Source organism: Streptomyces sp. GL_140 (genome assembly GCF_057834465.1).
This window is the reverse complement of record NZ_CM174404.1, coordinates 2,194,755-2,308,247: the sequence shown is the minus strand read 5'-3', so window position 1 is coordinate 2,308,247 and position 113,493 is coordinate 2,194,755. Positions and strand designations below refer to the sequence as shown.

The window sequence follows — 113,493 nt, the reverse complement described above, 5'->3', positions numbered from 1 at the left end:
CTCGGTGGTCATGATCGGCAGCGTCAGTGGGACCCGCCCCTCGCCGGGAACGGCGGCCTACGGGGCCGCGAAGGCCGGCCTGGAGAACCTGGCCCGCTCGATGGCCGTCGAATGGGCCCCCGAGGTACGGGTCAACTCGCTCGTCCTGGGCATGGTGCGCACCGAACTCGCGCACCTGCACTACGGCGACGAGGCGGGCATCGCGGCGGTCGGCGCGACCGTCCCGCTGGGGCGGCTGGCCGACCCCTCGGACGTGGGCGAGGCGGCGGTGTTCCTGGCCTCCGACCGGGCGGGGTACGTGAGCGGGGCGAGCCTGCTCGTGCACGGGGGCGGCGAGCGCCCGGCGTTTTTGGATGCGGCAACCGCGAACAAGAGCAAGGAGAGCTGACATGGGACGTGCCGAAGGTCGACGTGTCGAAGGTTTGGCCGAAGGTCGTGTGGTCATCGTGACGGGCGCCGGGCGGGGGCTGGGCCGGGCCCACGCGCTGGCCTTCGCCGCGGAGGGGGCCAGGGTCGTGGTGAACGACCTGGGCGTAGGCCTGGACGGACTGCCCGGGCCGGACAGCCCGGCGGCCCAAGTGGTCGAGGAGATCCGGGCCCTGGGCGGGGAAGCGGTCGCGCACGGCGGGGACATCGCCACCTCCGAGGGCGCGGCCTCGCTGGTCGAGACGGCCGTCTCGGCCTTCGGGCGGCTGGACACCCTCGTCAACAACGCGGGGTTCCTGCGAGACCGGATGCTCGTGAACCTGGACGAGGACGACTGGGACGCGGTGATGCGGGTGCACCTGAAGGGCCACTTCCTCCCGCTGAAGTATGCGGCGGCGCACTGGCGGGCGGCGGCGAAGCAGGGGCGGGAAGTGGCCGCGCGGGTCGTCAACACATCCTCGGGGGCCGGGCTGCTGGGCTCGGTCGGGCAGGGCAACTACAGCGCGGCCAAGGCGGGGATCCTGGGCCTGACGCTGGTGTCGGCGGCGGAGATGGGCCGCTACGGGGTCCAGGTCAACGCGATCGCCCCGGCCGCGCGGACCCGGATGACCGAGCAGACCTTCGCGGAGACCATGGCCGCCCCGGGGGAGGGGGACTTCGACGCGATGGCCCCCGAGAACGTGTCCCCGCTGGTGGTGTGGCTCGGCTCCGACGCCTCGGCCGGGGTCACGGGCCGGGTCTTCGAGGCCGAGGGCGGCCGCATCACGGTGATGGAGGGCTGGCGGCCGGGCCCCACGGCCGACTGCGGGGCCCGGTGGACCCCGGCCGCGGCGGGGGAGGCGGCGGCGAAACTCCTCGCGGCGTCGGAGGTGCCGCAGCCGGTGTACGGGGCGCGGTAGGCGGTCCCTTTCGGGCCCGGCCGTCCCTTCCCGCGCCCCTGCGGACCCTCCCGGCCTTCCCCGGCCGGCCCGGGTTCCGGACATCCTCGGGGCCCGGGGAGGCCGGCCGGTCGGCGGGGGCGGGGGAGGCGGGCTGCTGGGGGCCGGTCGGCCGGGGATGCGGGCTCATGGGTTCCGGCCAGGCCGTGCGGGGCGGGGCCATTGTCCGTATCGCGTCCTTACCCGGCCCTTGCGCCCGTGATGGCATGTCCATGCCGAATCCGGCATTCCCGCGACGGACGGAGCATCCGGACATGTCCCTGCGCAGACTGGCCCTCGGGGCCGCCTCCCTCGTCCTGCTGGCCCTGGCCGCCCCCGCCCACGCCGACACCCCATCTTCACCCCCCGGCTGGATCACCGTGGAAGTGGTCGGGGTCAACGGCTCCGGCTGCCCCGCCGGGACCGCGAAGGTGGCGGCGGCTCCCGACAACACCGCCTTCACCGTCACCTACAGCGACTACCTCGCCCAGACCGGAGCGGGCTCCGGCGGCATCGACTTCCGCAAGAACTGCCAGCTGGCCCTGCGCGTCCACGTGCCCCAGGGGTTCACGTACGCCATCGCCCGCGCCGACTACCGCGGCTTCGCCAGCCTCCAGCGCGGCGCCTTCGGCCAGCAGCGGGCCGGCTACTACTTCCAGGGCGCCACGCAGACCACCCGTACCGTCCACCAGTTCAACGGCGCCTACGTCGACAACTGGCAGGCGAGCGACCAGACCGGATACCGGGACCTGGTCTGGGCCCCCTGCGGAGAAGTGCGCAACCTCAACGTCAACACCGAACTGCGCGTCTACGCGGGCTCGTCGAACGCCCAGGCGCTCAGCTTCATGAGCATGGACTCCACGGACGGCAGCGTCAGCACCGTCTACCACTTCGAGTGGAAGGAGTGTCCGGCCACCGCCTGACCGCCGACAGCGCGCACGCAGAAGGAGTGACAACGATGTCGCATTCCCTGTCCCGCACCCTGTTCGTCGGCGGCGCGGCCGCCGCCCTGATCGCCACCGGGGCCCCCGCCCAGGCGGCCCCCGTCACCGCCCCGCCCGACAGGATCGTGATCGAACTCGCCACCGTCAACGGCTCCGGCTGCCGCGAGGGCACCGCCGCCGTCGCCGTCTCCCCCGACAACACGGCCTTCACGGTCACCTACAGCGACTACCTCGCCCAGGTCGGCCCCGGCGCCCCTCCCATCGCCTTCCGCAAGAACTGCCAGCTCAACCTGCGCGTCCACGTCCCGAACGGCTTCACCTACGCGATCGTCCAGGCCGACTACCGGGGCTTCGCCAGCCTCCAGCGCGGCGCCTCGGGGCAGGAACGCGCGAACTACTACTTCCAGGGGATGTCGGAGACCGCCCAGCGCACCCACCAGTTCAACGGCCCCTTCAACGACAACTGGCAGTCGACCGACAAGACCGAATACGCCGACCTCGTCTGGGCCCCGTGCGGCGAGGAACGCAACTTCAACATCAACACCGAGCTGCGGGTGAACGCCGGAACCTCCGGCTCGCAGGCACTCAGCCTCATGACCATGGACTCCACCGACGCGAGCGTGAACACCCTCTACCACCTCGCCTGGCAGACCTGCCCGCAGCACAAGCCGTAACAGCGCGCACACCGGGCGGGGCCGACGTGCGACCGGCCCCGCCCCTTTCCCGCTCAGCGGGAACACCCCCTCCCGCCCCCGGCCGGGCCCCGCCTACCGTCTGCCGCACCAACACCACCGCAGCCGGGAGGACCCCCATGCTCAACGACCGGCGCAGGCGCGAGGCCGCCGAGGCGCTGCGCGCGGCGGAACTGCGGCGGGCCCCCGTAAGGCCGCTGACCGAGCTCTACGAGGGCATCGACGCCCAGGACGCGTACGAGATCCAGCTCATCAACATCCGCCACCGCGTGCGGAGCGAAGGCGCCCGCGTCACCGGACACAAGGTCGGGCTGTCGTCCCCCGTCATGCAGGCCATGATGGGCGTCGACGAGCCCGACTACGGGCACCTGCTCGACGCGATGGAGCTGCGCCAGGACACCCCGGTCCCCGCGGCCGCCTACTGCGCGCCCCGCGTGGAGGTCGAGATCGGCTTCGTGCTCGGCGCCGACCTGCCCGGCGAGGACTGCACCGCGGCCGACGTGCTCGCCGCGACCGAACGGGTCGTTCCGGCCCTGGAGCTCATCGACAGCCGGATCGCCGACTGGCGGATCTCCATCGCCGACACCATCGCCGACAACGCCTCCTCCGCCGGATACGTCATCGGCGAGGGACTCGATCCGCGCGAGCTGGACCTCAGAGCGGTCGAAGCCACCCTGACCAGCGGCCCCGACACCCTCGCGAGCGGGCGGGGCGACGCCGTGCTCGGGGACCCCGCCGAGTCCGTGGCCTGGCTCGCGCGGACCGTCGCCCGCTTCGCGGTGCCGCTGCGCAAGGGCCACCTGATCCTGCCCGGGTCCTGCACCCGCGCCGTGGACGTGGCCGCCGGGCGGACCTACACCGCCGAGTTCACCGGGCTCGGCCCGGTGTCCCTCTCCTTCTGCTGAACCCCTGAGGTGATCACGATCAAGACGAAAGCGACCGCCGCCATCGTCGGCTCCGGGAACATCGGGACCGACCTGCTCTACAAGCTGATGCGCTCCCCGTACATCGAGCCCCGCTGGATGATCGGCGTGGACCCCGCCAGCGAGGGCCTCGCCCGAGCCCGCCGCGCCGGACTCGAGGCCTCCCACGAGGGCGTGGACCGGCTGCTCGCCCAGGACGAGCTGCCCGACCTGGTCTTCGAGGCCACCTCCGCCTACGTGCACCGGGCCAACGCCCCGCGCTACGCCGAGCTGGGGATCAAGGCGGTCGACCTGACACCGGCCGCCGTCGGCCCCGCCGTGGTGCCGCCCGCGAACCTGACCGCCCACCTCGGCCGGGACAACGTCAACATGATCACCTGCGGCGGCCAGGCCACCATCCCCATGGTGTACGCCGTCTCGCGCGTGGTCCCCGTCGCCTACGCCGAGATCGTGGCCTCGGTTGCCTCCGTCTCGGCCGGCCCCGGCACCCGCGCCAACATCGACGAGTTCACCCGCACGACCTCCCGGGGCATCGAGGAGATCGGCGGCGCCGCCCGCGGCAAGGCCATCATGATCCTCAACCCCGCCGAGCCACCCGTCATCATGCGCGACACCGTCTTCTGCGCGATCCCGGCCGACGCCGACCGCGAGGCCGTCGCCGCCTCGATCAAGCAGATCGCCGAGGACGTGGCCTCGTACGTACCCGGCTACCGGCTGCGCACCGAGCCGCAGTTCGACGATCCATCCCCTCGCTCTTCGAGCTGGGGAGACCCCACGCCCCTGAACGGCGGGACGGCCCGGGTCGCGATCTTCCTGGAGGTGGAGGGCGCCGGCGACTACCTGCCGCCCTACGCCGGAAACCTCGACATCATGACCGCCGCCGCCACCAAGGTCGGCGAAGAGTTCGCCAAGGGGATGATGAAGTGAACGCCTACTCCGACACCCTCGACATCCGCGTCACCGACTCCTCCCTGCGCGACGGCTCGCACGCCAAGCGCCACCAGTTCACCGGCGAGGACGTGCGGTCGGTCGTGACCGCCCTCGACGGCGCCGGGGTCCCCGTCATCGAGGTCACCCACGGGGACGGACTCGGCGGGTCCTCCTTCAACTACGGCTTCTCGAAGACCCCCGAGCAGGAACTCATCAAGATCGCCGCCGATACGGCCAGGAACGCGAAGATCGCCTTCCTGATGCTGCCGGGCCTCGGCGTCAAGGACGACATCCGGGCCGCGCACGGCAACGGCGGCGCGATCTGCCGGATCGCCACCCACTGCACCGAAGCCGACATCTCCGTCCAGCACTTCGGGCTCGCCCGCGAAATGGGCCTGGAGACCGTCGGGTTCCTGATGATGGCCCACTCCACCACCCCCGAGAACCTCGCCCGGCAGGCCCGGATCATGGCCGACGCCGGCTGCCAGTGCGTGTACGTGGTCGACTCCGCCGGCGCCATGGTCATGGACGAGGTCACCGACCGGGTGGCGGCGCTGGTCGCCGAGCTCGGCACCGACGCGCAGGTCGGCTTCCACGGCCACGAGAACCTCGGGCTGGGCGTGGGCAACTCCGTCGCCGCCGTCCGCGCCGGGGCGCTCCAGATCGACGGCTCGACCCGCCGCCTCGGCGCGGGCGCGGGCAACACGCCCGTCGAAGCCTTCGCCGCCGTCTGCCAGAAGATGGGCATCCGCACCGGCATCGACGTCCTGAAGATCATCGACGCCGCCGAGGACGTGGTCCGTCCCGTCATGGACGAGGAGTGCCGGCTCGACCGGATGGCCCTGCTCATGGGCCACGCCGGCGTCTACTCCAGCTTCCTCAAGCACGCCTACCGGCAGGCCGAGCGCTACGGCGTCCCCGGCGCGCAGATCCTGCTCCGCGCGGGCGAGCGCCGCCTCGTCGGCGGCCAGGAGGACCAGCTCATCGACATCGCACTGGAACTCGCCGCCCAGCGCTAGGGCGCGCAGCCCCGGGAGGCGGCGGCCAGCCGCACCACGAACCGCACCACAACGAAGTGGAGGGCCACCCCATGGCCGAAACGACCGCAGCCGACGAAGAACCCCGCGTCATCGAAGCCGCCGCCGTCCCCGCGAGGTTCGCCCGCGGCTGGCACTGCCTGGGACTCGCCGCCCCCTTCCGGGACGGAACCCCGCACGAGATCGAGGCCTTCGGCACCAGACTGGTCGTCTTCCAGGGCGAAGACACCCGCGAGCTGAGCGTCCTGAACGCCTACTGCCCCCACATGGGCGGCAACCTCGCCCACGGCACCGTCAAGGGCGACGCCATCGCCTGCCCCTTCCACGACTGGCGCTGGTCGGGCGACGGCCGCTGCGCCGCCATCCCCTACGCCCGCCGCGTCCCGCCGCGCGCCAGGACCCGGGCGTGGACCACCTGCGAGCGCAACGGCCAGCTCTACGTCTGGCACGACCCGGAGGGCAGCCAGCCGCCGCCCGAGGCCGAGATACCCGTCATCGAGGGCGTGGGCGATCCCGAGTGGAGCGACTGGAGCTGGAACTCCCTGCGCGTGGAGAACTCCAACTGCCGGGAGATCGTCGACAACGTCGTGGACATGGCGCACTTCTACTACGTGCACTACGCCTTCCCGACCTACTTCAAGAACGTCTTCGACGGGCACGTCGCCACCCAGTACATGGAGTCCACCCCGCGCGGAGACGTGGACCTCGGCACCCTCTCCACCGGCGGCGGCCTGCGCTCGGACGCCTCCTACTACGGCCCCTCCTACATGATCGACAAGCTGTGGAGCGACATCGGCGGCGGCGTCGAGCTCGAATCCGTGCTCATCAACTGCCACTACCCGATCGACGAGAACAGCTTCGTGCTCATGTACGGGACGATCGTCAAGAAGCTCCCCGGCATGACCGACGAACAGGCCGCCGACGCCGCCCGCCTGACCTCCGAGGGCCTGGCCGTCGGATTCGAGCAGGACGTCGAGATCTGGAAGAACAAGACCCGCATCGACAACCCGCTCCTGACCGAGGAGGACGGCCCCGTCTACCAGCTCCGCCGCTGGTACGAGCAGTTCTACGTAGACCGCGCCGACGTCAAGGACGAGATGGTGCGCCGCTTCGAGTTCGAGATCGACACCACCCGCGCCACCGCCGCCTGGAAGGCCGAGGTGGCCGAGAACCTCGCCCGCCGCGCGGCCGGGGCCCCGTGATGACCCCGGTCGTCTGCGGGGAGTGCGCCGCCCAGGTGCTGTGCGAGAAGTTCAGCCCCGCCCACACCCAGATCCAGTGGACCGACGAGGCCGCCGTGCTTCCGGGAGGATGCCCGCGCATCGCCGCCGAGGTCGCGGCGGGCCGGCCCAGCGCCCGCGTCCGCTCCTGCGGAGCCCTGCGCGCGAGCATCGAGACGGCCGTCCTGGAGGGCCGACTGGAGGTGGGGGCCGATGCCTGACACCGACAGAGCGGTTACGCCGCCCCCCGCGGGGCGGCTCCCGGGCCCGGCCCCGGCAGCCGCCCCGGGCGGAGCACCCGGCAGGCTGCTGGTCCGCGTCACCGAGCGGATCCAGGAGACCGCCGACGCGGTCTCCCTCGTACTCGACGCGCGACTCCCCTACCGCCCCGGACAGTTCCTCACCCTGCGGCTGCCCCCGTCGAGCGGGGCTCCGGGCGCGGCCCGCTGCTACTCCCTGGCGGGCTCCCCGCACACCGGGGACCCGCTGCGCATCACCGTCAAGCGGGTCCCCGGCGGCGCCGGATCCGGCTGGCTCTGCCAGAGCGTGGCCGTCGGCGACGAGCTGGAGGTCCTGCCGCCCGCAGGCACCTTCACCCCGGCCGACCTGGACCGGGACCTCCTCCTGGTGGCGGGCGGCAGCGGGATCACCCCGGTCCTGTCCATCGCCAAGTCGGCCCTCGCGGCCGGCCGGGGCCACGTCGCCCTGGTGTACGCCAACCGGGACCCCGGCTCGGTGATCTTCCGCGACGAGCTGTGGGGACTGGCCGAGGAACATCCCGGCCGGCTCACCGTCGTGCACTGGCTGGAGAGCCTCCAGGGACTGCCGAGCGCCCCGCACCTGGGCCCGCTCGTGGCCCCGTACGCCGGCCGCGAGGCCTACCTGTGCGGGCCCGCCCCGCTGATGGACGCGGCGGAGACGGCCCTGCGGTCGGTGGGCACCCCGGGCGGGTCCGTCCACCGAGAGCGGTACTTCTCCCTGAGCGGCGACGTCTTCGCGCCCCCGGCCCCGCCCCCGGCGTCCCCGCAGGACGGGGCCGGGGGAGGGGCGGTCGCCGAGGTGGAGCTCGACGGGGCCGTGCACACCGTGCGCTGGCCGGCCGGGACCCCGCTCCTCGACGCGCTGCTCGCCGCGGGCGTCCCCGCCCCGTACTCCTGCCGCGAGGGCGCGTGCAGCGCCTGCTGCTGCCGGGTGGTGGAGGGCGAGACCAAGATGGTCCGCAACGAGGTCCTGGACCGCGAGGACCTGGCCGACGGCTACGTCCTGGCCTGCCAGGCACTGCCGCTCGGCGACCGCGTCCGCGTCACCTACGACGGCTGAACATGGCTGAATGCGACGGGACACGGCCCAACGCGACGGGACACGGCTGAAAGGGCCGGGCCCGGCCCCCTGGCGAGGGGTCGGGCCCGGATCCTTCATTCGTGCGATGACATATCTCTACCCACTACATCCACTCACTGAACCGCAGCCACCCCATCATGTTCTCCATCGCCTGCGCGGAGACGGCCGGCGCCCGGTCCTGCGGCGGAGCCACCCGCGCGGCCCGGCCCGCCCGGCCCGGCCCGTACAGCTCCCGCCACACGGCTCGCGCGCAGGCCAGTACCGCCGGTGCCAGCCGCGCCGACTCCCGGTCCCCGCGGCCCGAGGACACCGACACCGCGGCCACGGCCCGCCCGGCCCCCCGCAGCGGCGCGGCCACGCAGGTGATCCCGCGGAAGCTCTCCTCCCGGTCGTGGGCGACTCCCCGCTCGCGGACCGCCGCGAGCTCGGAGCGCAGCGCCGCCGGCCGGACCAGGGTGCGGGCGGTGCGCGGCCGCAGGCCCTGGGCGAGGACGTGCTCCACCACCGACGGGTCGCTGAACGCGAGGATCGCCTTGCCGGTGGCCGTGCAGTACGCGGGCATCCGCCCGCCGACCCGCGAGGGCACGGTGGTGGCCTCCGAGCCGCCGATCCGCTCCAGGCACACCACCTCGGCCCCGTCGAGCACCGACAGGTGGACCACCCGGCCCGTCTGTTCGTGCAGCGCGTGCAGCAGTGGCAGGGCGGCCCGGCGCAGCCGGTTGTGGTGCGAGGCGAGCGCGCCCAGCTCCAGCATGCGCATGCCCATGCGGTAGTCGCGGCCCTCGCGGTCCAGCCAGCGCAACTGCACCAGCTGGTCGAGGATCCGGTGGGCTGAAGAACGTGGGATTCCGGAGCGGCGCACGACCTCGGTGAGCGACAGCCGCGGCTGTGGACCCTCGAAGGCGCCCAGCACCCTCGCGGCCTTCTCCAGCAGCGAAAGCGGTGCGAGCTCGGTCTCCATGACCTGGTCAAGCACGAGAAAACCCCCTGCGTGAGGCGTTGGGGCGACCCTGCCACGGCTCCTGGCCGCAGGGGAAGCACCGGGAGGGGTGTATTTCATTCAGTAATACTTCAAGTAGTCGTTTCGGCGGGCTTCCCGCTCAGCGGGAACACCTCGTTCCGCGCCCGGACCACCCGGCGTACGTTCCTCGCCATCGATCCCGAACACCCGAAGATCCTTGATCCGAGACGATCCGAGAAGGGGACACCATGAGCGACGAAGAGGTCCTCGCAGCAGTCCGCGCACTCGCCCCCACCCTCCGCGAACGCAGCGCCGAGGCCGAGGCGCAGCGCAAGGTCCCCGAGGCGAGCATCAAGGAACTGGCCGCCACCGGCTTCTTCCGCCTGCTCCAGCCCAAGGCCTACGGCGGCCACGCCGCCAACCCGGCACTCTTCTACGCCGCCGTGAAGGAGATCGCCAAGGCCTGCGGCTCCACCGGCTGGGTCGCCTCCGTCGTCGGCGTCCACCCCTGGCACGTGGCCCTCTACGACCCCCGCGCTCAAGAAGAGGTCTGGGGCCAGGACCGCGACACCCGGATCTGCTCCTCCTACGCCCCCACCGGCAAGGTCACCGCCGTGGACGGAGGATTCACCGTCAGCGGCCGCTGGCACTTCTCCTCAGGCTGCGACCACGCCGACTGGGCCCTGCTCGGCGGACTGGTCACCGACGCCGAAGGCCGGCCCGTGGACATGCGGACCTTCCTGATCCCCCGCACCCAGTACCGCATCGACGAGGTCTGGGACACCGTCGGCCTGCGCGGCTCCGGCTCCAACGACATCCTCGTCGAGGACGTCTTCGTCCCCGACCACCGCGCGCTGAGCTTCGGGCCCGTCACAGCCCTGCAGGTCCCCGGCCACCAGGTCAACCCCGAGCCGCTCTACCGGCTCCCCTACGCCTCCGTCTTCACCACCACCATCTCCACCCCCATCGTCGGCATCGCCGAAGGCGCCTACGAGGACTACGTCGCCGCGACCCGCGAACGCTTCCGCATCTCCTACGGTCAGCAGGTCGCCGAAGACCCCTTCGCCCAGGTCCGCATCGCCCGCGCCGCCAGCGACATCGACGCCTCCTGGCTCCAGCTCCAGCGCAACATCGGCGAGCTCTACGCGCTGGCCGAACGCGGTGAGGAACTCCCCATGCCGCTGCGCACCCGCGCCCGCCGCGACCAGGTCCTCGCCACCGAACGCAGCGTCGCCGCCGTCGACCTCCTGATGGAGAACGCGGGCGGCAGCGCCATGCGCACCGGCGCCAACCCCGTCCAACGCGCCTGGCGCGACGTCCACACCGGCCGCGGTCACGCCGCCAACGACCCCGAGCGGGCCCTGGTCCTCTTCGGACAGGGCGCCCTCGGCCTCGACATCCAGGACACGATGCTGTGAGCGAGCGAGCCCTCTCCTACGAGAACACCTCCCGCACCGCCCGGGCCGGCGCCCTGACCCTGCACTACCACGAGGCCGGCCCCGCCGACGGACCCGTCGTGATCATGCTGCACGGCGGTGGCCCCGGAGCCTCCGGCTGGTCCAACTTCGGCGGCAACCTGCCCCACTTCGCCGAGCGGTTCCGCACCCTGCTCGTCGACCAGCCCTGCTACGGCCGCTCCGACAAACCCGAACCCGACCGCGACTACTTCAGCTTCAGCGCGGGCGCCGTCATCGCCCTCATGGACGAACTCGGCATCGAGCGGGCGAACCTCATCGGCAACTCCCTCGGCGGCGGCACCGCCACCCGCCTGGTCCTCGACCACCCCGGCCGCGTCGACAAGCTCCTGCTCATGGGCCCCGGCGGCATCTCGCTCAACCTCTTCTCCGCCGACCCCACCGAAGGCATCAAGCGGCTCTTCGAGTTCAGCCTCGCCCCCGAGCCCACCCGCGAGCAGATGCGGACCTTCCTCACCACCCTCGCCCACGACCCGGCGATCGTCACCGACGCCCTCGTCGAGGAGCGCTGGGCCCAGGCCACCGACCCCGAAGCCAGGCTCGGGAACGCCCGCATGGGCGCCTCCTTCGCCAAGTGGCCCCAGGACACCATGCTCTGGCGCGAAGCCCACCGCATCAGCCGCCCGGTGCTGCTGACCTGGGGCCGCGAGGACCGCGTCAACCCCGTCGACGGGGCCTTCCTCGCCCTGAAGACCATCCCCGACGCCCGCCTGCACGTCTTCCCGCACTGCGGGCACTGGGCGCAGACCGAGGCAGCCGACGAGTTCAACCGCCTCGCCACCGACTTCTTCCTCCACTGAACGCACCGAGGAGTTCCCCCATGGACATCCGCGCACTCGGATACCTCCGCATCGAGACCGCCGACCTCACCGCCTGGCGCACCTACGTCCTCGACATCCTGGGCATGGTCGAAGCCGAGGGCTCCACGGACACCCTGCTGAACGTCCGCATCGACGACCGCATCCACCGCTTCCAGTTCGTCGCCGGCACCCAGGACCGGCTGCTCGCCGCCGGCTTCGAAGTGGCGAACGCCCGCGCCCTGGAGGACGCCGCCGCCGAACTGGAGAGCGCCGGCCACACCGTCAAGCAGGGCGACGAAGCCACCCTCGCCGACCGCCGCGTCCAGGGCCTGATCCACTGCGAGGACCCCAGCGGCAACCCCCTGGAGATCTACTGGGGCCAGGCCCAGGACCACAGCCCGCTCGGGACCCCGTACGGCAACCGCTTCGTCACCGGCCGACCCGGAGGACCCCACGGAGCCCACGGAAACCTCGGCCTCGGCCACGTCGTCCTGCCCGCCGCCGACACCGAGGTCACCCTCGACTTCTACGAGAACCTCCTCGGCTTCCAGCTCCGCGACTCGATGAAGCTGCCGCCCGTCGCCGTCCCCACCGGCAAGCCCGGCCGCGACTTCCACTGGATGCACTTCCTCAGCCCCAACCGCCGCCACCACAGCCTCGGCCTCTACCCCGGCGCACTGCCGCCCGGCATCGTCCACTTCATGGTCGAACTGGAGACCCTCGACGACGTCGGCTACTGCCTCGACCGCATGAACAAGGCCGGCATCCCCATCGCCTCCACCCTCGGCCGCCACTCCAACGACCACATGGTCTCCTTCTACGCCCAGGCCCCCGGCGGCTTCCAGGTCGAGTACGGCTGGGACGGCCTGGTCGTCGACCCCGCCACCTGGACCGCGAAGGAGATCACCTCGGACAGCTTCTGGGGCCACCAGTGGAACGGCTGACCACCCCCGCCGAGCAGGACGCCCGCTCCCGCCCCGTGGACCCCACCGCCTTCCGCGACGTGCTCGGCGCCTTCGCCTCCGGCATCACCGTCGTCGCGGCCGTCGACGCAGACGGCCGCCCGGCGGGGCTGGCCTGCCAGTCCTTCGCCTCCCTCTCCCTGGACCCGCCGCTGGTCCTGCTCTGCGTCGGCAAGGGCTCCTCCAGCTGGCCCAGGGTCCGGGCGGCCGGCCGGTTCGGGGTCAGCATCCTCGCCGAGGAACAGCGCGCCGTGTGCGAGGCCCTCGGCAGACGCGGAGAGGAGAAGTTCGCCGGAGTCGACTGGGAGCTCTCCGCCCACGGAGCCGTCCGCATCACCGGCGCCCTCGCCACCGTCGACTGCGCCCTGGAAGAGGTCCACGAGGCCGGCGACCACTACCTCGTCACCGCCCGGGTCCTCGAACTGACCGCCCGCGACGGCGGCTCACCCCTGCTGTACTACCGCAGCGCCTACGCCACGGGAGCCTTCGGATGACAACTGAGCACGCCTACGACGTGGTCGTCGTCGGGTCCGGCGCCGCCGGACTCGCCGCCGCCGTCACCGCCCGGCTGCGCGGACTGAGCGTCCTCGTCGTCGAGAAGACCGACAGGTACGGCGGCTCCACCGCCCTGTCCGGCGGCGCGATCTGGGTCCCCGGCAACTTCCACCTCGACCGGGCCGGCCTCGCCGACACCTACGCCAAGGCCCGCGCCTACCTCGACGCCACCGTCGGCGACCGGATCCCGGCCGCCCGCAAGGACGCGTACCTCTCCCACGGGCCGCGCATGGTCAAGGAGTTCCACGACCGCACCGAGATCCGCTTCATGTACACCCCCGGCTACTCGGACTACTTCCCCGAGGCCCAGGGCGGCATGGCACAGGGCCGCTCCATCGAGCCGTGCATCGTCGACTTCAAACGGCTCGGCGAACTGGGCGCCACCATGCGACGGGCCGGACTGCCCACCTACGGGCTGACCATGACCTCGTACGACTTCCGCTTCCTGAACATGGTCAGCCGGACCTGGGCGGGAAAGAAGACCTCCGTCAAGGTCGGCCTGCGCGCGCTGAGGGCGCTTGCCACCGGCCGCAAGCTGCTCTCCCTCGGAGAGGCGCTCGTCGCCCGTATGCGCCTCTCACTGGACCGGCTCGGCGGCGAGTTGTGGCTGTCGGCGCCCCTGACCGGCCTGGTCACGGACCCGGCCGGACGGGTGACGGGCGTACGGGTCCTGCGCGGCGGCCGCGAAGTGACCGTAGCGGCGCGGGGCGGGGTGGTGCTCGCCTCCGGAGGGTTCTCGCACGACCAGGCCCTGCGCGAGAAGCACCTGCCCGCGCCCACCTCCACGGCCTGGACGCACGCCTCCGAGGGCCAGAGCGGCGACGCCCTCAGGCTCGGTGAGGAACTGGGCGCCGCCACCGACCTGCTGGACAAGGTGTGGGGCGCGCCGTCGGTGTGCCCGCCGGGGGAGAAGCCGTTCTTCCTCGTCGCCGACCGCGGCATCCCGGGCATGGTCATAGTCAACGAAGCGGGGGAGCGCTACGCCAACGAGGCCCTGCCGTACCACGCGTTCGTCGACCGGATGTACGCCGCCGACCGCCCGGAGGCCACGACCGTGCCGTCCTGGCTGATCCTCGACGCCCGCTCCAAGGCCCGGTACATCTTCGCCGGGCTCTTCCCCGGACAGCCCTTCCCCAAGAAGTGGCTGGAGAGCGGCTTCCTGAAGAAGGCCGACACCCTGGAGGAGCTGGCCCGGCAGACCGCCGCCCCCGGCCTGCCCGCCGCGATCAGCCGCTTCAACGCCTTCGCCGAAGAGGGCGTGGACGCGGACTTCGGACGGGGCGAGAGCGTCTACGACCGCTACTACGGCGACCCGACGCTCCCCAACCCCAACCTGGCACCGATCGAGAAGGGCCCCTTCTACGCGGTCCCCGTGCACCCGGGGGACATCGGCACCAAGGGCGGACTGGTCACCGACACCGACGGCCGGGTGCTCCGCGAGGACTCCACGCCGATCCCCGGCCTCTACGCCTCGGGCAACTGCTCGGCGGCGGTGATGGGCGAGACCTACCCCGGGCCGGGCGCCACGATCGGCCCCGCGATGGCCTTCAGCTGGGCGGCGGTCAACGCGATCGCCGCCCGGCTGGACGGCGACAGCGACGGCGACAGCGCCTAGGAGAGCTTGCCGTCGTAGTCCGGCAGCTTGACGGTGCGCTCGGCGTGGCCGCCGACCAGGTCGCTCTGGTTGTTGCCGATGTTGGCGATGATCGTGTAGCCGCGCGCCTCGATCTCGGCCCGCTTGGCCGTCTTGTACGCGCTGACCTCGCTGAACAGGGCGGGCAGATCGCGGACGTAGAGGCCCGAGACGGGGTAGCCGACCGCCTTGAGGTTGCGCTCGGTGAGGGAGTACACGATCCCCGGGCGGGCGGTGACGAAGAAGATGGCGACCCCGCGGTCGTTCGCGTACCGGGTCAGGTCACGGACCTTGGCGATCGCGGGTGTCGGGGACGTCCAGAACCAGTGGAAGTCCGTCTCCAGCGAGGAGTTGTCGATGTCGAGGACGATCGCGGGCTTCTCACCGGCGGGCGCGGCGGCGATGCGCTGCTCGATCCCGGGCCGGGCCGCGTCGACGACGGCGGCGACGTCGCGCTGCCAGGTGGCGTAGTCGAGGCCGAGGAACACCGCGTTGCCGCCGGGCGCGGACGCGGTGGCGACCGGGGCGACCGCCTTCGCGGGGGCGGCGGCGGGGGCCGCCTGGGCGGCGGCGGCCGGAACCAGGGCCAGTACGGCCGCTGCGGCGGCCACGGCGGCGGCGGTTTTACGGGGGCTGCGCATGGGGGACGCTCCTCGGTCACTCATTGGCATGTACGTGACCAGATTTGAGCAGCGGCCGCCCCCGTGTCTACTGGCCGGTAAGTAACTTTTCGTGGACGGCCGGTGAACCTCCGTCACGGACGGCGCCGGTGTCGCGTCAGTGCGGCGGTGGCATCACGCCGGGCCGTTGCCCGACGCGGCACTAGGTGTCGCACTCCAGCACCGTGTGGCACAGCCTGCAGCGGGCCCGGACCGGCCCGCCGCCGGCGGGCAGCCGCAGCCGCTGCTCGCACACCGGGCACGGGAAGCTCACCCGCAGCCCGCCCCCGTGCTCCTCGAAGCGGTACGCCGCCCCGTGCCCCGGAGCGCCGGCCCCGCCCCCGCCGCGCGGTCCCGGGCGTAGCGCCGCCGCTCCGGGCGGCCCGCCGTCGCCAGGGGGGCCCGGCGCAGGTCCCGGTCGCACTGGGCGCGACCGCGTACGTACGCCTCGTAGGCCTGCGGGCTGGTGAACCACGTGGAGAGGTCCTCGCCGCCCAGCAGCCGGGCGCGCTTGGCGAGGACGTAGCCGAACTCCTCCGGCGTGAGGTAGCCGAGCTTCTGGTGGGTGAGCTCGTCCTCGCGGTAGGCGTCGAGGAGCAGCCAGCCGGGTCCGAGGAGGGCGGCGGCGGTGTCCGTGAGGATCTCGTTGGCCTCGGTGGTGGGGAACCGCAGGTCGAGGCGGTGCAGCAGGACGTGGGCGGCCTCGTGGGCGAGGGCCGCCGCCAGATCGCGGCGATGGACCCGGAACCGGTCGTTGACCTCGACGAAGTACTCCGGACCGGCCGTCAGTTCCACGGTGGCCGCCTCCTGCATCGCGCGGAAGCTCACCACCATGCGTGCGTCGGGCAGCCGCAGTGCCCGGACCATCGCGGAAGCCACCCGGTGGGCCCCGAGGTGCAGGTCGTCGGCGGGGCCGAAGGCGGCGTCGGCGGGTGCGAAGGGGGTGTCGTAGGAGCGGACCCCGTCGCCCGAGAGCCGCCGGAACAGCGCGGTGACGGAGTGGCGGACCGTATCCAGATGTGGAAATCCGTGCTGAACCGGGCTGCTGTGCCTGCTCTTCTGCGTCATGGGGCCCCCTGCGCCGCAGATTGTCCGAAAACACGTTCTTGAACTCGACCGTCTGTGCGATGTGTCATGGACCCGTCATGCGGACGCTCGTCGTACGGGCACCCGCCCCGCAGACGTTCGTCGTGCACCCGATGACACGCAAGGCCCGACCCCCCACGAAAGGCAGCGTGCCGACTGTGTCCACCCTTGCCCGCACCTCGCTCCGGTTCCTCAAGCGCACCCTCGCCGTAGGAGCCGTCGCCCTCGCGGCCGTCAGCCTCCAGCCCGGATCCGCCACCGCCTCCACCGCCCCCGTCGTCGGCGGGACGCGCGCCGCCCAGGGCGAGTTCCCCTTCATGGTCCGCCTCTCCATGGGCTGCGGCGGCGCCCTCTACACCCAGCAGATCGTCCTCACCGCCGCCCACTGCGTGGACGGCTCCGGGAACAACACCTCGATCACCGCCACCGCCGGAACCGTCGACCTCAACAGCTCCAGCGCCATCAAGGTCAAGTCCACCAAGGTGCTCCAGGCCCCCGGCTACAACGGCACCGGCAAGGACTGGGCCCTCATCAAGCTCGCCAAGCCCATCGACCTGCCGACCCTCAAGATCGCCGACACCAAGGCCTACGACAACGGCACCTTCACCGTCGCCGGCTGGGGCGCCACCCGCGAAGGCGGCGGCCAGCAGCGCTATCTGATGAAGGCCACCGTCCCCTTCGTCTCCGACGCCTCCTGCCAGGCCTCCTACGGCAGCTCCCTCGTCCCCGCCGAAGAAATCTGCGCCGGCTTCACCCAGGGCGGCGTGGACACCTGCCAGGGCGACTCGGGCGGCCCCATGTTCCGCCGGGACAGCGCGAACGCCTGGATCCAGGTCGGCATAGTCAGCTGGGGCGAGGGCTGCGCACGGCCCGACTACCCCGGCGTCTACACCGAGGTCTCCACCTTCGCCACGGCCATCAAGAACGCCGCCGCGACGCTCTGACCGTCCCCTCCCGCCCCTCTCGTCACCCTTCTCCTCGCCCCCCTCCTCGTCCTTCCGGCCCCCGCCCACGGGGCCGGAAGGACGAGGCGCGATGTACCAAATGTACGTAAGGTCGTCCCTGATACCGCGAGGCTGGGACACCGCTGCCCCGGCCCCGCGGACCCCTGCCGGCGCTCCGCCGTGCGGTTGCGGGCCCGAGCGCCCGCGGTTCCCATGGGAAGACCCCTGGGGAGAACCCACCAGGTGGGCAGACACAGTCAGCGGGCGACAGTGGGGCAGGCGGCGCATGACGATCAGAGTGATCATCGCGGACGACCAGGAGATGGTCAGGACCGGCTTCCGGATGATCCTCGAAAGCCAGCCCGACATCGAAGTGGTCGCCGACGTCGTCGACGGCGAAGCCGCCCTCGCGGCCGTCGCCCTGCACCGCCCCGACGTACTCCTCCTCGACATCCGCATGCCGCGCCTCGACGGGCTCGAAGTCACCCGACGCCTCTCCGGCAGCGACCGCCCCCGCATCGTCATCGTCACCACCTTCGACCTCGACGAGTACGTCCACGCGGCGCTCCACGGCGGAGCGTCCGGCTTCCTCCTCAAGGACGCGAGCCCGGCCATGCTGGTTGAAGCGGTCCGGGCCGCAGCCGTCGGAGACTCCCTCGTCTCGCCCGCCATCACCGTGCGCCTGCTGCGCGAAATGGCCCTGCGCACCCCCGCCTCCGTGGCCGCCCGCCGCCCGGCGGAGCCCCTGACCGACCGCGAACGCGAAGTCGTACGCTGCCTCGCGCGCGGCCTGACCAACGCGGAGATCGCAGCCGAGCTCTACGTCTCCCTCTCCACGGTCAAGACCCACCTGGCCAACGTCCAGACCAAAATCAACGCCCGCAACCGCGTGGAAATCGCCGCCTGGGCCTGGGAAAGCGGCCTGGCAGGCACCCCGGCGTGACACCCCGGCACCGCGGCCACCCTGCGGGGCACATCCGACCCGCTTGGCACATCCGCCCTGCGGGGCACATCCGACCCGCGGGGTGGACCCGCCCTGCTGGGCAATTCCAGCCCCGCCAGGGGGTCCCCCCGGACGGAGTCTGGGGGAGTTTGAGGCGCGGGGTCTGGGGCGGCGCCCCAGGAAGCCGGCGCGCAGCGTCTCCGACGACGCCCGCCCCCACGGGCCCGGCCCCCACCACCCCGCGCATCGGCATCGGCACCCGCATCCGCCCCCGCACCCACACGACCGGCGGAGCCACCCGCGAAGCCGGGGCGAACCCGTGAGCCCCCTGAGTCCATGGGCCCGCCGCCACCCCTACATCGCGGACTGGATCCGCATCATCCTCTCCGTCACCCTCCTCGCCCTCGTCAGCTTCGAAGGCGTCGTCCTCGCCCGACAGCCCAGCGCCCCCCACGCCGCCGTCTGGGTGTCCGGCATCCTCGTCTGCCTCAGCGCCGCGCCCTGGCCCGGCATGCCACTCATCGCGCGCTCCTGGTTCGCCGCCGCCGTCACCTGGACCGTCACGCTCCTGCTGATCTTCGGCAACCACCCCATCGTGGTCTGGGGCGGCGGCGAAGCCATCGCGCTCCTCGTCCTCCTCAGCCAGATCCTGCTCCGCGCCCCCGCCCGCACCGCCGCCGTACTCGGTCCCGTACTCGGCCTCGGCTGCATGGCGGTACCCGTCCGGGACACCGACCCGGGCCGGTTCACGCTGCTCTTCTCCGTGCTCGCCGTCGTCGTCACCGCCTACTCCCTGCTCCTGCGCCTGCAGTCCGTCCAACGCGTCCGCGAGCTGCGCGCCGTACGCAGCGCGGAGCGCCTGGAACTGGCGCGCGAGCTCCACGACCTGGTCGCCCACCACGTGACCGGCATCGTCGTCGAGGCACGGGCCGCCAGGTTCACCAACGTCTCCGCCGAACGCGCCGGCGAGATCTTCGGCCGCATCGAGGCCGCCGGCGACGAGGCCCTCGGCTCCATGCGCCGCCTCGTCAAGATCCTCCGCGAAGGCGCCGAGGACACCGCCACGGGCCCGGGCCCGGGCACCGGCCCCGGCGCGGCCGCGACCCCCGGCACCGCCCCCGTCGCGGGCCTCCGCGAGATCCGAGAGCTGGTGGAACGGTTCGCGGTCACCGGCCCGCCCCTGGCCCTCTACATCGAGGACGGGCTGGAGACCAGGCTCCCCGCCGACGTCGCCGCCACCGCCCACCGCATCGTCCTCGAAGCCCTCACCAACATCGGCAAGCACGCCGCGACGGCCACCGCCGTCCGGATCGGCCTGCGCACCGTCCCGGCCGGCCTGGAAGTCCGCATCGCCGACGACGGCGGCCGCCCCCTCAGACTCTCCGAGAACGCCCGGGGCGGCGGCTACGGCCTCGTCGGCATGGCCGAACGGGCCGAGGCCCTCGGCGGCTCCCTCACCGCCGGCCCGGCCCCCGAAGGCGGCTGGCTCGTCACGGCGGTCCTACCGCTCTAGGCTCCAGTCCCCCGCCCCCCGGATCGCACGCCCCGCGCCCGCCGCCCCCGGCGGCCAGGCCAGGGTCGGTCTCGGGTGATCCACGTGGGTTCGTACCCCCTGCCGTCTCACTGACCGACTGGCCGAGGAACCGCGCGCGTCCGCCACGTATTCTCGGGAACCATGAACACCAGCGACATCGACGAGTCCGTCACCGCAGAGCTGGCCCGCCTGAGGGACAGCATCGACAACATCGACGCGGCCGTGGTGCACATGCTCGCCGAGCGCTTCAAGTGCACCCAGCAGGTCGGCCACCTCAAGGCCCGCCACCAGCTGCCCCCGGCCGACCCGGGTCGCGAGGCCAGCCAGATCGCCCGGCTGCGCCAGCTCGCCGAGAACGCCAAACTCGACCCCGCCTTCGCCGAGAAGCTCCTCAACTTCATCATCGCCGAGGTCATCCGCCACCACGAGACGATCGCTGCGGGCGAAGAGTAGTTTCCTGGGGCCCGGCGCCGTTATCCGGCAGCATGGGCCCCATGTCCGCATTGACGCGCAATGAAGCGCAGCTCCGAGCCCAGCTCCTCGACGTCCGCCACTACGAGGTCGCCCTCGACCTGACCACCGGCGACGAGACCTTCGAGTCCCGCACCGTCATCCGGTTCGACGCCCGCACCGCCGGAGACACCTTCGTCGAGCTGAAACCGGACGAACTGCATTCCGTGGAGCTCGACGGGCATCGCCTGGACCCCGCCGCCCTCGCCGACGGCCGCCTCCCGCTCACCGGCCTCACGGAAGGCCCCCACGAGCTACGCCTCGAAGCCCGGATGCGCTACTCCCGCACCGGCGAAGGCCTCCACCGCTTCACCGACCCCGCGGACGGGGAGACGTACGTCTACACCCAGATGTTCCTGGACGACGTCCAGCGGGTCTTTCCGGCCTTCGACCAGCCCGACTTGAAGGCCGTCTTCGAGTTCACCGTCACCGCCCCCGCACAGTGGACGGTCCTCGCCAACGGCATCACCACGCGCGTCGGCGACCACGAGGATGAGAGCGACGGCGCCGACGGCACGGGCGCGGGCGACGGATCAGGCGACCGCGCGGGCATCTGGAAGTCCGCCCCCACCCCCGTCATCTCCACCTACCTCGCCGCCGTAGCCGCAGGCCCCTGGCACAGCATCCGCACCGAGCACGCGGGAATCCCCTTCGGCCTCCACTGCCGCCGCTCCCTCGCCCCCTACCTCGACGCGGACGCTCAGGAGATCCTCTCCATCACCACCGACTGCTACGACCGCTTCCACGAGAAGTTCACCGAGCCCTACCCCTTCGACTCCTACGACCAGGCCTTCGTACCGGAGTTCAACGCCGGCGCCATGGAGAACCCGGGCCTGGTCACATTCCGCGACGAATACGTCTTCCGCTCCGCCGTCACCGACAACGAACGCCAGCGGCGCGCCGTGACCATCGCCCACGAGATGGCCCACATGTGGTTCGGCGACCTCGTCACCCTCAGCTGGTGGGACGACATCTGGCTCAACGAGTCCTTCGCCGAATACATGGGCTACCAGACCCTCGTCGAAGCCACCCGCTTCAGCGAGCCCTGGACCGGATTCGGCATGGAACGCAAGCCCTGGGGCTACGACGCCGACCAGCGCCCCTCTACCCACCCCGTCGCCCCGGACGCGGCCTCCGTCCCCGACACCGCCTCCGCCCTCCTCAACTTCGACGGCATCTCCTACGCCAAGGGAGCCTCCGCACTGCGCCAACTCGTAGCCTGGCTCGGCGAAAAGGACTTCCTGGCCGGCATCAACACCCACTTCGCCCGCCACAAGTTCGCCAACGCCTCCCTCGCCGAATTCGTGGACTCCCTCGCCGCCCACACCGACCGCGACGTCCACGCCTGGGCCGAGACCTGGCTGCGCACCACCGGCGTCGACACCCTCGCACCGCGCATCGAGGAGAGCCGCGGCGGCTGGACCCTCACCGTCGACCGCACCGGCAGCCGCACCCACCACATCGCGGCCGGCCTCTACGACCGGGCCACCGACGGAGCCCTCGAACCCCGCGAGATCCTCGCCCTCGACGTACCCTCCGAGGAAGTCCTCTCCGTCAGCGGCCCGCGCCCCGCCCTCCTCGTCCTCAACGACGGCGACCTCACCTACGCCAAGGTCCGCCTCGACGAGACCTCACTGGAAGCCGCCCTGCGCGGGATCTCCCGCATCCCCGACCCGCTCACCCGCGCCGTCGTCTGGAACTCCCTGCGCGACATGGTCCGCGACGGCGAACTGGGCGCCGCCGACTACCTGGCGACCGCCGAAGCACACGTACCCGCGGAAACGAACCTGGAGATCGTCCAGAACGTACTCGGCTTCGCCCGCGCCCAGATCGCCGACCGCTACCTCGCCCCCGAACACCGCACCGCAGTCCTCGCCACCCTCACCTCCCTCACCCGCGCCCTGCTGCGCCGCACCGAGGACGGCTCCGACCCCGGCCTGCGGCTCGTCGCCGTCCGCGCCTTCATCGACAGCGCGACCCAGCCCGACACCGTGGCCGCCTGGCTCGCCGAAGGCACCGTCCCCGGCGGCCCCGAACTCGACCCCGAACTGCGCTGGCGCATCCTGGCCCGCCTGTCCGTACTCGGCGCCGTCGACGGCCCGGACATCGACGAAGCCCTCGCCGCCGACCCCAGCGCCACCGGACAGGAAGGCGCGGCCCGCTGCCGAGCCGCCCTGCCCACACCCGAGGCGAAGGCCGCCGCCTGGGACCGGCTCTTCCACGACGACACCCTGTCCAACTACCTCTTCACCGCCACCGCCCAGGGCTTCTGGCAGCCCGAACAGGCCGATCTCGTAAGGGAGTACGTACCCCGCGTCTACCCCGAGGCCGTCGCCCTGGCCACCCGTCGAGGCCCCGCCATCGCAGACGCCGCGGGCCGCTGGGCCTTCCCCGGCCACGAAATCACCGAAGCCAACCTCCAGGCCGGCCACGCCTGCCTGACCGCCCCCGCCATCACCCCCGTCCTCCACCGCAAGCTCGTGGACCACTTGGACGACCTCACCCGGGCCCTGCGCACCCGAGCCCTCCAAACCCGCGGCTGACACCCGCGCACCGGGACCCACCCGGCCGGGGCACGGACCCCGGCCGGGCGGCCGCCAGGACGGCGACGGCTGGAAATCGACCACCCGCGAAGCCCGGCGGTTACCCCATTCGGGCCTGATCGTTGTACCGCCCGGGTGCCCGGCCCCCTCGTCGGGGCGACACTCCTCGACGATCCTTTCCCGTGAGGACACAACCGCATGACAGCGCCCCCCGGCACAGGCAGAGGCACCGCCCCGCTCGCCGGCGGAGCCCATGGCGCCGACGCCCTGCGACCCCTCCTCGACACCGTCCTCGAAGCCCTGCGCACCGGAGCCCGCGCCCGCGGCGGACCCCTCCCCGCAGGCGGACCCGACGCGGTCGGCGCCCGGGTACGAGCCGCACTGGGCGAAGTCCTCCCCGACCACGGGCACGGCGACCACGAAGCCCTGCGGACCCTCGTGCACACCCTCGCCGCGGGCGCCGCCGACCCCGCCGACCCCCTGTGCGCCGCCCACCTGCACTGCCCGCCCCTCGCCGTCGCGGCCGCCGCAGACCTCGCCGCCAGCGCCCTCAACCCCTCCCTCGACTCCTGGGACCAGGCCCCCGCCGCCTCCGTCGTCGAAGAGCTCCTCACCCGCACCCTCGCCGCCGAGTTCTACGACACCCCGCACCCCGACGCGGTCCTCACCACCGGCGGCACCGAAGCCAACCAACTGGCCGTCCTCCTCGCCCGCGAACGCCACGGACCCCGCCTCACCGTCCTGCACGGCGCCAACGCCCACCACTCCATCCCGCGAGCCGCCTGGCTCCTCGGCCTGCCCCCCGCCCGCGCCCTGGCCACCCCCCGCGGAACCCTCGACCCCGCCACCCTCGCCGAAGCCCTCGCCGGCACCACCGGCCCCGTCCTCGTCACCGCCACCGCGGGCACCACCGACGCAGGCCTCATCGACCCCCTCGGCCCCCTCGCCGACCTCTGCGACCACCACCGCGCTGACCTCCACATCGACGCCGCATACGGCGGCCTCCTCGCCCTCAGCCCCCGCCACCGCCCCAAACTCGCAGGCCTCCACCGAGCCCGGTCGATCACCCTCGACCTCCACAAACTCGGCTGGCAACCCGTCGCCGCCGGACTCCTCACCGTCCCCGACACCACCCTGCTCGCACCCCTCGCCCACCAGGCCGACTACCTCAACGCCGAAGACGACACCGAAGCCGGCCTGCCCGACCTCCTCGGCCGCTCCCTGCGCACCACCCGCCGCGCAGACGCCTTCAAGATCGCCGCCACCCTGCGCTCCCTCGGCCGCGACGGCCTCACCCACCTCATCGACCGCACCTGCGCACTCGCCGAACACCTCGCCCGGCTCCTCGAAGCACACCCCGCCTTCGAACTCCACGCGGCGCCCACCATCAGCACCGTCCTGTTCCGGCCCACCCACGCCGACGACACCCGCCTCGCCGCCCTGCGCCGCACCCTCCTCCTCGACGGCACCGCCGTCCTGGGCCGGGCCACCGCCGACGGCCGCCTGTGGCTCAAGGCCACCCTGCTCAACCCCCACACCACCACAGGGGACCTGGACACCCTCGTGAACCTCCTGGAAGGCAGAACCCACCGATGACCGCCCAGCTCGATGCACCCCACGACCTCGTCGGAATCGGCATCGGCCCCTTCAACCTCTCCCTCGCCGCCCTCGCCCACGGCCTGCCCCACCAAGGCGCCGGCGAACTCGCCACCGCCTTCTACGACCAGCGCCGCGACTTCCGCTGGCACCCCGGACTCCTCATCGACGGAGCCACCCTCCAAGTCCCCTTCCTCGCCGACCTCGTCACCCTCGCCGACCCCGCCAGCCCCTGGTCCTTCCTCAGCTACCTCAAGCACAAGGAACGGCTCTTCCCCTTCTACTTCGCCGAGCGCTTCCACATCCAGCGCGCCGAATACGACGCCTACTGCCGCTGGGTCGCAGGCCGCCTCCCCGGACTCCACTTCGGCCACCAGGTCGACGCCGTCCGCTGGAACCCCGAACGCGACCTCTTCGAAGTCGACTTCACCCAGCTCGACGCCGACGGAGAAGCCGAAGCCCTCGGCCGCACCTACACCCGCAACCTCGCCCTCGGCATCGGCACCGCCCCCTACGTCCCCGAAGCACTGCGCCCCCTCGCCGAAGCCCCCACCGTCCCGGTGATCCACTCCTCCGAGTACCTCGACAACCGCCGGCGCATCCTCGGCGCGGAACACGTCACCGTCATCGGATCGGGCCAGTCCGGAGCCGAAGTCTTCCTCGACCTCCTGCGCTCCCGCCCCGCCGGCCGCGAGCGCCTCACCTGGCTCGCCCGCACCCCCTCCTTCGCCCCCATGGAGTACTCCAAGCTCGGCCTGGAACACTTCACCCCCGACTACACCCGCTACTTCCACGACCTGCCCGAACCGGTCCGGGACCGCCTCGTCCCCGCCCAGTGGCAACTCCACAAGGGCATCGACGCCGACACCATCGCCGCCATCCACGAGGAGCTCTACCGCCGCACCCTCGACGGAGGCTGGCCCGACGCCGTCCTCACCCCCGGAGTCAGCGTCCGCACCGCAGGCCGCGTAGCCACCACCAAGGTCGAACTCCACCTCGAACACGTGGACCAGGGCACCCGCTCCCGCCTCACCACCGACGCCGTCGTCCTCGCCACCGGCTACCGCGAACGGCCCCTCACGAGCCTCCTCGCAGGACTCGACCCCTACCTGCGCAAGGACTCCTCAGGGCGCCCCCGCATCGACGACCGCTACCGGATGATCCTCGACCCCACCGTCACCGGCAGCGTCTTCGTCCAGAACGGCGAACGCCACACCCACGGCGTCGGAGCCCCCGACCTCGGCCTCGCCGCCTGGCGCAGCGCCGCCATCCTGAACACCCTGACGGGCAAGGAGCCCTACCCGCAGCCCACCCGCACCGCCTTCACCACCTTCGGCCTCGAACAGCGGGAACACTCCCGCCCGCAACCCGCGGGGGAACTGCTCCCACTGGTCGAGCACCCATAAGAAGAAACGTTTAGAAGACCACCGCTTTTAGAAGACCGGTGTCCCGGCCCGGGTCAGACGCCAGTCCACAGATGCGAACTGCGCCGGGTCCACCGTCCCCTTCGCCTTCACCCACTGGATGATCGTGTTACGTATCTCATCCGAATTGGCCCACAACTGCCGGGCCTGCGGCACATGCGGGAAGTTCCCGCCACCAGAAGCCCGGTAGTTGTTCACCGCCAGCACGAACTGCGCCGCCGGATCCACCGCCTTGCCCTGGAAGGACAGCCCCACGATCCGCGAACCCACCGGCGCCGACACATCGATGTCGTACGTCAACCCGTACACCGCGTCGTAGTTGTAGTCCGGCGTGCTCTCGGAATTCGTCAACTTCGCCGGATCCACCACCTCATCCGGCGCCGTCCGCACGTAGTACTTCGCCGAATACTCCAGATACGCCTTCATCTGCGCACCCGTCATCAGCCGCGCCTCCAGCGTGTTCTCGAACGGATACAGACCCGCCGCATCCTTGATGGTCACCTGACCCGCCGGAATCGCCGCCGTCCGCGAGAAGCACGAAGCCTGCGACAGCACCGGCAGCGCCGCCCACTCCGTACCCGCCAGCGCCGCCTTCACCGTCTCGGCCTGCACATGGCTGATCAGATCGATGATCGCCACGTCCTTGACCGGACCCTCCGCCGAGGACATCGCCTGCGTGGACGAACCGATCACCTGATTGACGTACGCCACCACCTTGCGGTGCTCGTCCGACAGCAGCCGCACTATCTTCGGGTCCTCCACCGCCGCATTCGAATTCAGCACCCGCGCCGACACCTTCGCCACCGCCCAGCAGCCCTTCGCCCAGGTCAGCTCGAAGTCGAACAACGTCAGCCGCTGACCCCACTTCAAAGGCTCCGACAGCACCACGTCCTTGCCGGTCGCCTTGTTCTTCACCCGGTACTCCGGGATCTCCGTGTGCGCGTGCCCCACCAGGATCGCGTCGATCCCCGGCACCTGCTCCGCCACCAGACCCGCCGCGTTCTCGATGTACGGCAACTGGTCACCGTACGAAGACGTACCGCTCGAACCCGAATGCGCCGACACGATCACCACATCCGCACCCAGCGACCGCAGCCGCGGCACATACTTCGCCGCCTGCTCCTCAAGACCCGGGAACGTCATCTTCCCCTGCACGTTCGCCTTGTCCCAGATCGCGATCCCCGGATTCGTCAGACCCAGCACCGCCACCTTCACATCCCGCCCGTGCGGAGTGCGCAGCCGGTGCATGCTGTACGGAGGGAACGCCGGCCGCAACGTCTTGGCATCCAGCGCGTTCGCCCCCAGCAGCGGGAAATCACACTGCTCCTCGAACTTGCGCAGCACCGGAATGCCGTAGTTGAACTCGTGGTTCCCCAGCGCCGCCGCGTCGTACCCGATCGCATTCATCGCCTGCGCCATCGGATGCACCGGACCACGCCGCGCGGTGATCGGATCCACCTTCGCGTAGTAGTACGACAACTGCGTGCCCTGAATGGTGTCACCGGCATCGATCAGCAGTGTGTTGCACCGCCCCTTCTCCGCCCGCACCTGATTCACCAACGTGGAGATCTTCGCCAGACCGACATCGTTGTGCGCCTTGTCGTCGAACTCCTTGTCCATGAAGTAGTCCCAGTTGAAGACGTTCCCGTGCAGGTCCGTCGTCCCCATCACCGTGAACGCGTACGTCCTCGACCCCGCGGCCGGAGCCGCACCGACAGCCCCCTCGGCCGCGGCGGCCGGGGTGCTCGTGGCCCCCGCCAACGCCACAGCCGCACCCGTCGCAGCCGAAGTGCCCAGAAAAGTCCTACGGTCGAACGCCATGCCATCTCCCCTTTTGAGGTACGCGAGTACATGTAGGCAACGCGCGTAGATTCTGACCCAGCAGCAACAAGACGCAACACCCCCAGCAGGTTTCGATCCGATGACCACACCCGAACGAGCCACAGTGCGACAGTGAATCCATGACCCAGGACGCATCGCACCAGCCCTACGGAACCCCCGAAGTCCCCCGCGTCGCAGTCCGCGGCGAAGCCACCCTCGAAGTCGACCCCGAGATCGCCCGCATCGGCATCACCGTCAGCGCCCGCGGCACCGACCGACGCACCGCCCTCGAAGACCTCACCCGCCGCAACAACGCCGTCCTCGACCTCGTCAAAAGCTACGGCGACCCCGTCGAAAAACTCGAAACCGGCGCCTTCTCCATCACCCCCGAACTCACCCGCCACGGCCGCGGCGAACGCATCCGCGCCTACCACGGACGCGTCCACCTCACCGCCGAACTCAACGACTTCACCACCCTCGGCGAACTCACCACCCGCCTCGCCGACCTCGAACTCACCCAAGTCGACGGCCCCTGGTGGGCCCTGCGCCCCACCTCACCCGCCCACGGCGAAGCCCGCCGCCAAGCCGTACTCGAAGCCGTCCAACGCGCCCGCGAATACGCCGCCGCCCTCGGAGCCGACCTCGCAGCCCTCGTCGAACTCGCCGACCTCGGAGCCGAGAACGCCCCCACCCCCTTCCGAGCGAACGCCCCCGGCGCCGGCATGCGCACCATGGCCTTCAGCGCCGCCGAGGACACCGCCCCCGCACTCGACCTCGAACCCGAGCGCCAGACCGTCTACGCCCAGGTCAACGCCCGCTTCACCATGACTCCTCCCCAGCTCTGAAAACCCCCTCCCAAGACCCACGAACGGTGCCTCGGGGGTGCTCATCAGAGCACCCCCATGCACATTCAACAATTGTCAACAAGCTTTTGCTTAAAGGTTGTTGAGTGGACACCCGGAACCAATTTCCTACTGCCTGGTAGGGGCATACGCTCGCCCCATGCGCCGAGCGAAAATCGTATGTACCCTGGGCCCCGCCACCGACTCATACGACCAGATCAAAGCCCTGGTCGAAGCCGGAATGGACATCGCCCGCTTCAACCTCAGCCACGGCACCTACGCCGAACACGAGGAGCGATACCAACGCGTCCGCAAAGCCGCCGACGAAACCGGCCGCAGCGTCGGCGTCCTCGCAGACCTTCAAGGCCCGAAGATCCGCCTCGGCCGCTTCCGCGAAGGACCCGTACTCCTTGAACGCGGCGACGACTTCACCATCACCGTCGAAGACCACGAAGGCGACCGCCACACCTGCGGCACCACCTACAAAGGCCTCGCCACCGACGTCACCACCGGCGAACGCATCCTCGTAGACGACGGCCGCGTCACCCTCGAAGTCACCGCAGTCGACGGCCCCCGCGTCCACACCCGCGTCATCGAAGGCGGCATGGTCTCCGACCACAAGGGACTCAACCTCCCCGGCGTCGCAGTCTCCGTACCCGCCCTCTCCGAAAAAGACATCGACGACCTCCGCTGGGCCCTGCGCATCGGCGCCGACGTCATCGCCCTCTCCTTCGTCCGCAGCGGCAACGACATCCAAGACGTCCACCGCATCATGGACGAAGAAGGCCGACGCCTCCCCGTCATCGCCAAAGTCGAAAAGCCCCAGGCCGTCGAAAACATCGACGACATCGTCGCCGCCTTCGACGGCATCATGGTCGCCCGCGGCGACCTCGGCGTCGAAATGCCCCTGGAACAAGTCCCCATCGTCCAGAAACGAGCCGTCAAGCTCGCCAAGCGCAACGCCAAGCCCGTCATCGTCGCCACCCAAATGCTCGACTCGATGATCGACAACTCCCGACCCACCCGCGCCGAAGCCTCCGACGTCGCCAACGCCGTCATCGACGGCACCGACGCCGTCATGCTCTCCGGCGAAACCAGCGTCGGCAAATACCCCATCGAAACCGTCCGCACCATGGCCCGCATCATCGAAGCCGCCGAAGAAGACATCCTCGCCAAGGGCCTCCCCCCACTCACCGACCGCAACAAGCCCCGCACCCAAGGCGGAGCAGTCGCCCGCGCCGCCGCCGAAATGGGCGACTTCCTCGGAGCCAAATTCCTCGTCGCCTTCACCCAGAGCGGAGACACCGTCCGCCGTCTCTCCCGCTACCGCTCACCCATCCCCCTCCTCGCCTTCACCCCCGACCCCGCCACCCGCTCCCAGCTCAACCTCACCTGGGGCGTCGAAACCTTCCTCGGCCCCCACGTCGACTCCACCGACGCGATGGTCGCCCAAGTCGAAGAAGAACTCCTGCGCATCGGCCGCTGCGTACCCGGCGACGTCGTCGTCATCACCGCCGGCTCACCCCCCGGAGTCACCGGATCCACCAACCTGGTCCGCGTCCACCACATCGGCGACGCCGTCCGCTGAAGCCGACACCCCGCGGCCCGAGCCCCGGCCCCGGCCACGACACCGGCTACAACACCTCACGTATAAGACGCACCGCGTCGGGCAACACCAAAGCGCTCCCACCCGTACTCGGGAAGTGCCCGCCCGACGCGGTCACACGCGCCTGCGCACCCAACTCCCGCACGAACCGCAACACGTGCTCACCGGTCTTCTCACCCGTCACCGGGTCATCCGCCGCATGCAGCACCCGGAACTCCCGCGCCGCCCTACGGATCCGCTGCCAGTCGAACTCCGGCGTGAAGAACGGGGCCAACGCCTCGTAGCCGACCTCACCGGACATCGACGCCACGAACACCACCCCCGCGAAGGCCCCCTCCGCCGCCGTGTCGTGCCGCTGAAGCAACCGCAGCACATTCACCCCGCCCAGACTGTGACCCACCAGCACCGTCTCGCCCGCCGGCGACCCCGCGGCCTCCGCCTCCAACTCCCTCAGCCACACGTCGGCCTCCGGCGCGAAGGGCTCGGGGAAGTTCGGAATCCGCACCTCGTGCCCCTCGGCGGCGAACTCCTCACCCGTCGCCTCGTACCAGTGCTCCCCGGCATTCATCCCGTACCCGTGCGCGATCACGATCTTGCCCATGGCTCCGCCCCCTGCTCCGGTCGATCCTTCAATCGAAACGCTACGGTGCGTTTCGATAAAACGCTAGGGCTATCGTGAAGCCGTGTCAATCACTCCTTCGGGCAACCCACCCCGCACCGGCGGCCGCCTCCGCAACGAAGACGCCCACCACTCCGTCCTCGAAGCCACCACCGCACTCCTCGTCGAAAACGGCTACGGCGCCCTCACCATCGAAGGCGTCGCCAAACGCGCCAACGTCGCCAAAAGCACCGTCTACCGCTGGTGGAAATCCAAGCCCGCCCTCGTCATGGACGCCTACGCCCACGAAACCGCCACCCGCGTCCCCGAACCCGACACAGGCACCCTCACCGGCGACCTCACCGCCTTCGTCACCGACCTCTACCGCATCGGCAACGACCCCGTCCGAACCAAAGCCCTCACCGGCCTCATGGCCGAAGCCCAACTCGACCCCGCCTTCGCCGAACCCTTCCGCACCTGGGCCGCCACCCGCCGCGAACTCGTCACCACCCTCCTCACCCGCGCGATCACCCGCGAAGAACTCCCCGCCACCACCGACCTCACCCACGCCACCGACCTCGTCTTCGGCCCCTTCTGGTACCGCCTCCTCGTAGCCCACGCCCCCCTCGACCCCGCCGACGCGAAAGCCCACGTGACGACCGTCCTGCACGGCCTGGCGCGCTAGGCGTAGGCGTATCGACCCGCAGGGCGGCCTCGTCATGCTCAAGAGGGAGACGGACTCAACCGACGGTCGCAGCAAGACGAAACCCTGGTACGACGCCCGGCACGGCCGAGAGGCGGAGGATCTTGAGGCACCGCACACGCCGCTCGGGAGGTCGCCATGGCTGCCGGAACCACACTGCCCGCCAAGCCACACACCGATTCCAACACCGTGCCGCGCTGGGCCGACCGGATGGCCCACGCCGTACCCCTGGCCGTCCTCCCGTCCGGCTTATGGCGCATGGCCATGGCCGTCGGCATCCCCGTCGGCTTCAGCGGACAGCTGGCCCAAGACTGGCAGCCCGGCCTGGAAACCTCCTCCTACATCACCCTGCTGACCCTCTTCAGCGAGGCACTCGCGCTCCTCACCATCGGCCTGGTCCGGCCATGGGGCGAGACGGTCCCGCGCTGGATACCGCTCCTGAGCGGCAGACGCATCCCGACATGGGCGGTGGTCGTGCCGGCGGCACTGGGGGCATGCGCGGTCACCGCACTGTCCCTGCGGATGTTCTGGGGAGGCACACCTGCCGCCGTGGGCGGATCCGAGGCCCCCCAAGGCGTAGCCGCATGGATCATGAACGCGTGCTACCTGCCGATGCTGCTGTGGGGACCACTGCTGGCCGCCGTCACGGCCGCCTACTACCTCCGACGCCGGAGCGGTCAAAAAGGGAGGATCCCCAAACCCTTCAGTTAAACCTTTGCCGAGAGCCGACGCCTCGCATGGCTGGCCTCCGACGCCGACTCCATCACCACCGGCACGGCCTTCCTGCGCCTGTTCGACGGCGGACAGGACCACCTGGCCGAACTGACCCTCCACGTCCACCCCGTGGAACGCCGCAAGGGTGTCGGCTCCCAGCTCCTCGAAACGGCCGTGGCCGCCGCCCGGGACAACGCCCGACGCTGCGTCGTGGCGCAGGCCGGGGCCGGATCGCCCGGCGACCACTTCCTGCCGGCCCACGGCTTCCGCAAGGTCCTCACCCTGAGGTTCGCCCGCTTGTCACTGGCCGACGTCGACGCCGTCGCCCTCGCCGACACCATCGAGCTTCCCCGTCCCGGCTACCGGCTGACGTCCTGGCGGGGAACCGTCCCCGACGACCTAGCCCAGACCTTCGCCGCCTCACGTCGCGCCATGGACGACATGCCCATGGAGGACGCCGACCACGGCACCACGACCTGGGACGTGGACCGGGTCCGGGCCGCGGCGAAGGCCGTCGAACAGCGCGGCGACCACCTGCACACAGTCGTCGCCATCGACACCCGCGACGACTCGATCGCCGGATTCACCGAACTCGTCGTCCCCGGCAACGGCATGGGTGACGGCCAGCACTACGGCACCGCCGCCCTGCCCGAGCACCGCGGACACGGCCTCGGCCGATGGATGAAGGCCGAATCCATCCGACAGGCCCGCGGGCTCCATCCGGACCTCGGCGGCCTCCTGACCGACACCGCCGACAGCAACACGCCCATGAGACGCATCAGCGACAGCCTCGGCTACGTGCCCACGCACACAACGCTGCACTATCAGCTCGACCTATAGGGACGAGCGGACGGGCCGGAACCGGGCATCACCCCGTCCGGCCCGTCGGCGCTTCCACGACGGGCCTTAGTGCTTCGGCCCGATGTGTTCGTCCATGAGCGCGACGGATGCCTTGCGGGCGATGGAGACGTTGAAGGGATCGCTGCCGCGGGCCAGGATCGTCCACTGGATGCCGACCTTCGCGAGGGTGTCGGTGCAGAGCTTGCGGATGTCGTCGGACTTGTTGGTGAAGAAGTAACGGGGGTACTCGTAGCGCTTGCCGTTGCGGACGGTCCAGTTGGTGATCCGGCACCCGTCGGAGTGGATCAGCCCGCGGATGAACTCCCAGGGGTGTGCGTCGACGATGGCTTGCTGCCAGTCCTCAAGGGTGATGCGTCGGTCGTGTTTCTTGCCGGGCCCGTGCTGCGGGAAGAGGCACTCAAGATGCTTCGAGTAGACCTTGACGTTGTGGCAGCCGACTTTGCGGACCCGGCAGACCTGGTTGAAGGGGAACACCCGCTGCATCGCTTGCTCGGCCAAGTCCATGAGCCCGGGCCAATGGTCGTCACAGGTGACCATGAGGTTGGGGACGCGATGGCCCGAGTAGTGGCTTATGTGGCCGTCGCCCAGGTAGAGGCCGAGCAAGTACGCGTAGGCCGGTAAGTCGAGGGGGCTGCCGTCGCAACGGGGGCAATCCGGATTGTGAGAACCAGGACACTCGCCGCGCTTTGACCGGTCCAGGTGCTTCCAGTAGCCGATGGTGCCCAGTGGAACATTCAGGTGGCGGGCCACCTCGGCATTTCGTGTGCCGCCTCGCAGAAGCGAGAGGGCTGTTTGCCGTACTTCGAGGCTGTGGAACTCCATTGCGCCACTGTGCGTGAGGAATGGTGGCCGTAGGCAGCAAAAAGCGGACGTTCACGCGAAGGTGAACGTCCGCTTTTCGAACGCTGTGCCGGGTATGGGATTCGAACCCACACGTTCTTTCGAACAGAGGTGTTTGAGACCTCCGCGTCAACCAGTTGCGCCAACCCGGCTAGCTTGCACGTCAGGAGTGTACCGGGTGACCACACCGGGGCGCTGCTAGGTAGGCTCATCCAAGCAGCACAGCCCCGCAAAGAGGAGCCCCAGTGACCGCCGAGCACGAGTCGACGCCCACGCCCGACGCCGACCAGTCGCACGTTCCGCCGCTGACGACGCGAGTCGTCATCGCCGAGGACGAGGCGCTCATCCGTCTCGACCTCAAGGAAATGCTGGAGGAAGAGGGCTACGCCGTCGTCGGCGAGGCCGGAGACGGGCAGACCGCCGTTGAGCTGGCCCGGGAGCACCGCCCTGACCTGGTGATCCTCGATGTGAAGATGCCCGTACTGGACGGGATCTCCGCGGCCGAGAAGATCGCGGAGGAGTCCATCGCCCCCGTGCTGATGCTGACCGCGTTCTCGCAGCGCGATCTGGTGGAGCGGGCGCGGGACGCCGGGGCCATGGCGTACCTGGTGAAGCCCTTCAGCAAGAGCGACGTGGTTCCCGCCATCGAGATGGCCGTGTCCCGCTTCGCCGAGCTCCGTGCGCTGGAGAAGGAGGTTGCCGACCTCTCGCTGCGCCTGGAGACCCGCAAGCTCGTGGACCGGGCGAAGAGCATCCTGCAGACGCAGTACGGGCTTTCCGAGCCGGCCGCGTTCCGCTGGATCCAGAAGACCTCCATGGACCGCCGGATGTCCATGCAGCAGGTCGCCGAGGCGGTCATCGAGGACGCCGAGGAGAAGAAGGCGGCAGCCGCCAAGGGGGAGTAGTTCCCGTAGGGCGGACACAGTGAGGCCCGCCTCCCGGAATCCGGGAGGCGGGCCTCACTGGTGCGTGGGTACGGGCTCAGTCCTCGCCGAGGTACGCCTTGCGGACGTCCTCGTTGACCAGGAGCTCGCGGCCGGGGCCCGAGAGGACGACCTTGCCGATCTCCATCACGTGGCCCTGGTCGGCCAGGGAGAGCGCGGCCTGGGCGTTCTGCTCGACCAGCAGGATGGTGGTGCCCTGCGACTTGAGCTCGGCGATGGTCGCCATGATCTTCTGCATCATGATCGGCGAGAGGCCCATCGAGGGCTCGTCCAGCATGAGCAGCTTCGGCCGGGACATGAGCGCGCGGCCCATGGCCAGCATCTGCTGCTCGCCGCCCGAGAGGGTGCCCGCGGCCTGCTTGCGGCGCTCGCCCAGGATCGGGAAGAGGTCGTAGGCGCGCTGGACGTCCTTGGCGATGCCGTCCTTGTCCTTGCGGAGGAAGGCGCCGAGGAGGAGGTTGTCCTCGATCGTCATGCGCGGGAAGATGTGCCGCCCCTCGGGGGAGTGGGCGAGTCCGAGCGCGACGATGTCGTGCGCGGGGATCTTCTTGAGGGACTTGCCCTGGAACTTGATCTGTCCGCCGCGCGGCTTGATCAGGCCCGAGAGGGTGCGCAGGGTCGTCGTCTTGCCGGCGCCGTTGGTGCCGATGAGGGTGACGATCTGGCCGGCGTCGACACTGAAGGAGATGCCCTTGACGGCTTCGATCTTGCCGTAGGCGACGCGGAGGTCTTCGACCTCGAGGAGTGCGGTCACCGGTCTTCTCCGTCCGTGCTGGGCGTGCTGTGCGTCGCCTCGCTGTGTGCCTCGGCTGCTTCGACCTCCGCGATTTCTTCGGCGCCGGGGGCGCCTTCGAAGGGTTCGCCGAGGTAGGCGGCGATGACGCGCTCGTCGCCCTGGACTTCGGCTGCGGTGCCTTCGATGAGCTTTTCGCCCTGGACGAGGCAGGCGACGCGGTCGCAGAGGTTGAAGATGAAGCGCATGTCGTGCTCGATGACGAGGACGGCGATGCCCTGGTCCCGGATGGCGAAGATGAGTTCTTCGGTGGTCCGGGTCTCCTGCGGGTTCATTCCGGCGGTGGGCTCGTCCAGGAGGATGAGGCCGGGGTCGCTGGCCAGCGCGCGGGCGATTTCGAGCTTGCGCTGGTCGCCGTAGGGGAGGTTGCGGGCGAGGTGGTCGGCCTTGTCGGCGAGGCCGATGAACTCGAGGAGTTCCATGGCCTTCTCGCGGCTCGCGGTTTCTTCCCGGCCGAAGCTGGGGAGGCGCAGGAGGGCGGACCAGAGGCCTTGCTTGGTGCGGGTGTGGCGGCCGACGAGGACGTTTTCCAGGACCGTCATGTTGTTGAAGAGACGGATGTTCTGGAAGGTGCGGGCGATGCCGGCCGCGGTGACCTTGTAGGACTTGGGGGGCAGGACCGTGCCCTTGTACCGGACTTCTCCCTCGGTGGGGATGTAGAGGCCGGTGAGGCAGTTGAAGAAGGTGGTCTTGCCGGCGCCGTTGGGGCCGATGAGTCCGACGATCTCGCCGCTGCGGACGGTCAGGTCGACGTTCTTGACGGCGGTGAGGCCGCCGAAGCGCATCGTGACGCCGCGTGCGTCGAGGACGGTCTCCGCCGTGGTGGCGGGGGTTTCGGTGGTGGTGGTCGTCATGGGTCAGACCCCTGCCTTGCCGAGGACCGTGGGCGCTTCCATGTCCTTGTGGAGTTCGAGCTGGTTGCGCCGGTTGGGGATGAGGCCTTCGGGGCGCAGGCGCATCAGGATGATGAGTGCGATGCCGAAGGTGAGGAGCTGGTACTCGCCCAGGGACTGGAGCTTGTTGGGGAGCAGGAAGAGGAGCGATCCGCCGACGAGGGGGCCGGAGATGGTTCCCATGCCGCCGAGGACGACTGCGGCGAGCAGGAAGGCGGAGTTCGGGGGTACGGCGTTGGCGAAGACGTACTGGTCCGGGGTGACGGTGTAGTTCACGTGGGCCTGTACGGCGCCTGCGAGTCCGGCGAGGGTGGCGCCGAGGGCGAAGGCGATGAGTTTGACGCGGAAGCCGTTGATGCCCATGGCTTCGGCGGCGGTTTCGTCTTCGCGGATGGCGACCCAGGCGCGGCCGATGCGGGATTCCGCGCTGCGGCGGAAGACCAGGACCACGACGAGGGTGATCAGGAGCATCAGCAGGAAGTAGTTGGCGAAGCGGCCGATGGTGAATCCGGCGATGGTGTGGGTGGCTCCGAAGTCGAATCCGAAGAGGTCGACGTTGGGGATGTTGGCGATGCCGTTGGGCCCGTTGGTGATGTCGGGGCCGGAGACGCCGTCGAGGTTGTTCATGGAGATGCGGAAGATCTCACCGAAGCCGAGCGTCACGATGGCGAGGTAGTCGCCGCGCAGTCGCAGGGTGGGTGCGCCGATCAGGACGCCGAAGACCATGGAGGCGGCGGCGCCGAGGAGGATGGCGGCCCAGAAGGGGAGGTGCACTCCGAAGGGGGAGTTGGGGGAGCCGGAGACCAGGGCCGCGGTGTAGGCGCCGACGCCGAGGAAGGCGACGTAGCCGAGGTCGAGGAGGCCGGTGAGGCCGACGACGATGTTGAGGCCGAGTGCGACGGTGGCGAAGATGAGGATGTTGACGCCGAGGGTCGCGTACTGGTCGTCGGTCTGGGTGAAGGGGAAGGCTGCCGCGGCTGCGAAGGCGCCGACGAGGGCGACGTTGCGGTGGCGGGTGGTGAGGGTGGTGATGCGTGCCATCAGGCCGGCCTTGTTGAGGGCGGCGGATCCGAAGGCGGCGGTGATCAGGAAGCCGATGAAGAGTTCCTGGTACGGGGTGGTGATGCCGTAGGTGAAGACGCCGAGGGCGAGGGCGAGGACGACGGCGATCAGGAGGATCTCGGTCCAGGCCGGGAGCGCGCGGGCGGGCTTGAGCGGGCCGGCGGTGAAGGCGGCCTTGGCGCTGGTGAGCTGGTTGTGCGCGTTGTGCTTGAGCTGTTCCCAGCTGCTGTCGTCCGGGTCGGGTCCTTCGAGGGCGGGGCGTTCGAAGGGGAGCGAGAGGGCTCCGACGAGGGCGAGCAGTGAGGTGATGGCGACGACGTAGCCGCCGGGTTCGAGGTTGACGATGCCGCCGAGCGTGGTGATGATCGCGACGATCGTGTACCAGGCGGTGGCGAAGGCGGCGAGGGCGGAGAGCTTGATCGCCGCGTCCGCTCCGGCGGGGGTGAGCCAGCCGAGGCCCTTGATCCCGTAGGAGGAGAGGCCGAAGAGGGTGGTGAGGAGGCCGCCGACGAGGACGAGCCACTGGAGGCCGCCGGGGTATCCGATGACGGTGAGGTCACCGGGGAAGGCGGAGGTCCAGGTCCAGGAGAGGAAGCAGGAGACGACGGTGAGGGCGCCGCCCGCGGTGGCGAGGGCGCGGCCGGTCTTCTCGGGGAGGGCGATGAATCCCTTGGGCGCTGCGTTCATGGTCGTGGGTTCCGTGGTGGTGGTCGTCATGGTTCTCACGCCCTGTCCGCGACGCGCTCGCCCAGCAGGCCTTGTGGCCGGAAGAGGAGTACGAGGATGAGGAGGACGAACGCCCAGGTGTTGCCCCAGGACTGTCCGCCGAGCTGCTGGAAGCCGGGGATGTCGGCGACGTAGGCGGTGGTGAGGGTTTCGGCGAGGCCGAGGACGAGGCCACCGATCATGGCGCCGTAGATGTTGCCGATACCGCCGAGGACTGCTGCGGTGAAGGCCTTGAGGCCGAGCAGGAAGCCCATTTTGAAGTTGACTTCGCCGTACTTGAGGCCGTAGGCGACGGCTCCGACGGCGGCGAAGACGGCTCCGAGGGCGAAGGCGACCGTGATGATGCGGTCGGTGTTGATGCCCATGAGCTTGGCGGTGTCGGGGTCCTGCGAGGTTGCCTGCATGCCGCGGCCGGTGCGGGTCTTCTTGACGAAGAAGCCGAGGAAGGCCATGGAGACGGGGGCGGCGAGGAGGAGGAAGACGTCACCGGTCTGGATGGTGACGCTGCCGATGTTGAAGGGGCCGCCGGGGATCTGGGGGAAGACGACGGAGGACTTCGCGTCGGGGTACCAGGCCCATACCGCCTGCTGGAGGGCGAGGGAGAGGCCGATGGCGGTGATGAGCGGGGCGAGGCGGGGTGCGGTGCGCAGGGGCCGGTAGGCGAAGCGTTCGGCGCCGACGGCGATGAGGGTGGCGACGATGACGGCGCCTATGAGCATGAGGGGGAGGGCGATCCACATGGTGGTGCCCCCGGGGAGCATCAGCCAGACGGTGAGGGCCCCGAACCCGCCGGTCATGAAGATCTCGCCATGCGCGAAGTTGATGAGCTGGACGATGCCGTAGACCATGGTGTAGCCAATGGCGACGAGCCCGTACATGGATCCCAGTAGCAGGCCGTTGACCAGCTGTTGCGGCAGTTCGTGCACCGCAGGTCCTCCGAGTCTTTCGACGGATGTGACACCGCGCGGGGCGCTTTTTGTGCGCGCCCCGCGCGGCAGGTGTGGTGGTGCTCCGGTGGCCGGCCGTTCGAGCGGACTACCGGCTACCGGTGGGGGTGACGGTTGGGTCAGCCGCCGAGGGTGCCGGACTCGACGGACTTCCAGTCGTTGCCCTCGACCTTGTAGACGGTGAGCTGCTTGTTGGTGGCGTCACCGAACTCGTCGAAGGAGACCTTGCCGGTCACGCCGTCGAAGGAGACGCCCTGGACGGCGGCGAGGACCTTGGCGCGGGCGTCGGCGGGGAGCTTGCCGTTGTTGGCGTCGACGGTGGCCTTGACGGCCTCGATGATCGCCCAGGCGGAGTCGTAGGAGTAGCCGCCGTAGGCGGAGAAGGGCTCCTTGTACGCGGCCTTGGTGTAGTTGGCCACGAACTCCTTGGCGGAGGGGAGGCTCTCGACGGGTGCGCCGACCGAGGTGGCGAGGTCGCCGGCGGCGCCTTCGCCCGCGAGCTCGACGTACTTCTTGTCGTAGATGCCGTCGCCGCCGATGAGCGGGATGTTGGTGCCGGAGGCCTTGATCTGCTTGCTGAGCGGGCCGGCTGCGGGGTACTCGCCGCCGTAGTAGACGACGTCGGCGCCGGAGCTCTTGACCTGGGTCACGACGGCGGAGAAGTCCTTGCTCTCCGGGTCGATGTGGCCCTCGCCGACGACCTGGCCGCCGAGCTTGGTGAATTCGCCCTTGAAGGTGCCGGCGAGGCCTGCGCCGTAGGTCTTCTTGTCATCAATGATGAAGACCTTCTTCTTGCCCGCCTTGTTGAAGAGGTACTGCGCCGCGAACGGGCCCTGGACGGCGTCCGTGGTGGCGGTGCGGAAGTAGCTCTTGTAGGTGCGGACCTTCTCGCCGGTGGCCCACTTCGGCCCCTGGGTGAGGGAGGGGCTGGTGTTGGCCGGGGAGATCTGGACGAGCTTGGCGTCGTCGAAGACCTTCTGCATGGACTCCGAGACGGAGGAGTTCAGCGGGCCGACGACACCGAGGACGTCCTTGTCGGCGACGAGCTTGGTGGCGTTCTGCTGGCCGGAGGAGGCCTGTGCCTGGTCGTCGAGGGCCTGGATCTTGAAGGTGACGCCCTTGACGTACTTCTTCTCGTTGGCCTGCTTGGCGGCGAGGTCCGCGGAGTTCTTGATGCCGAGGCCGAGGGCGGAGAGGTCGCCGGTCAGCGGGGCGTCCACGCCGATGACGACGGTGGTGTCGCCGCCGCCGGTGTCGCCGCCGGCCTTGTCGTTGCGCGAACCACAGGCGGTGAGAGTGAGGGCGCCCGCGGCGAGCGCGGCGGTCACGGCAATGAGAGAACGCTGACGCACGATCAGTCCTTTCCTGGCACTGCGTCCCCCCTGGGACGCACCGTGTCGAACGCGGGAACCGAACTGAAAGGAATCCGGTGGTCGCGGTGACTGGCCGTGACTCTAAGCGGGTCCTGGGACCTTATGGAGGTCCTGGAGCAATGATGTGACTCTCTTGTTATGCCACGGCGTAATACATAGCGGATCTCTACGGGTGGAACGGGGGAATTCCGGCCGGTTCGTCTTGTCCGCATGGTGAGATGCGTGAGGATCGTCAGACCCGTTTGGTCCTGTCGTGCCAGGACTCTGAGTCGTTTTGGTCATGACGGCGAGGGGGTGGTCGCGTCTCGGCTTTCGGGACAGGCCCTGGTCAGAGCGACGGAGAGGTCCCTGGCATAACGGTCACCGGGGATGTAGCTGTGCTCTTCCTTCTGGAATTTATTACTGAGGGTTACCTCGAGGAATGGGAGCGCGGAATTCCGTGCCACATGCACGCAGTCGGTGACCCGAATCCGCACCCGCAGGTCACGGACTTCGCCCGCGGGGACCGTGGCCGGAAGTGGAGGTCCGCTCACGTCCGCCGTCAGGGCCTCGGAGGACTGGGTCAGGCCCTCCAGGGTGACCGGCGGCCCGGAGGCGGTGCGGACACGGACGGTGAACGCGAAGGCGCTGCCGGCCGGGGTCGGATCCACCGGGCCGACGTAGGTCAGGGAGAAGACCTGGGAGGGCGCCGGGGGCGTGTACGGGGCCGGGCGCGGCCGTGCCGCGTACAGCGCGGCGCCGCCCGCGGCCACGCCCGACGCGCAGATCAGGGCCGTGGTGACGAGCGCGGCCCGCCGGTGGCCCTCGTAGGCCTCGCGGGCCCTTCGGGCCCAGGGGGGCGTACGGGGGGCGGGGAGCGGGCTCTCGTGGGCCTCGGTGCCCTCCCCGGGCTCGATCGGGCCGATGCCGCCGCTCATCCCCAGGGACCGTCGGTCGGGGTGCCGGAGCGGTAGCGCTCGGCGCAGCGCTGCTGTGCCTCGCGGGCGGTGAGCTCGCGGGCGGCGGCGGGGCCCTTGGCGCGCTGTTCGGCGCGGGCGTCGGCGAGGACGGCGAGCAGGATCTCGTTCTGGCCGCCGGACAGGCCCATGGACTGGTAGTCGAGGTGGACGGCGTCGTCGTCGCCGGCGTCGAGGATCCGGCCGACCCAGTGGGTGATCAGCTGGGTGCAGACCTGCTCGGGCGGGGCGGGCGCCGGAAGGGTGGTGGCCGGGGCGCCGGTCGGGCCGGTGGCGGCGCAGCCGAGCAGCGCGGCGGCCAGTGACAGCGTCGTCGCCGCTGTGGCCGCGGCGCGTCGAGGCGCCGGTCCGGATCCCATGCGGGAACGCTAGACCGGCGCCGCTACGAGGGCAACGGCTAGTTGTTGCCGTCCTGTTGCGGGTTGACGTCGCGCAGCAGGCAGGTGAGGCGGGCGGTGCAGACCCGGCGGTCCTGCTCGTCGGTGATGACCACCTCGTAGGTGGTGGTGGAGCGGCCCCGGTGGACGGGGGTGGCGACGCCGGTGACCAGGCCGGAGCGGGCGCCGCGGTGGTGGGTGCAGTTCAGGTCGACGCCGACGGCGACCTTGGTGCTGCCGCCGTGCATCATCGCGCCGACCGAGCCGATGGTCTCGGCGAGCACGGCGGAGGCGCCGCCGTGGAGGAGTCCGTAGGGCTGGGTGTTGCCCTCGACCGGCATCGTGGCGACGACGCGGTCGGCGGAGGCTTCGAGGATGCGGATGTCCATCCGCTTGCCGAGGTCGCCCGCGGAGAACAGCGAGGGCAGGTCGATGCCCAGGGCCGCGTACTCGTCGATGACCTCTTGCGGGAACTTCACCGCGTGCTGCTCGCCCATGGGGGTGACTCCGTTCGTCAACGATCGTTAACCATCTTGTCCTCGGATCGTTCTATCAGGCCGTCTCGAAGCGCACGACGACGGACTTGCTCGCGGGGGTGTTGCTGGTGTCCGCGGTGGAGTCGAGGGGCACCAGCACGTTGGTCTCGGGGTAGTAGGCGGCGGCGCAGCCGCGGGCGGTGGGGTAGTGGACGACGCGGAAGCCCGGGGCGCGCCGCTCCACGCCGTCGCGCCATTCGCCGACGAGGTCGGTGTACGAGCCGTCGGCGAGCCCGAGCTCCGCCGCGTCGAGCGGGTTGACCATGACGACGCGGCGGCCGCCGGTGATGCCGCGGTAGCGGTCGTCGAGGCCGTAGATGGTGGTGTTGTACTGGTCGTGGCTGCGCAGGGTCTGCAGGAGCAGCCGGCCCGGCGGGACGCGCGGGTACTCCACGGGGGCTGCGGTGAAGTTGGCCTTGCCGGTCTTCGTGGGGAAGCGGCGCTCGTCGCGCGGGGCGTGGGGGAGCTGGAAGCCGCCGGGGCTGGCGATGCGGGCGTTGAAGTCCTCGAAGCCGGGGACGACGCGGGAGATCCGGTCGCGGATCGCCGCGTAGTCCCGTTCGAACTCCTCCCAGGGGGTGCGGGAGGCCTCGCCGAGGACGGCGCGGGCCATGCGGGCCACGATGGCGGGCTCGGAGAGCAGGTGCGGGGAGGCGGGGGCGAGGTTGCCGCGCGAGGAGTGGACCATGCCCATGGAGTCCTCGACGGTCACGAACTGCTTGCCACCCGTCTGGACGTCCTTGTCGGTGCGGCCGAGGGTGGGCAGGATCAGGGCGCGCCGGCCGGTGACCGCGTGGGAGCGGTTGAGCTTGGTGGAGACGTGCACGGTCAGGGAGGCGCGGCGGATCGCGGCCTCGGTGACCTCGGTGTCGGGGGTGGCGCCGACGAAGTTGCCGCCCATGGCGAAGAGCACCTTGGCCTCGCCGTCGCGCAGGGCCTGGATGGAGCGGACCACGTCGAAGCCGTGCTCGCGCGGCGAGGTGATGCCGAACTCCTTGTCGAGCGCGTCGAGGAAGGCGGGTGCGGGGCGTTCAAAGATCCCCATGGTGCGGTCGCCCTGCACGTTGGAGTGGCCGCGCACGGGGCAGACGCCGGCGCCGGGGCGGCCGATGTTGCCGCGCAGGAGCAGCAGGTTGACGACCTCGCGGATGGTGGCGACGGAGTGCTTGTGCTGGGTGAGGCCCATGGCCCAGCAGACGATGGTGCGCTTCGAGGCCAGGATCATGGCCAGGGCGCGTTCGATGTCGGGCCGGGTCAGGCCGGTCGCGGTGAGGGTCTCGTCCCAGTCGGTGTCCTTGGCGGTGGCCGCGAACTCCTCGTACCCGTGGGTGTGCTCGCGGATGAAGGCTTCGTCGGTGGCGCCGCCGGTCTCCAGGACGAGCTTGTTCAGCAGGCGGAAGAGGGCCTGGTCGCCGCCGATGCGGATCTGGAGGAACAGATCGTTGAGGGCGGTGCCCTTGAGCATGCCGAGGGGGGTCTGGGGGTTCTTGAACCGCTCCAGGCCGGCCTCGGGCAGCGGATTCACCGAGATGATCTTCGCGCCCGCGGACTTGGCCTGTTCCAGGGCGGAGAGCATGCGGGGGTGGTTGGTGCCCGGGTTCTGCCCGGCGACGATGATCAGGTCGGCCTGGTGGAGGTCTTCGAGGGAGACGCTGCCCTTGCCGATGCCGATCGTCTCGTTCAGTGCGGAGCCCGAGGACTCGTGGCACATGTTCGAGCAGTCGGGGAGGTTGTTGGTGCCGAACTCGCGGACGAAGAGCTGGAAGAGGAACGCGGCTTCGTTGCTGGTGCGGCCCGAGGTGTAGAAGAGGGCCTCGTCGGGGGAGTCCAGGGCGCGCAGTTCCTCGGCGATGATCTCGAAGGCCCGCTCCCAGGAGACCGGCTCGTACCGGTCGCCGCCCGCTTCCAGCAGCATGGGCCGGGTGATGCGGCCCTGCTGGCCCAGCCAGTAGCCGGAGCGCTCGGCGAGGTCGGAGAGGGGGTGCGCGGCGAAGAACTCGGGGGTGACCCGGCGCAGCGTGGCTTCCTCGGCGACGGCCTTGGCGCCGTTCTCGCAGAATTCGGCGGTGTGCCGCTTGTCGCCCTCGGGCCAGGCGCAGCCGGGGCAGTCGAAGCCGTCCTTCTGGTTGACCTTGAGGAGGGTGCGGGCGGTGCGCGCCAGTCCCATCTGCTGCTGCGCGATCTTCAGCGTGTGCCCGATGGCGGGCAGGCCGGCGGCGGCGTGCTTGGGGGGCGTCACCTGCGGCGCGTCCTGTACGGGATCTCCTGCGGGCGGCTTGGTGGCCATGTCGCTCCCCTTCGAGCAGCGTGGCGACGGTGCCACGCGATTTCGACTCGCTTCCGATCCTGTCATGGCCCGCGGACATCGCCGAAGCCGGAATTGTCGGTGGGGCCGCCTAGGATCGGGGGCGTGGCAGATTCAGCATCGAAGAAGACCGACCAGCCGACCGCAGCGGACCGCCCCCGCCTGATGCTCATGGACGGGCACTCCCTGGCGTACCGGGCGTTCTTCGCGCTGCCCGCGGAGAATTTCACCACTGCGACGGGGCAGCCGACCAACGCCATCTACGGGTTCGCCTCGATGCTGGCGAACACGCTGCGCGACGAGGCGCCCACGCACTTCGCGGTGGCGTTCGACGTGTCCCGCAAGACGTGGCGCTCGGCGGAGTTCCCCGAGTACAAGGCGAACCGCTCCAAGACCCCCGACGAGTTCAAGGGGCAGGTCGAGCTGATCGGCGAGCTCCTCGACGCGATGAGCGTGCCGCGGTTCGCGGTCGACGGCTTCGAGGCCGACGACGTGATCGCGACGCTGGCCACGCAGGCCGAGGCCCTGGGCTTCGACGTCCTCATCGTCACCGGCGACCGGGACTCCTTCCAGCTGGTCTCCGAGCACACCACCGTGCTCTACCCGACCAAGGGCGTCTCCGAGCTGACCCGCTTCACCCCGGAGAAGGTCGAGGAGAAGTACGGCCTCACCCCCCAGCAGTACCCGGACTTCGCGGCGCTGCGCGGAGACCCCTCCGACAACCTCCCCGGCATCCCGGGCGTCGGCGAGAAGACCGCCGCCAAGTGGATCACCCAGTTCGGGTCGTTCAAGGAGCTCGTCGAGCGCGCCGAGGAGGTCAAGGGCAAGGCCGGGCAGAACTTCCGGGACCACCTGGAGGCCGTGAAGCTCAACCGCGTCCTGACCGAGATGGTCAAGGACGTCGCCCTGCCCAAGACCCCGGCCGACCTGGCGCGCGCCCCGTACGACCGCAATGCCGTCACCACCGTCCTGGACGTGCTGGAGATCCGCAACGCCTCGCTGCGCGAGCGGCTGCTCGCCGTCGACCCGGGCGCCGCCGAGGAAGAGGCCCCGGCCCCGGTGGCCGCCGTGGAACTGGACGCCTCCGTACTGGGCGCCGGCGAGCTCGCGCCGTGGCTGGCGAGCCACGCGACCGGCCCGCTGGGCGTCTCCACCGTGGACACCTGGACGCTGGGCACCGGCTCCGTCTCCGAGATCGCGCTGGCCGCGGCCGCGGGCGCGGCCGCCTGGTTCGAGCCGTCCGCGCTGGACGAGGCCGACGAGCAGGCCTTCGCCGCCTGGGCCGCCGACCCGGCCAAGCCCAAGGTGGTGCACAACGCCAAGGCCCTGATGCGGGTCTTCCCGGAGCAGGGCTGGACGCTCGCCGGGGTCACCATGGACACCGCCCTCGCTGCCTACCTGGTCAAGCCGGGGCGCCGCTCCTTCGCCCTGGACGTGCTGTCCATGGAGTACCTGCACCGGGAGCTGGCGCCCGCCGCCGCCGACGGGCAGCTCGCCTTCGGAGCCGACGACACGGCCGAGGCCGAAGCCCTGATGGCCCAGGCCCGTGCCGTCCTGGACCTCGGCGACGCCTTCGCGGTGAAACTGCCCGAGGTGGGCGCCGCCGAACTGCTCCACGACATGGAGCTGCCGACGTCCGAGCTGCTGGCCCGGATGGAGCGGGCCGGCATCGCCGCCGACCAGCCGCACCTCGAAGCGATGGAGCAGCAGTTCGCCGGAGCCGTGCAGCAGGCGGTGAAGGAGGCGCACGCCGCGGTGGGACACGAGTTCAACCTCGGCTCGCCCAAGCAGCTCCAGGAAGTCTTCTTCGGCGAGCTGGACCTGCCGAAGACGAAGAAGACCAAGACCGGCTACACCACGGACGCGGACGCGCTGGCCTGGCTGGCCACGCAGACCGACCACGAACTCCCGGTGATCATGCTCCGCCACCGGGAGCAGGCCAAGCTGCGCGTCACCGTCGAGGGCCTGGTCAAGACGGTCGCCGCCGACGGCCGGGTGCACACCAGCTTCAGCCAGACCGTGGCCGCGACCGGACGCCTGTCCTCGACCGACCCCAACCTGCAGAACGTGCCGGTGCGCACCGACGAGGGCCGCGCGATCCGGCGCGGGTTCGTCGTCGGCGAGGGCTTCGAGTCCCTCATGACCGCCGACTACAGCCAGATCGAGCTGCGCGTCATGGCCCACCTCTCCGAGGACGAGGGCCTCATCGAGGCGTTCTCCACCGGAGAGGACCTGCACACCACCGTCGCCTCCCAGGTGTTCGGCGTCGAGCGGTCCGAGGTCGACGCCGAGATGCGGCGCAAGATCAAGGCCATGTCCTACGGTCTGGCCTACGGGCTCTCCGCGTTCGGCCTCGCCCAGCAGCTGAACATCGAGCCCGGCGAAGCCCGCGGCCTGATGGACACCTTCTTCGAGCGGTTCGGCGGAGTCCGGGACTACCTGGGCCGCGTGGTCGAAGAGGCCCGCGCCACCGGGTACACGGCTACGGTCTTCGGCCGCCGCCGCTACCTGCCCGACCTCAACAGCGACAACCGCCTGCGCCGCGAGGCCGCCGAGCGGATGGCGCTGAACGCCCCGATCCAGGGCACCGCCGCCGACATCGTCAAGGTCGCGATGCTCCGCGTCGACAAGGCCATCGCCGAAGCCGGGCTGAAGTCGCGGATGCTGCTCCAGGTCCACGACGAAATCGTGCTGGAGATCGCCCCGGGCGAGCGCGAGCGGGTGGAGGAGCTGGTGCGCCGCGAGATGGCTGCCGCCGTCGACCTGCGCGCCCCGCTGGACGTGTCCGTGGGCGTCGGCCCCGACTGGGAGTCCGCCGCGCACTGATCCGCGCAGCGGCCCGTCCCGTGACGCCCGTGGCGCCCGTCCTCCTCTAAGACAGGGGGACGGGCGTTCGCGTTTCCTCGTCGCTGCCCTCGTGCCGGTTCCCGTTCCCGGGGCGGCGGCCGCCGCGGTGGCGCAGCCGCACGAGGGCCCCGTACAGCAGCAGGGCCACGGCCAGGCCGCCACCCGCGCCGAAGCAGACGGTCGGGATGATGTCGAGCGGGGTGCGGATGCGGTCGTAGAAGGTGAAGAAGCGCAGCACGCGCAGGGTGACCCCGGCCGCCACGCACACCGCGAACAGCAGGACCGCGCCCCAGGCCTCCGCCCGGCCGAGCATGGGCACGGACGGCGGCGCGGGGGAGCGCGGCAGCCGGCGCAGGGCCGTCACCGTGAACCAGACCAGGGCGCAGGCGGCGATCGCCGAAGTCCCGTACTGGAGGTACGAGTAGAGGGGCAGGCCGAGGGCGTGCGCCCGGACGAGGTCCGGCAGCGCGTTGGTGCCCCACCGGTCCGGGTGCGTGAAGCTGTCCCACACCACGTGGGTGAGGGAGCCGGCCACCGCCGAGAGGTAGAACCAGAGCGCCAGCGAGGGCAGTTCACGGCCGCGCCAGTGCTCACCCCGTACGAGGGTGTGGGCGCGGCCCCGCCAGGAGCCGGGCAGGAGCGCGATCAGCGGTTCGCGCAGGAGCAGCCAGCAGGCGGCGAAGGCGGCGGTCAGCACGGCGTCGGCCGTCACCACGCCGGCGAGCGAGTGCGTGAACGCGCCGTACCGCATGACGCCGCCGACCACCGCGTCCGCGAAGTAGAAGGTGTCCGGCGCGAACGAACCGAAAACCAGCGCCGAGGCGACCAGCGGCCCCCGGGCACGACCGGTCCGGCGGATGGCCGGAAGCACGGCGGCCGCGTGGCTGAGAGTGAACGGCATGACACCTCGTCGGGGCTCTTCGAACAGTGCGCCCAGTATGGGTGACCTGCCCAACTCGTGGGGAAGTCGTGAATTCCGGTCCACGACGCGTGCCCCGCACAGGGAGTTGACGTAGGGTCACGCGGACTTCTAGGGGCAGAGGGGGTCCGGCGCATGCGCGATCGGATACGGATACCGGGACGGGCGTCGGGGCGGGCATCGCTGCGGAAGCCGGCGGGGTCGGCCGCCCGGCTCGGGAGAATGATGCGCGGCGGGGCCGCCGTCCTCGTCTCCGCTCTGGTGGCCGCCGTGATGACCGCCTCCCAGGGGCCGGGAGCGGGCCCCCGGCAGGAGGCGGCCGCAGCCGCCGAGCCCGGCCCGCAGGCCGGTGCGGCGGCCGACGGATCCGCCGGTGACGGCTCCTACTTCACCGCCCTCCCGCCGCTCGTGAGCCCCGAGCCGCCCGCCGTGCTGCTGGCCGAGGACGCGGCCGCGCCGTCCGCGCCGCCGGCCACCGACGCGACCACCGGAGCGGGGACGGGAAACCAGCCCGTCGCCATGGGCGGAGCCGAGGGTGCGCAGGGGATACCGGCCACCGTGCTCGCCGCGTACCGGCGCGCGGAGCAGACGGTCGGCGCGAGCGATCCCGGCTGCGGGCTGCGCTGGCAGCTCCTCGCGGCGATCGGCAAGGTCGAGTCCGGGCAGGCGCGCGGCGGCCAGGTCGACGCCGCCGGCAGGACGCTGCGGCCGATCCTGGGACCCGTGCTCGACGGCAACGGCTTCGCGAACATCTCCGACACCGACGGCGGCGCCTACGACGGGGACGCCAGGTACGACCGGGCGGTCGGGCCGATGCAGTTCATCCCGTCCACCTGGGCCTCGTGGGGCCAGGACGGCAACGGCGACGGCAAGCGCGACCCCAACAACGTGTACGACGCCGCGCTCGCCGCCGGGCGCTACCTGTGCGCCGGTACGCGCGACCTGCGGGTGGGCACGGACCTCGACCGGGCGGTGCTGTCGTACAACCAGTCCGACGCGTACCTGCGGACGGTGCGCTCGTGGTTCACGTACTACCTGAAGGGGACGCGCGAGATCCCGGACAGCGGCGGCACTCCGGCAACTCCGTCCCCGAGGCCGACACCGACACCCGCCCCCACCTCGACACCCACGCCCACCCCGACACCCGCGCCCACCCCGACACCCGCGCCCACCCCGACGCCGACACCCGTCCCCGTGCCCACCCCCACGCAGCCGCCGCGCCCGACGCCTACGCCCACCCAGACTCCCACCCCGACTCCCGCGCCCACCCCGACACCCACCCCGAGCCCGACGCCTTCGCCTACGCCGGACCCGACTCCCACGCCGAGCCCGACTCCGACGCCCACTCCGACACCCACGCCCACCCCCTCGGCCCCGGCGACCTCCAAGCCCACGCCCGCGCCCAAGCCGACGCCCAAGCCGGTACCGTCCCCCACCCCCGCACCCACCCCGTCCGCGGGAACCCCGGCGCCCGGGGCGACCCCCTGACGCATCCAGTGGCCCTTGGGCCGTCTGGGTAAAGTGCGGGTCCTCGCCACGTGGTGGGGCGCGGCCGTGCACGTGCTGGTCGAGGCCCTCGGCTGGAGTTCCGCGGAAGCGGAGAGCGTGGTGGAAGTGCGGGGCAGGCTCGGGTGGTTCGACGGTCCGGCCGAGCTCATCGCGTACACCGAGCTGTTGCCCGGACGGGTGGTCGGGGCGGCCGCGCTGCTCGTCCTCTCGGCCTGATCCGGTCCGGAGCCATCCCCTCCCGCGCCCGGAACGCCCCCTTCCCGGTCCCGGTCCGGCAGGGCCCTGCGGCGTGGCCGACCGATCAGTGGCTCAAACGGTTCTCATCTGTCACCCGCATTGCTACGGTGCCACCGCCCTGACGACCAATCAGATTCCGGAGGCCCCGGCATGCGCGCAATCGTCGCCGCCGCCAGCGGTCTCGTCCTCGCGGCGCTCCTCGTCTTCGCCATCACGGCGACGGGGGCGCCGGAAGGCAAGACCTCACCGAAGCCCCTGCTCACCACCGCGCCCGCCGCGCCCGGAAAGTAGAGGAGGGCCCGGCCATGCGACGCAGAGCAAGCCTCGTCCTGCTAGCAGTAGCCGTGTTCCTGGCAGCCCTCGCACCGATGCTGCGCTGGTACGCGTACCCCAGGCTCGCGAAGATCCCGCCGAACCAGTACCAGGAGATGGTGCTGGAGGCGAAGGATGCGACCCTCATCGACTACACCGACGGCATGAAGCCGAAGAAGGTCGACAAGGTCACCATCGTCCAGACCCTCAAGGGCAACGTCGAGGCGTCCAAGGAGATCGAGGCCAGCGCCGGCAAGGACGTGGTGGTCTGGGACACGCTCAGCTACATCATCGGCCCGGACGGGAAGATGGTCTCGCAGATACCCGAGCGCTACATCTTCGACGCCCACACCCAGGCCCCGGTGCACGCCACCGGCGAGATGGTGGACGGGGACGCGGTCAAGCGCGAGGGCATCGAGTTCAAGTGGCCCTTCTTCACCGAGCCGCGCGACTACCTCTACTTCGACGCGCAGACCCGTAGCTCCTCGCCCATCCACTACGTCGGCCCGCGCAAGTTCAAGGGCATGGACGTCTACTACTACGAGCAGACCGTCCCCTGGACGAAGGTTCCGCTGCCGAAGAAGATGCCGATCGAGGGCATCGACCCGGCGACCTTCGAGCAGGTCACGGGAACCAGCATGTGGTACTCGGTCAAGGCGATGTTCTGGGTCGACCCGGTGACCGGCGCGCCCGTCAACGCCGAGCAGCAGATCCAGCAGGAGATGCGAGGCGGCAGCATCGCCGGAAGCGCTCCCGACGGCAGGCTCACCGTCTTCGCCGGGGACGTCAAGATCCGCGAGGACTACAGCGACGCCACCGTCGCCCTGGTCAAGTCGAACCGGATCAAGGTGCTCGCGCTGCACACCTACGCGCCGATCGGCCTGGCGGCCGCCGGGCTGGTGCTGTTCGGGCTCGCGCTGTGGCTGGAGGCGCGCGGCCGGCGGCCCGAGGAGGGTTAGGCCGTCCCTTTCGGATCCTGCCGGGTCCGCGCGCCGCTCAGCGCTTGAGCCGGGCGTTGGTGTGCCGGGTGGGCTCGGCGGTCGCCGGGTCCTCCGGCCACGGGTGCTTGGGGTAGCGCCCGCGCAGCTCGGCGCGGACGGCGCGGTAGCCGCCCTGCCAGAAGGACGCGAGGTCGGCGGTGACGGCCGCCGGCCGCCCGGCGGGGGACAGCAGATGTACGAGTACGGGTACCCCCGCGATCCGCGGGGTCTCGGCCAGCCCGAAGAGCTCCTGGAGCTTCACGGCGAGCACGGGCTGCCCGTGCTCGGAGGCGTAGTCGACGCGGATCCGGGAGCCGCTGGGCACCTCGATCCGCTCCGGAGCCAGCTCGTCGAGCCGGGAGGCCTCGCCGGTGGCCCAGGGCAGTAGCCGGTTCAGCGCCTGCCCGGCTTCGATCCGCCCGAGGTCGGAGCGGCGGCGGGCCCGCGACAGCTCGGGCTCCAGCCAGTCGTCGGCCCGCTCCAGCAGGGCGGAGTCCTCGGACACGTCTGGCCAGGCGCCGCCGAGGGTGCGGTGCAGGAAGCCGAGCCGGGCCCTCAGCGCTTGCGCGTCCGGGGACCAGCGCAGCAGGCCGAGGCCTTCGCTGCGCAGGCCTTCGAGCAGGGCGGCTCTGACGAGAGCCCGGTCGGGGTCGCGCAGCGGCCGTGCGGCCAGCTCGATCGCGCCGAGCCGTTCCACGGAGCGGGAGACCAGGTCTCCGTCCTCCCAGTGCACCTCCTCGCCCGCGTGGAACAGGTGGCCGGCGGCTGCTCGGGCGGTGTCCTCGTCCACGAGGGCGGCGAGCCGGACGCGGGCGGACGCGGAGTGCGGGGGCCTGTCGGCCACGGCCACGGCGAGCCACGGCGCACTGCGCAGGGCGGAGCCCTCGCCGAGTTCGGCGGCGGTGCCATTGGCCATGAGGAAGGTGCCCTGGCCCTTGGCCTTCGCCACCCGCTCGGGGAACGCCAGCGCAGCCACGAGCCCGGCAGCGGCATCGTCGGGGAGGTTGCTTTCCCCCACTCCGCCCCTTCCCGAAACCGGGCTCTGCCCGGACCCGGTCCTCAAACGCCGGGCGGGCTGAAATTGCCCTCCGGGCAATTCAGCCTCGCCGGCGTTTGAAGGCCCCGCAGGGTCCCGCTCGGTCGCGGCGCGCTCCAGGCGGCGGCCCTCCGCACGCCAGCGCGACGCGTACGGGTCGCGGCCGGCGCGGGCCCGGCGCCAGGCGGCCGCCAGGTCGTCCCCGTACTCCCGCGGCGGCTCCTCGCTCAGCAGGGCCACCAGTTCCGCGGCCCGCCGGGCTCCGAGCGCGGCGGAGCCGTCCAGCAGGGCGCGGGCGAGTCGAGGGTGCAGGCCGAGGCGGGCCATCCGCAGCCCGCGCGGGGTCGGCCGGCCCGCCGGGGTCACCGCGCCCACCGCGAGCAGTACCTCCCGGGCCGCCGCCATCGCTCCGGCCGGCGGCGGGTCGAGCAGCGCCAGCCCTGTCGCGTCGGGGTCGCCCCAGCAGGCGGCCTGGAGGGCGAACTGCGCCAGGTCCGCGATCCGGATCTCGGGGGAGGGGAAGGCGGGGAGCCGGCCGTCCTCCGCTTCGGCCCAGCAGCGGTACACCGTGCCGGGGGCCTCGCGCCCGGCGCGGCCGGCGCGCTGGCGTCCGGCCGCGCGGGACGCCCGTACGGTCGCCAGCGCGCCCAGGCCCCGCGCGTGGTCCACCCGGGGCTCGCGGGCGAGCCCCGAGTCCACGACGATCCGTACGCCGGGCACGGTCAGGCTGGACTCCGCGACGGCGGTGGACAGGATGACCCGGCGGTGACCGGCCGGGGACAGGACCGCGTCCTGGACGGCGGCCGGGGCGCGGCCGTGGATCTGGAGGACCTCCGCGTCGGCCCCGGCGAGCTGCCCTGCGACCCGGGCGATCTCACCGACTCCGGGCAGGAAGCACAGGACGTCGCCGGAACGTTCCGCCAGTGCCCGCCGCACCACCGAGGCCACGTGCGTCAGCTGCGCCGGGTCCACCCGCATCCCGTGCGGCGGCCGCACCGGCCGGGCCGGCGGGGCCCACACGGTTTCCACCGGGTACGAGATTCCGGCGGCCTCCACCACCGGAGCGCCGCCCGGGGTGCCCCGGCCGAGGACCTGCGACCATCCGGCCGCGTCGGTGGTCGCCGAAGCCGCGAGGAGCCGTAGCTCCGGGCGCAGGGTTTCGCGTACGTCCAGGAGGAAGGCGGCGACGGTGTCGGCGTCCAGGTGCCGCTCGTGGCACTCGTCCAGGACCACCAGGTCGACACCGGAGAGCTCCTGGTCCCGCTGGAGGCGCTGGAGCAGGACCCCGGTGGTGACGACCTCGACCACCGTGCGCGGGCCGGCCACCCGCTCGCCGCGCACCGTGAAGCCCACCGAGTCGCCGACCTGCTCGCCCAGCAGCCAGGCCATCCGCCGGGCCGCCGCGCGGGCCGCGATCCGGCGGGGCTCGGCGACCACGACCCGGCGGTGGGGGCCGCCCCCCACCAGTCCCGCCAGCACCAGGGGTACCAGCGTGGTCTTGCCGGTGCCGGGCGGGGCGCACAGGACGGCGGTGCCGTGGGCGTCCAGCGCGGCGACGAGCTCGGGCACCGCTTCCCGTACGGGAAGGGAGTCGAGGTCGGCCGTGCGGGGCTCGGGCGTGCGCGTCATGCGCTCAGTCTCGCTCGCAGACGAAGATCGCCGTACCGGGGATCAGGTTGCCGCGCAGCGGGGACCAGCCGCCCCACTCCTGGCTGTTCCAGGCGGGCCATTCCGGCTCGACCAGGTCGATCAGTCGGAAACCGCCCGCGACCACGTCCCGTACCCGGTCGCCGAGGGTGCGGTGGTGCTCGACGTACACGGCGGCGCCCTCCTCGTCCTGCTCCACGTAGGGGGTGCGGTCGAAGTAGGAGGCGGCGACGGAGAGCCCCTCGGGGCCGGGCTCGTCGGGGAAGGCCCAGCGGATGGGGTGGGTGACGGAGAAGACCCAGCGGCCGCCGGGGCGCAGGACGCGGCGCACCTCGCGCATGACGTTCACGGGGTCGGCGACGAAGGGGACGGCGCCGTAGGCGGAGCAGGCGAGGTCGAAGGAGCCGTCGCGGAAGGGGAGCCTTGCGGCGTCGGCCTCGACGAGGAGGGCCCCCGGCACGTCACTGCCGCCGATGCGCAGGGCGTGCTGGAGCTGGCGGTGGGAGAGGTCCAGGGCGACGGGCCGGGCACCCTGGGCGGCCAGCCAGCGCGAGCACTGGGCGGCGCCGGCGCCGATCTCCAGGACGTCCTTGCCCTTGAGGGCGGAGGCGGGGCCCAGGAGGGCGGCCTCGGCCTCGTCCAGGCCCTCGGGACCCCAGACGAAGCGGTCGTCGCCGAGGAAGGCGCCGTGCTCGCTCTGGTACTCGTCGGCGTTGCGGTCCCACCAGCCCCGGCTGGCCCGGCTGCTCTCCGCTTCCCCCGCGTCACGGCGGGTGGCCTCGGCGTCGTCCCCGGCGTCGGTTCCGGCTTCGTGCGCTTCTTCGGGGGCGTAGTCCTCTTGGTTCATGGGGCCCGTCGTCGTAGTCTGCGAATGTCTGGCGGATGTCTGCGAAGAGTGGGCTGGAGGGGCCATCGGCGCCCGCCTGCCCACGAATTGTGCCGGTAATGCGGCGATCCGCCCGAGGTGTGCGCCTTCGCGCATTGACCCTGTCCGGCTGCCCCCGTATGCTACAAGTTGCGCTGCGAGCCTGTGCTCCTCAGACCTAGCAGGCTGCGCTTGTATCTGTTGATGACCTCTCGGTTTTCGAGGCCCCCACCCCGCGTTTCGCGGAACTGGGGCTTCCTTGGCTGTCCGGCTTCTTCGGCAGATGCCGATAAGGGCTCCCGGCGTAGCAGTACCTACGACTTTCTGTCCGTAACCGGAGCCCTTACCCACATGACGAGCAGCACCGAGACCACCGCCACCACCCCGCAGGTTGCGGTCAACGACATCGGTGACGAGGCAGCGTTCCTCGCCGCGATCGACGAGACGATCAAGTACTTCAACGACGGCGACATCGTCGACGGCGTCATCGTGAAGGTCGACCGTGACGAGGTCCTCCTCGACATCGGTTACAAGACCGAGGGCGTCATCCCGAGCCGCGAGCTCTCGATCAAGCACGATGTCGACCCGAACGAGGTCGTCAAGGTCGGCGACGAGATCGAGGCTCTTGTTCTCCAGAAGGAGGACAAGGAAGGCCGTCTGATCCTGTCCAAGAAGCGTGCGCAGTACGAGCGCGCCTGGGGCACGATCGAGAAGATCAAGGAAGAAGACGGCATCGTCACCGGTACCGTCATCGAGGTCGTCAAGGGTGGTCTCATCCTCGACATCGGCCTCCGTGGCTTCCTCCCGGCTTCCCTCGTCGAGATGCGTCGCGTTCGCGACCTCCAGCCCTACGTGGGCAAGGAGCTCGAGGCGAAGATCATCGAGCTGGACAAGAACCGCAACAACGTGGTCCTGTCCCGCCGTGCCTGGCTCGAGCAGACCCAGTCCGAGGTTCGCCAGACGTTCCTCACCACCCTGCAGAAGGGTCAGGTCCGCTCCGGCGTCGTTTCCTCGATCGTCAACTTCGGTGCCTTCGTGGACCTGGGTGGCGTCGACGGTCTCGTCCACGTCTCCGAGCTGTCCTGGAAGCACATCGACCACCCGTCCGAGGTTGTCGAGGTCGGCCAGGAAGTCACCGTCGAGGTCCTCGACGTCGACATGGACCGCGAGCGTGTCTCCCTGTCGCTGAAGGCGACGCAGGAAGACCCGTGGCAGCAGTTCGCCCGGACGCACCAGATCGGTCAGGTCGTCCCGGGTAAGGTCACCAAGCTGGTTCCGTTCGGTGCGTTCGTCCGTGTGGACGAGGGCATCGAGGGTCTGGTCCACATCTCCGAGCTGGCCGAGCGCCACGTGGAGATCCCGGAGCAGGTCGTCCAGGTCAACGACGAGATCTTCGTCAAGGTCATCGACATCGACCTCGAGCGTCGCCGGATCTCGCTGTCCCTGAAGCAGGCCAACGAGTCCTTCGGTGCCGACCCGGCGTCGGTCGAGTTCGACCCGACCCTCTACGGTATGGCTGCCTCGTACGACGACGCGGGCAACTACATCTACCCCGAGGGCTTCGACCCCGAGACCAACGACTGGCTCGAGGGCTTCGACAAGCAGCGCGAAGCCTGGGAGGGCCAGTACGCCGAGGCGCAGACGCGCTTCGAGCAGCACCAGGCCCAGGTCATCAAGAGCCGCGAGGCCGACGAGGCCGCCGCTGCCGAGGGTGCGGCCGCTCCGGCCGCCGGTGGCAGCAGCAGCGCCGGTGCGGGCATCTCGGGTGGTTCGTACTCCTCCGAGGGTGCGGACGAGACCTCTGGCGCCCTGGCGTCGGACGAGGCCCTGGCCGCGCTCCGCGAGAAGCTGGCCGGCGGCCAGAGCTGATCGCAGCAGCGCAGCCTCAGCGCGAGCTGAGCTGAGTTGATGTTCAACGGTGAGGCCCGTCCCCTTCGGGGGGCGGGCCTCACCGCGTTGTACGGGTTCACCCGCCGCAGCCCCCACGGGCGCGCGCGGAAACCCGCCGGTTCCACGCGAGTTCCCGCGAATACGGCCAACTGGGGAATGGCGACGGTCCCTTGGACGTTCTTGGCAGAGAACGCGGCGAGGAGGAGTGGTGACGGTGCTTGATCCACAAGGTTTGTACGAATGGGACGCCAAGGGCCTGGCGGTGGCCGACCTGGCGCTTGCCCAGGACTCGGCCGGGCTGGTCATGCTCTACCACTTCGAGGGGTACATCGACGCGGGTGAGACGGGCGAGCAGATCGTCGAGCGGCTGCTCGACACGCTGCCCCACCAGGTCGTGGCCCGTTTCGACGCGGACCGGCTGGTCGACTACCGGGCGCGCCGCCCGCTGCTGACCTTCCAGCGCGACCACTGGACCGACTTCGAGGAGCCCCTCCTGGAGGTGCGCCTCGTCCAGGACGCCACGGGCGCCCCGTTCCTGCTGCTGTCGGGCCCCGAGCCGGACGTGGAGTGGGAGCGCTTCGCCGTCGCCGTCCGGCAGATCGTCGAGCGCCTGGGCGTGCGGCTCTCCGTGAACTTCCACGGCATCCCCATGGGCGTTCCGCACACCCGTCCCGTCGGGATCACCCCGCACGGCAACCGGACCGACCTCATGCCGGGCCACCGCAGCCCCTTCGACGAGGCGCAGGTGCCGGGCAGCGCGGAGTCGCTGGTGGAGTTCCGCCTCGGTCAGTGGGGGCACGACGTACTGGGCGTGGCCGCCCACGTACCGCACTACGTGGCGCGCTCCCCGTATCCGGACGCCGCGCTGACTGCCCTGGAGGCGATCACGGCCGCGACCGGGCTGGTCCTGCCGGCGGTCGCGCACGCCCTGCGCACCGAGGCGCACCGCACCCAGACGGAGATCGACCGGCAGATCCGGGAGGGCGACGAGGAGCTGGTCAGCCTGGTGCAGGGGCTGGAGCACCAGTACGACGCCGCGGCCGGGGCCGAAACCCGGGGCAACATGATCGCGGAGCCCGCGGAGATCCCGTCGGCGGACGAGATCGGGCGCGAGTTCGAGCGGTTCCTGGCGGAGCGCGAGGGCGAGAGCTGATGACCGGGGCCGTCCGTCCGTCGGCCCGTCCGTCGGCTGCCGTCGGCTGACGGCGGTTCGTCGCGCCCCGGGGGCTGTATGGGGTCCAGGGCGCGGGGGTTAGTCTGCCGGGCATGTTGAAAGTTGGCCTGACAGGCGGAATCGGTGCCGGCAAGAGCGAGGTCTCGCGACTGCTGGCGGGGTACGGGGCGGTCGTGGTGGACGCCGACCGGATCGCGCGGGAGGTCGTGGACCCGGGCACACCCGGGCTTCAGGCCGTCGTGGCGGCCTTCGGGGAGTCCGTGCTGGGCGCGGACGGGGCGCTGGACCGGCCGAAGCTGGGGTCCATCGTCTTCGCCGACCCGCAGAAGCTGCAGATCCTCAACGGGATCGTGCACCCGCTGGTCGGGGCCCGGTCCGCCGAGCTGGAGGCCGCCGCGGTGGCCGCGGGGCCGGACGCGATCGTGGTGCACGACGTACCGCTGCTCGCGGAGAACGGGCTCGCGCCGCTCTACGACCTGGTCGTGGTGGTGGACGCGGCCCCCGGGACCCAGCTGGCCCGGCTGACCGCGCTGCGCGGGATGGCCGAGGAGGAGGCGCGGGCCCGGATGGCCGCGCAGGCCACGCGGGAGCAGCGGCTGGCCGTGGCCACCCTCGTCATCGACAACGACGGGCCGCTGGAGGCCCTGGAGCCGCAGGTGCGCAAGGTGTGGGAGGAACTCACGGCGCGGGCGGCGGCGGTGCCGGGCTCCGGCGCCTGAAGCGGCCGCCCGGGCGCAGCGGCGTACTCGTGGAATAGCGGGTGGGGCGGGGGGCGTTGAACGCGCCTGTAGAGGGAAGGAACAGACCGTGTCCGACACCACGCCGCAGCTCCCGTCGCCGTCCCCGTCGCCCGAGACGCACGTCATCGACTACCGGGCCGCCGAGCAGCTGCTCGCCGCCCGGGATCCGCGCGGCGCGGTGAAACTGCTCGACTCGGTCATAGCCGCCCACCCGGAGAACACGGCGGCCCGGCTGCTGCGCGCCCGCGCCTTTTTCGCGGCGGCCCAGCTGCGTCCGGCGGCGCTGGAGTTCGAGCTGGTGCTGGAGCGGGAGCCGGACAACGCGTTCGCGCACTTCGCGCTGGCCCGCACCCACGAGCGTGCCGGCCGGCCGGAGCTGGCCCGCAAGCACTTCCGGCTGGCGGCGGCCCTCGACCCGCAGCCGGACTACCTGGCGGCGGCCCGCTTCGACGAGTAGGCGCAGTAGGCGCTACCGCCTCGGGGGTTCGTACGGGGGGATCTCCGGGCCCGGCTGGTAGTGCGGGCCCTGGTGGATGTGGTGGAGCACGACGGCCAGGTCCACGGCGGCGAGCACGGTGACGGCGGCGCAGGCCGCCGCCCATCCGGGCCGGGCGGCGAGCGAGAACACCGCGGCCCCGGCGGCGGACCAGAACATCCCCCACACGCTCAACCAGAACCGCAGCCGCAGCGGACTCCGTGCGGTCACCGGCTCGTTTCCGCTTCGCATGACCATCGCCTCACCTCCATGGTCCCACCGCCGACGTCCGGACTCCTTTCAGCCCGTCCGGCGCTTGAGGACCGGGTCCGGGCAGAGCCCGGGGAACGGTGGAAGGGCGGGGAGGGGCAGGCCCCGCACAGCGGCCCGGCACTGGCAAACGCCCAGCTCAGCCGCATTGTCAGTGCCCGCACCTAGACTCGACGGCAGACGGGACCCGTCCGACGACGAAGGGGGGAGGGACACCATGACCACGCACGCACCGGCGGAGCCACCCGCGCTACTCCGCCACGCCGCCGTGTTCCTCCCCGCCGCCGTCCCCCGGGAGGGCCGTGTCGCGTTCTGGGCCCCCGACGGCGACCCCCTGCCCGCGACGGGCTCCCCGCAGTCCCTCACCGTGGTCCGCCCGCACGGCGAGGGCGTCCGCAGCCGGACCGTGCCGGCCGTCACGCTGACGGTCACCGCGGCCCTGCCCCTGCTCGTCCGCGCGGTCCGCAGCCCCGCCGCCCACCCCGCGACCCGGGCCTGGGGGACCGCCGCCGTGCAGGCGCTCACCCTGGTGGCCCGCGGCCGCCTGCTGCCGGGGCTGACCCCCGAGGGCATGGACGCCTGGCGGGCCGGTCCGCTGGACGCGGACGACATCGGGTACCTGCGGGCCGTGGCCGCCGCCCTGCCCCACGAGGGGTACGCCACCCCGCTCGCCGGCCGCCGCCCGCTGCACCTGCCCGAACCGGAGGCGCTGGTCCGGGCGTTCCTCGACGCAGTCGCCGACAGTCTGCCCCGTACGGCGGCGGCGCCCTTCGCCGCGGGCCGTCCGTTCGCCGCCCGGGAGCCGCAGCATGTTCCGGGGATGCAGGAGTGGGCCGCACAGGTCGCCTCCGGGGCCGACACCGGGGTCGGCATCTCGCTCCGCCTCGACCTGTCCTCCTTCCGGCTCTTCGACGAGGCGGCGGCAGCGGACGAAACCGCGTCGATGGAGGACGTCCGCCGGGCCGGAGCCGCCGTGGTGCAGGTGCACAGCCTCGCCGATCCGACCCTGGTCACCGACGCCTCGACGCTGTGGGCGGGCGCCGCCGCGGCCGGCTTCGGCCCCCGCGCCCGGATCGATGCCGTGCTCGCGCTGCGCCGGGCGGCCCGGGTGTGGCCGCCGCTGCTGCGTCTGCTGGACCAGCCGGTCCCCGATGTCCTGGCCCTGTCGGATCCCGAGCTCGAAGACCTGCTGGGCCGGGCCGCGATCCGGCTGGCGCAGGCCGGGGTCCAGGTCCACTGGCCGCGCGACCTGGCCCGTACGCTCTCCGCCACCGCGGTCGTGCGGTCCACCGCGCCCGGTTCCGCCACCGACGGCACCGCCTTCTTCGACGCCGAGCAGCTCTTCGCCTTCTCCTGGGAGCTGGCGCTCGGCGGCGACCGGCTCACCCCGGGGGAGATGGACGCCCTCGCGCAGGCCCACCGGCCCGTGGTGCGGCTGCGCGACCAGTGGGTGCGGGTCGATCCGGAGCTGGTGCGCAAGGCGCGCAAGCGGGAGCTGGGGCTGCTGGACCCGGTGGACGCGCTGGCCACCGTACTGACGGGGACGGCCGAGGTGGACGGGGAGCAGGTGGCCGCCGTCCCGGTCGGGGCGCTGGCCGCACTGCGGGAGCGGCTGACCGGGGAGCTGGCCCCGCTGCCCCAGCCGGCCGCGCTCAAGGCCACCCTGCGCGACTACCAGGCCCGGGGGCTGGCCTGGCTGGACCTGATGACCTCGCTCGGTCTGGGCGGTTGTCTCGCCGACGACATGGGCCTGGGCAAGACGGTCACCCTGATCGCGCTCCACCTGCACCGAGACCGCCCCGAGCCCACGCTCGTCGTCTGCCCGGCCTCGCTCCTGGGGAACTGGCAGCGGGAGATCGAGAGGTTCGCGCCCGGTACCCCGGTGCGCCGTTTCCACGGGGCCGGCCGCAGCCTCGAAGGCCTGGAGGGCGGATTCGTCCTCACCACCTACGGGACGATGCGCGCGGGAGCGGCCCGGCTGGCCGAGCAGCCCTGGGGCATGGTCGTCGCCGACGAGGCCCAGCACGTCAAGAATCCGCACTCGGCGACCGCCAAGGCGCTGCGCACCATCCCGGCTCCGGCGCGGGTGGCGCTGACCGGTACCCCGGTGGAGAACAACCTGTCGGAGCTGTGGGCGCTCCTCGACTGGACCACTCCGGGGCTGCTGGGGCCGCTCACCGCGTTCCGCGCCCGGCACGCCCGTCCCGTGGAGCACCAGAACGAGGAGGACGGCGGCAATGAGGCCGCGGTCGCCCGACTGGCCGCGCTGGTAAGGCCGTTCCTGCTGCGGCGCAGGAAGTCCGATCCAGGGATCGCACCCGAGCTGCCGCCGAAGACGGAGACCGACCACCCGGTGTCCCTCACCCGCGAGCAGGTCTCCCTCTACCAGGCCGCGGTGGACGAGGCGATGGCCGTGATCGGGGCGAGCGAGGGCATCGAGCGGCGCGGCATGATCATGAAGCTGCTGGGCTCGCTCAAGCAGATCTGCAACCACCCCGCGCAGTACCTCAAGGAGGATCAGCCCCGGATCGCGCACCGCTCCGGCAAGCTGGCCCTGCTGGACGAGCTACTCGACACGATCCTCGCCGAGGGCGGCTCGGTGCTGGTCTTCACCCAGTACGTGACCATGGCCCGGATCATCGACCGTCATCTCGCTGCGCGCGGGATCTCGCGTCAACTGCTGCACGGCGGGACGCCCGTCGCCCGTCGCGAGGAGCTCGTGGACCGGTTCCAGGCGGGCGAGAGCCCGGTCTTCCTGCTCTCCCTCAAGGCGGCGGGCACCGGCCTCAACCTGACGCGGGCCGGCCATGTCATCCACTACGACCGCTGGTGGAACCCGGCCGTCGAGGAGCAGGCCACGGACCGGGCCTACCGCATCGGCCAGACCCAGCCCGTCCAGGTCCACCGGATCATCGCCGAGGGCACCGTGGAGGACCGGATCGCCGAGATGCTGGAAGCCAAGCGGGCGCTGGCCGATGCCGTGCTCGGCTCCGGCGAATCGGCGCTGACCGAGCTGACCGACCGCGAGCTGGCCGACCTCGTCTCCCTGCGCAGGCCTGTGTGATCACCGCGCGGGACGACCGCCGCCGCACCTTCGAGACCGTGCCGCCCGGGCTGGAGGCCGTCAGCTGGTGGGGCCGGGCCTGGGTGGCGGCCCTCGAATCCGGCGCCCGCGACGGGGCCCGGTTGGCCCGGGGGCGTACCTACGCGGCCGAGGGCCACGTCGACGCCGTCACCATCACGCCGGGCCGGATCGTGGCCTACGTACGGGGCAGCCGGCCGCGCCCGTACCGCACCGAGCTGTCCCTGCCCGCCTTCGCGGACTCCGAATGGCGCGAGCTCCTGGAGTCGGTCGCGGCCGACCCGACGGCGCTCGCCGCGCTGCTGGAGCGGGAGGTCCCGGAGTCCCTCGCCGAGTCGGTCCTGCCCGGCGAGGGCGAGCTGGTGGCGCGCTGCTCCTGCCCGGACGTGGCCCGCCCGCCGTGCAAGCACGCCGCAGCGCTCTGCTACCGGGCGGCCCGCCTGCTGGACTCCGACCCCTTCGTGCTCCTGCTGCTGCGCGGCCGGGGCGAGCGGGAGCTGCTGGAAGAGCTCACCCGCCGCAACGCCGCCCACGCCGCGCGCGAACAGCCCGAGGAGGCGCCCGGGTTCCCCGGTGTGCCCGCCCGTGCGGCGCTCGCCCGCGCCACCGCGGCGCTGCTTCCCGCCCCGCTGGCCGCGCCCGCCGCGGTCGGGCTGCCGCCCGCCTGCCCGGCCGATCCCGGCGCTCCGGATCCGCTGGCCCTGGACCAGCTCGCGGGGGACGCGGCCGTGCGCGCCCTGGCCCTGCTCACCACCGGCGAGGATCCGATCGGCGGCCTGACCCGCTGGCAGGACGCGGTCCGGCTGGCATCGGCGCACCACACCGCCGGGCTCAGCGGCGCGGCCCGCGTGCTCTACCGGGACCTGGCCCGCGCCACGGGGCGCAGTACCACCGACCTCGCCCGGGGCGCGGCTGCCTGGCGTCAGGGCGGGCTGCCCGCGCTGCTCGCGCTGGAGGAGCCGTGGGATCCGCCCGCCGGTCCCTTCGACCGGGCCCGCCCGGTGCTCCTTGCCGCGGCTGAGGGTGCCTTCCGTCCCGACCGCAACCGCCTGACGTCCGCCACCCGCCAGCTCCGTCTGGGCCGCGATTCCCTCTGGTACGCCTACGAGCCGGGACAGGGGCCGGACGACTGGTGGCCCACGGGCCGGCCTTCCCAGGACCCGGTCACGGCCCTTCGGCGCTGAGTCCGGCCGCCCAGCCGTTCAGGGTGGCGAAGTCGGCGGCGCGCAGGCCCTGCCGGGGGTGGATGCGCAGGAGCAGGGCCGGGGCGGGGTGGTGGGCCCGGACCCAGGCGCGGTCGCGGGCGGTGATCATGTCGTCCACCCAGGCGAAGGGCCGGCCGGCCGCCCAGTCGACGAGGTGCCGGGTCTTCCACGAGAGGCCGTCGGGGTCGCGAGCGAAGAGCTCCGGCCATTCGACGACCGGGAGGTCGGCGGGGAGTCCGATGTGCGGGGAGATCATCGTGTTGGCCTCGTGCGTCCAGGCGGTGGCCCAGGTGAGTTCGTAGGGCAGGGCCAGCAGGCGGGCGCCGTGGGCGGGGTGGAGGCGTACGCGTGCGCCCCGGCGGGCGCGGCGGGAACCGGGTGTGCGGTAGGACATCCAGACGGTCGGCCACATCCGGTGACCGGTGTATCCGCGCAGACCGGCGAGGTGGGACTTGAACGGATTGAGGGGGCCGTCGACGTCGAGGAGCAGCAGGGGACGAGTCATGAAATAGGGATTACCCAGTACACGATGGAGTGAAATGCCTACCGGCTCTATAACCCGAACGGGTCTACCGCGTTGTCTCCGGTACGGGTGATGCGCCCGTGGAGTCCTCCGGAAGGCAGGAAAACTGATGCGTCACAGTCGTCGGAATGGCTTGATCGCGGCGGTAGTTGCGGGAGGTGGGCTGGCGCTCGCGGGGGCGGGTGGCTTCGCCTACGCGGACGCGGACGCCAGTGGGCAGGCGGAGCGTTCGCCGGGGCTGCTGTCGGGGAACCTGGTGCAGTTGCCGGTGCACGTCCCGGTGAACGTGTGCGGGAACACCGTGAGCGTGATCGGCGTGCTCAACTCGGCCGCCGGGAACGGGTGTGCCAACGGGACCCCGGGCGGTGACGGGCATCCCGGGCATCCCGGTCCGGGACCCTCGCATCCGTCGCCCCTGTCCTCGCACTCCTCGAAACCCGGCGCCGGAAACGGTGCGGGGAACGGCTCGGGCAGCGGCGCGGTGGCCGAGGGGCGGGGAAAGGATTCTCCGGGGCTGCTGTCCGGCAACGGGCTCCAACTGCCCGTGGACGTACCCGTGAACATCAGCGGGAACTCGGTGAACGTCGTCGGCGTCGGCAACTCCGCCGCGGGCAACACCTCCGTCAACGGCCGGCCTCCGAGCGTCGGCCGGCCCACCGAGCCGCCGGTCACGGTGCGGCCCGTCACCCCGCCGGCGCCGCAGCAGGGCTCCGTGGAGCTCGCCCACACGGGCGCCGAAGGCATCGGCTACCTCCTGCCCGGCGGCGGAGCCCTGCTGCTCGGCGGAGCCCTCCTCTACCGCCGCTTCCGGCTCAACTAGGGCCTGTCGTCAAAGTGCCGTCTGCCTCGCGGCTCCGGGCTACGACGCCACTTTGACGACAGGCCCTAGGCCGCTCCCTCAGCCGCGTCGGACCCCGCCCGCCAGCCGTCGAGGATCGCGTCGATCCGCGGGGCCAGCCGGGCCCGTGCAGCGAACCGGGGAAGGCCGCCCATCAGCAGGGCGTCGTACTCGGTGTCGAGGTGGCGCACGGCCGCCCGTACCGCCGCCGAGACGGCCGGCTCGTCCAGGGCCCGGCCGGCCGCGCTGCGCCCCACCCGGCCGCTGCCCCGCACCGAGGCGTGCGCGGCGATGGCCTGCGCCCGCTCCGCCGGGCAGCCGGGGAAGAGCCGCAGGATCTCGGCGGCGAAGGCGGCCGTGAAGCGGACGTCCTCGGCGGCCCGGCGCAGCCGGTCGCGCTCCCGGCGCCGGGCCCGGGCGTCGGCGTCCGCGAGGCAGGCCCGCTCCGCGGCGGCGAGGGCGGACTCCTCGACGAGGAGGCCCTGGCGCTCGTAGCGTCGGCGGCTGCGGTGGAAGCGCACGACGACGGCCGAGAGCGAACTGGCCCGGTGCGCCCGCCGGGTCAGGGCCGCGTCGCCGCGCGGCAGGTAGACGAGGTGTCCGAGGTCGGCGCAGTCGAGGCAGCGGGGGACGCCGACCTCGCGGACGAGGTGGCGGAGCGGGCCCTGCCTGCACTGCGCGCAGTGGATCTGCTTCATCGACTCGAAAACGACGAGACTCATGACGATGTGATACCGCCGACTGGGCCGTATATCACCTTGTACGTAAGGGTGGTTGCGCTTTCGCAGAGCCATACCCCACCTTGTGATGGTCTCCTACCGTGAGTCGAGTGGGCCGAGGCGGGCCCATGGAGGAGGAATACATGGTTGGACGGCAGGCGACGGTACGACGCCCGGAGGCGGCGGTCCGGCGCTTCGAGGAGGCGGCCGCCTCCGACCTCGTGGTGAGAGAGATCGCCATAGAGCCGGGGGGCTGCACCGGCTGGCACTACCACCAGGTCCCGCTGATAGCGGTGGTCAAGTCCGGGACCCTGACCCGGATCCTGCACGACGGCACGGTCGAGGTGCACCCCACCGGCACCAGCTTCGTCGAGCCGGCCGGAATCCAGCAGGTCCACCTCGGCCGCAACCTCGGGTCGGAGCCGGTGGTGCTCTGCGTGACGGCCGCCCTGGCCGAGGACGCCCCCTTCGCGCTGCCCGCCGATGCCCCGCCCGGGGCCACACCGTGTGAGTGCCCCACGCGTACCCGGTGAACCGGCCCCCGCGGGGAACCCGGGAACCGGTCAGACCAGTCGGCGAATCTCTCCGCGCACGCGGTAGAACCCTCCTGAGGCCGGGTGCAGCCCGTCCACCACGTACCGGGCGCCCGCCTCCCGGATCCCGCGCGGGAACTGCACGTTCCATGAGGGCTCGAAGCCGCCCGACACCACCTGGACGCGCATCCGGCCGCCCTGCTGCACGCACTCCACGACCACGCCGCCCCCGGGCACCGACCCGACCGTCACCGTCGCGACTGCTGCGGGCGACGCGGCCGGGGTGAAGACGGGCAGGGCGGCCGCGGACTTCACGTCCACCGCCTTCGGCACCGAACCCTGCCGGGCCGCGGCGATCGCCGCCTCGCTCGCGTCCACGCACACCAGCGACCCGTCCGTGGTCACCAGGTACAGCCGCTCGTCCAGATACTGCATGGACAGCGCGGACCCGCTGCCGGTGCCCAGCTTCCACAGTCGCCGCCCGTCGGCGTCGAAGCAGTACACCGAGGAGGCGAGGTCGCCGGCGAAGACGTGCCGCCCGTCCGGCGAGGTGGCGCACGAGTACACCGCCGCGTCGCACCGGTACGAGGCCTCCACGGCGCCGGTGGCCTTCGACAGCCGCTGCACGGTGTGGCGGCCGGTCCCCGCGTACACCGCGTGTTCCTCCTGCCAGCCGAACAGCACCGCGCCGTCGGTTTGGGTGTGCCACAACTGCCCGCCGCCGTCCGGCGCGTAGGCCGTCACGCCCTTGCTGTGGCCGTGGTAGACGGCGCGCTCGTCCGCACGCACCATCCACGCGTTGTCGCCGGAGGAGCGCCGCGACCACTGGAACTCGTCCTCGTGGTCGATGACCGTCAGCCCACCGCTGTGGTCGGCGACGTTCAGCACGCCCTCGTGGATGTCGAGCCAGAAGATGTCCACGTCGGCGGCGATGTCGTACGCGCCGAACGGCACCTTCGACGACAGGTCGTACACCGTGCCGTCGTCACAGCCCGCGTATATCCAGAACTCGTCCGCCACCAGGCACTTCACCCCGTCCGGCAGCGAATAGCGGGCCAGTACCTCGCCGCCGTGGCTCAGGGTGTAGACGTCACCGGCCTGGTTGCCGACCCAGCAGCGGTCCTCGTCCACGTGGATCCCGAAGGCCGCGGAACCCGTACGGAACCGCCACAGCACCGGGGCCGTCGCCCGCGCCGTGGACGGCGCCGAAGTCACCTGGCGGCGCGTCACCGACCGGGCCGCGCGACCGCCCCGTACCGCCGGTGCGTAACCCTTGCGGATCTTCTCGCCGACCTTCTTCGCTGCGGCCGCCCGCGCCTTCTCGACGGTGGGGAAGGAGGAGTTCTGGAGCTGGCCGTCCGCACCGATGCGCCCGTACCGCACGGACACGGCGGTGCCGCTCACGGTCACCTCGTAGAACTTGTGGGCCCCGCCGTCGTCCTGCGACAGCTCCAGATACGTCGTCTCGGCAGCCATGACAGACCCCTCCCCAAGGCCGGGCCACCGGCCCCCTGTGCGCCGGTGATCCCTCGTGAAAAACGTTAGGCGTCACCACTGACAATGGGTTCGTGCAGCTGGAAGCGATCACATGGCAGCGGATGGCCGAGCGGCTCGCCGGTCACCTCGAAGAGGGCGTAGGCGGGGCCCGGGACGGCAACGGCAACGGGGGAGCGGGCGGGGCCGGCTGGCGCCGGGTGTGCGTCGACGGCGCCCCCGCCGCCCCGACCGGCGTGCTCGCCGGGGAACTCGCCGAGGCGCTGCGCCTGCGCGGCAGTTCGGTCCAGGTGGTGGCGGCCGAGGGTTTCCTGCGTCCGGCCTCGCTACGCTTCGAGTTCGGCCGCGAGGACGTGGACTCGTACCTCGGCGGCTGGTACGACACGGCCGCGCTCTGGCGGGAGGTGTTCGGCCCGACCGATCCCGGCGGCACCGGCCGGGTCCTTCCCGACCTCTGGGACCCGGTGACCGACCGGGCGACCCGCAGCCCCTACGTCGAACTCCCGCCCGGCGGCGTGCTGATCGTGCACGGCCCGCTGCTCCTGGGCCACTGGTTCCCCTTCGACCTCAGCGTCCACATCAGCCTCTCCCCGGGCGCGCTGGCCCGCCGCACCGAGGAGTCCGCCCGCTGGACCCTGCCCGCCTTCGCGCGCTACGAGGCCGAGACCGGCCCGGCGGCCCTGGCCGACGCCCTGGTCCGGGCCGACGACCCGCGCCACCCCGCCTGGACCGGGATCACCGGCCCCACGGGCTGACCTCGCGGCCCCGCTGCGTCACGGACGTCCGGGATCGGCAACAGCGCCATCGCGGCTCCGTGACGAAGCGGTTCCGGCCATCGCCGAGGCCGGAGCCCGGCGTTACGTTGACGGCACGCTTCGACGGCGGCCACCCGGTGGCGCCTTGGCAGAAGGAGACGGCAATGGGCGGACACGGCAACGGGGTTCGGGGTCCGAGAAGGCTGCGGCGGCAGGCCTGCGCCGCCGCTCTGCTGCTCTGCGGGACCCTGGCCCTGACGGCCTGCAACGGAGACGACGGCGACGTGGGAGCCGGAGCGGGTCCCGCCGGTACGGCGCCCAGTGCGAGCGCGGCGACCCCTTCGGCCGGCTCCGCCTCCTCCGCCCCGGCCGGCACGGCGAAGCCGTCCGCGCCCACCTCGGCGTCCTCGAAGAAGCCGTCCCCGACCGCCACCGCGCCGGTCAAGCCGAAGCCGCCCGCCCCCGGGCCCACCTGCGCCATCCCCAAGGATCTGGTCTCGCCGAACGAGTTCGCCGTCGACCGCTACACCCCCGAGGGCGGATCCTGGGCCCTGATTGGCAAGCGCGGCCACTGGGGCTGCGCCGTGCCGGGTGGCGCGACCCCCTTCGTGACCGTCGGCGAGGAAACCTTCATTCCCATCGCCGAGGACGCCAAGATCGGCGCCCACGCCCCGATCCTCTCCGGTTCCACGAACAAGCCGATCAGCACGCATGAGCTCACCTCGTGGCTGGAAACCCACCCGAACAAGGGCCTGGTGTTCCACTACAACCTGACCCCCGCCGGTGTGATCGACACCCTCGGCCAGGAGGAGTACAGCTCCTGACCGCTGCTCCCGCTGCTCCCGCTGCTCCCGCCGCTACGGTCGCCCGCCCAGCCGGGTGACCGCCCGCGCCGCCGCCCGGCATCCGGCCCCGGCGGCCCACGCCGAGCCCGCGCCGGCCAGCCGGGCCGCGAGGAAGGCGCCGGTGAACGCGTCCCCGGCTCCCGTGGTGTCCACCGCCTCGGCGGCCTCGGCCGCGACCTCGGCCGTCACCCGGCCGCCCTCGGCGATCAAGGCCCCGGCCGCCCCCCGGGTCACCACCACCAGTGGCACCCGCCGGCTCAGCTCCGCCGCCGCCCGCGCGACCCCGCCCGGTCCGGCCGGTCCGGGCAGTCCCGCCAGCAGCAGGGCCTCGTCCTCGTTCGGCAGGAGCACGCCGGCCCCCGCCACGGCATCGAGGAAGCGCCCCGGACCCAGTGCGGCCAGGAACCCCGCCGAGGCCGGATCCACGCTCACCGGCACCTTCCGCGCACGGGCCGCCCGTAGCGCCGTCAGGGCCAGCTCCCGGCTGGTGTCGGCGAAGAACAGGTAGCCGGACAGGTGGAGATGGGCGACGCCGTCCAGCAGGCCGGGCCTCCAGTCGGCGGGGGAGAGCCGCAACGCGGCCCCGCTGTCGGTCAGGAAGGTCCGCTCCGCGTCCTTGCCGACCAGGGCGACCACCGTGCCCGTCGGCTCGGTGGGATCGGTCACCAGGCTCGGCCGCACCCCCGCGTCGCGCAGGGCCTGCTCGTGCCAGCGCGCCGATTCGGCGCCCACCCGCGCGAGGAGCCGTACCTCCGCCGTCCCCGTACGGGCCGCCCAGCAGGCCGCGTTGGCCCCGGCGCCGCCCGGCAGGGTACGGATGCGGGCGGGGGTGTCGGTGCCCGGGGCCAGTGGTTCCGTGTGCACCGCCACCACGTCCGTCACCACGTCCCCGACCACGAGCAGGGCGCCGGCGGGGCCCCGGTCGCCGCGTGCGCCGCCCGCGCCGCTCACGGCCGGGCCGCCCAGGCCCGCGCGATCCGGGCCCCGAGGCGCACGTTGCCCCGTACCGCCGCCAGGTTGGCCTCCAGCGAGGCCCCGCCCGTCGCACGCACCAGGTACCCGAGCAGGAACGGAGTTACCGCCTGCCCCGTGATCCCCCGCTCCGCGCACTCGGACAGGGCCTCGGCCAGTACCCGGTCGTGCAGCTCCGGATCCAACTGCTCCTCCTGCGCGACCGGGTTGGCGACGAGCAGGGCCGACTGAGTTCCCCCGAGGGCGTCCTGGGCCGCCATCACCGCCGCCACCTCCTGCGGTTCGTGCACGGTCCAGTCCACCGGCTCGCCGGAGTCGGCCAGGTAGAACCCGGGGAAGCGGTCCGTGCCGTACCCGAGCACCCCCACCCCCAGCGTCTCCAGCCGCTGCAGCGTCGCCGGCACGTCCAGGATCGACTTCACTCCCGCGCACACCACCGTGATCCGGGTCCGGGCCAGCAGCGACAGGTCCGCCGACTCGTCCTGCGACCGCGTCCACTCCCGGTGCACGCCGCCCAGCCCGCCGGTGGCGAAGACCCGCAGCCCCGCCCGCGCGGCGAGGAAGGCCGTCGCGGACACCGTCGTCGCGCCCGTCGCGCCCGTCGCCAGAGCGGGGGCCAGATCCCGGTGGCCGAGCTTGCGCACGCCCTCGCCGCTCGCGATCCGCTCCAGCCGCGCCTTGTCGAGCCCGGCGTACGCCACCCCGTCGATCACCGCGATCGTCGCCGGTACGGCTCCCTCCGAGCGGACCAGTTCCTCCAGTTCGCCGCCCACCTCCAGATTCCGCGGGCGGGGCAGCCCGTGCGCCAGGATCGTCGACTCCAGCGCCACGACCGGCCGTCCGCGGTCGAGCGCCTCGCGCACCTCCTCCGACAGGACGGGCACCCCGTACGAAGAGGGCGAGGACGGGGGCGGGGGCGGGGCTGCTGCTGTGTGCTGTGACATGTCCCCATCCCTGGCACGGGATTCGGGGCCCCAAACGCGCGGACACCGCACCGGCGTGAACCTGTCCGGGTAGCGTTCCCGCATGAGCCTCACAGACCTGCGCGGGTTCTACGACGAACTCGCCGAACGGTACGACCTCATGTACGCGGACTGGCAGGCGGGCATCACCCGCCAGGGCGCCGCCCTGGACGCCCTGCTCACCGCCACCCTCGGCCCCGGACCGCACCGGGTCCTCGACAGCGCCTGCGGCATCGGAACCCAGGCCCTGGGCCTGGCTGCCCTGGGCCACCGGGTCACCGGCACCGACCTGAGCCCGCGCGCCGTGGCCCGCGCCGCACGGGAGGCGAAGGCGCGCGGACTCGCCCTGCCCGTCGCGGCCGCCGACATGCGGCAGCTGCCCTTCCCCGAGGGCTCCTTCGACGCCGTGGTCTGCGCCGACAACGCCCTGCCGCACCTGCTGACGGCCCACGAGGTGACGGCGGCCCTGGCCGAAATGCTGCGGGTGCTGCGCCCCGGCGGCCTGCTGCTCCTGTCGACCCGCCCGTACGGGGAACTGCGCCGGGCCAGGCCCCTGAGCGATCCCCCGCGGGTGCGGACCGACCCGGACGGGCAGCGGACGATCACCTTCCAGCTGTGGCACTGGCACGCCGACGGAGCCCGCTACGACCTGGAGTTCTTCCAGCTGCTGCCCAGCGGGCGCACCTGGACCACCCGGGTCTCCAGCGCCACCTACTGGGCCCTGCCGGAGGAGGAGACCGCGGCCTTCGCGGTGGCCGCGGGCTTCGTCGACCCGGTGTGGCACGACCCGGCGGCCATCGGATTCCACCAGCCGGTACTCGGTGCCCGGCGGGGCCGGGCCGTCAACGGACTGGGCCGTCAACGGACAGGGTGACGCGCGGCGGGGGCGCGCGCTGGACGCTCTGGTCACCGCGGGGTGGGCCGTGCCCGGATTAGGCTGACGCGCCATGAGCACCAGTGACCACGGCGACACCTCCGTCCCCGCCTCCGATTCCGCCCCCGCCTCCTTCGCCGTCTCCGTACCGGACCTCCCGGACGCGGAGCTGGAGGTGGAGGAGCTCGACCCCGCGCAGATCGTCTCCGGCGAGCCCGTCGTCACGGGCAAGGTGCTGTGGGAGGCCGAGGACGGCTCCCAGGTGCGCGGGATCTGGCAGATCACCCCGGGCGTGGTCACCGACACCGAGGCCAACGAACTGTTCGTGGTGGTCAGCGGTCGCGCCACCATCGAGGTGGAGGGCGGCGCGACCCTGGAGGTCGGCCCCGGCTCGGCCTGCGTGCTGCGCGAGGGTGACAAGACCACCTGGACCGTCCACGAGACGCTCCGCAAGGCCTACCACATCAGCTACTGACGCCCGAGGCCTGAAGTGACCGAAGCCTGGACCTACTGGGCCCCGGCGGAGGCCTTCACCGGATGGCGGCGCGAGGTGAACAGCGCGAGCGCCGCCATCGGCAGCAGCAGGGCGGCGCCGACCACGTTGAGCCAGCCGTAGCCCGCCTGGGACATGACCAGACCGGCGGCCGCGCCGCCGATGCCGGCGGCCGTGTTCATCGTGAGGTCGCCCAGGCCCTGTACGGCGGCGCGCGCGGCCTGCGGCACCGAGTCGGTCAGCAGCGCCGAGCCGGACACCATGCCGGCGGACCAGCCGAGGCCGAGCAGGAAGAGTCCGGCGGCGCTCTGGGCGTGGTTGGGGCCGGCTGTGCCGGCGAGCAGCGCGGCGATCGACAGCAGCCCAGCCGCCAGGCCGATCACGGTCAGCCGGCCCAGCCGGTCGGCGAGCCAGCCCATCACCGGCGAGAAGGCGAACATGCCGGCGATGTGCCCGCTGATGACCAGGCCGATGAGCTGGAGGCCGGCGCCGTGGTGGCCGAGGTCGACCGGTGTCATCACCATGATCGAGACCATGGCGGTGTGCGACACCGCGATGGTGAGCAGTGCGAGCCGGGCCCTGGGCGAGACCTTGACCGCCGCGAATCCGGCGCGCAGCGAGCGCCCGGCCGCGGTCTGCTCCGCGGGCCCGGCGAGGGCCCGCGCCGTCAGCAGGGGGTCCGGGCGCAGGAATACGGCGATCAGCGTGGCCGTGAGCACGAAGACGGCGCCCGCCCACACGAAGGGGCCCGCGGTCTGCGGTACGGAGGTGCCCGCGAAGCTGCGGCTGGCGGGGGCGGAGAGGTTGGGGCCGAGCACCGCGCCGAGGGTGGAGGCCCAGACGACCACCGAGATCGAGCGGGCCCGGCGGTCGGGCTCGGCGAGGTCGGCGGCGGCGAAGCGGGCCTGGAGGTTGGCGGAGGAGGCGGCTCCGAAGGCGGCCATGCCGAGCATCAGGAGCGGGAAGCTCTTCACCGAGGCGGCGAGGACCACGAGGGCCGCGCCGGTGGCGCCGATCAGATAGCCGAGGACCAGGCCGGGCCGGCGGCCGCGCCGCGTCATCAGCGCGGCGAGCGGCAGCGAGACGAGGGCCGTGCCGATCACGGACGCGGTCGACGCGAAACCGGACAGTGACTCCGTCCCGCTGATCTCGGTCGCCAGCACCGGGGCCAGGGCGATGCTGATGGGCACGCCGACGCCGCCCAGCATCTGCCCGGCGATCAGCACGCCGGAGGTGCGGCGCCGCAGTCGGGGCAGATCGGCGGGGGTGACCGGCGGGGCCGAGGGCCGGCCGGTGCCGGATATCGCGGTCACGCGGGCCCCCGGCGGGTGCGGGGCGCCGGGGCCGGGCCGGGGCGAAGGCCCTGGTGCCGGCACCGACATCGGCCGGAGGGGACGGCAGAAGTAGTCACTGCCGCAGTTTCCCACCCCTTACCGGCGGGGGGAACCGGGATTCCGGGGGCGTGCGGTGAGCGGCGCGTCCGCCGGTCGGCGGTTCAGAACAGCGGCGGCGGGAGGACGCCCTCCAGGGCGAGCAGGGTGCGCTTGGTCTCCACTCCGCCGCCGAAGCCGCCGATGCCGCCGTCGTTCTCCACGACCCGGTGGCAGGCCACCACCAGCGGCAGCGGGTTCGAGCCCATGGCGTTGCCGACGGCCTGGGCCGCGCCCGGCTGGCCGGCGCGGGCGGCCAGCTCGCCGTAGCTCACGACCGACCCATAGGGCACGGAACGGTCCAGTTCCAGCAGGACCTGCCGGTTGAAGCCGGAGCTGAGCCGCCAGTCCAGGGGCAGCTCGAAGCGCCGTAGCGTGCCGGCGAAGTAGGCGGTCAGCTGGCGTATCGGCTCGGCCAGCAGGACCTCCTCGCCGGGTGCGGGATGCCAGGCGTCGGCGCCGAGCCGGGAGATCAGCGAGTCGATCATCCTGTCCGCCCGGTCCGGCCCGGCGTGGAACTCCACCCGGACCAGTCCCTCCGGGGTCGCGGCCAGGAGCAGGGGGCCGATGTCGCTGGGGACGACGGTCCATTCGAGGCGCGGCCCGCGGGGCCGCTCGGTGCTGTCCACCCCTTCACGGTACGGCGCCCCGCAGACAACGCCGACAACGTCGACATCGCCGGCTCAGTACCCGCCCACCGCGTTGCGCACGACGTCGGGCTTGTTGGTGATGATTCCGTCCACGCCCATGTCCTGGACCTGGCGGGCGGCCTCCGCGCCGTCCACGGTCCAGGCGTCCACCTCCATCGCCTTTCCGTGGGCGCCCGCCAGCCCGTGCACGGCGTCCACCCAGTTGCCGTCGATGCTCTTGTACCAGGGGTTGATCCGGTCGGTGAACTCGGCGTACTTCGGCAGGTCGGCCACGGACGGCGTGCCGAGGTAGGCCGTCACGATGTCGGGGCGCAGCCCGTGGACGGTGCGGACAGACTCGGCGCTGAAGCTCTGGATCACCAGTCGGCGGCTCACGTGGTTCTCGTCGAGCCAGCCGGTCTCCTGCAGTACGCGCAGGGTCTGCTCTTCGATCCCGGGGTAGAGCTCGGGCTTCTTGATCTCCAGGAGCAGCCGCTGCTGGTTGCGCTGCACCCGGTTCATGTACTCCCGAAGGGTCGGCACGCGGGCGCCCGCGAACTGCGGTCCGAACCAGCTGCCCGCGTCCAGGCTGCGGATCTCCGCCGCCGTGAAGTCCTTGATGAGCCAGGACTTGCGGTCGGGGAACGCCTGCTTGACGTTGGTGGTGCGGAGCAGGGTGTCGTCGTGGATCACGACCAGTTCACCGTCCTTGGTCCGCTGGACGTCGTTCTCCACCCAGTCGAAACCCAGCGCCATCGCACGGTCGATCGATTCGAGGGTGTTCTCCGGGGCGTACGCCGAAGCCCCCCGGTGGGCGTACACGATCGGGTTGGACAGCCAGTCCGGACCGGGGGCCGCCGAGGCGGCCGTCGCACCGAACACGGACAGGGTGAGTCCAAGGAAAGCGGCGGTTGCCGCGGCGGCGGGTCGGACGTACATGCGCGTTCTCCTCGGGTCGTGAGCCCTGCTCCTGCCTCAAACGGGCTCGGAGCGGCATACGTTGCGGCGGTCCACCTGTGCGGTGCGTTTTCGACGCGCTTGCAGGTAAAGCTGCGTGTACGGCGATCATGGGGTTGGTGATCACCGGGCCGCCACCGAACTACGACAAACGGGCGCGACCCATACGGCCCCCGGGCCCACGGGATCGTCGACTGTCAGTGGGGGGTCGTACGGTTGACCCATGCGGCCCGTATCGAAGATCGAACGCACGGTGGCGCCTTTCGAGGTCGTCAGCTCCTACACGCCCAGTGGCGACCAGCCGGCGGCCATCGCCGAGCTGGAGAAGCGCATCCGTGCAGGTGAGAAGGACGTCGTGCTGCTCGGCGCGACCGGAACCGGCAAGTCGGCGACCACCGCCTGGATGATCGAGAAGCTCCAGCGGCCCACGCTGGTGATGGCACCTAATAAGACGCTCGCCGCCCAGCTGGCGAACGAGTTCCGCGAGCTCCTGCCGAACAACGCCGTCGAGTACTTCGTCTCGTACTACGACTACTACCAGCCCGAGGCGTACGTACCGCAGTCGGACACCTACATCGAGAAGGACTCCTCGATCAACGAGGAGGTGGAGCGGCTGCGCCACTCCGCGACGAACTCCCTCCTCACCCGGCGCGACGTCATCGTCGTCGCCTCCGTGTCCTGCATCTACGGCCTCGGCACCCCGCAGGAGTACGTGGACCGGATGGTCCCCCTCAAGGTCGGCGAGGAGATGGACCGGGACCAGCTGCTGCGCCGCTTCGTCGAGATCCAGTACACCCGCAACGACGTGGCCTTCACCCGTGGCACCTTCCGGGTGCGCGGGGACACCATCGAAATCTTCCCGGTCTACGAGGAACTGGCCGTCCGCATCGAGATGTTCGGCGACGAGATCGAGGCCCTGTCCACCCTGCATCCGCTGACCGGCGAGGTGATCAGCGAGGACCGCGAGCTGTACGTCTTCCCCGCCACCCACTACGTCGCCGGCCCCGAGCGCATGGAGAAGGCGATCAACGGCATCGAGGCCGAGCTGGCCGAGCGCCTCGCCGAGCTGGAGAAGCAGGGCAAGATGCTGGAGGCGCAGCGGCTGCGCATGCGCACCACGTACGACCTGGAGATGATGCGCCAGATCGGGTCCTGCTCCGGCATCGAGAACTACTCGCTGCACATGGACGACCGCGAGCGCGGCTCCGCGCCCAACACCCTCATCGACTACTTCCCCGAGGACTTCCTCCTCGTCATCGACGAGTCGCACGTGACGGTCCCGCAGATCGGCGCGATGTACGAGGGCGACGCCTCCCGCAAGCGGACCCTGGTGGACCACGGGTTCCGCCTCCCGTCGGCCCTGGACAACCGGCCGCTGAAGTGGGAAGAGTTCCAGGAGCGGATCGGCCAGACCGTCTACCTGTCGGCGACCCCCGGCAAGTACGAGCTCGCGCGCGGCGACGGCTTCGTCGAGCAGATCATCCGCCCGACCGGTCTCATCGACCCGGAGGTCGTGGTCAAGCCCACCGAGGGCCAGATCGACGACCTCGTGCACGAGATCCGCCGGCGGGTGGAGAAGGACGAGCGGGTCCTGGTCACCACCCTCACCAAGAAGATGGCCGAGGACCTCACCGACTACTTCCTGGAGCTCGGCATCCAGGTCCGCTACCTGCACAGCGACGTGGACACCCTGCGCCGCATCGAGCTGCTGCGCGAGCTGCGGGCCGGCGAGTACGACGTCCTGGTCGGCATCAACCTGCTGCGCGAGGGCCTCGACCTGCCCGAGGTGTCGCTCGTGGCGATCCTCGACGCCGACAAGCAGGGCTTCCTGCGCTCGGGCACCTCGCTGATCCAGACCATCGGCCGCGCGGCGCGCAACGTCTCCGGCCAGGTCCACATGTACGCCGACAGCATCACCCCGGCGATGGCCCAGGCGATCGACGAGACCAACCGGCGCCGGGAGAAGCAGGTCGCCTACAACACCGAGCACGGGATCGACCCGCAGCCGCTGCGCAAGAAGATCAACGACATCGTCGCCACCATCGCCCGGGAGGAGCTGGACACCGAGGAGCTCCTCGGCACCGGCTACCGGCAGACGAAGGACGGCAAGGCGCTGAAGGCGCCGGTGCCCGCGCTGGGCGGGAAGGCCGCCCAGGCCAAGGCGGGCAAGGGGGCGAAGGGGGCCAAGGCCACCGAGGTGCTCACCGACCGTCCCGCCGCCGAACTGGCCGCGCTCATCGAGCAGATGACCGAGCGGATGCGCGGCGCCGCCGCGGAGCTGCAGTTCGAGGTCGCCGCCCGGATCCGGGACGAGGTGGGCGAACTGAAGAAGGAGCTGCGTCAGATGAAGGAAGCGGGCCTCGCCTGACCCGGGGGCGGTCAGTAGGGTTGGGATCCAGTCGCAGGTACGTGCTGCGCACCCACATCGGGGGCGGGCCAGTGAGAGGGGACACGCGTGACGGTCAACATGACCAAGGGTCAGGCCATCAGTCTGCAGAAGGCGGACGGAGGCACCCTGACCGCGGTCCGGATGGGTCTCGGCTGGCAGGCTGCCAAGCGCCGCGGACTGTTCGGCTCGCGGACCCGGGAGATCGACCTCGACGCGTCGGCGGTGCTCTTCGCCGACAAGCAGCCCGTGGACGTCGTCTTCTTCCGGCACCTCCAGAGCGACGACGGCTCGGTCCGGCACACCGGTGACAACCTCGTCGGCGGCGCCGGCCAGGGCGGGGACGACGAGTCGATCCTCGTCGACCTCCAGCGCGTGCCGGTGCACATCGACCAGATCGTCTTCACGGTGAACTCCTTCACCGGCCAGACGTTCCAAGAGGTGCAGAACGCGTTCTGTCGCATCGTGGACGAGACCAACGGCCAGGAGCTGGCCCGCTACACCCTCGACGGCGGCGGTCAGTACACCGCGCAGATCATGGCGAAGGTGTCGCGCGTCGGCAGCGGCTGGCAGATGACGGCCCTCGGCAACCCGGCCAACGGCCGGACCTTCCAGGACCTGATGCCGTCGATCCTGCCGCACCTGTAAGCACAGGGCACAGCGCAGCAGAGCACGGCACAGCACAGCACAGCACGGCACAGCAGAAGAACGGGTACGGGGGAGGGGCTGCACGATGACGGCCGAACTGGTCCGGGGGCAGAACCACCCCCTGTCCCGGAGCCGGGTGGAGATCAGGGTCTCGGCGGGCACACCCGTGCTCGCCCTGGCCCAGTTCGCCGACGAGGCGGGCCGGCTCTCCGGGCCCGGGGCGGTGGCCCACCCCGGATCCCGGAGCCTGCCGGGCCTCGAAGTGCCCGGGGTCGTCTCCGGTCAGCACCGGATAGAGGTCGACCTCGACACCGTCGGCGCGGCCGTGCACCGGGTCGGGGTCGTCCTCGTCCTGCCGCCCGGCGGCCCGGCACGCTTCGGCGCGGTCCCGGCCTCCTACGTGTCCGTGGCCGAACCGGAGGGCGCCGAGCTCGCCGGATACACGATGACCGACCTGGACACCGAGACCGCCGTCCTGGCCCTGGAGCTGTACCGGCGCCAGGGCGCCTGGAAGGTGCGCGCCGTGGGCCAGGGGTACGCCGCCGGACTGGGCGCGCTGCTGGCCGACGGCGGCCTGGCCGGCCCGGCCGCCACCGAGCTGGCCGCCGTCGCACTGGGGCTCACGCCGTCGGGGGACATCACCCTGGCGGCCATGCCCACCGGGTCGGCGCCCACCCTGCCCCAGGGCCTGCGCTCACCGGGCCCGCAGGACGCGCCCGCACCCGTGGCCCCCGTACCCACGACCCCCGCGCCGCCGGACCCGTTCCCGGTCTCCGGCTCGCCCTACGACGCCGCGCCCGGAGCCGGACCGGGCCCGGGCTCCGGCCCCGCGACGGTGCCCGGCGCCGACGCCGCGGGTTCACCGCCCACCATCAGCTACGCCCACCCCCGCCGCCGCACCAGCACCGAACCGCCGGAGCCCGCGCCGCGCCCCGCTGCGCCCGCGCAGCCCGGCGAGGCGCCCCGGCCCGTCGCCGGGGATGCGAGCGGCTGGTCCATGGAGGAACGGCTCTACAACCAGGTCTGGGGCATGTTCGAGGACCTGGCCCGATCCGTCGCCGCCTACCGCGGAGCCGTCGAGTTCGCCGACTCCCGCATGGACCGTGAGCTCGACGAAGCCCTGGCCGACCCGCGCCACCGCCTGGGCGGCTCCGGCAACGCCGCCCGCGACACCGTCCGGGCCCGCCGCGACGAGCTGGTTGCGCGGGCGCAGGCCGTGCTCGACCGGGACCTCGCCCAGCTCACCGCCGAGTCCGAGGTGGTCGAGCCCGCGCTGCCGACCGCGTACGCCCGCTGGGACAGCCCCGTCTGGCATGCGCACGCCGTGCCCGCGGAGAGCCCGCTGGCCCTGCGCCTCGGCGATCTCAGCCTGCCGGAGGGGCCCGGCCTGCGGATCCCCATGCTGGTGCGGGTCCCGCTGGAGCGGGGCCTGTGGATCGACAACGGCCGCACCGGTTCCGAAGCCGCGATGGCCATGGACACCGACCGGCTGCGCCGGGCCGCCATGGACATGGCCGTCGCGCACGCCGTACGGCTGCTGGGTGCCCACCCCGCCGACCGGTTCGCCGTCCACGTCATCGACGCGGCCGGCGCCGGAGCTGCCTCGCTGGCGCCGCTGGTGCGCGCCGGTGTGCTGGCCGGGCCGCCAGCCGCCGGGGCCGCGGGGGTCACCGAGACCCTGGAGCGGCTGACCCGGCGCGTGGACCTCGTACAGATGGCGGTGCGGGCCGGGGCTCCGGAGGACCTGCCGCCCGATGTGGACACGGCCGATCAGCTGCTGATCGTGCACGATTTCCCGCACGGGTTCGACGACCGCGCCGTCACCCGTCTGCGCTACCTCGCCGATGAGGGTCCGGCGGTCGGCGTGCACCTGCTGATGGTCGCGGACCGGGACGAGGCCTCGGCCTACGGGCCGCTGCTGGATCCGCTGTGGCGCTCGCTGATGCGGCTGTCGCCCGTGCCGGACGACCATCTCGCCGATCCGTGGGTCCACCACGCCTGGACCTTCGAGGCGGACCTGCCGCCGCAGGGCAGCCGGGTCCTCGACCAGGTATTGGAGCGGGTGGCGGTGGCCCGGCGGGGCTCCGGGCGGTGACCGCGGGCGGTCCGCCGCCCTGCCCCGGATGACCGGCCGTTGAGCAATTCTTGGTCTCCCCTTTACCTTGAGCGTCCGCTACGGGTACGCTTATGAGTGCGGAGGGGAGTATTCCTGCTTTCCTGCTACGGCGTGCCCGTCAATACGGACTGCAATCGGTCCCGGGGCGCCGGCCCGTGGCCTCCAGGCCGTCCGGGTGGAAGAGACCTCCGGCAGCGATGACGCTGACAAAGTGCTGAGCCATCTGCCGGAGGCATGTTCACTGTGGACGTTTCGTTGACCCTCTGGGTGCTGACCATTCTGGGTCTGGGCATCCTGATCGGCGCCGATTTCTTCATCGGCCGCAAACCCCATGACGTTTCCATGAAGGAAGCGGGCATCTGGACGGTCGTCTGGATCGCCCTCGCCGCGCTCTTCGGCCTGGGCCTGTTGTTCTTCGGCCACGGCCAGGCCTCTCAGGAATTCTTCGCCGGTTTCATCACCGAGAAGTCCCTGAGCGTGGACAACCTCTTCGTCTTCGTCCTGATCATGGCGAAATTCTCGGTCCCCTCCCACCTCCAGCAGCGCGTGCTGCTGGTGGGCGTACTGATCGCCCTGGTCCTGCGGGCGATCTTCATCGCGGCGGGCGCCGCGATCATCGCCAACTTCTCGTGGGTCTTCTACATCTTCGGCGCGTTCCTCATCTACACCGCGTGGAAGCTGATCCAGGAAGCCCGCAAGGACGAGGATGAAGAGGAGTTCGAGGAGAACCGTCTCCTCAAGTCCATCGAGAAGAAGTTCGGCGTCGCGGACCGCTACCACGGCACCAAGCTCTTCATCGAGAAGAACGGCAAGCGGATCCTGACCCCCCTGATGGTGGTCATGCTCGCCATCGGCACCACCGACGTGCTGTTCGCCCTGGACTCGATCCCCGCGATCTTCGGCCTCACCCAGGACCCGTACATCGTCTTCACGGCCAACGCCTTCGCCCTGATGGGCCTGCGCCAGCTGTACTTCCTCATCGGCGGCCTGCTCAAGAAGCTGGTCCACCTCAGCTACGGCCTCTCCGTCATCCTGGGCTTCATCGGCATCAAGCTCGTGCTGCACGCCCTGCACGAGTCGGGCCTGCACGTCCCGCAGATCTCCATCCCGGTCTCCCTGGGCGTCATCTGCGGCGTGCTGGTGATCACCACGATCACCAGCCTCATCGCCTCGAAGAAGCAGGCGGCGGCCGAGGCCGCCGCCAGCCCGGAGCACATCGAGGCCTAGTACGCGCCGGCCGCGGCCCTACGGGGCTACGCGGGGGCGGCCGCTCCGGCCGCCCCCGCTTCGGCGTCCGCACCCTTGCCGGCGCCCTTGCCCGTGCCCACGTCCGCGCCCTTGTCCGGGTCCTTGCCGGGGCCCGACCGCCGGCGCACGACCACCGGGTTCGTCTCCGGCAGCAGCGCGAAGCAGGCCAGCGAGACCAGGGCGATCGCCGTCAGGTACACCGCGACGGCCCACGGCGGACCCGGGCCGTCCGCCAGGGCCGTCGCCACGATCGGGGTCAGCGCGCCGCCGAGCACCCCGCCGAGGTTGTAGCCGACGGCCGCGCCCGTGCAGCGGATCCGCGGGGCGTAGAGCTCGGGCAGGTACGCGCCCACCACCGCGAACATCGTCACCATGCCGAGCAGGGCGCCGAGCAGCCCCAGCGTCATCAGCAGCGGGTCGGCCGTGCGCAGCAGGGCCACGAAGGGGAACATCCACAGCGCGCAGGCCGCACAGCCCGCCAGGCACAGCGGGCGCCGGCCGTAGCGGTCGCCGAGCACCGCCACCACCGGGGTCGCCAGGCCCTTGAGCGCGACGGCCGCCATGACGCACGCGAGCATCACCGGGCGCCGCACGCCCATGTGCTCGGTGGCGTACGCGAGGGACCAGGTGGTGGCCGCGTAGAAGACGGCGTACCCCACGGCCAGCGCCCCGCCGGTCAGCAGGAGCAGCCGCCAGTGGCCCCGTACGACCTCGGCCAGCGGTGCGTCCGCCCGGCGGCCGGTCTCGGCGAGCGCGCGGAACTGCGGGGTCTCCTCCACCGAGCGGCGCAGCCACAGTCCGGCCAGGGCCAGCAGCCCGGCCGCCCAGAACGGCACGCGCCAGCCCCAGGAGGCGAACTGCCCGTCGGTGAGGGTGCTCGTCAGGGTCAGCATCAGCCCGTTGGCCAGTAGGAACCCCACGGCCGGGCCCATCTGCGGGAAGCTCGACCACAGCCCGCGCCGGCGCTCGGGGGCGTGCTCGGCAGTCAGCAGCACCGCGCCGCCCCATTCGCCGCCCAGGCCGAAGCCCTGCAGGAACCGCAGCAGGATCAGCAGCAGCGGAGCCGCCACCCCGATCGAGGCGTACGAGGGCACGCAGCCCACCGCCACCGTGGCCAGCCCGGTCAGCAGCAGCGAGCCGAGCAGTACCGGGCGGCGGCCGTAGCGGTCGCCGATGTGGCCGAAGACGGCGGAGCCGAGAGGGCGGGCGAGGAAGCCGACGCCGAAGGTGCCGAAGGCGGCGAGGGTCGCGGCGAGCGGCGAGAAGGAGGGGAAGAAGAGCGGCCCGAGGACCAGGGCGGCGGCGGTGCCGTAGACGAAGAAGTCGTAGAACTCGATGGCGGTGCCGGCCAGGGAGGCCGAGGCGAGCCGGAGCATGGAGGGCCGCTCGGGAGCGGGGGCCCCGGGGTCCTGGGAGGCCGGGGCGGGGGAGGGGTCTTGTTGCATGGTGCAGCAATTACCCCGCCCCACACCCTCAGGACGTGCGTTCGGTCATCATCGACCGGAAGGAGTGCAGACCGTGGCCGGGTTGACGCGGCCGCCGTCGGCTACCAGCCGCGCTCGCGCCATTCGGCCAGGTGGGGACGTTCGTTGCCGAGCGTGGTGTCGCCGCCGTGGCCCGGGTAGACCCAGGCCTCGTCCGGCAGCGCGCCGAAGATCTTCTCCTCGACGTCGTCCACGAGCTGGACGAAGGCCTTCGGGTCGCCCCAGGTGTTTCCGACGCCGCCCGGGAAGAGGCAGTCGCCGGTGAACACGTGCGGGTGGCCGTGCGGGTCGTCGTAGACCAGCACGATCGACCCGGGGGTGTGGCCGACCAGGTGGCGGGCGGTCAGCGTGACCCGTCCGACCGTGATCGTGTCCCCGTCCGCGACGAGGACGTCGGTCGGGACCGGGATGCCCTCCGCGTCGTGGGCGCCCGCGTACGTCCGCGCGCCGGTGGCCTCGACCACCTCCGCCAGCGCGCCCCAGTGGTCGCCGTGCCGGTGGGTGGTGACCACGGACGCGATGCCGCCGTCGCCGATCAGGTTCAGCAGGGTCTGGGGCTCGGCGGCGGCGTCGATCAGCAGCTGCTCGTCGGTGGCCCGGCACCGCAGCAGGTAGGCGTTGTTGTTCATGCCTCCCACCGCGACCTTGGAGATCATGAGGTCCGAGAGTTCGTGCACGTCGGCCGGACCGCCGACTTTGACCGCTCCGCTGTACGTCATGAACCGATCCTAGAGCGCGGGGAGGGCGGGCAGCGGGCCGCCTTCGACGGACAGGTGCGCTCCCTCGGGTCCGCGGCCGGCCAGCCAGCCGAGGAGCTCGTCCGCGGGCCCGGAGACGGTCACGGGGTCGCCCTCGGTGCCGCCGGTGTGCCAGGTGCGGTCGTCGGCGTCCGTCTTCAGCGTGACCGGGGGGACCTCGGGGTGGCCGGACCAGCGGTCGGCCAGGAATTCGATCTCCTGTCCGGTGAACCGGTCGGAGAGGTCCGCGAGCTCGTAGCCGATGTTCAGGTCGACGTGGTGCAGCTCGACCTCGACCAGGCGCCGGAAGGGGATGCGGGCGGCGCTGTCGGTGACGCCGTTGCGCAGCTCCAGCGTGCGCGTCCAGTCCTTCGGGGCCTCGGCGACGGCCTGCCAGGCGGCCGCGGAATTCCGGACGTCCTCGAGCTGTTCCAGCAGAGGACGTCCCGAATCGCGCTCGATGTCCGAGTCGCGGGCGGTGCCGCTCTCGTACATCGGGCGGCCCTCGAAGACGTTCACCAGGGCGTCGGCGTTGCGGGCGAGGTGGGCCAGGATGTGGCCCCGGGTCCAGCCGGGGAGATGTGACTCTTCGGCCAGAGCGGCGTTGTCCAGCTTCGCGACTGCGGTCAGCAGCCGGTCGGTGGCTTCACGTACAGATCGCAGGTCGTGCACATGATCAATCATGCGGCCGAGCCTAGTGGTTGAAGGGCCCGAGCCACACGTTCGGGTGAAGCAGTCGGCGGAGTGCCGGAAATCGAATGCACGTGCTATACGCTCGGAGTCCAGTCTCCAAGTCCATCGCAGAGGCGCCCCCCAATACCCTGGGACGGGGGCCGGTGCCCCCGCTCTCTCAAGAAAGGTGCGGACCGGCGTGACCGACCGTCTCATCGTTCGTGGCGCTCGCGAGCACAACCTCAAGAACGTCTCGCTCGACCTGCCCCGCGACTCCCTCATCGTCTTCACCGGGCTCTCCGGTTCGGGCAAGTCCTCCCTCGCCTTCGACACGATCTTCGCCGAGGGCCAGCGCCGCTACGTCGAGTCGCTCTCGTCGTACGCCCGCCAGTTCCTCGGGCAGATGGACAAGCCCGACGTGGACTTCATCGAGGGCCTCTCCCCGGCCGTCTCGATCGACCAGAAGTCCACGTCCCGCAACCCGCGCTCCACCGTGGGCACCATCACGGAGGTCTACGACTACCTCCGCCTGCTCTTCGCCCGCATCGGCAAGCCCCACTGCCCCGAGTGCCGTCGGCCGATCTCGCGGCAGTCGCCGCAGGCGATCGTCGACAAGGTGCTCGCACTGCCCGAGGGCAGCCGCTTCCAGGTGCTGTCGCCGCTGGTGCGCGAGCGCAAGGGCGAGTTCGTCGACCTCTTCGCCGACCTCCAGACCAAGGGCTACAGCCGCGCCCGGGTCGACGGGGAGACGATCCAGCTCTCCGAGCCGCCCACGCTCAAGAAGCAGGAGAAGCACACCATCGAGGTGGTCATCGACCGCCTCACGGTCAAGGAGGGCGCCAAGCGCCGCCTGACCGACTCCGTGGAGACCGCCCTCGGGCTCTCCAGCGGCATGGTGATCCTGGACTTCGTCGACCTCGCCGAGGACGACCCCGAGCGCGAGCGGATGTACTCCGAGCACCTCTACTGCCCCTACGACGACCTCTCCTTCGAGGAGCTGGAGCCGCGCTCCTTCTCCTTCAACTCGCCCTTCGGCGCCTGCCCCGAGTGCACCGGCATCGGTACGCGCATGGAGGTGGACCCGGAGCTGATCGTCCCGGACGAGGACAAGTCCCTGGACGAGGGCGCGGTCTCGCCGTGGTCGCTCGGCCACACCAAGGACTACTTCCAGCGGCTGATCGGCGCGCTCGCCGGGGAGCTGGGCTTCCGCACCGACATCCCGTGGGCCGGGCTGCCGCTGCGGGCCAAGAAGGCCCTGCTGTACGGCCACAAGACGCAGATCGAGGTCCGCTACCGCAACCGGTACGGGCGCGAGCGGGCCTACACCACGGCCTTCGAGGGCGCGGTTCCCTTCGTCAAGCGGCGGCACTCGGAGTCCGAGAGCGACGCCAGCCGCGAGCGCTTCGAGGGCTACATGCGCGAGGTGCCCTGCCCCACCTGCCAGGGCACCCGGCTCAAGCCGATCGTGCTCGCGGTGACCGTGATGGACCGGTCCATCGCAGAGGTCGCCGCGATGTCGATCAGCGAGTGCGCGGACTTCCTCGGCAGGATGAGGCTGGACGCCCGCGACAAGCAGATCGCCGAGCGGGTCCTCAAGGAGGTCAACGAGCGGCTGCGCTTCCTCGTGGACGTCGGCCTCGACTACCTCTCGCTCAACCGCGCCGCCGGCACCCTGTCGGGCGGCGAGGCCCAGCGCATCCGCCTCGCCACGCAGATCGGCTCCGGCCTCGTGGGCGTGCTCTACGTCCTGGACGAGCCCTCCATCGGCCTGCACCAGCGGGACAACCACCGCCTGATCGAGACCCTCGTACGGCTGCGGGACATGGGCAACACGCTCATCGTCGTCGAGCACGACGAGGACACCATCAAGGTGGCCGACTGGGTCGTGGACATCGGTCCGGGCGCCGGCGAGCACGGCGGCAAGGTCGTGCACAGCGGCTCGTTGAAGGAGCTGCTGAAGAACCCCGAGTCGATCACCGGCCAGTACCTGTCCGGCAAGCGGTCCATCCCGCTCCCGGACGTACGCCGTCCCGTGGATCCGGCGCGCAAGCTGACGGTCCACGGCGCCAAGGAGAACAACCTCCGCGACATCGACGTGTCCTTCCCGCTGGGCGTGCTCACCGCGGTGACGGGCGTCTCGGGCTCGGGCAAGTCCACGCTGGTCAACGACATCCTCTACACGCACCTGGCGCGCGAGCTCAACGGCGCCCGGTCGGTGCCGGGGCGGCACACGCGGGTGGACGGCGACGAACTCGTCGACAAGGTCGTGCACGTGGACCAGTCGCCGATCGGGCGGACCCCGCGGTCCAACCCGGCGACGTACACGGGCGTCTTCGACCACGTCCGCAAGCTGTTCGCGGAGACGATGGAGGCGAAGGTGCGCGGCTACCTGCCGGGCCGCTTCTCCTTCAACGTCAAGGGCGGCCGCTGCGAGAACTGCTCCGGCGACGGCACGATCAAGATCGAGATGAACTTCCTGCCGGACGTCTACGTCCCGTGCGAGGTCTGTCACGGCGACCGGTACAACCGGGAGACGCTGGAGGTCCACTACAAGGGCAAGTCCATCGCCGAGGTCCTGAACATGCCGATCGAGGAGGCCGCCGGCTTCTTCGAGGCGGTTCCCACGATCTCGCGGCACCTGAAGACCCTGAACGAGGTGGGGCTGGGGTACGTGCGCCTCGGCCAGTCCGCGCCGACGCTCTCGGGCGGTGAGGCGCAGCGCGTGAAGCTGGCTTCGGAGCTCCAGAAGCGCTCCACGGGCCGGACGGTGTACGTCCTGGACGAGCCCACGACGGGTCTGCACTTCGAGGACATCTCGAAGCTGATCAAGGTGCTGTCGGGGCTGGTGGACAAGGGGAACTCGGTGATCGTCATCGAGCACAACCTGGACGTGGTCAAGACCGCCGACTGGGTCGTGGACATGGGCCCCGAGGGCGGCTACGGCGGCGGCCTCGTCGTCGCGGAGGGCACCCCGGAGCAGGTGGCGTCGGTGGGCGCGAGCCACACGGGCAAGTTCCTGCGGGACATCCTGGGGGCGGACCGGATCTCCGACGCGGTGGCCTCGGAGCCGGCCCGTCCGGCGAAGCGGGCTGCGGCGAAGAAGGCGGCGGCTCCGGCGAAGAAGGCCGTGGCCAAGAAGGCCGTGGCGAAGAAGGCGACCCGGGCGCGCAAGGCGTAGCCGCTGCGCGGGGCGGAGCTCCCCTACCCACCCTTCGCCCGTTCCCTGGGGCTCCGCCCCAGACCCCGCGCCTCAAACGCCGACGGGGCTGGAGTGTGCCGCTGCGCGGCATTTTCAGCCCGTCCGGCGCTTGAGGACCGGGTCCGGGCAGAGCCCGGGGAACGGCGGAAAGGTCAGAGCTCCGCCGCGTACGGGGGCTCCGCGCCTGCCCGGGTGCAGGTCAGCGCCGCCGCGTCGGCGGCGTAGGACAGGACCTCGGGCCAGTCCGCCCGCCCGACGCCGCCCGGGAGGCCCGAAAGCCGGTGCAGCAGGGCCGCGTTCACGGTGTCGCCCGCGCCGATGGTGTCCACCACCCCGACCCGGCGGGCGGGCACCGAGTGCTCCGCCCCCTCCCGGGTCCACACCGTCAGACCCCCGGCCCCCCGGGTGAGCACCACCGCCGAGGGTCCCGCCGCCAGCCAGTCCCGGACCCGGCCGCCCAGCCAGGCGGCGTCCTCCTCCGACAGCTTCAGCACCGAGACGTACGGGAGCCAGGACAGGAAGCGTTTGCGGTACGCGTCCGGCTCCGCGATCAGCGTCGGCCGGATGTTGGGGTCGAGCAGGGTGAGCAGCCCGCGCCCGGACTCCCGGCGCAGCAGGGCCTCGTAGGCTCCGGCGCCGGGCTCCAGCACCAGGGAGCAGGTGCCGAGCGCGAGGGCCCGTACGCCCTCCGGGAGCGCGGGCGGCAGCCGGAACAGCCGGTCGGCGGTGCCCTCGACGTAGAAGCCGTAGGCCGCCGAGCCGTCCGGGGCCAGTGACGGCACGGCCAGGGTGGTCGGCTCCGGACCGCGCTGGACCAGGGACAGGTCCACGCCGGCCGCCCGCAGCCCGGCGAGCAGCGAGGCGCCGAAGCCGTCCGTGGAGACCCGGGAGCAGAAGGCGGTCCGCGCACCGAGCCGGCCCAGCGCGAGCGCGGTGTTGTACGGTCCGCCGCCCGGCCGGGGCAGCAGGGCGCCCGGCGGCTCCGCGACGGGCACCAGGTCGATCAGGGCTTCTCCACCGACGACGATCACGCGGGGGAAGGTATCCCATCGGGCGGCGGTATCGTCGGGTGGGCCTGCGGCCGTCTCTCGCGGACCTGACCGACAGGATCCGAAAGAGACGGCCCGGCCCGGCCGATCGCACACCTCAGGAGAACCGCATGTCCGCGTCGCAGTCCGCAGCCCGTCGTACCGTCCTCAAGGGCGCGGCCGCGCTCGCCGGGGCCGTCGGCGCCGGAGCAACGCTCGCGGCCTGCTCCACCGAGAGCAACAGCGGCCACGGCAGCCCCGCGGTCCCGGCCGAGCCGGTGGAGCTCGGGGCCGCGACCGAGGTCCCGGTGGGCGGCGCCAAGCTGTTCCGGGAGAAGAAGCTGATCGTCAGCTGCCAGGAGGCGGGCCAGTACAAGGCCTTCAGCGCGCAGTGCACGCACGCGGGCTGCGTCCTGGACAAGATCGTCAAGGGTGAGGGCACCTGCCCCTGCCACGGCAGCCGCTTCGACGTGACCACCGGCAAGGTCCTGCAGGGCCCGGCCACCGACCCGCTGCCGGAGGTCCCGGTGAAGGCGGAGAACGGCAAGCTCGTCACGGGCTGAGCGGTCGGTCGGCCGGGCGGGCGGCTGAGCGGCTGGCTGAGCGGTCGCCGTGGCAGGCCCTAGTCCCAGTCCCAGGCGATCCCCAGGATCCCGCGCCGGACCCCCTGTTCCACCAGGTGCACGGCCCGGTGCGGGCCGCTCGGGATCAGGTCGCAGAGGTGCCCGCGCGGGGCGCCCGGGCCGCTGCGGGTGAAACGGCGGCAACGCACCGGCAGGGCGGCCTCGTCGAATCGGACCTGGAGCACGTACTGCCCGCCGGTGTAGCTGAAGCCGCGGACGTACTCGGTGCTGCGGCCGCCGGTTCCGTCCTCGAAGCCGTAGCCGAAGACGTAGGTGTCCCCGGCGCGGAGCCGGGCGTCGAAGAGCAGCTCGGCGACGACCACCCCGGCCTCGGGGTGGCGGCGGATCCGCCCGGTCCGGCAGTTGTCGTCGGCGTGGACCCGGATGCGGGCGGGGTCGCAGCCGGGGTCCCCGTGGTGGACGGCGACGTACCGGTCGACCCCGTCGCGGTGGGCCCGTACGACGTGCTGCGATTCGCGGCCCAGCAGTTCCCCCGCGGGCCCGATCCGCACCCGCTCGTGGTGGCCGACCGTGTGCAGGCCGCCGTCGGCGGGCAGTTCCATGCCGGCCAGTACCGCCTCCACGGCCGCGCCCACGCTGACCAGCGCCCGGTACGGGCGCGCCTGGGGTCTCGGGGTCTCGGACCCGGTGGCGGGATCCGGCGCGGCCAGCAGCCGCAGCAGGGTGCCTTCGGGCAGTTCGAGGATCTGCTCCAGGGCCCGTACGGCCTTCAGGGACTCGGGGCGGCGCGGCCGCCTGGCGCCCTGCTGCCAGTAACTGAGGCTGGTCACCCCGAGCTTGATGCCGCGTGCGGCGAGCCGGTGCTGGACCCGGTGCAGGGGGAGTCCGCGGGCGGTGAGGGCGGCGCGGAGCGCGAGGTGGAAGGGGCCGGTGCGCAGCAGGTGCGGTAACTCCGGGGCGCCGTCCGCGTGTCTGCCGTCCGAAAGTCTGCTGTCCGCGCTCGACCGCATGGGGGCCTCCTGTGAACGTTCACGAAAGCGGGGTGCGGGCGGTCCCGCGGTGACGTCCGAGGTCCGGGTGCGTCCAGGTGGACTGGTGGCGGACGTTCACACTCTGGCCCCACCGTTCACACTGCGATGTCACGCCGTATTGAAGCGTGTTGACCTGTTCCCGACAACACCTGATGCTCCTCCACAGCGTCCGGACGCGCTCCTCCACCCCCACTCCCCACCTCGGGAGGAACGCGATGCGCAACAGAAACCGGCGGCTTTCCCTCGCCGCCTTCGTCACCGCCCTGCTCCTCGCCCTGCCCACCGGTACCGCCACCGCCGCCGATGTCGCCGCCGGTACGGGCACCACGACCGCCACCACCGCCGCCACGACCACCACCGCCGCCGCCCCGTCGGCCGACAGCGCCGCCCTGGCGTCCAAGCGCCTCAACATCACCATGCAGGCGCAGCAGAAGACCAACTGGTGCTGGGCAGCGAGCGGCAACACCATCGCCACCTGGTTCGGCCGCAGCTACAGCCAGAACCAGTTCTGCAACGCCGCCTTCAACCGCCAGCAGGGCTACGACTGCCCCAACAACCAGGCCAGCCTGGCCAACGTGCAGACCGCCCTGCGCTGGGCCGGCATCAACTCCGGCTCCTATGTGACCGGCTGGCTCCAGTACTCCACCGTGCAGAGCGAGATCAACGCGAACCGCCCGGTCGAGACCCGCATCGAGTGGTCCAACGGCGGCGGCCACATGCACGTCGTCTACGGCTACGACACCGCGAACAGCTGGGTGTACTGGGGCGACCCGTGGCCCTCCAGCGACCGCTACAACTGGGCCTCCCACGCCTGGTACGTGGACAACAGCGCCTTCTCCTGGACCCACTCCCTCTACCGGATCGGGGCGTGACCCCATGAATCCTCGCCTCGCCGCCGCGGTCGTCCTCGCGACCGCGGCACTCGCCCTGGCCCCCACCCGGGCAACCGCGGCGCCGGTGCCGCAGCCCCTGAGCGCCACCGCCGAGATCCGGGCCGCCGCCGCGCAGGCGGCCGCGGCCCCGGACGCCCTCGCCACCCTGTCCCGGTTCTTCTCCCGGGAGGGCAAGGTCACGCTGAGCTCCGCGCAGCCCCGTATCGAGGGCGAGGCGATCGCGGTGAACTACCTGTCGCCGGACTTCGTGGCGGGGAAGGCGGGCGCGAGCGTGTCCCGCCTGGAGTTCCTCGCCAGCAAGGCGGTCTCCTCCGACGGCCAGCAGGCCGCGCTGTGGACCGCGAGGACGGAAGCGGGCTGGCAGGTGGTGAACATCGCCACCGGTGACGACGAGTTCCGCTACGCGCAGCTCGGCGCGGCGAAACTTGTGGGCGGCACGGTGTTCCGCGAGCCGCAGATCGACGCGTGGTACGTGGCCCGGGGCGATCGGGTGCTGCCGCTCGACGAGGACGCGGTACGGGCCGTCGGCGCGCAGGGCACCAGCCTGGCCGCGTACCGGACCCGGGTCGTGAAGGCGTACGGGGACAAGCTCCCCGGCTCCGCCTACTCCAAGTCCGGCAAGGCCGGTGGCTTCGCCCCCACGGAAGCCACCATCGGGTCCGCTTCCGGGCCCGCCGCCGGACCGGGTTCCGCCGGAGCGCCGGCGGCCGCCGGAGCCGTGGCGCTGGCGCTGGGTGCGGCCGGCGCGGCGGCCGTGCGGCGCTCACGGCGGCAGCGGGTGGTGCGGGCGTAGCCACCCGGGGGCCCGGCCGCCGACCGGGCGGCCGGGCCCCGCGCCGCAGCAGGGGGAACGGCTCGGTTGTCGGCGGGCGACAGTAGGGTGGTTGGCATGGCCGACCCTTCCAGCTACCGCCCCAAGCCGGGACAGATCCCCGACTCCCCGGGGGTCTACAAATTCCGCGACGAGCACCGCCGGGTGATCTACGTCGGGAAGGCCAAGAGCCTGCGCCAGCGGCTGGCCAGCTACTTCCAGGACCTCGCCGGACTGCATCCCCGCACCGCCACCATGGTGACCACGGCCGCCTCCGTCGAGTGGACCGTGGTCTCCACCGAGGTCGAGGCGCTCCAGCTCGAATACTCCTGGATCAAGGAGTTCGACCCCCGGTTCAACGTCAAGTACCGGGACGACAAGAGCTACCCCTCCCTCGCCGTGACCATGAACGAGGAGTACCCCCGGGTCCAGGTCATGCGCGGGCCCAAGAAGAAGGGCGTGCGCTACTTCGGCCCCTACGGGCACGCCTGGGCCATCCGCGAGACCGTCGACCTGATGCTCCGGGTCTTCCCCGTCCGCACCTGCTCCGCCGGGGTGTTCAAGCGCTCCGCCCAGATCGGCCGCCCCTGCCTCCTCGGCTACATCGGCAAGTGCTCCGCGCCCTGCGTCGGCCGGGTCACCCCCGACGAGCACCGGGAACTGGCCGAGGACTTCTGCGAGTTCATGGCCGGCCGCACCGGCAGCCACCTCTCCCGCCTCGAAGGGCAGATGCACGAGGCCGCCGAGGAGATGGAGTACGAGAAGGCCGCGCGGCTGCGCGACGACATAGGGGCCCTGCGCCGGGCCATGGAGAAGAACGCGGTCGTGCTCGCCGACGCCACCGACGCCGACCTGTTCGCGGTCGCCGAGGACGAGCTCGAAGCGGCCGTGCAGATCTTCCACGTGCGCGGCGGCCGGGTCCGCGGTCAGCGCGGCTGGGTCACCGACAAGGTGGAGGCCGTGGACACGGCCGGGCTCGTCGAGCACGCCCTCCAGCAGCTCTACGGGGAGGAGAAGGGCGAGTCCGTCCCCAAGGAGGTGCTGGTCCCGGCGCTCCCCGAGGACACCCCGGCGCTCTCCGAGTGGCTGGCCGAGCGGCGCGGCGCCCAGGTCAGCCTGCGCATCCCGCAGCGCGGGGACAAGAAGGCGCTGATGGAGACCGTCCACCGCAACGCCCAGCAGTCCCTGGCCCTGCACAAGACCAAGCGCGCCGCCGACTTCACCACCCGCTCGCGGGCCCTGGAGGAGCTCGCCGAGGCGCTGGAGCTGGACGCGGCGCCGCTGCGCATCGAGTGCTTCGACATCTCGCACCTGCAGGGCGACGACGTGGTGGCCTCGATGGTCGTCTTCGAGGACGGGCTGGCGCGCAAGAGCGAGTACCGCAGGTTCCAGATCAAGTCGTTCGAGGGGCAGGACGACGTCCGCTCCATGCACGAGGTGGTCTCCCGGCGCTTCCGCCGCTACCTCCAGGAGAAGCTGAAGACGGGGGAATGGTCCCCCGGGGACGGCGAGGACGGCCCCGACGCCGAGCCGGTCGCCGACGCCGCCGGGTTCGAGGTGGACGCGGCCGCGGACGACGGCCGGCCCAAGCGCTTCGCCTACCCGCCCCAGCTCGTCGTGGTCGACGGCGGGCAGCCGCAGGTGGCCGCCGCCCAGCGGGCCCTGGAGGAGCTCGGGATCGACGACGTGGCCGTGTGCGGCCTGGCCAAGCGCCTCGAGGAGGTCTGGCTGCCCGGCGAGGACGACCCGGTGGTGCTGCCCCGGACCAGCGAGGGCCTCTACCTGCTCCAGCGGGTCCGTGACGAAGCCCACCGGTTCGCCATCCAGTACCAGCGCAACAAGCGCGCCAAGCGGCTGAAGTCCGGCCCGCTGGACGAGGTCCCCGGACTGGGCGAGAGTCGCAAACTGGCCCTGGTGAAGCATTTCGGTTCGGTGAAAAAGCTCAGGCAGGCGACAATCGACCAGATCTGCGAGGTCCCGGGCATAGGCCGCAAGACGGCCGAGACCGTGGCCGCGGCCCTCGCCCAGGCGGTTCCCGCTGGTCCCGCGGTCAACACGGCGACCGGCGAGATCATCGAGGATGAGACCACCGCGACCGCGGGGGCAGCATCCGAACGGGGGACCGAGCAATGACCGAGCACGAAACCCACAACGAAACCGACCGCAAGACCGAGTACGACCGAGACGGAGCACAGGTGAGTACGGGCACGACAGTGGAGCCCGGAGATACCGCCGAGGCGGCCATCCCCGAGCTGGTGATCATCTCCGGAATGTCCGGGGCCGGCCGCAGTACGGCGGCCAAGTGCCTGGAGGACCTCGGCTGGTTCGTGGTCGACAACCTCCCGCCGGCGCTGATCCCCACCATGGTGGAACTCGGCGCCCGCTCGCAGGGCAACGTGGCGCGCATCGCCGTCGTCGTCGACGTCCGCGGCCGCCAGTTCTTCGACGCCCTGCGCGAGTCCCTCGCCGACCTGGAGACCCGCGGGGTCACCCGCCGGATCGTGTTCCTGGAGTCCTCGGACGAGGCCCTGGTACGCCGCTTCGAGTCGGTCCGCCGACCGCACCCGCTCCAGGGCGACGGCCGCATCGTCGACGGCATCGCCGCCGAGCGCGACCTGCTGCGCGAGCTGCGCGGCGACGCCGACCTGGTCATCGACACCTCCAGCCTGAACGTGCACGAGCTGCGCGCCAAGATGGACGCCCGGTTCGCGGGAGACGAGGAGCCCGAGCTGCGGGCCACCGTCATGTCCTTCGGCTTCAAGTACGGCCTGCCCGTCGACGCCGACCTGGTCGTCGACTGCCGCTTCATCCCGAACCCGCACTGGGTTCCGGAGCTGCGCCCCTTCACCGGGCTCAACGAGGAGGTGTCGGCGTACGTCTTCGGGCAGCCCGGCGCCAAGGAGTTCCTCGACCGCTACACCGAGCTCCTCCAGCTCATCGCCACCGGCTACCGCCGCGAGGGCAAGCGGTACGTGACCATCGCCGTCGGCTGTACCGGTGGCAAGCACCGCAGTGTCGCCATGTCGGAGAAGCTCGCCGCCCGCCTCGCCTCCGAAGGAGTCGAGACCGTCGTCGTCCACAGGGACATGGGGCGCGAGTGACCGGACGTACCCTGCGGCTGCGCCGCCTTCGCCGGCTCGCCTCCGGCAAGGGCGAAGACGGCGCGGCCCGCACCGGGCTCCGCCGCGGCGAAGCCCCCGAGGTGGTTGCTCCCAAGGTCGTGGCGCTCGGCGGAGGCCGGGGCCTCTCGGCCTCGCTGACCGCCCTGCGCCGGATCACGGGCGAGCTGACCGCCGTGGTCACCGTCGCCGACGACGGAGGCTCCAGCGGCCGCCTGCGCGAGGAGCTCGGGGTCCTGCCCCCCGGCGACCTGCGCAAGGCGCTGGCCGCGCTGTGCGGGGACGACGACTGGGGCCAGACCTGGGCGCGGGTCATCCAGCACCGCTTCCAGTCCAAGGGCGACCTGCACGAGCACGCGGTCGGCAACCTGCTGATCGTCGCCCTGTGGGAACAGCTCGGCGATCCCGTCCAGGCCCTGGACCTCGTCGGCAAGCTGCTCGGCGCACAGGGCCGGGTGCTGCCGATGTCGGCGGTCCCGCTGGAGCTCCAGGCCCTGGTCAAGGGTCACGATCCGGCGCGCCCCGAGGACGTGGACACCGTACGGGGGCAGGCCACCGTGGCCCTGACCCCCGGCGAGGTGCTCTCCGTGCAGGTCGTGCCCGCCGACCCGCCGGCCGTGCCGGAAGCCGTCGCCGCGGTGCTCGACGCCGACTGGGTCGTGCTCGGTCCGGGCTCCTGGTTCTCGTCCGTGATCCCCCACCTGCTGGTGCCCGAACTGCTCGACGCGCTGGTCGAGACGAAGGCGCGGCGGATCCTCTCGCTGAACCTCGCACCACAACCCGGTGAAACCGAGGGGTTCTCTCCGCAGCGTCATTTGGAGGTTTTGGCCCGACACGCCCCTAAACTCGCCCTGGACGTGGTGCTGGCCGATCAGGCTGCCGTGCCCGACCGCGAGTCCCTCGCCGATGCCGCAAAACGGTTCGGTGCCGCGGTCGAGCTGGCGCCGGTTGCCAGGCAGGACGGTGCTCCGAAGCATGATCCGGAGCTGCTCGCCGCCGCGTACGACCGTATTTTTCGGATGCATGGAAGGATCGGCCCATGGCGATGACGCCCGCGGTGAAGGATGAGATCGCCCGCCTGCCCGTCACCCGCACCTGCTGCAGGAAGGCGGAGGTCTCGGCGATCCTTCGGTTCGCGGGCGGGTTGCACCTGGTGAGCGGCCGGATCGTCATCGAGGCGGAACTGGACGCGGGGATCGCGGCCCGCCGCCTGCGCAAGGACATTCTGGAGATCTTCGGGCACTCCTCGGACCTGGTGATCATGGCTCCGGGCGGTCTGCGCCGCGGAAACCGGTACGTGGTCCGCGTGGTCGCCGGCGGTGACCAGCTGGCGCGCCAGACCGGGCTCGTGGACGGCCGCGGACGCCCCATCCGGGGTCTTCCCCCGCAGGTGGTCTCCGGGGCCACCTGTGACGCCGAGGCGGCCTGGCGCGGGGCCTTCCTCGCCCACGGCTCGCTCACCGAGCCGGGCCGCTCCTCCTCGCTGGAGGTCACCTGCCCCGGCCCGGAGGCCGCCCTGGCGCTCGTCGGCGCGGCCCGCCGGCTCTCCATCGCCGCCAAGGCCCGCGAGGTCCGCGGGGTGGACCGGGTCGTCGTACGGGACGGGGACGCCATCGGCGCCCTGCTGACCCGGCTCGGCGCCCACGATTCGGTGCTGGCCTGGGAGGAGCGGCGGATGCGGCGCGAGGTGCGCGCCACCGCCAACCGCCTCGCCAACTTCGACGACGCCAACCTGCGCCGTTCGGCGCGGGCCGCGGTGGCCGCCGGAGCCCGGGTGCAGCGCGCCCTGGAGATCCTCGCCGAGGAGGTCCCCGAGCACCTCGCCGCGGCCGGCCGGCTGCGCATGGAGCACAAGCAGGCCTCCCTGGAGGAGCTGGGCGCCCTCGCCGACCCGCCGCTGACCAAGGACGCGGTCGCGGGCCGGATCCGCCGCCTGCTGGCCATGGCCGACAAGCGGGCCCAGGACCTCGGGATCCCGGGCACCGAGTCCAACCTCGACCTCAGCGACAGCGAGGAGCTGGCCGACAACATGGCCGGCTGAGGCCCCCGTACCGGACTGCAGTCCTCCGGAAGACGCCGTAAGAGGTCCGCACGATCACTCGTGCGGACCTCTTTCGGTATGCCCCATTGACATGAGCATGGGCGGGTCGTGAGCCTGTCGTCCGAAGCTTTCGTGGCAGACGACGCCCAGGGGGGCATATGAGGCACCGCGCGAGATCGATCCTCGCCGCAAGCGCACTCGTCTTCGGAACCACACTGGCCGCACTACCCGCGGCGGCCAGCGCCCAGGCCCGGGCCGACGCCCAGGCGGCGGCGGACGAGATAAGGGTCTACGAAGCCGACATCACGAAGGAACAGGTCCCGCTCGTCCAGGCCGCCGGCCAGGACGCGCAGGAGTTCTCCGGACGCCTCCCGGAGTCCGGGACCGCCAAGGTCGAGCTCTACCTCACCGGCGGCCAGGCCAAGGGGCTGGCCGCCCAGGGCGTCAAGCTCGCCGAGCGCAAGGTCGCCTCCAAGGCCGCCGCGCGCTCCCTGGCGGCCGCCGGAGACGGGGTGTTCCGCCCGTACAGCGGCAAGGGCGGTCTCCAGGAGGAGATCCTGCGCACCGCGCAGGAGAACCCCGGCCTCACCAAGGTCGTCTCCATCGGCAAGACCGTCCAGGGCAAGGACATCCTCGCCCTGAAGGTCACCAAGAACGCCAAGAAGTCCAAGGACGGCGACAAGCCGGCCGTGCTGTACATGTCCAACCAGCACGCCCGCGAGTGGATCACCCCCGAGATGACCCGGCGGCTGATGCACCAGACCATCGACAGCTACGGCAAGGATCCGCGGATCACCAAGCTGGTGGACTCCACCGAGATGTGGTTCCTGCTCTCCGCCAACCCGGACGGGTACGACTACACCTTCACGTCCGACAGCGCGCGGCTGTGGCGCAAGAACCTGCGGGACAACAACGGCGACGGCAAGATCACCGCCGGCGACGGTGTCGACCCCAACCGCAACTTCGCCTACCGGTGGGGCTACGACAACGAGGGCTCCTCGCCCAACCCGTCGAGCGAGACCTACCGCGGCCCCAAGGCCTCCTCCGAGCCCGAGACCGTCGCCCTCGACAAGTTCGAGAAGCGCATCGGCTTCAAGTACGCCATCAACTACCACTCGGCCGCCGAGCTGCTGCTCTACGGCGTGGGCTGGCAGGTGGCCACCCCCACCCCCGACGACATCGCCTACAAGGCCCTCGCCGGCACCCCGGAGAACTCGGCCGTACCCGGCTACTACCCGCAGGTGTCCTCGGAGCTCTACACCACCAACGGCGAGGCCGACAGCCAGGCTGCCAACGCCAACGGCGTCATGATGTTCACGCCGGAGATGAGCACCTGCCAGACCGTCTCCGCCATCGACCCGAACGACCGCTGGCAGCCCGAGGACTGCGCCTCCGTCTTCAACTTCCCGGACGACGAGAAGCTCATCCAGGCGGAGTTCGCCAAGAACGTCCCCTTCGCCCTCTCCGTCGCCGAGAGCGTCGAGCACCCGGACCAGCCGAAGTCCTCCGTCGGCCTGAGCGCCGCGGACTTCACCCTGGACCCCTTCACCACGTCCTACGTGGCCCGCGGCGAGGACCAGACGGTCGCCGTCACGGCCCGCAAGGCGCTGAAGGACAAGGAGCTCAACTTCAAGATCAACGGGGGTCGCACCCACGACGAGGACCTCAAGGCCTGGAAGGGCGGTGACGTCTACGGCGGCGACGACAACAACTACTTCGACGAGTACCGGGCCAAGGTCGACGGCGCGAAGCCCGGCGACAAGGTCGAGGTCTGGTTCACCGGCCGCGATCGCGGCGGCAAGCAGGTCTCCAGCGAGCACTTCACCTACACGGTGGCCGAGCGGCCGCGCGCCGACGTCCTGGTGATCGCGGAGGAGGGCGCCCCGGCGCAGCACACCCAGGAGTACGTGGACGCGCTGCGCGCCAACGGCAAGAGCGCGGCGGTCTGGGACGTGGCCGTCCAGGGGGCCCCGCACCACCTCGGAGTGCTCTCCCACTTCCGCACGGCCGTCCACTACACGGGGGCCAAGTCCCCGGGCGGTCCCACCCAGCTGGCGGTACGCGACTTCCTCAACGAGGGCGGCAAGCTGATCGAGGCCGGTGAGCTGGCGGGCGGCAACGCCCAGGTCGGCCGCGCCGTGACCGACGACTTCAGCCAGTACTACCTCGGCGCCTACGGCCGCGCGACCGTCAGCGGCCCGACCGGCTTCACCGGCGCGGGCACCCTCTCCGGGGCCACGGGCGGCCTCGGCAACGCCACGGGCAACCCGCTCGACCGCCCCGGCTCCTACACGGTCACCTCCGACACCCTGCCCGCGGCCCAGTTCCCGCAGTTCAAGAGCGCGCAGGCGGGCCAGTACGCCGGGATCGTCAACCCGTACGCCCCGTACGCCGGCACCGGGATGGCCTCGGCCACCCACGCCGACGACGACTGGAAGCGACTCACCCGCACCATCGATCTCACCGGGGTCACCGCGGCGGACAAGCCGCAGCTCAAGACCGCGCTGAACTGGAACACCGAGGAGGGCTACGACCACGCGGTCCTGGAGTCGCACACCGTCGGCGGCGACGACTGGACCACGCTTCCCGAGGCGAGCGGCCTGACCAGCACTGCGGTTCCCGCGGAGTGCGAGGCCGGGTTCTTCGTCAACGACCACCCCTTCCTGCGCCGCTACCTCACCCTCGACTCCGCCGGCTGCGCCCCGCAGGGCACCAGCGGAGCCTGGAACAGCTTCACCGGCACCTCCAACGGGTGGAAGCAGGTCTCCTTCGACCTGAGCGCCTACGCGGGCAAGAGCGTCGAGGTGTCGCTCTCCTACATCACCGACCCGGGTTCGGGCGGTCGCGGGGTCTTCGCGGACGACGCGCGGGTCTCGATCGGCGGTACGGACCAGACGGCCGAGGGATTCGAGACCTCGCTCGGGTCCTGGACCGCTCAAGGCGCTCCTGCCGGAAGTCCTGATGTTGCGGGCGATTGGTCCCGGACCGGGGAGCTGTTCAAGTCATACGCCTCGGTCACTACGCGTAACACCGTACTGCTGGGCTTCGGCCTGGAACACGTGCCGGCGGCAGCCGACCGCGCCGTACTCGTCGGTAAGGCTCTCCGCTCGCTGAACCGCTGATCGGATACCCCGGTTCCGCTCACTTTGAGTGACGGGGCAGAAAGTCCCCGAGGTCCCGTACCCGTCTTGGAGTGCGGGGCCTCGGGGTGTGTCAGACGATGGTCGATGTCACTTGGAAGCTCACGGAGAGGTAGGGTCGTAAGCGGTCGGGGACATCCCATACAGCTCGCCGGCGGACAGGCCGGCGCACCAACGAGGAGATCGGTTCGTGACGATCCGCGTAGGCATCAACGGTTTTGGCCGAATTGGCCGCAACTACTTCCGTGCGCTCCTGGAGCAGGGAGCGGACATCGAGATCGTCGGTGTCAACGACCTGACTGACAATGCCACCCTGGTGCACCTTCTCAAGTACGACACGATCCTGGGCCGCCTCAAGGCCGAGGTCAGCCACACCGACGACACGATCACCGTCGGCGGCAACACCTTCAAGACGTTCGCCGAGCGCGACCCCGCGAACCTGCCGTGGGGCGAGCTGGGCGCCGACATCGTCATCGAGTCGACCGGCATCTTCACCAAGAAGGCCGACGCCGCCAAGCACATCGCGGCCGGCGCGAAGAAGGTCCTCATCTCGGCTCCGGCCAAGGACGAGGACATCACGATCGTGATGGGCGTCAACCAGGAGAAGTACGACGCGGCCAACCACCACGTCATCTCCAACGCCTCCTGCACCACCAACTGCGTGGCGCCGATGGCCAAGGTCCTCCTGGAGAACTTCGGCATCGTCAAGGGCATGATGACGACGGTCCACGCCTACACGAACGACCAGCGCATCCTGGACTTCCCGCACTCGGACCTGCGCCGCGCCCGCGCCGCCGCCGAGAACATCATCCCGACCACCACGGGTGCCGCCAAGGCCACCGCGCTGGTCATCCCGGAGCTGGCGGGCAAGCTCGACGGCATCGCGATGCGCGTCCCGGTCCCCACCGGTTCCGTCACCGACCTCGTCATCGAGCTCGAGCGCGAGGTCACCAAGGACGAGGTCAACTCGGCCTTCCAGAAGGCTTCTCAGGGTCAGCTCAAGGGCATCCTGGACTACACCGAGGACGCGATCGTCTCTTCCGACATCGTGAACTGGCCGTACTCCTGCACCTTCGACTCCTCCCTGACGATGGTCCAGGGCAAGAGCGTCAAGGTCATCGGCTGGTACGACAACGAGTGGGGCTACTCCAACCGCCTCGTCGACCTGACCGTGTTCGTCGGCGGCCAGCTCTAAGCACCAAGGCAGCAGGCACCACAATGTGAGCACCGGGGCTCGGGCAGCGCGACGAAGCGCTGTGCGGGCCCTGTTGCTTGCCTTGTACCTCTCACCTCGCACGGATACAGGATCCGGCCGGGGAAAAGGAGTAGTAACAGCAATGAAGACGATCGACGAACTTCTCGCCGAGGGCGTTTCCGGTAAGCGGGTCTTCGTCCGCGCCGATCTCAATGTGCCGCTCGCCAACGGTGCGATCACCGACGACGGCCGCATCCGCGCCGTGCAGCCGACCATCGCGAAGCTCGCCGAGGCCGGCGCCCGCGTGGTCGTGGCCTCGCACCTGGGCCGCCCCAAGGGCGCCCCGGACCCGGCCTTCTCGCTGGCCCCCGCCGCGACCCGCCTCGGTGAGCTGCTCGGCACCGACGTCAAGTTCGCCACCGACACCGTCGGCGCCTCCGCCAAGGAGACCGTCGCCGCCCTCGCCGACGGCCAGGTCGCCGTCATCGAGAACCTCCGCTTCAACGCCGGTGAGACCTCGAAGGACGACGCCGAGCGCGGCGCCTTCGCGGACCAGCTGGCCGAGCTCGCCGACGTCTACGTCGGCGACGGCTTCGGCGCTGTCCACCGCAAGCACGCTTCGGTCTTCGACCTCCCCGCGCGCCTCCCGCACGCGGCCGGCTACCTCATCGCCACCGAGGTCGGCGTCCTGAAGAAGCTGACCGCCGACGTCAAGCGCCCGTACGTGGTCATCCTCGGCGGCGCCAAGGTCTCCGACAAGCTCGCCGTCATCGACCAGCTGCTCGGCAAGGCCGACCGCATCCTCATCGGCGGCGGCATGGCGTACACCTTCCTGTACGCCAAGGGCTACGAGGTCGGCATCTCCCTGCTCCAGAAGGACCAGGTGGACGTCGTCAAGGAGTACATGGCGCGCGCCGAGGAGAACGGCGTCGAGCTGGTCCTCCCGGTCGACATCCTGGCCTCCAAGGACTTCCCGGACCTGAAGACCAAGGCCCCGGCCGAGTTCATCACGGTCGACGCGGACAAGATCCCCGCCGACCAGGAGGGCCTGGACATCGGTCCCAGGACCCGCGAGCTGTACGCCTCGAAGATCGCCGACGCCGAGACCGTGTTCTGGAACGGTCCCGTGGGCGTCTTCGAGCACCCCGACTATGCGAACGGCACCAAGGCCATCGCGCAGGCGCTCCTCGACAGCAGCGCCTTCACGGTCGTCGGCGGTGGCGACAGCGCCGCCGCCGTCCGCATCCTCGGCTTCGACGAGAACGCTTTCGGCCACATTTCGACCGGTGGCGGCGCCTCCCTCGAGTACCTCGAGGGCAAGACGCTCCCCGGCCTCGCCGCACTGGAGGTCTGAACCGCATGACCACGCGCACCCCGCTGATGGCGGGCAACTGGAAGATGAACCTCAACCACCTCGAGGCCATCGCGCACGTCCAGAAGCTCGCCTTCGCCCTGGCCGACAAGGACTACGACGCCGTCGAGGTCGCGGTCCTGCCGCCCTTCGTCGACCTCCGCTCGGTCCAGACCCTGGTCGACGGCGACAAGCTGAAGATCAAGTACGGCGCCCAGGACATCTCTGCGCACGACTCCGGCGCCTACACCGGCGAGATCTCCGGTCCGATGCTGTCGAAGCTGAAGTGCACGTTCGTGGCCGTCGGCCACAGCGAGCGCCGGCAGTACCACGCCGAGAGCGACGAGATCTGCAACGCCAAGGTCAAGGCCGCCTACAAGCACGGGATCACCCCGATCCTGTGCGTCGGCGAGGGCCTGGACATCCGCAAGGCCGGCCAGCAGGTCCAGTACACGCTGAACCAGCTCGACGGCGGCCTCAAGGACGTCCCGGCCGAGCAGGTCGAGTCCATCGTGATCGCGTACGAACCCGTCTGGGCGATCGGGACCGGCGAGGTCGCCACGCCCGAGGACGCCCAGGAGGTCTGCGGAGCGATCCGCGTGCGCCTCGCGGAGCTGTACTCGCAGGAGCTGGCCGACAAGGTCCGCATCCAGTACGGCGGCTCGGTCAAGTCCGGCAACATCGCCGCGATCATGGCCCAGCCCGACGTCGACGGCGCCCTGATCGGCGGCGCGGCGCTGGACGCGGACGAGTTCGTGAAGATCGTCCGGTTCCGCGACCAGTAGGGCCGTCGGGAAACGGTCCGCGGTCGCGGTGCGAGCGACAGTGAGTATGCGGTAGGGCGGATCCGTCGTACCCTTGCGGGGGCCAGCAGGCTGAACCATCAGCCGCTGGCCCCCGCGCACGTAATCGGCAATGTGGGAACGCCGGAATGCCAGTAAGCCCAGAAAGTAGGAATCAGCCGTGATTTTGGGGTTCGAGATCGCCCTGGTCGTCTTCAGCGCCCTGCTGATGCTGCTCGTGCTGATGCACAAGGGCAAGGGCGGCGGCCTTTCCGACATGTTCGGCGGCGGCATGCAGTCGTCGGTCGGCGGCTCCTCGGTCGCGGAGCGCAACCTGGACCGCATCACCGTGGTGATCGGTCTTCTGTGGTTCGCGTGCATCGTCGCGCTCGGCCTGCTCATGAAGTCCGGCAGCTGAACCGTTCTGGCCATTCCGGCAGTCCGGTCGGCTCTCCCCGGCCTATCATGAGGTCCGGCGTTCACGTCTGGAATGGGTAACTCCAGTCACTGGACGCGCGTTGGGCCTTACGTAGACTTGGGCGCCCGCGACGGAATCCACTCACGCTTCGCGGCACCATCACGCAGGGAGTTACGACCGTGGCAAGTGGCAACGCGATCCGTGGCAGTCGGGTCGGAGCGGGGCCGATGGGTGAGGCCGAGCGCGGCGAGTCCGCGCCCCGCCTGCGCATCTCCTTCTGGTGCTCGAACGGGCACGAGACGCAGCCCAGCTTCGCCAGCGACGCGCAGGTGCCGGATACCTGGGACTGCCCGCGCTGTGGGTTCCCGGCCGGACAGGACCGGGACAATCCTCCGGCGCCGCCGCGCACCGAGCCGTACAAGACGCACTTGGCGTACGTACGGGAACGGCGGACCGACGCCGACGGCGAGGCGATCCTCGCCGAGGCCCTCGCCAAGCTGCGCGGAGAGATCTGACGCTTCCGCGGCAAAACAACTGATGTGACATCGGGCCCGGCCCGCAGGAGTCTTCCTCTCCTGCGGGCCGGGCCGCTTTGTGTCGTTTGTGCCCCTTCCCATCCCTTAGGTTGGAGAACGGCGGGGCACGACAGGACGGAAGAAGTGGTGATGTCCGAGATGAACGCAGACAGTCGTACGAAGCTCAACCGGATGCCGGAGTGGCTCGCGCTCACGAAGCACCGCGACGAGTTGGGACAGACACATCTGCGGGAGCTGTTCGAGGCGGATCCGGGCCGGGGCGCCGGATACACCCTGCGGGCCGGGGACCTGCACATCGACTATTCGAAGCACCTGGTCACCGACGAGACGCTGGCACTGCTGCGCGAACTGGCCGGGGCCACGGGCGTGGCGGAACTCCGCGAGGCCATGTTCCGTGGCGAGAAGATCAACACGACCGAGGACCGGGCGGTCCTGCACACCGCGCTGCGCGCCCCGAGGGACGCGGTCGTCGAGGTGGACGGGGAGGACGTCGTACCCGGCGTGCACGCCGTCCTCGACAAGATGGCGGCCTTCGCCGACCAGGTCCGGTCGGGCGAGTGGAAGGGCTTCACCGGCAAGCGCATCAAGAACGTCGTCAACATCGGCATCGGCGGTTCCGACCTGGGTCCGGCGATGGCGTACGAGGCGCTGCGCGCCTTCTCCGACCGGGGCCTGACCCTGCGCTTCGTGTCCAACGTGGACGGCGCGGACCTGCACGAGGCCGTGCGGGACCTGGACCCGGAGCAGACGCTCTTCATCATCGCCTCGAAGACCTTCACGACCATCGAGACCATCACCAACGCGACCTCCGCGCGCGAGTGGCTGCTCGCGGGCGTCGGCGGTGACCGGGCGGCCGTGGCGCGGCACTTCGTGGCGCTGTCGACCAACGCCGAGAAGGTGACCGGCTTCGGCATCGACCCGGCCAACATGTTCGAGTTCTGGGACTGGGTCGGCGGGCGCTACTCCTTCGACTCGGCGATCGGCCTCTCGCTGATGGTCGCGATCGGTCCGGACGCCTTCCGCGAACTGCTCGGCGGCTTCCGGGAGATGGACGAGCACTTCCGCACGGCGCCGCCGGAGGAGAACGCGCCGCTGCTGATGGGCCTGCTGGGGGTCTGGTACGGGGCGTTCTTCGACGCGCAGTCGCACGCGGTGCTGCCCTACAGCCACTACCTGTCCCGCTTCACCGCGTACCTGCAGCAGCTGGACATGGAGTCCAACGGCAAGTCCGTGGACCGCGACGGCAATCCGGTGGAATGGCAGACCGGACCGGTGGTGTGGGGCACGCCCGGCACCAACGGCCAGCACGCGTACTACCAGTTGATCCACCAGGGCACCCGGGTGATCCCCGCGGACTTCATCGGCTTCGCCCGGCCGCTGGAGGAGCTGAGCCCCTCGCTGGCGGCCCAGCACGACCTGCTGATGGCGAACTTCTTCGCGCAGACGCAGGCGCTGGCCTTCGGCAAGACGGCGGACGAGGTACGGGCGGAAGGCGTCGCGGAGCCGCTGGTCCCGCACAAGACCTTCGCGGGCAACCACCCGACGACGACGATCCTGGCGGCCGAGCTGACTCCGGCGGTGCTGGGCCAGCTGATCGCCCTGTACGAGCACAAGGTGTTCGTCCAGGGAGCGGTGTGGAACATCGACTCCTTCGACCAGTGGGGCGTGGAGCTGGGCAAGGTCCTGGCCAAGCGCGTCGAGCCGGCGCTCGTCGAGGGCGCGGAGGTGCCCGGCCTGGACGCGTCGACGCGCGCGCTGGTGGCGACGTACCGCTCGCTGCGGGGCCGCTGACCCGGGGCGCACGAGGAAGGGCCCGCTCTCCGTGGGGAGGGCGGGCCCTTGCGCGTCGTACGGGGTCGGGCAGGGGTCAGGCGGAGGCCGGGGGGTACAGGCCCGACGGCAGCTTCGCGGCTGCCGCACGGTCCAGGAGCCACAGGGTCCGGGAGCGGCCGTACGCGGCCGCGGCCGGGGCCTGGACCTCGCCGGCCCCGCCCAGCGCGATCGCCACCGCACCCGCCTTGTCCTCGCCCGCGGCCAGGAGCCACACCTCGCGGGCGGCCCGGATCGCCGGGAGGGTCAGCGAGATCCGGGTGGGCGGCGGCTTCGGGGCCCCGTGGACGCCCACCACCGTGCGCTCGGTCTCCCGCGAGGCCGGGTGCTCCGGGAACAGCGAGGCCACGTGGGTGTCCGGGCCGACGCCCAGCATCAGGACGTCGAAGCGGGGGACCGGCCCGTGGTCCTCGGGGCCGGAGGCCTTGCGCAGCTCCGCCGCGTAGGAGGCGGCCGCCGCGTCCACGTCGGCCCCGTACGGGCCGTCGGAGGCGGGCATGGCGTGGACCCGCGCGGGGTCCACCGGGACGGCGTCCAGCAGGGCCTCGCGGGCCTGGACGTGGTTGCGCTCGGGGTCGTCGGCGGGCACGTACCGCTCGTCCCCCCACCACAGGTCCAGCCGGGCCCAGTCGATCGCGTCCCGGGCCGGGGCCGCGGCCAGCGCGGCCAGCAGGCCGTTGCCGTTGCGGCCGCCGGTGAGGACCACCGACGCGCTGCCGCGGGCCGCTTGCGCGTCCACGATCTTCGTGATCAGCCGGGCCGCCGCGGCCTGGGCCATCAGCTCCTTGTCCCGGTGGACGACGACCTGGGGAGTCGTCATACCCATGTGCTGCCGCCTTGTCAGTAGTTCGGGGCTCGGGTGCAAATGCCGCTGCGCGGGGCCGTTCCCCCGGGTGGGGGAACGGCCCCGCGCAGCGGTCGGGTTACTTGGCCGCGGCCTTCTTGGCCGGCTTGGCCGGAGCCGGCTTGGCGGCCGGAGCCTCGGCCTCGGCCTCGGCCGGAGCCGGCTCCTTGGCCTCCGCCTTGGCCGTCGCCGGGTGGGACGGGGCCAGCTTCGCCACGCCGAACTTCAGCGAGGCCTCGTACGTGTTGTCCGGGTCCAGTCGGCGCAGCTCCTCCGCCAGCAGCTCGGCCGTGTCGCGGCGCTTGAGCGCCACCGCACGGTCGGGCTGTCCCGGCATGCAGAGCGTGGCCAGCGCGCCGTCCGCCCGGTCCAGGACGATCTCGCCGCCCTTGGTCTCCAGACGGACCGCGGTGAGCCCGGGGCCCGCCGAGGAGGTGCGCTTGACGGGGACCTGGAGCCGGTCCGCGAGCCACATGGCCAGCAGCTCGCAGCTCGGGTTGTCGTCCTCGCCCTCGACGGTCGCGGAGGCCACCGAGTGGGTCTGCTGGTCCAGTGCGGCCGCCAGCATGGAACGCCACGGGGTGATCCGGGTCCAGGACAGGTCCGTGTCCCCGGGGGCGTACGCGACCGCCCGCGTACCGAGGGCCTTGATGGGGTCCTCGGTGGCATAGGTGTCCGTGATCCGGCGCTGGGCGAGCGAACCCAGGGGGTCGCCCGCCAGGTCCTGCGGAGCACCCTCGGGCCACCAGACGACGACGGGCGCGTCCGGGAGGAGCAGCGGGAGAACCACCGACTGGGCATGGTTGACCAGTTCGCCGTGCAGGCGGAGCACAACCGTTTCCCCGGTGCCGGAGTCCGTCCCGACGCGGACCTCCGCGTCGAGGCGGGCGCCCTGGCGGCTGCGGGGCGAGCGGCTGGCCCGCTTGATGACGACGATGATCCGCGAGGGGTGTTCGCGGGACGCGTCGTTCGCCGACTTGAGAGCGTCGTACGCGTTCTCCTCGTCGGTCACGATCACCAGCGTGAGCACCATGCCAATGGCGGGCGTGCCGATGTCCCGGCGCGCCTGCACCAGCGCGGCGTTGATCTTGCTGGAGTTGGTCTCCGTGAGGTCGATCTTCATGGCCGGCGCCAGCTCCGTCCGTCTCGTGCGAGCATCTCGTCCGCCTCGACCGGTCCCCAGGTGCCCGCCGGGTACTGCGCGGGCTTGCCGTGCTTGTCCCAGTACTGCTCGATCGGGTCGAGGATGTTCCAGGAGAGTTCGACCTCCTGGTGGCGCGGGAAGAGGTTCGCGTCGCCCAGCAGGACGTCGAGGATGAGGCGCTCGTAGGCCTCGGGGCTCGACTCCGTGAAGGACTCGCCGTAGGCGAAGTCCATGGTGACGTCCCGGACCTCCATGGAGGTGCCCGGAACCTTGGAGCCGAACCGCACGGTGACGCCCTCGTCCGGCTGGACCCGGATGACCAGGGCGTTCTGCCCCAGCTCCTCGGTCGCGCCCGATTCGAACGGCAGGTACGGGGCCCGCTTGAAGACGACCGCGATCTCGGTCACCCGGCGGCCCAGGCGCTTGCCGGTCCGCAGGTAGAACGGGACGCCCGCCCAGCGGCGGTTGTTGATCTCCAGGCGGATGGCCGCGTAGGTGTCGGTCTTCGACTTGGGGTCGATGCCGTCCTCTTCGAGGTACCCGACGACCTTCTCGCCGCCCTGCCAGGCCGCCGAGTACTGGCCGCGCACGGTGTGCTTGCCCAGGTCCTCGGGCAGCTCCACGGCGGTCAGCACCTTGAGCTTCTCGGCCACCAGCGCCTTCGGATGGAAGGAGCCGGGCTCCTCCATCGCGGTCAGCGCGAGGAGCTGGAGCAGGTGGTTCTGGATGACGTCGCGGGCCGCGCCGATGCCGTCGTAGTAGCCGGCCCGGCCGCCGATCCCGATGTCCTCGGCCATGGTGATCTGCACGTGGTCGACGTACGACCGGTTCCAGATCGGCTCGAACATCGTGTTGGCGAAGCGGAGCGCCAGGATGTTCTGGACGGTCTCCTTGCCCAGGTAGTGGTCGATCCGGAAGACCTCGTTGGGCGGGAAGACGTCGTGCACGAGCTGGTTGAGCTCCTGTGCACTGGTCAGGTCGTGCCCGAAGGGCTTCTCGATGACCGCGCGCCGCCAGGAGCCCTCCTTCTGGTCCGCCAGCCCGTGCTTCTTGAGCTGGGCGACGACCTTGGGGAAGAACTTCGGCGGGACGGACAGGTAGAAGGCGAAGTTGCCGCCGGTGCCCTGCGCCTTGTCCAGCTCCTCGATCGTCGACTTCAGCGTCTCGAACGCCTGGTCGTCGTCGAAGTCGCCCTGGACGAAGCGGCAGCCCTGGACGAGCTGCTGCCAGACCTCCTCGCGGAAGGGCGTGCGGGAGTGCTGCTTGACCGCGTCGTGGACCTCTTGCGCGAAGTCCTCGTCCTGCCACTCGCGACGGGCGAACCCGATCAGCGAGAAGCCCGGGGGAAGGAGGCCGCGGTTGGCGAGGTCGTAGACGGCAGGCATCAGCTTCTTGCGTGACAGGTCACCCGTAACGCCGAAAATGACCAGGCCGGACGGCCCCGCGATGCGCGGGAGCCGCCGGTCCTGTGCGTCACGAAGCGGGTTCGCTCCGTTTACAGACAAAGTGTTCAGGCCTCCGTGGGGGCGAGGCGCTCGAGCTCCGCCTCGGTGGACTTCAGCAGGTCGTTCCAGGACACCGCGAACTTCTCGACGCCCTCGTCTTCGAGCAGCTGCACCACATCGTCGTACGAAATGCCCAGCTTCGCGACCGCTTCGAGCTCTTCGCGCGACTGGTCGTAGGTGCCGCGGATGGTGTCACCGGACACCACGCCGTGGTCGGCGGTGGCTTCCAGGGTGCCTTCCGGCATGGTGTTGACCGTGCCGGGGGCGACCAGGTCCACCACGTACAGGGTGTCCTTGTATGCCGGGTCCTTGACGCCGGTCGAGGCCCACAGCGGACGCTGCTTGTTGGCGTGCGCCTTGTCCAGGGCGGCCCAGCGCTCGGTGGAGAAGACCTCTTCGAAGGCCTCGTAGGCCAGACGGGCGTTGGCGAGCGCCGCCTTGCCCTTGAGGGCCTTGGCCTCGTCGGTGCCGATGGCGTCCAGGCGCTTGTCGATCTCGGAGTCCACGCGGGACACGAAGAAGGAGGCGACGGAGTGGATCTTGGAGAGGTCCAGGCCCGCGGCCTTCGCCTTCTCCAGGCCCGCCACGTACGCGTCCATGACCTCGCGGTAGCGCTCCAGCGAGAAGATCAGCGTGACGTTGACGCTGATGCCCTTGCCGATGACCTCGGTGATCGCCGGCAGGCCGGCCTTGGTCGCCGGGATCTTGATCAGCGTGTTCGGGCGGTCCACCAGCCAGGCGAGCTGCTTGGCCTCGGCGACGGTCGCCACGGTGTTGTGGGCCAGCCGGGGGTCGACCTCGATCGAGACCCGGCCGTCCTGGCCCTCGGTCGAGTCGTAGACCGGGCGCAGGATGTCGGCGGCGTCGCGGACGTCCGCCGTGGTGATCATGCGGATCGCCTCTTCGACGGTGACCTTGCGGGCGGCCAGGTCGGCGAGCTGCTGCCCGTACCCCTCGCCGCCGCTGATCGCCTTCTGGAAGATCGCCGGGTTGGTGGTGACACCGACCACGTGCTGCTGGTCGATGAGCTCGGCCAGGTTTCCGGACGTGATCCGCTTGCGGGACAGGTCGTCCAGCCAGATCGCCACGCCCTCGTCGGAAAGGCGCTTCAGTGCGTCTGTCATGGGAATTGCATCTCCTACTGGTCTGGGTACGGTCGTCAGCGCGCGGCGGCGGCGAGCGACTCGCGGGCGGCGGCGGTCACGGCCTCGGCGGTCAGGCCGAACTCGCGGTACAGCACGGCACCGTCGGCCGAGGCACCGAAGTGCTCCAGCGAGACGATCCGGCCGGCGTCGCCGACGTAGCGGTGCCAGGTCAGGCCGATGCCGGCCTCGACGGCGACACGCGCCTTGACCGAGGGCGGCAGGACGCTGTCCTTGTACTCCTGGGTCTGCTCCTCGAACCACTCGACGGAGGGCATCGAGACCACGCGGGCCGGGACGCCCTCGGCCTGCAGCGCCTCGCGGGCGGCGACGGCGAGCTGGACCTCGGAGCCGGTGCCGATGAGCACGACCTGGGCGGGGCCGCCCTCAGCCTCGAAGAGCACGTACCCGCCCTTGGCGGCGTCCTCGTTGCGGTCGTACGTCGGCACGCCCTGGCGGGTCAGCGCCAGACCGTGCGGGGCGCCCTTGCCGAACACCTTGGTGTGACGCTTGAGGATCTCGCGCCAGGCGATGGCGGTCTCGTTCGCGTCGGCCGGACGGACCACGTTCAGGCCCGGGATGGCGCGCAGCGAGGCGACGTGCTCGACCGGCTGGTGGGTCGGGCCGTCCTCGCCGAGGCCGATGGAGTCGTGCGTCCACACGTAGGTGACCGGCACGTGCATCAGCGCGGACAGGCGTACGGCGTTGCGCATGTAGTCGGAGAACACCAGGAAGGTGCCGCCGTAGATGCGGGTGTGGCCGTGCAGCGCGATGCCGTTCATGGCCGCGGCCATGGCGTGCTCGCGGATGCCGAAGTGGATGGTGCGGCCGTACGGGTCGGCCTCCGGCAGCGGGTTGCCCACCGGCAGGAACGAGGAGTTCTTGTCGATGGTGGTGTTGTTGGAGCCGGCCAGGTCGGCCGAGCCGCCCCACAGCTCCGGGATGACCGCGCCGAGCGCTTCGAGGACCTTGCCGGAGGCCGCGCGGGTGGCGACGCCCTTGCCGGTCTCGAAGACGGGGAGCTTGTCCTCCCAGCCGGCGGGCAGCTCGTTGGCGTTGATGCGGTCGAACTCGGCGGCGCGCTCCGGGTTGGCGGTGCGCCAGGCGGAGAACTCCTTCTCCCAGGCGGCCTTGGCCTCGCGGCCGCGGTCCAGCGCCTTGCGGGTGTGCTCGATGACCGCGTCGGAGACCTCGAAGGTCTGCTCCGGGTCGAAGCCGAGCACACGCTTGGTGGCGGCGACCTCGTCGTTGCCGAGGGCCGAGCCGTGCGAGGCCTCGGTGCCCTGGGCGTGCGGGGCCGGCCAGGCGATGATCGAGCGGGCCGCGATGAAGGAGGGGCGCTCCGTCTCGGCCTTGGCGGCCTGCAGGGCCTCGAACAGGGCCTTCGGGTCGAGGTCGCCGTTGGGCTGCTGGGCCACGCGCTGGACGTGCCAGCCGTACGCCTC

At 71.4% G+C, this 113,493-nt stretch carries 99 protein-coding genes, 1 tRNA gene and 2 pseudogenes (2 of these 102 running past the window's edge); 64 read left to right on the top strand and 38 right to left on the bottom strand.

Translation table 11 applies throughout. The features are described 5' to 3' along the window. From AC3IYJ_RS10820 to AC3IYJ_RS10775, 10 genes are all read left to right on the top strand, one after another. On the top strand, positions 1–388 hold the 3' portion of the coding sequence (locus AC3IYJ_RS10820; protein WP_489401093.1) for an SDR family oxidoreductase. 383 nt of this gene lie to the left of the window's left edge; the window shows 388 of its 771 coding nt (coding positions 384–771); its start codon lies off the left edge, out of view; the stop codon is at positions 386–388. Between the two features lies 1 nt (position 389). Next, the gene (locus AC3IYJ_RS10815) at positions 390–1,325 is read left to right on the top strand and encodes an SDR family oxidoreductase (RefSeq protein ID WP_489401092.1); all 936 of its coding nucleotides are present in this window, start codon (positions 390–392) and stop codon (positions 1,323–1,325) included. Between the two features lie 293 nt (positions 1,326–1,618). Next, positions 1,619–2,266 carry a DUF4360 domain-containing protein gene (locus AC3IYJ_RS10810; RefSeq protein WP_489401091.1) on the top strand — a complete coding sequence of 216 codons (648 nt, stop codon included), beginning with the start codon at positions 1,619–1,621 and terminating at the stop codon, positions 2,264–2,266. A 35-nt stretch (positions 2,267–2,301) separates the two neighbouring features. Next, positions 2,302–2,961: a DUF4360 domain-containing protein gene (locus AC3IYJ_RS10805; protein ID WP_489401090.1), complete on the top strand. Its 660-nt coding sequence runs from the start codon at positions 2,302–2,304 to the stop codon at positions 2,959–2,961. Between the two features lie 137 nt (positions 2,962–3,098). Beyond that, on the top strand, positions 3,099–3,884 hold the full coding sequence (locus AC3IYJ_RS10800; RefSeq protein WP_489401089.1) for a 2-keto-4-pentenoate hydratase: 786 nt from the start codon (positions 3,099–3,101) through the stop codon (positions 3,882–3,884). 12 nt (positions 3,885–3,896) lie between these two features. Continuing rightward, positions 3,897–4,829, top strand: coding sequence for an acetaldehyde dehydrogenase (acetylating) (locus tag AC3IYJ_RS10795; RefSeq protein ID WP_489402770.1), 933 nt, complete (start codon positions 3,897–3,899; stop codon positions 4,827–4,829). Next, positions 4,826–5,851: a 4-hydroxy-2-oxovalerate aldolase gene (dmpG, locus tag AC3IYJ_RS10790; protein WP_489401088.1), complete on the top strand. Its 1,026-nt coding sequence runs from the start codon at positions 4,826–4,828 to the stop codon at positions 5,849–5,851. The genes AC3IYJ_RS10795 and dmpG overlap by 4 nt, the downstream gene beginning before the upstream one ends. 71 nt (positions 5,852–5,922) lie before the next feature. Next, positions 5,923–7,071 (top strand): 3-ketosteroid-9-alpha-monooxygenase, oxygenase component, encoded by a 1,149-nt coding sequence (locus AC3IYJ_RS10785; protein WP_489401087.1) that lies wholly within the window; start codon positions 5,923–5,925, stop codon positions 7,069–7,071. Continuing rightward, positions 7,071–7,310: a hypothetical protein gene (locus AC3IYJ_RS10780; RefSeq protein ID WP_489401086.1), complete on the top strand. Its 240-nt coding sequence runs from the start codon at positions 7,071–7,073 to the stop codon at positions 7,308–7,310. Before AC3IYJ_RS10785 ends, AC3IYJ_RS10780 begins: the two co-directional genes overlap by 1 nt. Continuing rightward, positions 7,303–8,409 (top strand): 2Fe-2S iron-sulfur cluster-binding protein, encoded by a 1,107-nt coding sequence (locus AC3IYJ_RS10775; RefSeq protein WP_489401085.1) that lies wholly within the window; start codon positions 7,303–7,305, stop codon positions 8,407–8,409. Before AC3IYJ_RS10780 ends, AC3IYJ_RS10775 begins: the two co-directional genes overlap by 8 nt. 124 nt (positions 8,410–8,533) lie before the next feature. Here the strand turns inward: AC3IYJ_RS10775 and AC3IYJ_RS10770 are convergent, their stop codons facing one another. Continuing rightward, positions 8,534–9,406, bottom strand: a complete 873-nt coding sequence (locus tag AC3IYJ_RS10770) for an IclR family transcriptional regulator (protein WP_489401084.1) — start codon at positions 9,404–9,406, stop codon at positions 8,534–8,536. Positions 9,407–9,639: 233 nt separating this feature from the next. Here AC3IYJ_RS10770 and hsaA point away from each other — a divergent pair, with 233 nt between their 5' ends. From hsaA to AC3IYJ_RS10745, 5 genes are read left to right on the top strand one after another with little or no spacing between them, the layout of a single operon-like run. Then, complete coding sequence (gene hsaA, locus AC3IYJ_RS10765; RefSeq protein ID WP_489401083.1) at positions 9,640–10,809, top strand: 3-hydroxy-9,10-secoandrosta-1,3,5(10)-triene-9,17-dione monooxygenase oxygenase subunit; 1,170 nt, start codon at positions 9,640–9,642, stop codon at positions 10,807–10,809. Beyond that, positions 10,806–11,666 (top strand): 4,5:9,10-diseco-3-hydroxy-5,9,17-trioxoandrosta-1(10),2-diene-4-oate hydrolase, encoded by an 861-nt coding sequence (hsaD, locus tag AC3IYJ_RS10760; RefSeq protein WP_489401082.1) that lies wholly within the window; start codon positions 10,806–10,808, stop codon positions 11,664–11,666. Before hsaA ends, hsaD begins: the two co-directional genes overlap by 4 nt. Before the next feature lie 20 nt (positions 11,667–11,686). After that, positions 11,687–12,610 (top strand): VOC family protein, encoded by a 924-nt coding sequence (locus AC3IYJ_RS10755; RefSeq protein ID WP_489401081.1) that lies wholly within the window; start codon positions 11,687–11,689, stop codon positions 12,608–12,610. Beyond that, on the top strand, positions 12,598–13,122 hold the full coding sequence (locus AC3IYJ_RS10750; protein WP_489401080.1) for a flavin reductase family protein: 525 nt from the start codon (positions 12,598–12,600) through the stop codon (positions 13,120–13,122). Before AC3IYJ_RS10755 ends, AC3IYJ_RS10750 begins: the two co-directional genes overlap by 13 nt. Beyond that, positions 13,119–14,798, top strand: coding sequence for an FAD-dependent oxidoreductase (locus AC3IYJ_RS10745; protein ID WP_489401079.1), 1,680 nt, complete (start codon positions 13,119–13,121; stop codon positions 14,796–14,798). The genes AC3IYJ_RS10750 and AC3IYJ_RS10745 overlap by 4 nt, the downstream gene beginning before the upstream one ends. Here the strand turns inward: AC3IYJ_RS10745 and AC3IYJ_RS10740 are convergent. Continuing rightward, entirely contained in the window at positions 14,795–15,457 is a 663-nt protein-coding gene (locus tag AC3IYJ_RS10740) for an HAD family acid phosphatase (protein WP_489401078.1), read from the bottom strand. The genes AC3IYJ_RS10745 and AC3IYJ_RS10740 overlap by 4 nt on opposite strands. Before the next feature lie 181 nt (positions 15,458–15,638). After that, positions 15,639–16,543, bottom strand: a pseudogene (locus AC3IYJ_RS10735) (hypothetical protein). 167 nt (positions 16,544–16,710) lie between these two features. On the opposite strand from AC3IYJ_RS10735, the gene AC3IYJ_RS10730 reads away from it, so the two are divergent. The 7 genes from AC3IYJ_RS10730 to AC3IYJ_RS10700 all read left to right on the top strand — a co-directional run bounded on the left by AC3IYJ_RS10730 (position 16,711) and on the right by AC3IYJ_RS10700 (position 26,037). Beyond that, complete coding sequence (locus AC3IYJ_RS10730; protein WP_489401077.1) at positions 16,711–17,505, top strand: serine protease; 795 nt, start codon at positions 16,711–16,713, stop codon at positions 17,503–17,505. 286 nt (positions 17,506–17,791) lie between these two features. Further along, positions 17,792–18,448, top strand: a complete 657-nt coding sequence (locus tag AC3IYJ_RS10725) for a response regulator (protein WP_489401076.1) — start codon at positions 17,792–17,794, stop codon at positions 18,446–18,448. Positions 18,449–18,767: 319 nt separating this feature from the next. Beyond that, a complete protein-coding gene (locus tag AC3IYJ_RS10720; protein ID WP_489401075.1) occupies positions 18,768–19,961 on the top strand; it encodes a sensor histidine kinase in 1,194 nt (397 codons plus the stop codon). A gap of 162 nt (positions 19,962–20,123) precedes the next feature. Beyond that, on the top strand, positions 20,124–20,435 hold the full coding sequence (locus AC3IYJ_RS10715) for a chorismate mutase (protein WP_489401074.1): 312 nt from the start codon (positions 20,124–20,126) through the stop codon (positions 20,433–20,435). Positions 20,436–20,476: 41 nt separating this feature from the next. Continuing rightward, a complete protein-coding gene (gene pepN / locus AC3IYJ_RS10710) occupies positions 20,477–23,035 on the top strand; it encodes an aminopeptidase N (protein WP_489401073.1) in 2,559 nt (852 codons plus the stop codon). Between the two features lie 198 nt (positions 23,036–23,233). After that, a complete protein-coding gene (locus AC3IYJ_RS10705; RefSeq protein ID WP_489401072.1) occupies positions 23,234–24,631 on the top strand; it encodes a pyridoxal phosphate-dependent decarboxylase family protein in 1,398 nt (465 codons plus the stop codon). Continuing rightward, positions 24,628–26,037 (top strand): lysine N(6)-hydroxylase/L-ornithine N(5)-oxygenase family protein, encoded by a 1,410-nt coding sequence (locus AC3IYJ_RS10700; protein WP_489401071.1) that lies wholly within the window; start codon positions 24,628–24,630, stop codon positions 26,035–26,037. The genes AC3IYJ_RS10705 and AC3IYJ_RS10700 overlap by 4 nt, the downstream gene beginning before the upstream one ends. A gap of 27 nt (positions 26,038–26,064) precedes the next feature. Here the strand turns inward: AC3IYJ_RS10700 and AC3IYJ_RS10695 are convergent, their stop codons facing one another. After that, complete coding sequence (locus AC3IYJ_RS10695) at positions 26,065–27,876, bottom strand: bifunctional metallophosphatase/5'-nucleotidase (protein ID WP_489401070.1); 1,812 nt, start codon at positions 27,874–27,876, stop codon at positions 26,065–26,067. 140 nt (positions 27,877–28,016) lie between these two features. On the opposite strand from AC3IYJ_RS10695, the gene AC3IYJ_RS10690 reads away from it, so the two are divergent. Next, the gene (locus AC3IYJ_RS10690; protein WP_489401069.1) at positions 28,017–28,721 is read left to right on the top strand and encodes an SIMPL domain-containing protein; all 705 of its coding nucleotides are present in this window, start codon (positions 28,017–28,019) and stop codon (positions 28,719–28,721) included. A gap of 157 nt (positions 28,722–28,878) precedes the next feature. Further along, positions 28,879–30,306, top strand: coding sequence for a pyruvate kinase (gene pyk / locus AC3IYJ_RS10685; protein WP_489401068.1), 1,428 nt, complete (start codon positions 28,879–28,881; stop codon positions 30,304–30,306). Between the two features lie 46 nt (positions 30,307–30,352). Here the strand turns inward: pyk and AC3IYJ_RS10680 are convergent, their stop codons facing one another. Then, positions 30,353–30,925 (bottom strand): alpha/beta fold hydrolase, encoded by a 573-nt coding sequence (locus AC3IYJ_RS10680; protein ID WP_489401067.1) that lies wholly within the window; start codon positions 30,923–30,925, stop codon positions 30,353–30,355. An 82-nt stretch (positions 30,926–31,007) separates the two neighbouring features. Here AC3IYJ_RS10680 and AC3IYJ_RS10675 point away from each other — a divergent pair, with 82 nt between their 5' ends. From AC3IYJ_RS10675 to AC3IYJ_RS10665, 3 genes and pseudogenes are all read left to right on the top strand, one after another. After that, positions 31,008–31,607 (top strand): TetR/AcrR family transcriptional regulator, encoded by a 600-nt coding sequence (locus AC3IYJ_RS10675; protein WP_489401066.1) that lies wholly within the window; start codon positions 31,008–31,010, stop codon positions 31,605–31,607. A gap of 156 nt (positions 31,608–31,763) precedes the next feature. Continuing rightward, complete coding sequence (locus AC3IYJ_RS10670) at positions 31,764–32,336, top strand: hypothetical protein (RefSeq protein ID WP_489401065.1); 573 nt, start codon at positions 31,764–31,766, stop codon at positions 32,334–32,336. A 12-nt stretch (positions 32,337–32,348) separates the two neighbouring features. Continuing rightward, a pseudogene (locus AC3IYJ_RS10665) lies at positions 32,349–33,179 on the top strand (GNAT family N-acetyltransferase); the annotation flags it as partial. 66 nt (positions 33,180–33,245) lie between these two features. Here the strand turns inward: AC3IYJ_RS10665 and AC3IYJ_RS10660 are convergent. Continuing rightward, a complete protein-coding gene (locus AC3IYJ_RS10660) occupies positions 33,246–34,022 on the bottom strand; it encodes a helix-turn-helix domain-containing protein (RefSeq protein ID WP_489401064.1) in 777 nt (258 codons plus the stop codon). Positions 34,023–34,108: 86 nt separating this feature from the next. Further along, positions 34,109–34,192: transfer RNA gene (locus tag AC3IYJ_RS10655), tRNA-Leu, on the bottom strand. Between the two features lie 93 nt (positions 34,193–34,285). Here AC3IYJ_RS10655 and AC3IYJ_RS10650 point away from each other — a divergent pair. Continuing rightward, entirely contained in the window at positions 34,286–34,945 is a 660-nt protein-coding gene (locus AC3IYJ_RS10650; RefSeq protein WP_489401063.1) for an ANTAR domain-containing response regulator, read from the top strand. Positions 34,946–35,021: 76 nt separating this feature from the next. Here the strand turns inward: AC3IYJ_RS10650 and AC3IYJ_RS10645 are convergent, their stop codons facing one another. The 9 genes from AC3IYJ_RS10645 to AC3IYJ_RS10605 all read right to left on the bottom strand — a co-directional run bounded on the left by AC3IYJ_RS10645 (position 35,022) and on the right by AC3IYJ_RS10605 (position 44,934). Continuing rightward, positions 35,022–35,738, bottom strand: coding sequence for an ABC transporter ATP-binding protein (locus AC3IYJ_RS10645; RefSeq protein ID WP_489401062.1), 717 nt, complete (start codon positions 35,736–35,738; stop codon positions 35,022–35,024). Then, positions 35,735–36,631: an ABC transporter ATP-binding protein gene (locus AC3IYJ_RS10640; protein ID WP_489401061.1), complete on the bottom strand. Its 897-nt coding sequence runs from the start codon at positions 36,629–36,631 to the stop codon at positions 35,735–35,737. The genes AC3IYJ_RS10645 and AC3IYJ_RS10640 overlap by 4 nt, the downstream gene beginning before the upstream one ends. Positions 36,632–36,634: 3 nt before the next feature. Continuing rightward, positions 36,635–38,449 carry a branched-chain amino acid ABC transporter permease gene (locus AC3IYJ_RS10635; protein ID WP_489401060.1) on the bottom strand — a complete coding sequence of 605 codons (1,815 nt, stop codon included), beginning with the start codon at positions 38,447–38,449 and terminating at the stop codon, positions 36,635–36,637. Between the two features lie 5 nt (positions 38,450–38,454). Beyond that, positions 38,455–39,384: a branched-chain amino acid ABC transporter permease gene (locus tag AC3IYJ_RS10630; RefSeq protein WP_330295840.1), complete on the bottom strand. Its 930-nt coding sequence runs from the start codon at positions 39,382–39,384 to the stop codon at positions 38,455–38,457. 140 nt (positions 39,385–39,524) lie between these two features. Continuing rightward, a complete protein-coding gene (locus tag AC3IYJ_RS10625) occupies positions 39,525–40,757 on the bottom strand; it encodes a branched-chain amino acid ABC transporter substrate-binding protein (RefSeq protein ID WP_489401059.1) in 1,233 nt (410 codons plus the stop codon). Between the two features lie 299 nt (positions 40,758–41,056). Beyond that, positions 41,057–41,695 carry a Tat pathway signal sequence domain protein gene (locus tag AC3IYJ_RS10620; protein WP_489401058.1) on the bottom strand — a complete coding sequence of 213 codons (639 nt, stop codon included), beginning with the start codon at positions 41,693–41,695 and terminating at the stop codon, positions 41,057–41,059. Continuing rightward, positions 41,692–42,093, bottom strand: coding sequence for a hypothetical protein (locus AC3IYJ_RS10615; protein WP_489401057.1), 402 nt, complete (start codon positions 42,091–42,093; stop codon positions 41,692–41,694). Before AC3IYJ_RS10615 ends, AC3IYJ_RS10620 begins: the two co-directional genes overlap by 4 nt. A 38-nt stretch (positions 42,094–42,131) precedes the next feature. After that, on the bottom strand, positions 42,132–42,608 hold the full coding sequence (locus AC3IYJ_RS10610) for a PaaI family thioesterase (protein ID WP_489401056.1): 477 nt from the start codon (positions 42,606–42,608) through the stop codon (positions 42,132–42,134). A 55-nt stretch (positions 42,609–42,663) separates the two neighbouring features. Next, a complete protein-coding gene (locus tag AC3IYJ_RS10605) occupies positions 42,664–44,934 on the bottom strand; it encodes an FdhF/YdeP family oxidoreductase (RefSeq protein WP_489401055.1) in 2,271 nt (756 codons plus the stop codon). A 123-nt stretch (positions 44,935–45,057) separates the two neighbouring features. Between AC3IYJ_RS10605 and polA the strand changes: the two genes are divergently transcribed. Beyond that, positions 45,058–47,778, top strand: a complete 2,721-nt coding sequence (gene polA / locus AC3IYJ_RS10600) for a DNA polymerase I (protein WP_489401054.1) — start codon at positions 45,058–45,060, stop codon at positions 47,776–47,778. Positions 47,779–47,824: 46 nt separating this feature from the next. Here the strand turns inward: polA and AC3IYJ_RS10595 are convergent, their stop codons facing one another. Continuing rightward, on the bottom strand, positions 47,825–48,700 hold the full coding sequence (locus AC3IYJ_RS10595) for a DUF4184 family protein (RefSeq protein ID WP_489401053.1): 876 nt from the start codon (positions 48,698–48,700) through the stop codon (positions 47,825–47,827). A gap of 240 nt (positions 48,701–48,940) precedes the next feature. Between AC3IYJ_RS10595 and AC3IYJ_RS10590 the strand changes: the two genes are divergently transcribed. The 4 genes from AC3IYJ_RS10590 (at position 48,941) to pgfA (ending at position 51,735) form a co-directional block, all read left to right on the top strand. Further along, entirely contained in the window at positions 48,941–50,206 is a 1,266-nt protein-coding gene (locus AC3IYJ_RS10590; protein WP_489401052.1) for a lytic transglycosylase domain-containing protein, read from the top strand. A 15-nt stretch (positions 50,207–50,221) separates the two neighbouring features. Then, on the top strand, positions 50,222–50,443 hold the full coding sequence (locus AC3IYJ_RS10585) for a hypothetical protein (RefSeq protein ID WP_489401051.1): 222 nt from the start codon (positions 50,222–50,224) through the stop codon (positions 50,441–50,443). Between the two features lie 171 nt (positions 50,444–50,614). Continuing rightward, positions 50,615–50,755 carry an SPW_0924 family protein gene (locus AC3IYJ_RS10580; protein ID WP_327307299.1) on the top strand — a complete coding sequence of 47 codons (141 nt, stop codon included), beginning with the start codon at positions 50,615–50,617 and terminating at the stop codon, positions 50,753–50,755. A 14-nt stretch (positions 50,756–50,769) separates the two neighbouring features. Continuing rightward, positions 50,770–51,735: a cell envelope lipid trafficking protein PgfA gene (gene pgfA, locus AC3IYJ_RS10575; RefSeq protein WP_489401050.1), complete on the top strand. Its 966-nt coding sequence runs from the start codon at positions 50,770–50,772 to the stop codon at positions 51,733–51,735. Between the two features lie 37 nt (positions 51,736–51,772). On the opposite strand, the gene AC3IYJ_RS10570 is transcribed toward pgfA, so the two are convergent. After that, positions 51,773–54,421 (bottom strand): ATP-dependent RNA helicase, encoded by a 2,649-nt coding sequence (locus AC3IYJ_RS10570; protein WP_489401049.1) that lies wholly within the window; start codon positions 54,419–54,421, stop codon positions 51,773–51,775. Positions 54,422–54,425: 4 nt separating this feature from the next. Further along, positions 54,426–55,286: a class I SAM-dependent methyltransferase gene (locus AC3IYJ_RS10565; protein WP_489401048.1), complete on the bottom strand. Its 861-nt coding sequence runs from the start codon at positions 55,284–55,286 to the stop codon at positions 54,426–54,428. Positions 55,287–55,655: 369 nt separating this feature from the next. Here AC3IYJ_RS10565 and rpsA point away from each other — a divergent pair, with 369 nt between their 5' ends. The 4 genes from rpsA to AC3IYJ_RS10545 all read left to right on the top strand — a co-directional run bounded on the left by rpsA (position 55,656) and on the right by AC3IYJ_RS10545 (position 59,565). Continuing rightward, positions 55,656–57,173 (top strand): 30S ribosomal protein S1, encoded by a 1,518-nt coding sequence (rpsA, locus tag AC3IYJ_RS10560; protein ID WP_489401047.1) that lies wholly within the window; start codon positions 55,656–55,658, stop codon positions 57,171–57,173. Positions 57,174–57,408: 235 nt separating this feature from the next. Next, complete coding sequence (locus tag AC3IYJ_RS10555) at positions 57,409–58,347, top strand: PAC2 family protein (RefSeq protein ID WP_489401046.1); 939 nt, start codon at positions 57,409–57,411, stop codon at positions 58,345–58,347. Positions 58,348–58,460: 113 nt separating this feature from the next. Next, the gene (gene coaE, locus AC3IYJ_RS10550; protein ID WP_489401045.1) at positions 58,461–59,087 is read left to right on the top strand and encodes a dephospho-CoA kinase; all 627 of its coding nucleotides are present in this window, start codon (positions 58,461–58,463) and stop codon (positions 59,085–59,087) included. 88 nt (positions 59,088–59,175) lie between these two features. Then, positions 59,176–59,565: a tetratricopeptide repeat protein gene (locus tag AC3IYJ_RS10545; protein ID WP_489401044.1), complete on the top strand. Its 390-nt coding sequence runs from the start codon at positions 59,176–59,178 to the stop codon at positions 59,563–59,565. A gap of 12 nt (positions 59,566–59,577) precedes the next feature. Here AC3IYJ_RS10545 and AC3IYJ_RS10540 read toward each other — a convergent pair whose 3' ends face one another. Further along, complete coding sequence (locus AC3IYJ_RS10540) at positions 59,578–59,835, bottom strand: DUF6343 family protein (RefSeq protein WP_489401043.1); 258 nt, start codon at positions 59,833–59,835, stop codon at positions 59,578–59,580. Positions 59,836–60,070: 235 nt separating this feature from the next. Between AC3IYJ_RS10540 and AC3IYJ_RS10535 the strand changes: the two genes are divergently transcribed. Continuing rightward, a complete protein-coding gene (locus AC3IYJ_RS10535; protein ID WP_489401042.1) occupies positions 60,071–62,917 on the top strand; it encodes a DEAD/DEAH box helicase in 2,847 nt (948 codons plus the stop codon). Further along, positions 62,914–64,119 carry an SWIM zinc finger family protein gene (locus tag AC3IYJ_RS10530; protein WP_489401041.1) on the top strand — a complete coding sequence of 402 codons (1,206 nt, stop codon included), beginning with the start codon at positions 62,914–62,916 and terminating at the stop codon, positions 64,117–64,119. The genes AC3IYJ_RS10535 and AC3IYJ_RS10530 overlap by 4 nt, the downstream gene beginning before the upstream one ends. Here the strand turns inward: AC3IYJ_RS10530 and AC3IYJ_RS10525 are convergent. Then, the gene (locus tag AC3IYJ_RS10525) at positions 64,100–64,645 is read right to left on the bottom strand and encodes a hypothetical protein (RefSeq protein ID WP_489401040.1); all 546 of its coding nucleotides are present in this window, start codon (positions 64,643–64,645) and stop codon (positions 64,100–64,102) included. The genes AC3IYJ_RS10530 and AC3IYJ_RS10525 overlap by 20 nt on opposite strands. Before the next feature lie 127 nt (positions 64,646–64,772). Between AC3IYJ_RS10525 and AC3IYJ_RS10520 the strand changes: the two genes are divergently transcribed. Continuing rightward, positions 64,773–65,483: a chaplin gene (locus AC3IYJ_RS10520; RefSeq protein ID WP_489401039.1), complete on the top strand. Its 711-nt coding sequence runs from the start codon at positions 64,773–64,775 to the stop codon at positions 65,481–65,483. 65 nt (positions 65,484–65,548) lie between these two features. On the opposite strand, the gene AC3IYJ_RS10515 is transcribed toward AC3IYJ_RS10520, so the two are convergent. Next, entirely contained in the window at positions 65,549–66,223 is a 675-nt protein-coding gene (locus AC3IYJ_RS10515; RefSeq protein WP_489401038.1) for a DUF2293 domain-containing protein, read from the bottom strand. Between the two features lie 140 nt (positions 66,224–66,363). On the opposite strand from AC3IYJ_RS10515, the gene AC3IYJ_RS10510 reads away from it, so the two are divergent. Continuing rightward, positions 66,364–66,753, top strand: coding sequence for a cupin domain-containing protein (locus tag AC3IYJ_RS10510; protein WP_489401037.1), 390 nt, complete (start codon positions 66,364–66,366; stop codon positions 66,751–66,753). A 30-nt stretch (positions 66,754–66,783) separates the two neighbouring features. On the opposite strand, the gene AC3IYJ_RS10505 is transcribed toward AC3IYJ_RS10510, so the two are convergent. Then, positions 66,784–68,229 (bottom strand): WGR domain-containing protein, encoded by a 1,446-nt coding sequence (locus AC3IYJ_RS10505; protein ID WP_489401036.1) that lies wholly within the window; start codon positions 68,227–68,229, stop codon positions 66,784–66,786. Between the two features lie 92 nt (positions 68,230–68,321). Between AC3IYJ_RS10505 and AC3IYJ_RS10500 the strand changes: the two genes are divergently transcribed. Both AC3IYJ_RS10500 and AC3IYJ_RS10495 read left to right on the top strand, forming a co-directional pair. Continuing rightward, positions 68,322–69,002, top strand: coding sequence for a nucleoside/nucleotide kinase family protein (locus AC3IYJ_RS10500; protein ID WP_489401035.1), 681 nt, complete (start codon positions 68,322–68,324; stop codon positions 69,000–69,002). 164 nt (positions 69,003–69,166) lie between these two features. After that, positions 69,167–69,826, top strand: coding sequence for a hypothetical protein (locus AC3IYJ_RS10495; protein WP_489401034.1), 660 nt, complete (start codon positions 69,167–69,169; stop codon positions 69,824–69,826). A gap of 33 nt (positions 69,827–69,859) precedes the next feature. On the opposite strand, the gene AC3IYJ_RS10490 is transcribed toward AC3IYJ_RS10495, so the two are convergent. Both AC3IYJ_RS10490 and AC3IYJ_RS10485 read right to left on the bottom strand, forming a co-directional pair. After that, on the bottom strand, positions 69,860–70,798 hold the full coding sequence (locus AC3IYJ_RS10490; RefSeq protein ID WP_489401033.1) for a carbohydrate kinase family protein: 939 nt from the start codon (positions 70,796–70,798) through the stop codon (positions 69,860–69,862). After that, positions 70,795–71,763, bottom strand: coding sequence for a pseudouridine-5'-phosphate glycosidase (locus AC3IYJ_RS10485; RefSeq protein WP_489401032.1), 969 nt, complete (start codon positions 71,761–71,763; stop codon positions 70,795–70,797). The genes AC3IYJ_RS10490 and AC3IYJ_RS10485 overlap by 4 nt, the downstream gene beginning before the upstream one ends. Before the next feature lie 82 nt (positions 71,764–71,845). Between AC3IYJ_RS10485 and AC3IYJ_RS10480 the strand changes: the two genes are divergently transcribed. Then, positions 71,846–72,655: a class I SAM-dependent methyltransferase gene (locus tag AC3IYJ_RS10480; protein ID WP_489401031.1), complete on the top strand. Its 810-nt coding sequence runs from the start codon at positions 71,846–71,848 to the stop codon at positions 72,653–72,655. 73 nt (positions 72,656–72,728) lie between these two features. Continuing rightward, positions 72,729–73,130 carry a cupin domain-containing protein gene (locus tag AC3IYJ_RS10475; protein WP_489401030.1) on the top strand — a complete coding sequence of 134 codons (402 nt, stop codon included), beginning with the start codon at positions 72,729–72,731 and terminating at the stop codon, positions 73,128–73,130. Positions 73,131–73,162: 32 nt separating this feature from the next. Here the strand turns inward: AC3IYJ_RS10475 and AC3IYJ_RS10470 are convergent, their stop codons facing one another. The 3 genes from AC3IYJ_RS10470 to AC3IYJ_RS10460 form a co-directional block, all read right to left on the bottom strand. After that, positions 73,163–74,461 carry an MFS transporter gene (locus AC3IYJ_RS10470; RefSeq protein WP_489401029.1) on the bottom strand — a complete coding sequence of 433 codons (1,299 nt, stop codon included), beginning with the start codon at positions 74,459–74,461 and terminating at the stop codon, positions 73,163–73,165. A 182-nt stretch (positions 74,462–74,643) separates the two neighbouring features. Then, positions 74,644–75,207, bottom strand: a complete 564-nt coding sequence (locus AC3IYJ_RS10465; protein ID WP_489401028.1) for a methylated-DNA--[protein]-cysteine S-methyltransferase — start codon at positions 75,205–75,207, stop codon at positions 74,644–74,646. Between the two features lie 54 nt (positions 75,208–75,261). Further along, positions 75,262–76,146, bottom strand: coding sequence for a glycerophosphodiester phosphodiesterase (locus tag AC3IYJ_RS10460; RefSeq protein WP_489401027.1), 885 nt, complete (start codon positions 76,144–76,146; stop codon positions 75,262–75,264). Between the two features lie 241 nt (positions 76,147–76,387). Here AC3IYJ_RS10460 and uvrB point away from each other — a divergent pair, with 241 nt between their 5' ends. The 4 genes from uvrB (at position 76,388) to AC3IYJ_RS10440 (ending at position 82,541) form a co-directional block, all read left to right on the top strand. Continuing rightward, positions 76,388–78,532, top strand: coding sequence for an excinuclease ABC subunit UvrB (gene uvrB, locus AC3IYJ_RS10455; protein WP_489401026.1), 2,145 nt, complete (start codon positions 76,388–76,390; stop codon positions 78,530–78,532). Between the two features lie 87 nt (positions 78,533–78,619). Further along, positions 78,620–79,198 carry a TerD family protein gene (locus AC3IYJ_RS10450; RefSeq protein WP_489401025.1) on the top strand — a complete coding sequence of 193 codons (579 nt, stop codon included), beginning with the start codon at positions 78,620–78,622 and terminating at the stop codon, positions 79,196–79,198. 85 nt (positions 79,199–79,283) lie between these two features. Further along, positions 79,284–81,293: a TerD family protein gene (locus tag AC3IYJ_RS10445; RefSeq protein WP_489401024.1), complete on the top strand. Its 2,010-nt coding sequence runs from the start codon at positions 79,284–79,286 to the stop codon at positions 81,291–81,293. A gap of 264 nt (positions 81,294–81,557) precedes the next feature. Continuing rightward, complete coding sequence (locus tag AC3IYJ_RS10440) at positions 81,558–82,541, top strand: TerC/Alx family metal homeostasis membrane protein (RefSeq protein WP_489402769.1); 984 nt, start codon at positions 81,558–81,560, stop codon at positions 82,539–82,541. Between the two features lie 26 nt (positions 82,542–82,567). Here the strand turns inward: AC3IYJ_RS10440 and AC3IYJ_RS10435 are convergent, their stop codons facing one another. The 3 genes from AC3IYJ_RS10435 to AC3IYJ_RS10425 form a co-directional block, all read right to left on the bottom strand. Then, on the bottom strand, positions 82,568–83,938 hold the full coding sequence (locus tag AC3IYJ_RS10435; protein ID WP_489402768.1) for an MFS transporter: 1,371 nt from the start codon (positions 83,936–83,938) through the stop codon (positions 82,568–82,570). Positions 83,939–84,108: 170 nt separating this feature from the next. Then, entirely contained in the window at positions 84,109–84,765 is a 657-nt protein-coding gene (locus tag AC3IYJ_RS10430) for an MBL fold metallo-hydrolase (protein WP_489401023.1), read from the bottom strand. A 9-nt stretch (positions 84,766–84,774) separates the two neighbouring features. Continuing rightward, positions 84,775–85,467 (bottom strand): maleylpyruvate isomerase family mycothiol-dependent enzyme, encoded by a 693-nt coding sequence (locus tag AC3IYJ_RS10425; RefSeq protein WP_489401022.1) that lies wholly within the window; start codon positions 85,465–85,467, stop codon positions 84,775–84,777. Positions 85,468–85,654: 187 nt separating this feature from the next. On the opposite strand from AC3IYJ_RS10425, the gene uvrA reads away from it, so the two are divergent. Further along, complete coding sequence (gene uvrA / locus AC3IYJ_RS10420) at positions 85,655–88,633, top strand: excinuclease ABC subunit UvrA (RefSeq protein ID WP_489401021.1); 2,979 nt, start codon at positions 85,655–85,657, stop codon at positions 88,631–88,633. A 173-nt stretch (positions 88,634–88,806) separates the two neighbouring features. Here the strand turns inward: uvrA and AC3IYJ_RS10415 are convergent, their stop codons facing one another. Next, positions 88,807–89,685: a carbohydrate kinase family protein gene (locus AC3IYJ_RS10415; RefSeq protein ID WP_489401020.1), complete on the bottom strand. Its 879-nt coding sequence runs from the start codon at positions 89,683–89,685 to the stop codon at positions 88,807–88,809. A 128-nt stretch (positions 89,686–89,813) separates the two neighbouring features. On the opposite strand from AC3IYJ_RS10415, the gene AC3IYJ_RS10410 reads away from it, so the two are divergent. Next, positions 89,814–90,245 carry a Rieske (2Fe-2S) protein gene (locus AC3IYJ_RS10410; protein ID WP_489401019.1) on the top strand — a complete coding sequence of 144 codons (432 nt, stop codon included), beginning with the start codon at positions 89,814–89,816 and terminating at the stop codon, positions 90,243–90,245. A gap of 59 nt (positions 90,246–90,304) precedes the next feature. Here the strand turns inward: AC3IYJ_RS10410 and AC3IYJ_RS10405 are convergent, their stop codons facing one another. After that, positions 90,305–91,276, bottom strand: coding sequence for a hypothetical protein (locus AC3IYJ_RS10405; protein WP_489401018.1), 972 nt, complete (start codon positions 91,274–91,276; stop codon positions 90,305–90,307). Positions 91,277–91,512: 236 nt separating this feature from the next. Here AC3IYJ_RS10405 and AC3IYJ_RS10400 point away from each other — a divergent pair, with 236 nt between their 5' ends. The 13 genes from AC3IYJ_RS10400 to pgi all read left to right on the top strand — a co-directional run bounded on the left by AC3IYJ_RS10400 (position 91,513) and on the right by pgi (position 107,374). Beyond that, entirely contained in the window at positions 91,513–92,169 is a 657-nt protein-coding gene (locus tag AC3IYJ_RS10400; RefSeq protein ID WP_489401017.1) for a papain-like cysteine protease family protein, read from the top strand. 4 nt (positions 92,170–92,173) lie between these two features. Further along, a complete protein-coding gene (locus AC3IYJ_RS10395; protein WP_489401016.1) occupies positions 92,174–92,983 on the top strand; it encodes a hypothetical protein in 810 nt (269 codons plus the stop codon). Between the two features lie 96 nt (positions 92,984–93,079). Continuing rightward, a complete protein-coding gene (uvrC, locus tag AC3IYJ_RS10390; RefSeq protein WP_489401015.1) occupies positions 93,080–95,134 on the top strand; it encodes an excinuclease ABC subunit UvrC in 2,055 nt (684 codons plus the stop codon). Next, positions 95,131–96,102, top strand: a complete 972-nt coding sequence (gene rapZ / locus AC3IYJ_RS10385; protein WP_489401014.1) for an RNase adapter RapZ — start codon at positions 95,131–95,133, stop codon at positions 96,100–96,102. Before uvrC ends, rapZ begins: the two co-directional genes overlap by 4 nt. Beyond that, on the top strand, positions 96,099–97,169 hold the full coding sequence (locus tag AC3IYJ_RS10380) for a gluconeogenesis factor YvcK family protein (RefSeq protein WP_489401013.1): 1,071 nt from the start codon (positions 96,099–96,101) through the stop codon (positions 97,167–97,169). Before rapZ ends, AC3IYJ_RS10380 begins: the two co-directional genes overlap by 4 nt. Further along, entirely contained in the window at positions 97,160–98,161 is a 1,002-nt protein-coding gene (gene whiA / locus AC3IYJ_RS10375) for a DNA-binding protein WhiA (RefSeq protein ID WP_112449750.1), read from the top strand. Before AC3IYJ_RS10380 ends, whiA begins: the two co-directional genes overlap by 10 nt. A gap of 158 nt (positions 98,162–98,319) precedes the next feature. Next, a complete protein-coding gene (locus AC3IYJ_RS10370) occupies positions 98,320–101,283 on the top strand; it encodes a M14 family metallopeptidase (RefSeq protein WP_489401012.1) in 2,964 nt (987 codons plus the stop codon). A gap of 208 nt (positions 101,284–101,491) precedes the next feature. Then, entirely contained in the window at positions 101,492–102,496 is a 1,005-nt protein-coding gene (gene gap / locus AC3IYJ_RS10365) for a type I glyceraldehyde-3-phosphate dehydrogenase (RefSeq protein WP_243338363.1), read from the top strand. A gap of 142 nt (positions 102,497–102,638) precedes the next feature. Next, positions 102,639–103,850: a phosphoglycerate kinase gene (locus tag AC3IYJ_RS10360; protein WP_489401011.1), complete on the top strand. Its 1,212-nt coding sequence runs from the start codon at positions 102,639–102,641 to the stop codon at positions 103,848–103,850. Positions 103,851–103,855: 5 nt separating this feature from the next. Then, complete coding sequence (gene tpiA, locus AC3IYJ_RS10355; RefSeq protein ID WP_489401010.1) at positions 103,856–104,632, top strand: triose-phosphate isomerase; 777 nt, start codon at positions 103,856–103,858, stop codon at positions 104,630–104,632. A 178-nt stretch (positions 104,633–104,810) separates the two neighbouring features. Next, on the top strand, positions 104,811–105,047 hold the full coding sequence (gene secG, locus AC3IYJ_RS10350; RefSeq protein WP_405494213.1) for a preprotein translocase subunit SecG: 237 nt from the start codon (positions 104,811–104,813) through the stop codon (positions 105,045–105,047). A gap of 179 nt (positions 105,048–105,226) precedes the next feature. Then, positions 105,227–105,562 (top strand): RNA polymerase-binding protein RbpA, encoded by a 336-nt coding sequence (locus AC3IYJ_RS10345; RefSeq protein WP_007263454.1) that lies wholly within the window; start codon positions 105,227–105,229, stop codon positions 105,560–105,562. Positions 105,563–105,721: 159 nt separating this feature from the next. Further along, complete coding sequence (gene pgi / locus AC3IYJ_RS10340; protein ID WP_489402767.1) at positions 105,722–107,374, top strand: glucose-6-phosphate isomerase; 1,653 nt, start codon at positions 105,722–105,724, stop codon at positions 107,372–107,374. Between the two features lie 76 nt (positions 107,375–107,450). On the opposite strand, the gene pgl is transcribed toward pgi, so the two are convergent. The 5 genes from pgl to tkt form a co-directional block, all read right to left on the bottom strand. Continuing rightward, complete coding sequence (pgl, locus tag AC3IYJ_RS10335) at positions 107,451–108,233, bottom strand: 6-phosphogluconolactonase (RefSeq protein ID WP_489401009.1); 783 nt, start codon at positions 108,231–108,233, stop codon at positions 107,451–107,453. Positions 108,234–108,336: 103 nt separating this feature from the next. After that, positions 108,337–109,380, bottom strand: coding sequence for a glucose-6-phosphate dehydrogenase assembly protein OpcA (gene opcA / locus AC3IYJ_RS10330; protein WP_489401008.1), 1,044 nt, complete (start codon positions 109,378–109,380; stop codon positions 108,337–108,339). Then, a complete protein-coding gene (zwf, locus tag AC3IYJ_RS10325) occupies positions 109,377–110,906 on the bottom strand; it encodes a glucose-6-phosphate dehydrogenase (RefSeq protein WP_330295787.1) in 1,530 nt (509 codons plus the stop codon). Before zwf ends, opcA begins: the two co-directional genes overlap by 4 nt. 5 nt (positions 110,907–110,911) lie before the next feature. Continuing rightward, a complete protein-coding gene (tal, locus tag AC3IYJ_RS10320) occupies positions 110,912–112,030 on the bottom strand; it encodes a transaldolase (RefSeq protein WP_489401007.1) in 1,119 nt (372 codons plus the stop codon). A gap of 35 nt (positions 112,031–112,065) precedes the next feature. Further along, positions 112,066–113,493, bottom strand: partial view of a transketolase gene (gene tkt, locus AC3IYJ_RS10315; RefSeq protein WP_489401006.1) — the 3' portion only. The gene runs 660 nt beyond the window's last position; 1,428 of the gene's 2,088 nt are visible here — the last part of the coding sequence; the start codon falls outside the window, past its right edge — the gene reads right to left on this strand; its stop codon occupies positions 112,066–112,068.

Excerpts from the sequence above, each read along its gene's own strand:
- AC3IYJ_RS10815 (WP_489401092.1), top strand. The coding sequence starts at position 390 with ATGGGACGTGCCGAAGGTCGACGTGTCGAAGGTTTGGCCGAAGGTCGT.
- AC3IYJ_RS10810 (WP_489401091.1), top strand. The coding sequence starts at position 1,619 with ATGTCCCTGCGCAGACTGGCCCTCGGGGCCGCCTCCCTCGTCCTGCTG.
- AC3IYJ_RS10805 (WP_489401090.1), top strand. The coding sequence starts at position 2,302 with ATGTCGCATTCCCTGTCCCGCACCCTGTTCGTCGGCGGCGCGGCCGCC.
- AC3IYJ_RS10800 (WP_489401089.1), top strand. The coding sequence starts at position 3,099 with ATGCTCAACGACCGGCGCAGGCGCGAGGCCGCCGAGGCGCTGCGCGCG.
- AC3IYJ_RS10785 (WP_489401087.1), top strand. The coding sequence starts at position 5,923 with ATGGCCGAAACGACCGCAGCCGACGAAGAACCCCGCGTCATCGAAGCC.
- AC3IYJ_RS10780 (WP_489401086.1), top strand. The coding sequence starts at position 7,071 with ATGACCCCGGTCGTCTGCGGGGAGTGCGCCGCCCAGGTGCTGTGCGAG.
- AC3IYJ_RS10775 (WP_489401085.1), top strand. The coding sequence starts at position 7,303 with ATGCCTGACACCGACAGAGCGGTTACGCCGCCCCCCGCGGGGCGGCTC.
- hsaA (WP_489401083.1), top strand. The coding sequence starts at position 9,640 with ATGAGCGACGAAGAGGTCCTCGCAGCAGTCCGCGCACTCGCCCCCACC.
- AC3IYJ_RS10755 (WP_489401081.1), top strand. The coding sequence starts at position 11,687 with ATGGACATCCGCGCACTCGGATACCTCCGCATCGAGACCGCCGACCTC.
- AC3IYJ_RS10745 (WP_489401079.1), top strand. The coding sequence starts at position 13,119 with ATGACAACTGAGCACGCCTACGACGTGGTCGTCGTCGGGTCCGGCGCC.
- AC3IYJ_RS10740 (WP_489401078.1), bottom strand. The coding sequence starts at position 15,457 with ATGCGCAGCCCCCGTAAAACCGCCGCCGCCGTGGCCGCCGCAGCGGCC.
- AC3IYJ_RS10725 (WP_489401076.1), top strand. The coding sequence starts at position 17,792 with ATGACGATCAGAGTGATCATCGCGGACGACCAGGAGATGGTCAGGACC.
- AC3IYJ_RS10715 (WP_489401074.1), top strand. The coding sequence starts at position 20,124 with ATGAACACCAGCGACATCGACGAGTCCGTCACCGCAGAGCTGGCCCGC.
- pepN (WP_489401073.1), top strand. The coding sequence starts at position 20,477 with ATGTCCGCATTGACGCGCAATGAAGCGCAGCTCCGAGCCCAGCTCCTC.
- AC3IYJ_RS10705 (WP_489401072.1), top strand. The coding sequence starts at position 23,234 with ATGACAGCGCCCCCCGGCACAGGCAGAGGCACCGCCCCGCTCGCCGGC.
- AC3IYJ_RS10700 (WP_489401071.1), top strand. The coding sequence starts at position 24,628 with ATGACCGCCCAGCTCGATGCACCCCACGACCTCGTCGGAATCGGCATC.
- AC3IYJ_RS10695 (WP_489401070.1), bottom strand. The coding sequence starts at position 27,876 with ATGGCGTTCGACCGTAGGACTTTTCTGGGCACTTCGGCTGCGACGGGT.
- AC3IYJ_RS10690 (WP_489401069.1), top strand. The coding sequence starts at position 28,017 with ATGACCCAGGACGCATCGCACCAGCCCTACGGAACCCCCGAAGTCCCC.
- pyk (WP_489401068.1), top strand. The coding sequence starts at position 28,879 with ATGCGCCGAGCGAAAATCGTATGTACCCTGGGCCCCGCCACCGACTCA.
- AC3IYJ_RS10680 (WP_489401067.1), bottom strand. The coding sequence starts at position 30,925 with ATGGGCAAGATCGTGATCGCGCACGGGTACGGGATGAATGCCGGGGAG.
- AC3IYJ_RS10670 (WP_489401065.1), top strand. The coding sequence starts at position 31,764 with ATGGCTGCCGGAACCACACTGCCCGCCAAGCCACACACCGATTCCAAC.
- AC3IYJ_RS10660 (WP_489401064.1), bottom strand. The coding sequence starts at position 34,022 with ATGGAGTTCCACAGCCTCGAAGTACGGCAAACAGCCCTCTCGCTTCTG.
- AC3IYJ_RS10640 (WP_489401061.1), bottom strand. The coding sequence starts at position 36,631 with ATGACGACCACCACCACCGAAACCCCCGCCACCACGGCGGAGACCGTC.
- AC3IYJ_RS10635 (WP_489401060.1), bottom strand. The coding sequence starts at position 38,449 with ATGACGACCACCACCACGGAACCCACGACCATGAACGCAGCGCCCAAG.
- AC3IYJ_RS10620 (WP_489401058.1), bottom strand. The coding sequence starts at position 41,695 with ATGAGCGGCGGCATCGGCCCGATCGAGCCCGGGGAGGGCACCGAGGCC.
- AC3IYJ_RS10615 (WP_489401057.1), bottom strand. The coding sequence starts at position 42,093 with ATGGGATCCGGACCGGCGCCTCGACGCGCCGCGGCCACAGCGGCGACG.
- AC3IYJ_RS10610 (WP_489401056.1), bottom strand. The coding sequence starts at position 42,608 with ATGGGCGAGCAGCACGCGGTGAAGTTCCCGCAAGAGGTCATCGACGAG.
- AC3IYJ_RS10605 (WP_489401055.1), bottom strand. The coding sequence starts at position 44,934 with ATGGCCACCAAGCCGCCCGCAGGAGATCCCGTACAGGACGCGCCGCAG.
- AC3IYJ_RS10595 (WP_489401053.1), bottom strand. The coding sequence starts at position 48,700 with ATGCCGTTCACTCTCAGCCACGCGGCCGCCGTGCTTCCGGCCATCCGC.
- AC3IYJ_RS10590 (WP_489401052.1), top strand. The coding sequence starts at position 48,941 with ATGATGCGCGGCGGGGCCGCCGTCCTCGTCTCCGCTCTGGTGGCCGCC.
- AC3IYJ_RS10580 (WP_327307299.1), top strand. The coding sequence starts at position 50,615 with ATGCGCGCAATCGTCGCCGCCGCCAGCGGTCTCGTCCTCGCGGCGCTC.
- pgfA (WP_489401050.1), top strand. The coding sequence starts at position 50,770 with ATGCGACGCAGAGCAAGCCTCGTCCTGCTAGCAGTAGCCGTGTTCCTG.
- AC3IYJ_RS10570 (WP_489401049.1), bottom strand. The coding sequence starts at position 54,421 with ATGACGCGCACGCCCGAGCCCCGCACGGCCGACCTCGACTCCCTTCCC.
- AC3IYJ_RS10565 (WP_489401048.1), bottom strand. The coding sequence starts at position 55,286 with ATGAACCAAGAGGACTACGCCCCCGAAGAAGCGCACGAAGCCGGAACC.
- rpsA (WP_489401047.1), top strand. The coding sequence starts at position 55,656 with ATGACGAGCAGCACCGAGACCACCGCCACCACCCCGCAGGTTGCGGTC.
- coaE (WP_489401045.1), top strand. The coding sequence starts at position 58,461 with ATGTTGAAAGTTGGCCTGACAGGCGGAATCGGTGCCGGCAAGAGCGAG.
- AC3IYJ_RS10540 (WP_489401043.1), bottom strand. The coding sequence starts at position 59,835 with ATGCGAAGCGGAAACGAGCCGGTGACCGCACGGAGTCCGCTGCGGCTG.
- AC3IYJ_RS10535 (WP_489401042.1), top strand. The coding sequence starts at position 60,071 with ATGACCACGCACGCACCGGCGGAGCCACCCGCGCTACTCCGCCACGCC.
- AC3IYJ_RS10525 (WP_489401040.1), bottom strand. The coding sequence starts at position 64,645 with ATGACTCGTCCCCTGCTGCTCCTCGACGTCGACGGCCCCCTCAATCCG.
- AC3IYJ_RS10520 (WP_489401039.1), top strand. The coding sequence starts at position 64,773 with ATGCGTCACAGTCGTCGGAATGGCTTGATCGCGGCGGTAGTTGCGGGA.
- AC3IYJ_RS10515 (WP_489401038.1), bottom strand. The coding sequence starts at position 66,223 with ATGAGTCTCGTCGTTTTCGAGTCGATGAAGCAGATCCACTGCGCGCAG.
- AC3IYJ_RS10510 (WP_489401037.1), top strand. The coding sequence starts at position 66,364 with ATGGTTGGACGGCAGGCGACGGTACGACGCCCGGAGGCGGCGGTCCGG.
- AC3IYJ_RS10505 (WP_489401036.1), bottom strand. The coding sequence starts at position 68,229 with ATGGCTGCCGAGACGACGTATCTGGAGCTGTCGCAGGACGACGGCGGG.
- AC3IYJ_RS10495 (WP_489401034.1), top strand. The coding sequence starts at position 69,167 with ATGGGCGGACACGGCAACGGGGTTCGGGGTCCGAGAAGGCTGCGGCGG.
- AC3IYJ_RS10485 (WP_489401032.1), bottom strand. The coding sequence starts at position 71,763 with ATGTCACAGCACACAGCAGCAGCCCCGCCCCCGCCCCCGTCCTCGCCC.
- AC3IYJ_RS10480 (WP_489401031.1), top strand. The coding sequence starts at position 71,846 with ATGAGCCTCACAGACCTGCGCGGGTTCTACGACGAACTCGCCGAACGG.
- AC3IYJ_RS10475 (WP_489401030.1), top strand. The coding sequence starts at position 72,729 with ATGAGCACCAGTGACCACGGCGACACCTCCGTCCCCGCCTCCGATTCC.
- AC3IYJ_RS10460 (WP_489401027.1), bottom strand. The coding sequence starts at position 76,146 with ATGTACGTCCGACCCGCCGCCGCGGCAACCGCCGCTTTCCTTGGACTC.
- uvrB (WP_489401026.1), top strand. The coding sequence starts at position 76,388 with ATGCGGCCCGTATCGAAGATCGAACGCACGGTGGCGCCTTTCGAGGTC.
- AC3IYJ_RS10445 (WP_489401024.1), top strand. The coding sequence starts at position 79,284 with ATGACGGCCGAACTGGTCCGGGGGCAGAACCACCCCCTGTCCCGGAGC.
- AC3IYJ_RS10435 (WP_489402768.1), bottom strand. The coding sequence starts at position 83,938 with ATGCTCCGGCTCGCCTCGGCCTCCCTGGCCGGCACCGCCATCGAGTTC.
- AC3IYJ_RS10430 (WP_489401023.1), bottom strand. The coding sequence starts at position 84,765 with ATGACGTACAGCGGAGCGGTCAAAGTCGGCGGTCCGGCCGACGTGCAC.
- AC3IYJ_RS10425 (WP_489401022.1), bottom strand. The coding sequence starts at position 85,467 with ATGATTGATCATGTGCACGACCTGCGATCTGTACGTGAAGCCACCGAC.
- AC3IYJ_RS10410 (WP_489401019.1), top strand. The coding sequence starts at position 89,814 with ATGTCCGCGTCGCAGTCCGCAGCCCGTCGTACCGTCCTCAAGGGCGCG.
- AC3IYJ_RS10405 (WP_489401018.1), bottom strand. The coding sequence starts at position 91,276 with ATGCGGTCGAGCGCGGACAGCAGACTTTCGGACGGCAGACACGCGGAC.
- AC3IYJ_RS10400 (WP_489401017.1), top strand. The coding sequence starts at position 91,513 with ATGCGCAACAGAAACCGGCGGCTTTCCCTCGCCGCCTTCGTCACCGCC.
- AC3IYJ_RS10395 (WP_489401016.1), top strand. The coding sequence starts at position 92,174 with ATGAATCCTCGCCTCGCCGCCGCGGTCGTCCTCGCGACCGCGGCACTC.
- uvrC (WP_489401015.1), top strand. The coding sequence starts at position 93,080 with ATGGCCGACCCTTCCAGCTACCGCCCCAAGCCGGGACAGATCCCCGAC.
- rapZ (WP_489401014.1), top strand. The coding sequence starts at position 95,131 with ATGACCGAGCACGAAACCCACAACGAAACCGACCGCAAGACCGAGTAC.
- whiA (WP_112449750.1), top strand. The coding sequence starts at position 97,160 with ATGGCGATGACGCCCGCGGTGAAGGATGAGATCGCCCGCCTGCCCGTC.
- AC3IYJ_RS10370 (WP_489401012.1), top strand. The coding sequence starts at position 98,320 with ATGAGGCACCGCGCGAGATCGATCCTCGCCGCAAGCGCACTCGTCTTC.
- AC3IYJ_RS10360 (WP_489401011.1), top strand. The coding sequence starts at position 102,639 with ATGAAGACGATCGACGAACTTCTCGCCGAGGGCGTTTCCGGTAAGCGG.
- tpiA (WP_489401010.1), top strand. The coding sequence starts at position 103,856 with ATGACCACGCGCACCCCGCTGATGGCGGGCAACTGGAAGATGAACCTC.
- pgi (WP_489402767.1), top strand. The coding sequence starts at position 105,722 with ATGAACGCAGACAGTCGTACGAAGCTCAACCGGATGCCGGAGTGGCTC.
- pgl (WP_489401009.1), bottom strand. The coding sequence starts at position 108,233 with ATGACGACTCCCCAGGTCGTCGTCCACCGGGACAAGGAGCTGATGGCC.
- opcA (WP_489401008.1), bottom strand. The coding sequence starts at position 109,380 with ATGAAGATCGACCTCACGGAGACCAACTCCAGCAAGATCAACGCCGCG.
- tal (WP_489401007.1), bottom strand. The coding sequence starts at position 112,030 with ATGACAGACGCACTGAAGCGCCTTTCCGACGAGGGCGTGGCGATCTGG.